Origin of the sequence: Celeribacter baekdonensis, from assembly GCF_900102315.1 — a bacterium.
Taxonomy (GTDB): domain Bacteria; phylum Pseudomonadota; class Alphaproteobacteria; order Rhodobacterales; family Rhodobacteraceae; genus Celeribacter; species Celeribacter baekdonensis.
The window spans coordinates 1-115343 of the sequence record NZ_FNBL01000010.1 but is presented as its reverse complement, the minus strand read 5'-3'; the positions used below and the strand labels follow the sequence as shown (position 1 = coordinate 115343).

At 58.4% G+C, this 115343-nt stretch carries 104 protein-coding genes and 5 pseudogenes; 54 read left to right on the top strand and 55 right to left on the bottom strand.

All coding sequences use genetic code 11. The annotated features are described in order from the left end of the window. Positions 1-6: 6 nt before the first annotated feature. Positions 7-426 (top strand): annotated as a pseudogene (locus BLT54_RS15840) (IS6 family transposase); the annotation flags it as partial. Here the strand turns inward: BLT54_RS15840 and BLT54_RS22260 are convergent. Genes BLT54_RS22260 through BLT54_RS15830 form a run of 3 tightly spaced genes read right to left on the bottom strand, consistent with a single transcriptional unit; the run spans position 363 to position 2730 of the window. Continuing rightward, entirely contained in the window at positions 363-581 is a 219-nt protein-coding gene (locus BLT54_RS22260; protein WP_143026850.1) for a hypothetical protein, read from the bottom strand. The pseudogene BLT54_RS15840 and the gene BLT54_RS22260 overlap by 64 nt on opposite strands. Then, complete coding sequence (iolG, locus tag BLT54_RS15835; protein ID WP_074646269.1) at positions 578-1591, bottom strand: inositol 2-dehydrogenase; 1014 nt, start codon at positions 1589-1591, stop codon at positions 578-580. Before iolG ends, BLT54_RS22260 begins: the two co-directional genes overlap by 4 nt. Positions 1592-1611: 20 nt before the next feature. After that, positions 1612-2730, bottom strand: a complete 1119-nt coding sequence (locus BLT54_RS15830) for a Gfo/Idh/MocA family protein (RefSeq protein WP_074646268.1) — start codon at positions 2728-2730, stop codon at positions 1612-1614. A gap of 151 nt (positions 2731-2881) precedes the next feature. Between BLT54_RS15830 and BLT54_RS15825 the strand changes: the two genes are divergently transcribed. From BLT54_RS15825 to iolB, 8 genes are all read left to right on the top strand, one after another. Beyond that, positions 2882-3718 (top strand): MurR/RpiR family transcriptional regulator, encoded by an 837-nt coding sequence (locus BLT54_RS15825; protein ID WP_074646267.1) that lies wholly within the window; start codon positions 2882-2884, stop codon positions 3716-3718. A gap of 183 nt (positions 3719-3901) precedes the next feature. After that, on the top strand, positions 3902-4828 hold the full coding sequence (locus BLT54_RS15820) for a sugar ABC transporter substrate-binding protein (RefSeq protein ID WP_074646266.1): 927 nt from the start codon (positions 3902-3904) through the stop codon (positions 4826-4828). 99 nt (positions 4829-4927) lie between these two features. Beyond that, positions 4928-6034 carry an ABC transporter permease gene (locus tag BLT54_RS15815; RefSeq protein ID WP_074646265.1) on the top strand — a complete coding sequence of 369 codons (1107 nt, stop codon included), beginning with the start codon at positions 4928-4930 and terminating at the stop codon, positions 6032-6034. A gap of 1 nt (position 6035) precedes the next feature. Next, the gene (locus BLT54_RS15810; RefSeq protein ID WP_074646264.1) at positions 6036-6857 is read left to right on the top strand and encodes an ATP-binding cassette domain-containing protein; all 822 of its coding nucleotides are present in this window, start codon (positions 6036-6038) and stop codon (positions 6855-6857) included. Next, positions 6857-8770 carry a bifunctional 5-dehydro-2-deoxygluconokinase/5-dehydro-2-deoxyphosphogluconate aldolase gene (locus BLT54_RS15805; RefSeq protein ID WP_074646263.1) on the top strand — a complete coding sequence of 638 codons (1914 nt, stop codon included), beginning with the start codon at positions 6857-6859 and terminating at the stop codon, positions 8768-8770. Before BLT54_RS15810 ends, BLT54_RS15805 begins: the two co-directional genes overlap by 1 nt. Beyond that, the gene (iolD, locus tag BLT54_RS15800) at positions 8767-10602 is read left to right on the top strand and encodes a 3D-(3,5/4)-trihydroxycyclohexane-1,2-dione acylhydrolase (decyclizing) (protein WP_074646262.1); all 1836 of its coding nucleotides are present in this window, start codon (positions 8767-8769) and stop codon (positions 10600-10602) included. The genes BLT54_RS15805 and iolD overlap by 4 nt, the downstream gene beginning before the upstream one ends. Before the next feature lie 111 nt (positions 10603-10713). After that, positions 10714-11616, top strand: coding sequence for a myo-inosose-2 dehydratase (gene iolE, locus BLT54_RS15795; RefSeq protein WP_074646261.1), 903 nt, complete (start codon positions 10714-10716; stop codon positions 11614-11616). A 28-nt stretch (positions 11617-11644) separates the two neighbouring features. Then, a complete protein-coding gene (gene iolB / locus BLT54_RS15790; RefSeq protein WP_074646260.1) occupies positions 11645-12472 on the top strand; it encodes a 5-deoxy-glucuronate isomerase in 828 nt (275 codons plus the stop codon). A 52-nt stretch (positions 12473-12524) separates the two neighbouring features. Here the strand turns inward: iolB and BLT54_RS22845 are convergent, their stop codons facing one another. Further along, complete coding sequence (locus BLT54_RS22845; RefSeq protein WP_245708024.1) at positions 12525-12782, bottom strand: helix-turn-helix domain-containing protein; 258 nt, start codon at positions 12780-12782, stop codon at positions 12525-12527. A 5-nt stretch (positions 12783-12787) separates the two neighbouring features. Between BLT54_RS22845 and BLT54_RS15780 the strand changes: the two genes are divergently transcribed. Continuing rightward, a complete protein-coding gene (locus tag BLT54_RS15780; protein WP_245708023.1) occupies positions 12788-13357 on the top strand; it encodes an IclR family transcriptional regulator in 570 nt (189 codons plus the stop codon). Between the two features lie 16 nt (positions 13358-13373). Here BLT54_RS15780 and BLT54_RS15775 read toward each other — a convergent pair whose 3' ends face one another. Beyond that, positions 13374-15746: a transketolase-like TK C-terminal-containing protein gene (locus BLT54_RS15775; RefSeq protein WP_074646258.1), complete on the bottom strand. Its 2373-nt coding sequence runs from the start codon at positions 15744-15746 to the stop codon at positions 13374-13376. Between the two features lie 132 nt (positions 15747-15878). Here BLT54_RS15775 and BLT54_RS15770 point away from each other — a divergent pair, with 132 nt between their 5' ends. Then, complete coding sequence (locus tag BLT54_RS15770) at positions 15879-16331, top strand: Lrp/AsnC family transcriptional regulator (RefSeq protein WP_083351862.1); 453 nt, start codon at positions 15879-15881, stop codon at positions 16329-16331. 25 nt (positions 16332-16356) lie between these two features. On the opposite strand, the gene BLT54_RS15765 is transcribed toward BLT54_RS15770, so the two are convergent. From BLT54_RS15765 to BLT54_RS15730, 8 genes are read right to left on the bottom strand one after another with little or no spacing between them, the layout of a single operon-like run. Next, positions 16357-16920 carry a dual specificity protein phosphatase family protein gene (locus BLT54_RS15765; protein WP_074646256.1) on the bottom strand — a complete coding sequence of 188 codons (564 nt, stop codon included), beginning with the start codon at positions 16918-16920 and terminating at the stop codon, positions 16357-16359. A 26-nt stretch (positions 16921-16946) separates the two neighbouring features. Then, the gene (locus tag BLT54_RS15760; RefSeq protein WP_218129399.1) at positions 16947-17744 is read right to left on the bottom strand and encodes an SDR family oxidoreductase; all 798 of its coding nucleotides are present in this window, start codon (positions 17742-17744) and stop codon (positions 16947-16949) included. Continuing rightward, positions 17710-18468 (bottom strand): SDR family NAD(P)-dependent oxidoreductase, encoded by a 759-nt coding sequence (locus BLT54_RS15755; RefSeq protein ID WP_074646255.1) that lies wholly within the window; start codon positions 18466-18468, stop codon positions 17710-17712. The genes BLT54_RS15760 and BLT54_RS15755 overlap by 35 nt, the downstream gene beginning before the upstream one ends. Continuing rightward, on the bottom strand, positions 18465-19406 hold the full coding sequence (locus tag BLT54_RS15750) for an ROK family protein (protein WP_074646254.1): 942 nt from the start codon (positions 19404-19406) through the stop codon (positions 18465-18467). The genes BLT54_RS15755 and BLT54_RS15750 overlap by 4 nt, the downstream gene beginning before the upstream one ends. Before the next feature lies 1 nt (position 19407). Next, positions 19408-20103: a ribulose-phosphate 3-epimerase gene (locus BLT54_RS15745; protein ID WP_074646253.1), complete on the bottom strand. Its 696-nt coding sequence runs from the start codon at positions 20101-20103 to the stop codon at positions 19408-19410. Between the two features lies 1 nt (position 20104). Next, positions 20105-20884 (bottom strand): alpha/beta fold hydrolase, encoded by a 780-nt coding sequence (locus BLT54_RS15740; RefSeq protein WP_074646252.1) that lies wholly within the window; start codon positions 20882-20884, stop codon positions 20105-20107. After that, the gene (locus tag BLT54_RS15735; protein ID WP_074646251.1) at positions 20881-21699 is read right to left on the bottom strand and encodes a sugar phosphate isomerase/epimerase family protein; all 819 of its coding nucleotides are present in this window, start codon (positions 21697-21699) and stop codon (positions 20881-20883) included. The genes BLT54_RS15740 and BLT54_RS15735 overlap by 4 nt, the downstream gene beginning before the upstream one ends. Beyond that, on the bottom strand, positions 21699-22772 hold the full coding sequence (locus tag BLT54_RS15730) for a Gfo/Idh/MocA family protein (RefSeq protein ID WP_074646250.1): 1074 nt from the start codon (positions 22770-22772) through the stop codon (positions 21699-21701). The genes BLT54_RS15735 and BLT54_RS15730 overlap by 1 nt, the downstream gene beginning before the upstream one ends. A gap of 183 nt (positions 22773-22955) precedes the next feature. Between BLT54_RS15730 and BLT54_RS15725 the strand changes: the two genes are divergently transcribed. After that, entirely contained in the window at positions 22956-24242 is a 1287-nt protein-coding gene (locus BLT54_RS15725) for an ROK family transcriptional regulator (RefSeq protein WP_074646249.1), read from the top strand. Here BLT54_RS15725 and BLT54_RS22840 read toward each other — a convergent pair. Next, positions 24152-24382, bottom strand: a complete 231-nt coding sequence (locus BLT54_RS22840) for an HAD-IA family hydrolase (protein ID WP_245708030.1) — start codon at positions 24380-24382, stop codon at positions 24152-24154. The genes BLT54_RS15725 and BLT54_RS22840 overlap by 91 nt on opposite strands. Here BLT54_RS22840 and BLT54_RS22835 point away from each other — a divergent pair. The 10 genes and pseudogenes from BLT54_RS22835 to BLT54_RS15680 form a co-directional block, all read left to right on the top strand. Continuing rightward, on the top strand, positions 24341-24484 hold the full coding sequence (locus tag BLT54_RS22835) for a hypothetical protein (RefSeq protein ID WP_245708031.1): 144 nt from the start codon (positions 24341-24343) through the stop codon (positions 24482-24484). The two genes, BLT54_RS22840 and BLT54_RS22835, sit on opposite strands and share 42 nt — an antisense overlap. Before the next feature lie 24 nt (positions 24485-24508). Further along, positions 24509-24658, top strand: coding sequence for a hypothetical protein (locus tag BLT54_RS22620; RefSeq protein WP_176832897.1), 150 nt, complete (start codon positions 24509-24511; stop codon positions 24656-24658). 347 nt (positions 24659-25005) lie between these two features. Continuing rightward, complete coding sequence (locus BLT54_RS15715) at positions 25006-25968, top strand: substrate-binding domain-containing protein (protein WP_074646247.1); 963 nt, start codon at positions 25006-25008, stop codon at positions 25966-25968. Positions 25969-26037: 69 nt separating this feature from the next. After that, the gene (locus BLT54_RS15710; protein WP_218129398.1) at positions 26038-27525 is read left to right on the top strand and encodes a sugar ABC transporter ATP-binding protein; all 1488 of its coding nucleotides are present in this window, start codon (positions 26038-26040) and stop codon (positions 27523-27525) included. 32 nt (positions 27526-27557) lie between these two features. Beyond that, on the top strand, positions 27558-28553 hold the full coding sequence (locus tag BLT54_RS15705; RefSeq protein ID WP_074646245.1) for an ABC transporter permease: 996 nt from the start codon (positions 27558-27560) through the stop codon (positions 28551-28553). Positions 28554-28557: 4 nt separating this feature from the next. Continuing rightward, positions 28558-29526: a transaldolase gene (gene tal / locus BLT54_RS15700; protein WP_074646244.1), complete on the top strand. Its 969-nt coding sequence runs from the start codon at positions 28558-28560 to the stop codon at positions 29524-29526. Then, positions 29523-30611: a DUF4432 family protein gene (locus BLT54_RS15695; RefSeq protein ID WP_074646243.1), complete on the top strand. Its 1089-nt coding sequence runs from the start codon at positions 29523-29525 to the stop codon at positions 30609-30611. The genes tal and BLT54_RS15695 overlap by 4 nt, the downstream gene beginning before the upstream one ends. After that, positions 30608-31834 carry an AGE family epimerase/isomerase gene (locus tag BLT54_RS15690; protein ID WP_074646242.1) on the top strand — a complete coding sequence of 409 codons (1227 nt, stop codon included), beginning with the start codon at positions 30608-30610 and terminating at the stop codon, positions 31832-31834. Before BLT54_RS15695 ends, BLT54_RS15690 begins: the two co-directional genes overlap by 4 nt. A gap of 9 nt (positions 31835-31843) precedes the next feature. Continuing rightward, complete coding sequence (locus BLT54_RS15685; RefSeq protein ID WP_083351857.1) at positions 31844-33310, top strand: mannitol dehydrogenase family protein; 1467 nt, start codon at positions 31844-31846, stop codon at positions 33308-33310. Between the two features lie 448 nt (positions 33311-33758). Then, a pseudogene (locus tag BLT54_RS15680) lies at positions 33759-34904 on the top strand (Ldh family oxidoreductase); the annotation flags it as partial. Positions 34905-35509: 605 nt separating this feature from the next. Here BLT54_RS15680 and BLT54_RS15675 read toward each other — a convergent pair. The 12 genes and pseudogenes from BLT54_RS15675 to BLT54_RS15620 form a co-directional block, all read right to left on the bottom strand. After that, positions 35510-35812 (bottom strand): annotated as a pseudogene (locus tag BLT54_RS15675) (integrase core domain-containing protein); the annotation flags it as partial. A 346-nt stretch (positions 35813-36158) separates the two neighbouring features. Continuing rightward, positions 36159-36530 carry a transaldolase family protein gene (locus BLT54_RS23030; RefSeq protein WP_281241899.1) on the bottom strand — a complete coding sequence of 124 codons (372 nt, stop codon included), beginning with the start codon at positions 36528-36530 and terminating at the stop codon, positions 36159-36161. A 240-nt stretch (positions 36531-36770) separates the two neighbouring features. Further along, positions 36771-38786: a transketolase gene (gene tkt / locus BLT54_RS15665; RefSeq protein ID WP_074646240.1), complete on the bottom strand. Its 2016-nt coding sequence runs from the start codon at positions 38784-38786 to the stop codon at positions 36771-36773. A gap of 94 nt (positions 38787-38880) precedes the next feature. After that, a complete protein-coding gene (gene xylB / locus BLT54_RS15660; protein ID WP_074646239.1) occupies positions 38881-40332 on the bottom strand; it encodes a xylulokinase in 1452 nt (483 codons plus the stop codon). Further along, entirely contained in the window at positions 40333-41805 is a 1473-nt protein-coding gene (locus tag BLT54_RS15655; protein WP_074646238.1) for a mannitol dehydrogenase family protein, read from the bottom strand. Further along, complete coding sequence (locus BLT54_RS15650) at positions 41802-42548, bottom strand: HAD family hydrolase (protein WP_245708021.1); 747 nt, start codon at positions 42546-42548, stop codon at positions 41802-41804. The genes BLT54_RS15655 and BLT54_RS15650 overlap by 4 nt, the downstream gene beginning before the upstream one ends. Next, a complete protein-coding gene (locus BLT54_RS15645) occupies positions 42545-43606 on the bottom strand; it encodes an ABC transporter ATP-binding protein (RefSeq protein WP_074646236.1) in 1062 nt (353 codons plus the stop codon). The genes BLT54_RS15650 and BLT54_RS15645 overlap by 4 nt, the downstream gene beginning before the upstream one ends. A gap of 11 nt (positions 43607-43617) precedes the next feature. Then, positions 43618-44670, bottom strand: coding sequence for an NAD(P)-dependent alcohol dehydrogenase (locus BLT54_RS15640; RefSeq protein WP_074646235.1), 1053 nt, complete (start codon positions 44668-44670; stop codon positions 43618-43620). Between the two features lie 3 nt (positions 44671-44673). Further along, positions 44674-44925: a DUF2160 family membrane protein gene (locus tag BLT54_RS15635; RefSeq protein WP_074646234.1), complete on the bottom strand. Its 252-nt coding sequence runs from the start codon at positions 44923-44925 to the stop codon at positions 44674-44676. A gap of 4 nt (positions 44926-44929) precedes the next feature. Further along, positions 44930-45766: a carbohydrate ABC transporter permease gene (locus tag BLT54_RS15630; protein WP_074646233.1), complete on the bottom strand. Its 837-nt coding sequence runs from the start codon at positions 45764-45766 to the stop codon at positions 44930-44932. A gap of 4 nt (positions 45767-45770) precedes the next feature. Beyond that, positions 45771-46646 (bottom strand): carbohydrate ABC transporter permease, encoded by an 876-nt coding sequence (locus BLT54_RS15625; RefSeq protein ID WP_074646232.1) that lies wholly within the window; start codon positions 46644-46646, stop codon positions 45771-45773. A gap of 130 nt (positions 46647-46776) precedes the next feature. Beyond that, positions 46777-48216 carry an ABC transporter substrate-binding protein gene (locus BLT54_RS15620; RefSeq protein ID WP_218129397.1) on the bottom strand — a complete coding sequence of 480 codons (1440 nt, stop codon included), beginning with the start codon at positions 48214-48216 and terminating at the stop codon, positions 46777-46779. A gap of 153 nt (positions 48217-48369) precedes the next feature. Here BLT54_RS15620 and BLT54_RS15615 point away from each other — a divergent pair, with 153 nt between their 5' ends. The 8 genes from BLT54_RS15615 (at position 48370) to BLT54_RS23025 (ending at position 54951) form a co-directional block, all read left to right on the top strand. After that, on the top strand, positions 48370-49410 hold the full coding sequence (locus BLT54_RS15615) for a sugar-binding transcriptional regulator (protein WP_245708020.1): 1041 nt from the start codon (positions 48370-48372) through the stop codon (positions 49408-49410). Positions 49411-49550: 140 nt separating this feature from the next. Continuing rightward, positions 49551-50531: a tagatose kinase gene (locus BLT54_RS15610; protein ID WP_074646230.1), complete on the top strand. Its 981-nt coding sequence runs from the start codon at positions 49551-49553 to the stop codon at positions 50529-50531. Next, on the top strand, positions 50528-51808 hold the full coding sequence (locus BLT54_RS15605; RefSeq protein WP_074646229.1) for a D-tagatose-bisphosphate aldolase, class II, non-catalytic subunit: 1281 nt from the start codon (positions 50528-50530) through the stop codon (positions 51806-51808). Before BLT54_RS15610 ends, BLT54_RS15605 begins: the two co-directional genes overlap by 4 nt. A gap of 3 nt (positions 51809-51811) precedes the next feature. Further along, positions 51812-52570, top strand: coding sequence for an SDR family NAD(P)-dependent oxidoreductase (locus BLT54_RS15600; RefSeq protein ID WP_074646228.1), 759 nt, complete (start codon positions 51812-51814; stop codon positions 52568-52570). A gap of 11 nt (positions 52571-52581) precedes the next feature. Further along, positions 52582-53313 carry an SDR family oxidoreductase gene (locus BLT54_RS15595; protein ID WP_074646227.1) on the top strand — a complete coding sequence of 244 codons (732 nt, stop codon included), beginning with the start codon at positions 52582-52584 and terminating at the stop codon, positions 53311-53313. A gap of 31 nt (positions 53314-53344) precedes the next feature. Beyond that, positions 53345-54073, top strand: coding sequence for an SDR family oxidoreductase (locus tag BLT54_RS15590; RefSeq protein WP_074646226.1), 729 nt, complete (start codon positions 53345-53347; stop codon positions 54071-54073). 290 nt (positions 54074-54363) lie between these two features. Continuing rightward, positions 54364-54522 (top strand): hypothetical protein, encoded by a 159-nt coding sequence (locus tag BLT54_RS22615; RefSeq protein ID WP_176832901.1) that lies wholly within the window; start codon positions 54364-54366, stop codon positions 54520-54522. Between the two features lie 303 nt (positions 54523-54825). Next, entirely contained in the window at positions 54826-54951 is a 126-nt protein-coding gene (locus tag BLT54_RS23025) for a hypothetical protein (RefSeq protein WP_281241897.1), read from the top strand. 809 nt (positions 54952-55760) lie between these two features. Here BLT54_RS23025 and BLT54_RS15585 read toward each other — a convergent pair. The 6 genes from BLT54_RS15585 to BLT54_RS15560 form a co-directional block, all read right to left on the bottom strand. Further along, positions 55761-56018 (bottom strand): SDR family NAD(P)-dependent oxidoreductase, encoded by a 258-nt coding sequence (locus BLT54_RS15585; protein ID WP_074646225.1) that lies wholly within the window; start codon positions 56016-56018, stop codon positions 55761-55763. A gap of 23 nt (positions 56019-56041) precedes the next feature. Beyond that, positions 56042-57358 carry a TRAP transporter large permease gene (locus tag BLT54_RS15580; RefSeq protein ID WP_074646224.1) on the bottom strand — a complete coding sequence of 439 codons (1317 nt, stop codon included), beginning with the start codon at positions 57356-57358 and terminating at the stop codon, positions 56042-56044. Positions 57359-57445: 87 nt separating this feature from the next. Next, complete coding sequence (locus BLT54_RS15575; protein ID WP_074646223.1) at positions 57446-57973, bottom strand: TRAP transporter small permease; 528 nt, start codon at positions 57971-57973, stop codon at positions 57446-57448. 3 nt (positions 57974-57976) lie between these two features. Beyond that, positions 57977-59062 (bottom strand): C4-dicarboxylate TRAP transporter substrate-binding protein, encoded by a 1086-nt coding sequence (locus tag BLT54_RS15570; RefSeq protein WP_074646222.1) that lies wholly within the window; start codon positions 59060-59062, stop codon positions 57977-57979. A 58-nt stretch (positions 59063-59120) separates the two neighbouring features. Continuing rightward, a complete protein-coding gene (locus tag BLT54_RS15565; RefSeq protein WP_074646221.1) occupies positions 59121-60632 on the bottom strand; it encodes a class I adenylate-forming enzyme family protein in 1512 nt (503 codons plus the stop codon). A 45-nt stretch (positions 60633-60677) separates the two neighbouring features. Further along, entirely contained in the window at positions 60678-61853 is a 1176-nt protein-coding gene (locus tag BLT54_RS15560; protein WP_074646220.1) for a thiolase domain-containing protein, read from the bottom strand. Positions 61854-61969: 116 nt separating this feature from the next. On the opposite strand from BLT54_RS15560, the gene BLT54_RS15555 reads away from it, so the two are divergent. Next, positions 61970-62536 (top strand): LuxR C-terminal-related transcriptional regulator, encoded by a 567-nt coding sequence (locus BLT54_RS15555; protein WP_074646219.1) that lies wholly within the window; start codon positions 61970-61972, stop codon positions 62534-62536. Between the two features lie 364 nt (positions 62537-62900). Here BLT54_RS15555 and rpe read toward each other — a convergent pair whose 3' ends face one another. The 8 genes from rpe to BLT54_RS15515 all read right to left on the bottom strand — a co-directional run bounded on the left by rpe (position 62901) and on the right by BLT54_RS15515 (position 71560). Beyond that, a complete protein-coding gene (gene rpe, locus BLT54_RS15550) occupies positions 62901-63584 on the bottom strand; it encodes a ribulose-phosphate 3-epimerase (protein WP_074646218.1) in 684 nt (227 codons plus the stop codon). After that, on the bottom strand, positions 63581-64306 hold the full coding sequence (gene tpiA, locus BLT54_RS15545) for a triose-phosphate isomerase (protein ID WP_074646217.1): 726 nt from the start codon (positions 64304-64306) through the stop codon (positions 63581-63583). Before tpiA ends, rpe begins: the two co-directional genes overlap by 4 nt. Positions 64307-64369: 63 nt before the next feature. After that, complete coding sequence (gene fba, locus BLT54_RS15540) at positions 64370-65419, bottom strand: class II fructose-bisphosphate aldolase (protein ID WP_074646216.1); 1050 nt, start codon at positions 65417-65419, stop codon at positions 64370-64372. Positions 65420-65430: 11 nt separating this feature from the next. After that, positions 65431-66639: a phosphoglycerate kinase gene (locus BLT54_RS15535; RefSeq protein WP_074646215.1), complete on the bottom strand. Its 1209-nt coding sequence runs from the start codon at positions 66637-66639 to the stop codon at positions 65431-65433. After that, a complete protein-coding gene (gene gap, locus BLT54_RS15530) occupies positions 66636-67640 on the bottom strand; it encodes a type I glyceraldehyde-3-phosphate dehydrogenase (protein WP_074646214.1) in 1005 nt (334 codons plus the stop codon). Before gap ends, BLT54_RS15535 begins: the two co-directional genes overlap by 4 nt. A gap of 29 nt (positions 67641-67669) precedes the next feature. Beyond that, the gene (gene tkt, locus BLT54_RS15525; protein WP_074646213.1) at positions 67670-69646 is read right to left on the bottom strand and encodes a transketolase; all 1977 of its coding nucleotides are present in this window, start codon (positions 69644-69646) and stop codon (positions 67670-67672) included. Positions 69647-69657: 11 nt separating this feature from the next. After that, positions 69658-70536 (bottom strand): phosphoribulokinase, encoded by an 879-nt coding sequence (locus BLT54_RS15520; RefSeq protein ID WP_074646212.1) that lies wholly within the window; start codon positions 70534-70536, stop codon positions 69658-69660. Between the two features lie 22 nt (positions 70537-70558). Next, entirely contained in the window at positions 70559-71560 is a 1002-nt protein-coding gene (locus tag BLT54_RS15515; protein ID WP_074646211.1) for a class 1 fructose-bisphosphatase, read from the bottom strand. 92 nt (positions 71561-71652) lie between these two features. Between BLT54_RS15515 and BLT54_RS15510 the strand changes: the two genes are divergently transcribed. Continuing rightward, positions 71653-72588, top strand: coding sequence for a LysR family transcriptional regulator (locus BLT54_RS15510; RefSeq protein WP_074646210.1), 936 nt, complete (start codon positions 71653-71655; stop codon positions 72586-72588). Here BLT54_RS15510 and BLT54_RS15505 read toward each other — a convergent pair. The 4 genes from BLT54_RS15505 to BLT54_RS15490 form a co-directional block, all read right to left on the bottom strand. Further along, positions 72578-74884, bottom strand: coding sequence for a VWA domain-containing protein (locus BLT54_RS15505; RefSeq protein WP_074646209.1), 2307 nt, complete (start codon positions 74882-74884; stop codon positions 72578-72580). The two genes, BLT54_RS15510 and BLT54_RS15505, sit on opposite strands and share 11 nt — an antisense overlap. Next, positions 74859-75662: a CbbQ/NirQ/NorQ/GpvN family protein gene (locus BLT54_RS15500; RefSeq protein ID WP_074646208.1), complete on the bottom strand. Its 804-nt coding sequence runs from the start codon at positions 75660-75662 to the stop codon at positions 74859-74861. The genes BLT54_RS15505 and BLT54_RS15500 overlap by 26 nt, the downstream gene beginning before the upstream one ends. A 65-nt stretch (positions 75663-75727) precedes the next feature. Continuing rightward, the gene (locus BLT54_RS15495; protein ID WP_074646207.1) at positions 75728-76084 is read right to left on the bottom strand and encodes a ribulose bisphosphate carboxylase small subunit; all 357 of its coding nucleotides are present in this window, start codon (positions 76082-76084) and stop codon (positions 75728-75730) included. 31 nt (positions 76085-76115) lie between these two features. Then, positions 76116-77549 carry a form I ribulose bisphosphate carboxylase large subunit gene (locus BLT54_RS15490; protein WP_074646206.1) on the bottom strand — a complete coding sequence of 478 codons (1434 nt, stop codon included), beginning with the start codon at positions 77547-77549 and terminating at the stop codon, positions 76116-76118. Positions 77550-77677: 128 nt separating this feature from the next. Between BLT54_RS15490 and BLT54_RS15485 the strand changes: the two genes are divergently transcribed. The 9 genes from BLT54_RS15485 to BLT54_RS15445 all read left to right on the top strand — a co-directional run bounded on the left by BLT54_RS15485 (position 77678) and on the right by BLT54_RS15445 (position 87020). Further along, positions 77678-78547, top strand: coding sequence for a LysR family transcriptional regulator (locus BLT54_RS15485; protein WP_083351855.1), 870 nt, complete (start codon positions 77678-77680; stop codon positions 78545-78547). A 360-nt stretch (positions 78548-78907) separates the two neighbouring features. Next, positions 78908-80200, top strand: coding sequence for an ABC transporter substrate-binding protein (locus tag BLT54_RS15480; RefSeq protein WP_074646204.1), 1293 nt, complete (start codon positions 78908-78910; stop codon positions 80198-80200). Positions 80201-80310: 110 nt separating this feature from the next. Further along, positions 80311-81198 (top strand): branched-chain amino acid ABC transporter permease, encoded by an 888-nt coding sequence (locus BLT54_RS15475; RefSeq protein ID WP_074646203.1) that lies wholly within the window; start codon positions 80311-80313, stop codon positions 81196-81198. Continuing rightward, positions 81195-82232, top strand: coding sequence for a branched-chain amino acid ABC transporter permease (locus BLT54_RS15470; protein WP_083351854.1), 1038 nt, complete (start codon positions 81195-81197; stop codon positions 82230-82232). Before BLT54_RS15475 ends, BLT54_RS15470 begins: the two co-directional genes overlap by 4 nt. After that, positions 82220-82963, top strand: coding sequence for an ABC transporter ATP-binding protein (locus tag BLT54_RS15465; protein ID WP_074646202.1), 744 nt, complete (start codon positions 82220-82222; stop codon positions 82961-82963). Before BLT54_RS15470 ends, BLT54_RS15465 begins: the two co-directional genes overlap by 13 nt. Before the next feature lie 2 nt (positions 82964-82965). Next, complete coding sequence (locus BLT54_RS15460; protein ID WP_414632321.1) at positions 82966-83667, top strand: ABC transporter ATP-binding protein; 702 nt, start codon at positions 82966-82968, stop codon at positions 83665-83667. A 36-nt stretch (positions 83668-83703) separates the two neighbouring features. Then, positions 83704-84156 (top strand): aldehyde dehydrogenase family protein, encoded by a 453-nt coding sequence (locus BLT54_RS22010; protein ID WP_083351853.1) that lies wholly within the window; start codon positions 83704-83706, stop codon positions 84154-84156. A gap of 74 nt (positions 84157-84230) precedes the next feature. Continuing rightward, positions 84231-85709 (top strand): hypothetical protein, encoded by a 1479-nt coding sequence (locus tag BLT54_RS15450; RefSeq protein WP_083351852.1) that lies wholly within the window; start codon positions 84231-84233, stop codon positions 85707-85709. Positions 85710-85877: 168 nt separating this feature from the next. Further along, positions 85878-87020 carry an FAD-dependent monooxygenase gene (locus BLT54_RS15445; RefSeq protein ID WP_074646200.1) on the top strand — a complete coding sequence of 381 codons (1143 nt, stop codon included), beginning with the start codon at positions 85878-85880 and terminating at the stop codon, positions 87018-87020. A 59-nt stretch (positions 87021-87079) separates the two neighbouring features. On the opposite strand, the gene BLT54_RS15440 is transcribed toward BLT54_RS15445, so the two are convergent. From BLT54_RS15440 to BLT54_RS15405, 8 genes are all read right to left on the bottom strand, one after another. Beyond that, positions 87080-87688, bottom strand: coding sequence for a flavin reductase family protein (locus BLT54_RS15440; RefSeq protein ID WP_074646199.1), 609 nt, complete (start codon positions 87686-87688; stop codon positions 87080-87082). Positions 87689-87884: 196 nt separating this feature from the next. Continuing rightward, the gene (locus tag BLT54_RS15435) at positions 87885-89558 is read right to left on the bottom strand and encodes a tannase/feruloyl esterase family alpha/beta hydrolase (protein WP_176832900.1); all 1674 of its coding nucleotides are present in this window, start codon (positions 89556-89558) and stop codon (positions 87885-87887) included. Between the two features lie 122 nt (positions 89559-89680). Beyond that, complete coding sequence (locus BLT54_RS15430; RefSeq protein WP_074646197.1) at positions 89681-90301, bottom strand: isochorismatase family protein; 621 nt, start codon at positions 90299-90301, stop codon at positions 89681-89683. 102 nt (positions 90302-90403) lie between these two features. Further along, positions 90404-91435, bottom strand: coding sequence for a 2,5-dihydroxypyridine 5,6-dioxygenase NicX family protein (locus tag BLT54_RS15425; RefSeq protein WP_074646196.1), 1032 nt, complete (start codon positions 91433-91435; stop codon positions 90404-90406). 38 nt (positions 91436-91473) lie between these two features. Beyond that, positions 91474-92250 (bottom strand): alpha/beta fold hydrolase, encoded by a 777-nt coding sequence (locus BLT54_RS15420; protein WP_074646195.1) that lies wholly within the window; start codon positions 92248-92250, stop codon positions 91474-91476. Positions 92251-92261: 11 nt separating this feature from the next. Further along, entirely contained in the window at positions 92262-93011 is a 750-nt protein-coding gene (locus BLT54_RS15415; protein WP_483862387.1) for a maleate cis-trans isomerase family protein, read from the bottom strand. Between the two features lie 111 nt (positions 93012-93122). Next, positions 93123-93794, bottom strand: coding sequence for a TetR/AcrR family transcriptional regulator (locus BLT54_RS15410; RefSeq protein ID WP_074646193.1), 672 nt, complete (start codon positions 93792-93794; stop codon positions 93123-93125). A 51-nt stretch (positions 93795-93845) separates the two neighbouring features. Beyond that, complete coding sequence (locus tag BLT54_RS15405; protein ID WP_074646192.1) at positions 93846-94277, bottom strand: MarR family winged helix-turn-helix transcriptional regulator; 432 nt, start codon at positions 94275-94277, stop codon at positions 93846-93848. A gap of 350 nt (positions 94278-94627) precedes the next feature. On the opposite strand from BLT54_RS15405, the gene BLT54_RS15400 reads away from it, so the two are divergent. The 3 genes and pseudogenes from BLT54_RS15400 to BLT54_RS23130 form a co-directional block, all read left to right on the top strand. Then, positions 94628-95116: a (2Fe-2S)-binding protein gene (locus tag BLT54_RS15400; protein WP_074646288.1), complete on the top strand. Its 489-nt coding sequence runs from the start codon at positions 94628-94630 to the stop codon at positions 95114-95116. After that, positions 95109-98519, top strand: coding sequence for a molybdopterin cofactor-binding domain-containing protein (locus BLT54_RS15395; protein ID WP_074646191.1), 3411 nt, complete (start codon positions 95109-95111; stop codon positions 98517-98519). The genes BLT54_RS15400 and BLT54_RS15395 overlap by 8 nt, the downstream gene beginning before the upstream one ends. Before the next feature lie 127 nt (positions 98520-98646). After that, positions 98647-98766 (top strand): annotated as a pseudogene (locus BLT54_RS23130) (sigma factor-like helix-turn-helix DNA-binding protein); the annotation flags it as partial. Positions 98767-98795: 29 nt separating this feature from the next. Here the strand turns inward: BLT54_RS23130 and BLT54_RS22825 are convergent. Beyond that, positions 98796-99106 (bottom strand): annotated as a pseudogene (locus BLT54_RS22825) (transposase); the annotation flags it as partial. A 566-nt stretch (positions 99107-99672) separates the two neighbouring features. On the opposite strand from BLT54_RS22825, the gene BLT54_RS15380 reads away from it, so the two are divergent. The 8 genes from BLT54_RS15380 (at position 99673) to BLT54_RS15345 (ending at position 109454) form a co-directional block, all read left to right on the top strand. Next, the gene (locus tag BLT54_RS15380) at positions 99673-101262 is read left to right on the top strand and encodes a hypothetical protein (protein WP_143026848.1); all 1590 of its coding nucleotides are present in this window, start codon (positions 99673-99675) and stop codon (positions 101260-101262) included. Positions 101263-101577: 315 nt separating this feature from the next. Then, complete coding sequence (locus tag BLT54_RS15375) at positions 101578-102237, top strand: BapA/Bap/LapF family prefix-like domain-containing protein (RefSeq protein ID WP_143026847.1); 660 nt, start codon at positions 101578-101580, stop codon at positions 102235-102237. Further along, entirely contained in the window at positions 102237-103520 is a 1284-nt protein-coding gene (locus BLT54_RS15370) for a TolC family protein (RefSeq protein WP_074646187.1), read from the top strand. Before BLT54_RS15375 ends, BLT54_RS15370 begins: the two co-directional genes overlap by 1 nt. Before the next feature lie 24 nt (positions 103521-103544). After that, positions 103545-105680, top strand: coding sequence for a type I secretion system permease/ATPase (locus tag BLT54_RS15365; protein ID WP_074646186.1), 2136 nt, complete (start codon positions 103545-103547; stop codon positions 105678-105680). Beyond that, positions 105677-106849 carry an HlyD family type I secretion periplasmic adaptor subunit gene (locus BLT54_RS15360; protein ID WP_074646185.1) on the top strand — a complete coding sequence of 391 codons (1173 nt, stop codon included), beginning with the start codon at positions 105677-105679 and terminating at the stop codon, positions 106847-106849. The genes BLT54_RS15365 and BLT54_RS15360 overlap by 4 nt, the downstream gene beginning before the upstream one ends. A 126-nt stretch (positions 106850-106975) precedes the next feature. Beyond that, positions 106976-108262: a BamA/TamA family outer membrane protein gene (locus BLT54_RS15355; RefSeq protein ID WP_218129394.1), complete on the top strand. Its 1287-nt coding sequence runs from the start codon at positions 106976-106978 to the stop codon at positions 108260-108262. A 331-nt stretch (positions 108263-108593) separates the two neighbouring features. After that, positions 108594-109025, top strand: a complete 432-nt coding sequence (locus BLT54_RS15350) for a hypothetical protein (protein ID WP_074646184.1) — start codon at positions 108594-108596, stop codon at positions 109023-109025. Beyond that, positions 109026-109454 carry a hypothetical protein gene (locus BLT54_RS15345; RefSeq protein WP_143026846.1) on the top strand — a complete coding sequence of 143 codons (429 nt, stop codon included), beginning with the start codon at positions 109026-109028 and terminating at the stop codon, positions 109452-109454. It begins immediately after the preceding gene. A 25-nt stretch (positions 109455-109479) separates the two neighbouring features. On the opposite strand, the gene BLT54_RS15340 is transcribed toward BLT54_RS15345, so the two are convergent. Together BLT54_RS15340 and BLT54_RS15335 are read right to left on the bottom strand one after the other, a co-directional pair. Next, on the bottom strand, positions 109480-110265 hold the full coding sequence (locus tag BLT54_RS15340; RefSeq protein WP_245708018.1) for a response regulator transcription factor: 786 nt from the start codon (positions 110263-110265) through the stop codon (positions 109480-109482). Positions 110266-110312: 47 nt separating this feature from the next. Beyond that, on the bottom strand, positions 110313-112226 hold the full coding sequence (locus tag BLT54_RS15335) for a hybrid sensor histidine kinase/response regulator (RefSeq protein WP_176832898.1): 1914 nt from the start codon (positions 112224-112226) through the stop codon (positions 110313-110315). 336 nt (positions 112227-112562) lie between these two features. Here BLT54_RS15335 and BLT54_RS23020 point away from each other — a divergent pair, with 336 nt between their 5' ends. Together BLT54_RS23020 and BLT54_RS22755 are read left to right on the top strand one after the other, a co-directional pair. Then, entirely contained in the window at positions 112563-114194 is a 1632-nt protein-coding gene (locus tag BLT54_RS23020) for a BapA prefix-like domain-containing protein (RefSeq protein WP_074646180.1), read from the top strand. A gap of 262 nt (positions 114195-114456) precedes the next feature. After that, on the top strand, positions 114457-115343 hold an 887-nt coding region (locus BLT54_RS22755), incomplete at its 3' end, for a BapA/Bap/LapF family prefix-like domain-containing protein (RefSeq protein WP_218129393.1).

Sequence of the window (115343 nt, the reverse complement as noted above, 5' to 3'; positions counted from 1 at the left end):
AACACTGTCGATAGTCGTGGCGACGTGCTCGACATACTTGTCCAATCGCGGCGCAGCAAACAGGCCGCAAGTCGATTTTTCCGCAAGCTATTCAAGGCATTTGGTGAGCCGCGGGTGATTGTCGCTGATAAACTTCGAAGTGACGGAGCCGCCCTGAAGAAGCTTGCTCCGGGAATCGAGCATTGCAGTCATAAAGGTCTCAACAATCGATCCGAAGGGTCGCACAGGCCGACCTGAAGGCGAGAAAAATGTATGGCCTGTTTCAAATCGCCTGGCCAAGCGCAACAATTTCTCTCCATTCATGATCAAGTCCAAAATATCTTCCGCCCGCGCCGCCACACCCTGTCTGCCGCTTGCTGCCGTCAATCCAGAGCCGACGCACATTGGATCCGGGACGACATCACACGTGAGCTAAAGGCTGCTTGATATCTCGTGTCCCGGCTTTCGCTGCCAAGAATGCCGATAACTTGACGATCCCCTCCGAACAGTTCCATCCCGTCGAGCCCCGCGCGCTGCATCTGCGCGGCACTCAGGGCGAGGGGTTCACCGCCGAAGATCCATCTGCAGCAGCCGATCTTCATGACGTGGCTCCGACCATCTCAGCGGTGATTGTCACAGTGCGGCCCTCGCGATGCGAGATATTGGCCGCCTCGGCGAGCGCCAGAGCGTTGACGCCATCTTGCACGGTCGCGGGCGTTGCCGTGCCGGAAGTAAGCGCGTCAAGGAAGCCCGCCCATTCCGTTTCATAGGCGCGCATGTAGCGCTCAAGGAAGAACAGCTGCGGCTTGGCCGAGCTGACGCCCGACGCGGTGGATTTGCTCAGCGTGCTCTCAAGCTGGTTCTCGACCGAGAGGAGGCCCTCAGAGCCGAGGAGTTCAAGCCGTTGATCATAGCCAAAGACCGCGCGGCGGGAGTTGCGGATCGTGGCAATACGCCCGTCTGCGTAATGCAGGATGACGACGGCGGTATCCACATCGCCCGCCGCTCCAATCGCCGGATCGACAAGACACGAGCCTGTCGCGGTGACTTTTTCGGGTAGGCCGAACAGCCAGCAGCACATATCGAAATCATGGATCATCATATCGCGGAACAGCCCGCCCGAGACCTTCACATAGCTCACAGGCGGTGGGGCCGGATCGTAGGAGGTGACGGAAAGCAACTCACCCTTGCCAATCTCGCCCGCCGCAAACGCGGCTTTGAGGGCGGCGAAATTTGGATCAAACCGGCGGTTGAAGCCCATCATCACCGGCTTGCCGCTGGCCGCGACAGAGGTGCGAACCTTGAGCGCGCGCGCCAGATCCAGATCAATCGGCTTTTCACAGAACACCGCCTTGCCCGCCGCCACGCCACGCTCGATCAGATCGGCATGGGTATTGGTGGAGGAGGCAATCAGGATCGCGTCGATGCTGCTGTCGTTGAGGATGTCCTCCGCGCTGCGCACGGCAATCCCGTGCTCGGTGGCGAGGGCTTGCGCGGCCTCTTCCATCACATCGGTGACAGCGACGAGACGGGCGCGGGGATCGGATTTGATCGAGGCGGCGTGAACTTTGCCGATCCGGCCTGCGCCGAAGAGAGCGACGTTGAGTGTCATGACGGTCCTTTCGGGAACAGTTAGAGGGTGATGCGCTGGCCGCTGCGGGCGCTGGCGTCAATTGCGTGGATGACGGCCTCGAACGGGAGGGCGTCGGTAAAGCTGGGGGCGCTTTGCGGCCCGCCCGCGATCCAGCGCAGGAAGGCGGCAACTTCGATGGTTTTGAGATCCCCAAAGCCGAGTTGATGGCCGGCAGCAGGGCAGAAATCCCCGTAGGGCGCGTGGGCGGGGCCGGTCAGGATCGTGCGGAAGCCCTGCTGCGCGACAGGCCCCTCGTTCTGGTAGATCTGCAATTCGTTGAGGCGTTCCTGCGCGAAGGTAATCATGCCTTTGGTGCCGTGAACTTCCCAATCCAGACGGTTCTTGCGCCCCCAAGCCGAGCGGGAGGTGCACAAAGTGCCTTGTGCCCCGCTGGCAAAACGCACGATGGCGGAGGCGGTGTCTTCGTTCTCCACCGCGGCGCGGGTATCGGAATTGGCCACGGGGCGGGTGGTATGGATGATCTGCGTATCCGCGATCAGGCTGTCGATTGGCCCCATCAACCCGTAGGCGAGCGAAACCAGATGGCAGCCGAGATCACCCAGCGTCCCTAGCCCCGCCTGCGTGCGGGTGGCGCGCCAGCTCCATGGCAGATCGGGATCGGCCTGATAATCCTCATCGACCCAGCCACGGAAATGCACAAGATCACCAATCGCGCCCTCCGCAATCAACCGCTGCGCATGCCGGAAGGCAGGGTTATGCGTGTAATTATAGCCGACCATGGTTTTCACGCCGTGCTTGCGCGCGGCCTCTTCCATCGCGCGCGCCTGATCCAGCGTCAGCGAGAGCGGCTTTTCGCAATGCACATGTTTGCCCGCCTCAATTGCCGCCAGCGCCATCTCATAGTGAAACGCGTTGGGGCTGGTGATCGAGACGATATCGACCTCCTCAGCGCGGACCATTGCGCGCCAATCGGTTGTGGCATGTTGAAAGCCAAACTGATCTGCCATCTTGTGCGCAAGATCGTCCGTCTGATCGCAAAGCCACATCAACCGCACCTCTGGCAGATCGCCGAAGACCGCCCGCGCCGCACGATACGCGAGCGCATGGGCCTTGCCCATGTAACCCGTTCCGATTAGGGCAAGCCCTAGAGTTTTCATGATTGCTCCTCCCCCGAGCACGGCCTAGCTTACCGTCTTGCCATTCGTCCCGAATAGATCCTGATCTCGTTTGGATTTTGAAAAAATCAGAATTTTTATTCCAATTCTCTATTCGCTATATTACTAATATCTGTCAAGGGGGAGTATACAGATGGAAAGCATATCGGACGGCCCGCAGGACCCGCCAGAGACGATCACGCAGCTTATGGCGCGGCTGGATCGGATTGGCGGCTCGCTTCCCAAGCGCTTGCGGCAGTGCGCGGAATATCTGCGCGCGAATATCAACCTGATTGCCGTCTCTACGGTGGCGGAGATTTCCGCCGCTGCGGGCGTTGCCCCTTCGGCTTTCATGCGGTTTTGTCAGGCACTTGGTTTCTCTGGCTATTCCGAGATGCAGGCGCTGTTTCGCGCGGAGTATGCGCAATCGCGTCCGGACTATCCCGAACGGCTAAGCGATCTGCGCGCACGCGGTGGGCATGGCGGCGCACGACTTCTGGCCGATTTCATTGAAGCGGGCCACAAATCCCTTATTTCTCTATCGAATAACGATGGCGTGGAGCAGTTGACAGCCGCAATTGAGCAGATCGCGCGGGCGCGCGTCGTGCATCTGGTCGGGGTGCGGCGTTCCTATCCGGTAGTGAGTTATATGGGGTATATGCTGCAAAAAATGGAGATCCCCTGCATTGTGCATACGGGCATAGCGGGCGTTGAATATACAGCCTCGATCCAATCAGGGGATGTGCTTTTTGCAGTGACTTTCGCGCCTTTCGCACAGGAAACGCGGGGCATTGCAGAGGCCGCCCATGTAAAAGGGGTGCCCGTGATTCTGCTGACAGATTCGGCGGATTGCCCCTTGGCGAAGCTCGCAGCGGCCCAGCTGATTGCACGGGAGGTGGATTCCGGTGCGTTTCGGGTGCCGATCGCCTCAATGACTTTGGCGACGACGATCGCGGTGGGCGCGGGCAGCCTGCTTGGAACGGGCGCGTGAAACTTCAAGAATAGAACGGTTGCCTTTCTCAAAAAAATGGAATATTAATTCCATTACCGAGGCGGGAGGGGGAATCATCCCGCTGAAAGGCGCTGAGCGGCTGATGCCGCGAGGTGATGCGCTCCAGCATCACGCTGGTCGTCGGGCGAAGAGGAACGCCCCAAAACGGTCTAGGGAGGAAACATGACCAAATTCGTTAAAGTGACTGCGACCGCTATGGCTCTGGCACTTGCCGCGCCAGCTTTCGCGCAAGATATCATCGTCGTGTCGCATGGGCAGGCGAATGATCCGTTCTGGTCCGTCGTGAAAAACGGCGTCGACAAGGCGGCAAAAGACTCCGGCGCAACGGTGGACTACCGTGCGCCCGAAACCTTCGACATGGTGGCGATGAGCCAGCTGATTGACGCGGCCGTGAACCAAGAGCCTGACGGCCTTGTGGTTTCGATCCCCGATGCGGATGCGCTGTCCCCGTCGATCCAGCGCGCTGTGGCCGCAGGCATTCCGGTGATCTCAATGAACTCCGGCTCTGACGTCTCCAAGTCGCTGGGTGCGCTGCTTCATGTTGGTCAGGATGAGTTCGATGCGGGTAAAGCTGCGGGCGAGAAACTGGCCTCGATGGGCGGCAAAACCGGCATCTGTGTGAATCAGGAAGTGGGCAACGTCTCGCTTGACCAGCGCTGTGCGGGCTTCTCCGAAGGGTTCGGCGGCAAGGTTGACGTGATCCCGACGCAGAATGATCCGGCTGAGGTGCAAGCGAAGGTGAAAGCCGCGCTCGAATCCAACCCTGATATCGATACAATCATGGGCCTTGGCGCATCGCTGGTTGGCGAGCCGTCAATTGCCGCCGTGGAAGCGGTTGGCCGCACGGGTGAGGTCAATGTCGCGACCTTCGATCTTTCGGCGGGCTTTCTGGAAGCTGTTGCCGATGGCCGCGCCTCTTTCGGCATCGATCAGCAGCAATTCCTGCAAGGGTATCTTCCGGTGATCTTCCTCGCGCTCAATGCGGAATATGGTTTGATCCCGGGCGGTAACGTGCCCTCCGGCCCGAACTTGATCACGCAGGAAAAAGCGGCGCAGGTGGTTGATCTCTCGGCCAAGGGTATTCGCTGATCCAAACCTGACTGACAGGTCTTGAATGCATTGAGGCCGCGGTGCGCTCCGCGTCGCGGCCTTGTTATATCCATACCTCATCCGGGAGGGAGACCGGCAATGGCCGACACAGCCCAAATCAATTCCGACGAACGGCTCAAGCGTGAGTCCTTCAGTGCCCGTTTGATGAAGCGCCCAGAGCTTGGGGCCATCGCTGGCGTTATCCTTGTCACGATTTTCTTTCTGTTCACCGCCGATAGCGCGATGTTCACCCTGTCCGGCATCATGAATTTCATGACGCCAGCCTCGCAGCTGGGTATCCTCGCGATTGGCGCGGCGCTTTTGATGATCGGTGGCGAGTTTGATCTGTCCATCGGGTCGATGGTTGCCTTTGCGGGGCTGATCTTCGGCGCTTGTGTTGTGACATTTGGCCTGCCGCTGATCATCGCAATCCCGCTCACCTTCGTTTTTGCGGCACTGGTTGGCGCGGTGAATGGCTCCATTGTGCTCAAAACCGGTCTGCCATCCTTTATCGTTACACTGGCCTTCCTCTTCGTGCTGCGCGGGATCTCTCTCGTCGGACTGAAGCTGGCCACGGGCGGCTCGACGCAGCTGCGCGGCGTGCGCGATGCGATTGAAGGGGATTTCCTGATCCCGCTGTTTTCGGGCGATGCGTTTGGCGGGCTGTTTACATGGTTGGCAAGCATTGGCGTTGTCGAGACATTCAACAATGGCGCGCCGAAAGTGCCCGGTATTCCGGTCGAGATTCTATGGTTCATCGGGCTGACGCTGGTCGCCACTTTCGTTTTGCTGCGCACGCCCTATGGCAACTGGATCTTTGCGGCGGGCGGGGATCGCAATGCGGCCTCCAATTCCGGTGTTCCGGTGCGCAAGATCAAAATCTCGCTCTTCATGTTCACCGCCTGCTGCGCGGCGCTTGTCGCCATCATCACGGTGATGGATGCGGGCTCCACCGATGCGCGGCGCGGATTCATGAAGGAATTCGAGGCGATTATCGCGGCGGTGATCGGCGGCTGTCTGCTCACGGGGGGCTACGGCTCGGCGATCGGGGCCTTCTTCGGCTCGATCATCTTCGGCATGGTGGTCATCGGATTGAGCTACACCAGCTTCGATCAGGACTGGTTTCAGGTCTTCTTGGGCGGGATGCTGCTGATCGCGGTTCTGTTCAACAATTACATCCGCAAGCGTGTGACGGGGGAGCGTTGATATGACGGACGATACCACATTCCATCACGGCTCTGCTGTGGCATCCGCCAAGCCGATTATCGAGATGAAGAATATCGAAAAGCATTTCGGCAATATTATTGCACTCGCAGGCGTCAGCTTCGATGTGCGGCCGGGCGAATGCCATTGCCTTTTGGGCGACAATGGCGCAGGCAAATCGACCTTTATCAAAACCATGTCGGGCGTGCATAAGCCCACCAAGGGCGAGATCACCATCAACGGCAAGGCGATGGATTTCTCCAGCCCGCGCGATGCGATGGAGGCGGGGATTGCCACCGTGTTCCAGGATCTCGCGATGATCCCGCTGATGAGTGTCACGCGGAACTTCTTCATGGGTCGCGAACCGACAACGGGCCGTGGGCCGTTCAAGCGGATGGACATCAAGAAGATGAACGAGATCACCGTCAACGCGATGCGCGAGATGGGGATCAATCTGCGCGGACCGGATCAGGCGGTTGGCACGCTGTCTGGCGGCGAGCGGCAGACGGTCGCGATTGCACGGGCGGTGCATTTCGGTGCGAAAGTGCTGATTTTGGACGAGCCGACATCGGCGCTCGGCGTGCGGCAAACCTCCAATGTGCTGGCGACGATTGACCGCGTGCGCAAGCAAGGCGTGGGCGTGGTGTTCATCAGCCATAACGTGCGCCATGCTTTGGCGGTGGGGGATCGGTTTACCGTTCTCAATCGCGGCCAGACTTTGGGCACGGCAGCACGCGGCGAGATCACGCCCGAACAGTTGCAAGATCTCATGGCAGGCGGGCAAGAGCTCGCCCAGCTCGAAGGGTCTCTGGGAGGGACGGTTTGATGCAAAAGACGCTGGATCTGATTACGATCGGGCGCTCCTCCGTGGATCTTTACGGCGCGCAAATCGGTGGCCGTTTGGAAGATATGGGGAGCTTCCAGAAATATATCGGTGGCTCCCCCACCAATATGGCGGCGGGCACGGCGCGCTTGGGGCTGAAATCGGCGCTGATTACCCGTGTGGGCGATGAGCATATGGGCCGTTTCATCCGCGAGCAGTTGGTGCGCGAAGGCGTGGACCCGCGCGGGATCAAAACCGATCCGGAGCGCCTGACAGCGCTGGTGCTGCTGGGGATCCGCGATCAAGAACAGTTTCCGCTGATTTTCTACCGCGAAAACTGCGCCGATATGGCGCTTTGCGAAGACGATATTGAGGAAGATTTTGTGGCGCAATCGCGCTCGGTTGTCGCCACCGGCACGCATTTGAGTCACCCGCGCACCGAAGTGGCCGTGCTCAAAACGCTGGAGCTGGCGCGCAAACACGGTGCGCGCACCGCGCTCGATATTGATTACCGCCCCAATCTCTGGGGGCTTTCCGGCCATGGCGATGGCGAGAACCGCTTTATCGCCTCCGAGGCGGTAACGGCAAAGCTGCAAGCGACGCTGCATCATTTCGATCTGATCGTGGGCACGGAGGAAGAGTTCCACATCGCGGGCGGCACCACCGATACGATCAAGGCGCTGCGCGCGGTGCGGGCCGTATCCAAGGCCACACTGGTGTGCAAACGCGGCGCGGATGGCGCGGTGGCGTTTGAGGGTGCGATCCCCGATCACCTCGAGGACGGGCTGGGGGGCGAGGGTTTCCCGATTGAGGTCTTCAATGTGCTGGGCGCGGGAGATGGCTTCATGTCGGGCCTGCTGAAAGGCTGGCTGGACGATGAGGATTGGCCGACCGCGTTGAAATATGCCAATGCCTGTGGCGCGTTCGCCGTCTCGCGCCATGGCTGCGCGCCGGCTTACCCGTCTTGGACGGAGCTGGAGTTCTTCCTCAAACGGGGCGTGAAAGAGAAGGCCCTGCGCAAGGATGCGGCTTTGGAGCAGATCCATTGGGCCACGAACCGCAGTGGCGATTGGTCAACGATGCGGGTGTTCGCCTTTGATCACCGGATGCAGTTGGAAGCGTTGGATGGCGCCACGCCTGAAAAGATCGGCGCGTTCAAGGAGCTGTGTCTGGACGCCTGCGCGCGCGTGGCCAAAGGCCGTCAGGGCTACGGGCTATTGTGCGATCACCGTTTGGGTCGCGATGCGCTTTATAAAGCGGCGGGGCAGGGGCTTTGGATCGGTCGTCCGGTGGAATGGCCCGGATCGCGGCCGCTGGAACTGGAGCCGGAACTGGGCCCCGATTTTGGAGGGCTGTCGGAATGGCCTTTGGATCACGTGGTCAAATGCCTGTGCTTCTATCACACTGATGACACGGCCGAGATGAAAGCCCAACAGGAAGCCACCGTCTTGCGGCTGTTCACGGCGGCGCGGCGCAACCGTTTGGAATTTCTCCTCGAAGTGATCCCCTCCAAAGTTGCACAGGTGAAGGATGGAACCAATGCTGCGATCATCCGGCGGTTCTATGAATTGGGCATCTATCCCGATTGGTGGAAGCTCGAGCCGATGACATCGGATGCGGCATGGCAGCTTGCCTGCGCTGCCATCAAGGAAAATGATCCCCATGTCAGGGGCATCGTCGTGCTGGGGTTGGCGGCAGAAGAGGCCGAACTTGTGGCCAGTTTCAAAGTGGCCGCGCGCTACCCGCTTGTCAAAGGGTTTGCCGTTGGCCGCACTATTTTCGCGGAGGCGGCGGCAGCCTATATGACCGGAGATATTGCTGCTGATGTGGCCATAGCACAAATGGCACAAACCTATGCGCGGCTCTGCGCCCATTGGGACGAAGCGCGCGCGATTGCACAGGAGAAAGCCGCATGAGCACGATCCGGCTGACCGCCGCACAGGCGCTGGTCAAATATATCTCGGTCCAGTTGAACGAAGACGGGGTGCCGTTCTTGGGCGGTGTTTGGGCGATCTTCGGTCATGGAAACGTGGCAGGCTTGGGTGAGGCGCTCTATGCGTCGCGCGATGCAATCCAGACCTATCGCGGCCATAACGAGCAGACGATGTGCCACGCCGCCATTGCCTATGCCAAACAGCAGGGCCGCCGCCGCGCGATGGCGGTGACCTCTTCCATCGGGCCGGGTGCGACAAATATGGTCACCGCCGCCGCCTTGGCGCATGTGAACCGCTTGCCGCTCCTGCTGCTGCCCGGTGATGTGTTTGCCAATCGCGGACCGGATCCGGTGTTGCAACAGATCGAGGATTGGACCGACGGCACGATCAGCGCCAATGATTGCTTCAAACCTGTCGTGCGGTATTTTGATAGAATCCTGCGGCCCGAACATTTGCTGACCGCCTTGCCGCGCGCTTTTGCGACGATGACAGATCCTGCCGAGTGCGGGCCGGTGTGTCTTGCCTTCTGTCAGGATGTACAGGCCGAGGCCTATGACTACCCCAAGGCCTTCTTCGCGCCGAAGATCTGGCGTCAGCGCCGGATCGGCGCGGATGCAACCGAACTTGCCGAAGTGGCGGAGCTGATCCGCGCGGCGAAAGCGCCTGTGATCATCGCGGGCGGCGGGGTGCATTTCTCGGGCGCTGCGGCGGCGTTGCAAGCCTTCGCCGAGAGGCATGGAATTCCGGTTGTCGAGAGCCAGGCGGGCAAATCCGCGCTGGCATGGGATCATCCGCTGAACTTCGGGCCGGTGGGCGTGACGGGGGCCGCAAGCGCAAATGCGATCTGCGAGACCGCCGATCTGGTGCTGGGTGTTGGCACCCGATTTCAGGATTTCACGACGGGCTCGTGGCATCTGTTCCAGAACCCTGCGCGTAAACTCGTCAGCCTTAATGTTGCCGCCTATGACGCGGTGAAACATGGTGCGACCCCTTTGCAATGCGATGCGCTGCGGGGCTTGGGCGAGCTGACGCAGGCGCTCGGGGGCTTCAAAGCGCCTGAGGCGGACTGGACGCTGCGCGGGAAATGGTTTGCCTCGGTTGATCCGCTGACTGCGGCGCCGCAGGGCAAGGACGCGAATGCTTTGCCCACCGACCAACAGGTGATCGGCGCGGTGCAACGGGCCTCTGGCAAGGATACAGTGGTGATGTCCGCGGCGGGCACCATGCCGGGCGAGTTGCACAAGCTGTGGAAAGCGCCGCGCGCGGGCGGCTACCATATGGAATACGGCTTTAGCTGCATGGGCTATGAGGTCGCAGGCGCGATGGGGATCAAGATGGCGCAGCCCGAGCGCGATGTGATCTGTATGGTCGGTGACGGCAGCTATATGATGGCCAATTCCGAGCTGGCGACGGCGGCGATGATGGGGATTTCCTTCACCATCGTCCTCACGGACAACCGGGGCTATGGCTGCATCAACCGGCTGCAAATGGGGACGGGCGGGGCGGAGTTCAACAACCTCTTGGCCCATTCGCATATGGGGGCAAATTCCAAGATTGATTTTGCAGCGCATGCGACGGCGATGGGGGCGACAAGCCTGCATGTGACAACCATCGCGGAGCTGGAAGCCGCGCTGGCCAAGGCGCCTGAGATCAACGGCCCCTATGTCGTGGTGATCGACACCGATCCCTATCCCAATACCGCAGAGGGCGGCTGGTGGTGGGATGTCGCGGTGCCGGAAGTCTCCGAGCGGGACGCGGTGCGCGAAAAGCGCGCGGCCTACGCGGCACGGTTGCGCGCCCGCGCGATGGGCTGAGGCCTTTTCCAAAAGAACGGGTTGCGGCGGTGCGAAGCATTGCCCTCCCACCCAACCCGATCCTGCCAACCAGATTTTCGCACACAGACCCTTAACACTAGGACAAAGTCCATGATCCGTTTCGGAACAAACCCCATCGCGTGGTCCAATGATGATGACCAGACCCTCGGCGCACATATCTCGCTGGAGCAATGCCTCACGGAGGCGGGCCAGATCGGCTTCGACGGCATCGAGAACGGCCATAAGATGCCATGGGATGCGCAAGAGCTGAAAGCGGTGCTCGCGCCGCACGGGCTCGCCTTCATCTCTGCTTGGTATTCGCTCAACCTGCTGGAGCGCTCTGTCGAGGAAGAGATCGCGATGATCCAACCGCATCTCGATCGGCTCAAGGCGATGGGCTGCACGGTTTGCATCGCCTGCGAGACCTCGAACGCGATCCACGGCAATGATAATGCGCCTCTGCGGGACAGCCCCGCGCTGGCCCCAGAGCAATGGGCCGCATTCGGCGCGAAGGTCGAGGCCGTCGCCGCGCATTGTGCCGCAGAGGGCTTGCCGCTGACCTATCACCATCACATGGGCACCGTCGTCGAAACCCCTGCCGAGATCGACCTGTTCATGGACGCCACCGGCCCTGAGACGCGGCTGCTGTTCGATGCGGGGCATTTCTACTTTGGCTCGAACGGGGCCGATCCTGCGCCTTACCTGCGCAAGCACATTGACCGCGTGAGCCATTTCCACGCCAAGAACATCCGCGGCGCGATGATGGCAGAGGTCCGCGCGCAGCATCTCAGCTTTTTGGAGGGTGTGCGGCGCGGCGTCTTTACTGTTCCAGGGGATACCGAGGGCGCGGTCGATTTCCGCGACTGCCTCGGGGTTCTGGCAGAGCATGGCTATGATGGCTGGATCGTGATCGAAGCCGAGCAAGATCCCGATCAGCGCAACCCGCTCACCTATCAATCGCTGGGCCTCAAAACCCTTAAAACCCTCGCGAAAGAGGTCGGCCTGATCGGTTGATCGGCAGGCTCAAGGAAGGAGAGATTTCATGTCGGATTTGCTCAGGCGCCCGAGTGGCACCGCAGGAAAGGTGCATGACATCACCGTTGCCAGTGCCAAGGGGCCGAAAAGCCCTGATTGGGGCTATGTCGGCTTTGGTCTCTACCGCCTGAAAGCGGGTGAGAACGTGGCCGAGGAAACCGGTGACCGCGAAGTGATCTTGGTGCTTGTCGAGGGCAAGGCCGAGATCGCGGGCGGCGGCAAGGATTTTGGCGAGATGGGCGAGCGGATGAGCGTGTTCGAGAAGACACCGCCACATTGCGCCTATATCCCCAATGGCTCGGATTGGTCTGCAAAAGCCACCAGCGATTGTACTCTTGCCGTCTGCACTGCGCCGGGTCATTCGGGCCATAGAGCGCGGCGCTTGGGGCCGGAGGGGATCAGCCTGACCGAGCGCGGCAAGGGGACCAACACGCGCTATATCAACAATATCGCGATGGAAGATCGGGATGTCGCCGATAGCCTTCTGGTGACGGAGGTCTTCACCCCTTCGGGCCATTGGTCCTCCTATCCGCCGCATCGGCATGATGAGGATGACTTCCCGAATATGACCTATCTCGAGGAGACCTATTATCACCGGTTGAACCCTGATCAGGGTTATGGCCACCAGCGCGTCTGGACGGAAGATGGATCGCTGGATGAAACGATGTCGGTCTCCAGCCATGATGTGACACTTGTGCCCAAGGGCCATCATCCCTGCGGCGCGCCTTACGGCTACGAGATGTATTATCTCAACGTCATGGCCGGCCCACGCCGCAACTGGCGGTTCAAGAACCATCCCGATCACGACTGGATCGCAAGGCGCGATGCACCATGAGTGGAGAGCGCCCGACACTGCCCGTTGCTGTGCATCAGGCAGTGTTTTGCTGCTATGGGCGAGCAAGGGTTCGGCGATAGGTGACAGGCGTCGTGCCTGCCCACTGCTTGAAAGCACGGTGAAAATTCGCAGTTGAGGCAAAGCCCGTATCCTGCGCAATCGCGTTGATGCTTTTGCCTGCAGCGAGATCACGGATCGCCAGATCCCGCCGCAGCCCGTCTTTGATCGTTTGAAAAGACGTGTTTTCGGTGCTCAGCCGCCGGTTTTGCCGAGCAAGACGACGCTTCGGGGCAATACAATCCAGGGCCACGCATCTTGCTTCTTTCAGCGCAGTGCTTTGGCGGTTTGGATCTGCGCCGCGTTGCTCAGCCGGTAGTTTCCGACCTCGTAGAGCGGACTGCTCTGACTGCACATCTTGGTGTCGTCGATGGCGATATGGTCGTCTACATCGACAAGTACGAAACGTTGAAAGGGGCCCGGTTGGCTTCTTCTGTCGGGCTGCGGCGGCAGGCAGTTTCCACCGCATTGGGCAAAGCCATCCTCGCGTTGTCCGCGCCCGAACGTGTCGAAGCGTTGGTTGGACAGGGACTTGTGGCGGCGACCCCCAACTCAATCACCGATCCCGTGCAATTTCGCGCGGAACTGGACCGAGTGAAACGGCAAGGCTGGGCGATCGACGATGAGGAATGCGAAATCGGAATACGCTGCGCGGCTGCTCCAGTTTTCGATCATACTGGTCATCCAGTCGCCGCTATCAGCGCCTCCTCTATTGCCAGCCGAATCGATGATGAGGGTTTGAGAAAGCTCGCCCATGAAATCCATCTGGCAGCTCAGGGCATTTCCCGCGATTTGGGCTATGCCAGCAGTGCCCGGGGCGTGGCTTGATTGCTTGGCTGCAACATCAGCTGACTGAGATGTGACACCCCGCGGTCAGAGCGCTAATAGAGTTGATCAAGGCATGCCTGTCTATCCCGAAATGACGGTAGAGGTCGTCTATATTGCCGGATTGGCCGAAGTGCTCCACGCCATGCGCGATGGTGCGATGACCTGCAACGGAGCCAAGCCAGGACAGGGTGGCGGGATGTCCGTCTATCACCGTCACCAGCGTGCAGTCACGCGGCAGAACCTCCATCAGACGCTCAACATGGCTGCGGGCATCGGTCCGCCCGCGCGCCCGAGCACGTTGCGCAGCGGTCCAGCTTGCGTTCAGCCTGTCGGCTGACGTGACCGCGAGAACGCCGATGTCACGGCGATGTTCTGCCACGGCGCCCGCGGCTGCAATCGCCTCATCAGCCACCGCGCCCTGGTAGGCGATTACGACAGAACAATTCGGCCCGGGCTTGCGCAGCCAGTACGCGCCGTCGACGGCCCCCTGCCGAAAGTCCTCGTCGACGCGGCGTCCCGGTTGTTCAAGCGGCTTCGTCGTGAGCCGCAGGTAGACCGACCCGCCGGTTTCGTCGCGCAGCCAGGTGCGTTCGTCCGGATCGCCGCCGCCGTCGCGTTGCATGTAGTCGAAGGCCCAACTCATGATCACGGCCAGTTCATCGGCAAATGCGGGCTCAAAACTGGCCAGTCCATCCTGCGCCATGCCCGTGAGCGGCGTGCCGATGGACTGGTGGGCGCCGCCCTCTGGAGCAAGGGTGACGCCGGAGGGCGTACCCACAATCATGAACCGCGCATCCTGGTAACAGGCGTAGTTCAGGGCATCCAGACCGCGATGCACGAATGGATCGTAGACCGTACCGATGGGTATCAGCCGCTTGCCAAACAGGCTGTGCGAAAGACCTGCCGCACCGAGCAGCAAGAACAGGTTCATCTCGGCAATGCCCAGTTCCAGATGCTGGCCTTCCGGGGTGAATTCCCACCGCGCGGTCGAAGGTATCCGATGCTCGATGAAAGCATCTTTCTGCACCTGCCGTGCGAACAGCTTGCGACGATTGACCCAAGGGCCAAGGCTGGTGGTACCGGTCACGTCGGGCGAAGTCGTCAGAATACGGTCTGCGAGAGGCCCCCCCGATTTGCCGATGCCATCAAGGATCTTGCCGAAGGCCATCTGGGTGGAGATTTCCCGGTCGCTGTCAACGGCTATTTCGGGCACCGGGAGCCTGTCATCAGACAACCGCCTCGGTCCTTGGGCGAAGAAGGGAACGGTCGCGAGAAAATCCCGCATTGCGGCGCGATCCGGCACCGCAGCCATCGGGTCCCACTCCTGCCCCGGCTGGATGCCCATGTGTTCCCGCCACGCGGCAAATTGTGCAGAAGTCATTAGCCCGCCGTGGTTGTCCTTGTGGCCGGCGATCGGCGTGCCCCAGCCCTTCACGGTATAGGCCAGGATGCAGGTCGGCCGGTCATGGTCGATGCCGTCGTAAACCTCAGCCATCGTGTGCACGCAGTTTCCGCCGAGGTTCTCCATTAGCGTGGCCAGTTCCGCGTCGTTGCGCTTTTCAATCAGCGCTGTCACGTCCCCCTGATCGCCCATATCGTCCATCAACCGCCTGCGCCAGACTGCGCCGCCCATATAAGTGAGCGCGGCGTATTCCTGATTGGGGCAAGCGTCTATCCAGTCGCGCAGCCGTAGCCCGCCCGGTTCCGCGAAGGCCGCCCGCTGCAAGGCGCCATGTTTGACTCGCACGACGTCCCAGCCGAAGGCATCAAATATCTTCTCGATCCGGGCGAACAGACCTTCGCGCACGATTCCGTCCAGCGACTGACGGTTATAGTCGATGATCCACCAGCAATTGCGGAGGTTGTTCTTCCATCCCTCTTGCAGGGCTTCGTAGATGTTTCCCTCGTCCAGCTCCGCGTCGCCTACCAGCGCTACCATACGTCCCAGAGGGGCAGTCTTAGCCCAGGTTCGGGCAGCAACGTAGTCCTGGACCAACGAAGCAAAGGCCGTGATCGCCACGCCAAGACCGACCGAACCCGTGGAAAAATCCACGTCGTCAGTGTCTTTTGTCCGCGAGGGATAGCTCTGAACCCCGCCGATTCCGCGAAACGCGGCCATTTGCTCCTGCGTCTGGTTGCCCATGAGGTACTGGATTGCATGATATACCGGGGCGGCGTGAGGTTTGACCGCAACGCGGTCTTGGGGGCGCAGTGTATGGAAGTAGAGCGCCGTCATGATCGAAACCATCGAAGCTGAGCTGGCTTGGTGACCCCCGGTCTTGATCCCGTCGATCTTAGGCCGAACGTGGTTCGCATGGTGGACCATCCAGTGCGACAGCCAAAGCAGCCGCTGTTCGACTATTTTGAGGTGATGTGAATCGATGGTCATCCGCTCCTCCTAGGTTTCCATAGATTACACCATTGATCGTGCGAATTGCCTGCGATATCTTCAACTTTAATCGAGGTATTCGCAGAAATCCGGCGCATAACTTGGAAATAGTGAAGGAAAACGGCGTTGGCGATCGATGAGCTAGACAGAAAGATTCTGCGCGTCCTTAGTGTGGACGCCCGAGTGTCGCACCAAGATCTGGCAGAGCGGGTGGGCTTGTCGCCCACTCCCTGTGCACGGCGTATTCGCAAACTCGAGGCGGATCAGATCATCACGGGCTACGGCGCGCGGATCGATGCTGGGAAGCTAGGCTTCGGCTTTAGTGTTTTTGTTTCCGTGAAACTGGACCAGCAGGTGGAAAATCGCCTCGTCGAGTTCGAAAAGACGATCCGGGATTGCCCCGAAATTGTGGATTGCTGGCTGATGACGGGAAGTTTCGACTATCTCATGCTCGTGCTCGTAAGTGACCTTGCCGAGTATGAACAGTTCCTGACCCGCCGGCTAACCCGGATGCCTGGCGTGGCGTCGATCGAATCGTCGGTGCCGATCCGTCGTGTAAAGGAGCAGGCCGCCCGCCTTCGGTAGGCTGATTTCGCGGCTCTTGGTGACATCATGGGACGTTTCTAACCCCGGCGCGGGTTTTGGCGGCGGCCACTTCGGCGGCGCGTCCGGACCTCGCAATGATGGCGGCGGTTTCCGGTGCAGCTTGCACCTGCCGAGTATGAAAGGCCTCGAGCGCTTCAATAAGTCGTCCGCCCCTATTCAGTCGCTGGTCAGCAAGTGTGATCAAGAGGGAACTGGGCCACGCTATCGGGCGGATTGAGAGGATTTGATCGAAGATCGCGGTCTCCGAGCGCGCAGGCTCATGCGCTGCCAGCATGATGGCAGCGGCGGCTGCCGAACGCGAGATGCCCATTGTACAGTGAACGAGCACCGTGCCACGGGGCAGGTGGCGGCGACCAAGCGCGATGATCGCGTCAACGTGTTCCATTCTTGGCAAATCGATTCCCGGCTCGAGGGCGATCCTGTCATGAAACTCTAGTTCCGAGACATCGTTCCGCCCGTTCAGTGGCAGCGGCCGAGCGGTTGCAGGATCGCGGATCGACAGCACATGAACGGGCGCGTGTACGAGGAAAGTCTCGACTTCGTCGAAGGCACAAATTTGGATGGACATCGGGGCTATGTTCTCCTTTGGGACGGTCAACTCAGGAAGTTGCCGCCGTCGACGTTCCAAGTCTGACCAACGACATAGCTCGCTCGGTCGGATATGAGGAATACGACGACTTCGGCTACTTCTTCGGGGGTAGCGAAGCGGGCAATCGGGATCATCGCGGCAACCGAGCGGGTCTTGTCCCCAAGCGATTGCCCGTCTCGCGCGGCGAAGCTTGCGTCAACTTGCGTCCACATGGGCGTATCAATGTTTCCTGGGGCCACGGCGTTGACCCGGATACCGCGGCCGATCAGGTCCAGCGCCGCCGATTGGGTAAGGCTGATCACCGAGGCCTTGGTCGCCGCGTAAAATGGCGATGCCGCCTCGCCCCGGCGTCCGGCCTGCGAGGCAAGAGTGACGATGGCGCCCGGCCTGCCGTGCCTAATCATCAGGCGCGCGGTGGCCTGAAGGGTAAAGAAGCATCCTTCGACGTTGACCGCGAAAAGCCGTGCAAAGGAAGCCCTGTCCGCTTCGAGAACGCCCCCCATCTCCCAAATTCCAGCGGACTGAACCAGCGCGTCGGGAACCAGGCCATCGGTTTCGAGGCAATCAACCAGTGACTCGATAGAAGTGGGATCGGTCACGTCCAGTTCGAGCGCCGAGGCGTGGGGCAACTCCCCTGCCACGGCCTGCGCCCCGCCAAGATCACGGTCCGCCACAATAACGAAAGCCCCGTTCAATGCCGCGCACCGGGCGATGACTGCCCCAATACCGCTAGCGCCGCCGGCAACGAGGACCCGCTTGCCCGCGAGATCACCAGACAGTGTAGCCTCCGTCGGCCAGCACAATCGATCCCGTCATCAGACTGGAGGCATCAGAGGCAAGGAATAGAACGACCGAGGCGATTTCAGACGGATTGCCAAAGCGCGCCATCGGGATATTTCCGAGCCAGATGCCGGACGTCACCTTGTCGTTTTTCAATGCAAAGGCGTTCATTGGCGTTTCAATGAAACCGGGGGCAACGGCATTGACCCGTACGCCATTCGGAGCCCATTCGGCGGCAAGCGACTTTGTCGCGTGATGAACTGCCGCTTTCGAGGCGTTGTAGTGCACGTTCTTCTGCGGCCGGACTGCAATTTCCCCTGCCATTGAGCCCATATTGACTATCGCTCCCTTGCCTCGTGACACCATTCCACGCCCGAAAGCCTGGGCACACCAGAAAACCGCGTTGAGGTTGATCGCAATGACCTGGTTCCATTCCTCTTCCGAGATGTCCTCGGCGGCAGTCTGTCGACCGATTCCAGCATTGTTCACAAGGATATCAATCGCGCCCAGCCGGTCTGCCAGGGCGTTCACCGCCTTGCAATCGGTCAGATCGACCTTTTCGAAGCTGACCGGTTGCCCGGCAAGGCGCTCCTGCGCTGCGGTTAGACTGTCCTCGGCGAAATCGACGATGACGACTTCGGCGCCAGCTTCCAAAAGCGCATCGACGCAGGCGGCTCCGATCCCGCCAGCCCCGCCCGTGACCACGGCGCGCCGTCCGTCCAGTCGAAAGTTCTGTAGATAACTCATGGGTTTCCTCCGCTTGCATTCAGGGCCAGAGCGGCAGCTCCGATCAGCCCGGCATTGTCGCCCAATAGAGCGGGCACGATAACGACATCTCTGTACGGAGGCATGGCCTCGGCGCGGTATGCGCGCAGAATTTCGTCCTCCAAGAGTTCGAAGGCATGGCTGACCCCGCCGCCCATAATGATCCGCTCTGGCCCATAAAGATGAGCCAGGCTGGCGAAGCCTTGGCCCAGCAGGCGGGCCTCTTCAGCAAGAAGCGCGAGGCAGCTCGCGTCGCCCTGCAGCGCGCCTTCGACGGCATCGCGGGCCTCGACCTCACGACCGGTAATCCGGCCCAGATGGCCGGACGTCTCGGTATTGGCCTGCACGCGGGCGCGGCGGCCAAGGGCCGTACCGGCGACGAAGGCTTCAAAACAACCGGTTCGACCACACGAGCATGTCGGACCGTTCTCTGCGATACGGAAGTGTCCGACATGCGCGCCCATACCACGACGGCCATGCACAAGCCGCCCGTCCATGACAACGCCGCCCCCCACGCCGGTCGACACGGTGACATAGACGAGGTGGCGCAGCCCGCGGCCCGCGCCATGCTGCCATTCACCTTGAGCCGCTGCGATACCATCGTTTTCGACTGCGGCAGGCAAACCGAACGTCTCTCCCAAGCGAGTACGCAAAGGAAAACCGTCCCAGCCGGGAAGCGTCGGAATATGATCGACGACGCCGGCATCAGTATCGAGAGGCCCGGGCGCCGCAAGCCCGACTGCCGCGGGTGCGATGCCGCCCGTTACCTTGTTGGCAAGATTCACGAATTGACGCATGACCGCCTCAGGTCCGCCAGCCACGTCGGTGCGAAGGGCTTCTCGGCGGACCACCGCGCCATCCTGCACCAGCGCGGCCCGGACCTGCGTCCCGCCAAGGTCGAAACCGAGTGCCGCTGGCATCTCAGCCGCCAATCTTTTGGCCGTGGACCCAGGCCATCCGCGCCGCAAGGTCTGGTGCATTGAAGGCGAGCGATCCCATGACGATGGTTTCGGCTCCGTGCGCCGCAAGACCCGGAACGGTGTGATCGCGAATGGCACCGTCTGCCGCGAGGACCACATTGCGTCCGGCGATCAACGCGCGCGCTTCGGCCAGGCGCGGTTCGGCTTCTGGGTCGAGCCCCTGGCCCTTGACCCCGATCCGCGTCCCCAGAAGCGTCAGCATCGCGATCCTGTCGAGCCATTGGGCCGCTTCGGATACGGGCGTGAACAGCTGTAGAACGATCCCGGCCTTGACTCCATGGCTCTCGATCCGCGCCAATGCGGCTTCGGGATCGCCGTTTTCGGCATGGACCGAGATAAGGTCGGCACCAGCTTCGGCAAACTGGTCGATCTGGTTGAGCAGGATATCATCTGTCGCCATCAGATGGACATGGAACGGCCTCGCAGTCCGCTTGCGGCAGGCCGCTACGAGGTCGGGGAAATAGAGCAGGGCGGGTGAGAAATGCCCATCGGCGACATCGATGTGGTAGAGGTCGACATATGGATCGACTCGGTCGATCTCGGCGCCGATATTCAGAAGATCGGCCGACCAGAGCGAGTATTCGGCCATCAGTCGATGGCGGGGCAGGGTGTCAAGCCAGTTGGCAGCGGGCGTCATGTCAGAGACCTTTCAGGAAGGCGGCCAGTGCCGCACGGAAATCGTTGCGATAGACTTCGGGGTGGTCGGCCTTGGGCGTGATTCGGGCGAGCCTCGCGCCCGGGATGGCGCGGACCAGGTCCTCTGCCAGGCCGAGAGGGTGCACGTGATCTCGCTCATGGCCAATCACCAGGACTGGCAGGTTCAGGGCCGAAAGATCGGATTCGTTGACCCCCGGTCCATCCATTGAAATCTGCCGCAGCAGCGCAGAGGTGACACGCCTCGGTTCACGGGAGAAGAATCCACGCAGCGAGGCGAGGTTGTCCGGCGCAGATGAGGCCAGCATCCGCGCCGTATTTGTTTCGTCGAACTCGCCCACCGACTCGCCGCGCGCAAGCATCTCGCCCACCTCGGCGTTGGGAGCCATATTGGCTGGCGCGGCCTCAGTTCCCCAGGCGGGGCGAGCCAGGACCAGCGCGTGCATCAGGTCGGGGCGCCTTACAGCGAGCCGGAGCGAAATCGCCGCCCCCATGGAGATGCCGCCAACGACCGGCCGGATGCCCTTTCGCAAGATCACGTTGGCAAGGTCATCGGTGAACTGTGCCAGTGACAGCCGTTCGAGCGGCCCGGCCTCGGAAAGTCCGTGGCCGCGACATTCCAGCGTCAGACGACGCACGCCATCGGGCACCACCTGTGCCGCCTGGGTGCGATCTCCGCAGAGCCCGTGCTGAAAGATCAGATCCGGCCCGTCACCGCCGATATCGAGGTTCAGTCGTACGCCATCTGCGGTGATGAAAGTCATGCCAGCCCCCGCAGGAAAGTAGCGACACCGGGGGCTTCCGCCGCCGCCAGACCATGGGTGACCAGCGGCCCGTCAAATCCCGCCGCCTTCAGACGGGAGATAAAATCGGCAAAATCTACCACACCCGTTCCAGCGGTGGCAAAACTTCCATCGGCGTGGCGATCCTTGGCGTGCGCCATTACAATGTGCCCGCCCAGCAGATCAATGGCTTTGGCGGTAATGCGACGGCGTTCCTCCGGTGCGGCGACCTCGCAGAGGTTGGCAGGGTCGAGCACGATACGGATGCGGTCGCTCTGCGCCTCCCGGATCAGGCGGTGCGCAGCCTCGGCACTGTCAATTACGTTGGCCAATTCCGGCTCGACACCCAGAAGAAGATCATGGCGTTCGGCGATGGCGATGAGCGCCTCGAACTCCGACATCATGGTGTTCCAGGAGGCGGCAGAGCGGTTTTCGGGGTGGTCCCGCCACTGGTCTTGTGCGTCGGCGCTGCCAGTGCAGAGCGTCATCAGCCGCGTGCCCATGGTGTGCGCTTGTGCTGCAATCGCCGTGAAGCTTGCCCGACCTGCAGCCCGCTTGTCGAGGTCGGGATGAATCATGTTGTAGGTTGCGGACAGAGCCGCAATGCCAACGCCGGTGTCCTGCGATGCAGACCGGACGGCCCCAGATGCAGCATCCGGTACTTCGGGGGGTAGTGATCCGATGCCGGAGCAGGCCATGTTGTATTGTACGGAGTCGTAGCCAGCGCCGCGCGCGGCCTCCAACACAGTCATCGGCGTGGCCCCGGCAAATGTCTTGGCAAAAATTCCGAGTTGCATCATAGCCCCCCTGACACATCGGCTAGCTTCACCGCCTGCCCGCTTGCCACCGATTGGGCGATTGCCACCATGCCGCGCACCGAGGCTACCCCGTCGTCAATATTCGCGCCGACCATTGGCGCGTTTTTCAGAACGACGTCCGAGAGGGCTTCGAGCTGACGTCGATAGAAATGTCCGTCCGCACCGAGAACCCGTGTCGTCGTTCCAGTTTTTTCACGGAAGACATCGACGTCTGACGATTTGAACAGCCACGGGTTGTAGGTCTTGCCGAGGATTGAACCGTGCTCGCCATAGACCTGGAAGCCCTCGTGCCAATCCATCCGCACCGAGACCGTAAGGTCGAGATGGCCGATGACGCCATTGGCAAAGGCTACATCTATGAACCAGCAATACGCGCCGTAACGATTGCGAAGACGGGCCTCGACCTCGACGATCTCGCCCGCAAAATGCCGGGCGGTATCCAACAAATGGCTGCCATGCGCGAGCATGTAGTAGCGTTCGAGGTCGGCCTTCGGATTGACTGGTGGCTTCTTGGCTTTGGCGGATTTCACCATCAGCGGCTGAACCGCATCCGTAACCGCATAGCGATGGGTGCTATCACAGTACCAGACTTTCAAAGCCAGCATTTCGCCCATTTCCTGGTCGATGAACGCTTTGGCGCTCTGGATACCCGGATCGAAGCGCTTCATGTTGCCGACCTGGAGAACCTTACCCGACGCCTCGACCTCGGACCGAAGCTCTTCCACCTCTTCGACGGAAATGCCCAAGGGCTTTTCGCAAAGGACATGCTTGCCCGCCCGCAGCGCGGAAATGGAGGCCTGAACGTGGAAGGCGTCAGTTGTGGCGATGACCACGGCATCAAGTTCAGGATCGGCCAGCATTTCCTCGTAATTGGCGAAGCTGTTCTTCGGCGCGTGGGTCGCGGCCATCCGCTCGCGCAGGTCGTCTGCCAGGTCGCATATTGCATAGAGCTCGGCGTTCTTCGCCTTGGCCGCGCTTTCGAAATGCGCTGCTTGGGCAATCGGCCCGCAGCCGAGGATGCCTATGTTCAGCTTTCTGTTGTTGGTTGTCATGTATCTGCTCTCTGTCGTCTAACGAATCGCGTTCTAAGGCAGTTTTGCACAGCGTCGCGACTGCTTCAATTATTAACTTTACTAAAGTAACAAATTAAACAGAATCATTAGAATGAGTTTCTTCCGTTGAGGAAGGAATTCGGTTAACTGTTGAGAAACCATTCTACAGACAGGGCAGGGCCTATGGCGGATCAAACTCTCGCGAAGTTCGTGAACCAACGCAGAATCCTGACGCTTTTGCGTACAAGGGGAGCGTTGTCACGGGCCGAACTCTCGCGTAGCCTCGGCCTGACGCAGGCGACTATCAGCCGCCTGACATCTCAGATGATCAAGCGGGGTCACTTGCGCGAGGTCAAGGCGGCAATGCCTGGAAAGGAACGCGAACCAGGGCGTCCTGGGATTGCCTTGGAGGTCGACCCAGTCGGAGCCTATTTTGTCGGCGTCGAAATCGGTGTGTCGACACTACGCATCGTTCTGTTGGACCTTTCCGCTAATGTCGCTGAGGCGGTAGAAACAAAGTTGGCGTCGAAGCCAACCCCACAGCTCGCCGCTGATGCGATTGCGACCACAATCAAACGCTTTGCCGAAAAGGCGTCCTACCGCGGGCGTGTCGTCGGGGTGGGGGTGACTGTGCCCGGGTTGGTTACGTCCGAGGGGTTCATCGTCAACCTTCCGATCCTCGGCTGGAAGAACACGGATTTCAGATCTTATCTGATGTCCGCGACCGACCTGCCGGTGACGATCGAGAACAACGCCAATGCAGCAGCGTTCGGTGCGGTATACACGCAACCAGGCCTGGTTGCGCCCTACACCGTATTTTTGAAGCTTGGCACCGGCTGTGGCGGGGCCGCCATTGTCAATGGCCGTCTCTTGCGCGGCGTAGATGGTACCGGGCTAGAGTTGGGTCACATTCATGTCGGCGAAATGGGCGCGGTCTGCTCCTGCGGCCAGCGTGGCTGCCTCGAAACATGGGTCAATCTGGCGGCCCTGTCGCGGGCATGGACGGGCGAGGAACCTGGCCCGGTTGATCTCAATTTGCTTCCGGATGAGGTTGCAAGCGCGTGCGATCGGGGGGATGCGCGGGCGATCGGCGCAACATCTTCGATCGCCCAGCATCTCGCGACTGGCCTTGTGTCGCTCATCAATGTCTTCAATCCAGCTCAGGTCGTCCTTGGCGGCGCAATGATCCCTGTCCTGCGCCGGGCTCTGGCGGAGGTAAAGGCATCTGTTGCCACGCGCATTATTCCCGGCACACGCATGCCTGACATTCTGATCTCGCCGCTCGGCGCTTATGAATGTGCCATCGGAGCGGCCTGCATCTCGCATCACGTTTCGTTTGATATTTCGAACGTTGAGATCGGCGGCGTTTTCGAAGAGACCTATCGTGTCAGTCCCGGCACTTCCCTGACATCCAAGGCGGACATGCCTGCCCGCGAGGCAGCCTCCAACCCTTCGTCGCTGTCCTCGTAGACGTGACAGGTCTCTGGCGCAACGCCCAACCTTTCTGAAGCGGCGAGAAACAGGTCGGGAGCGGGTTTACCACGGCAGACGGTCCCAATCGCGACCACATGATCGAAAAGCGTTCGGATACCAACTCGCTCGAGAGTCATCTCGACGATGAGCTGATCACCGCACGATGCGACGGCAAGCGGCAACCGTCCAAAATGGGTGCGCGCCACGGCGACGATTTCAAAAACCGGGCGTACGCGTGAGAGGAGGTTCGGGAAGAGCGCGACATGCATCTTTCGAACTTCGGCGACATCGCATGTCACACCTTGATCATCGAAAGCTTGACGCAGGGCCTCAAAATGGGCGTGCCGCGTGACTGCGAGCGTGCCATCGCAGTCGAAATCAGGGCTTTCGCTTTGGCGGGAGGCATCAATTGACCGCGCATGAACGGCGCGGCCTCTCTCAACGGGCGTTTCTAACTAAATGTAACGAAAGAGATTTTCGAACGTTCTAGCGTCCTCACCGCTTCCCATTGACACATTACTTTCTTAAAGGAACAAATTAAAGTTGACAAATTATAAGCGATATATTTATTAACTTTACAAAAGTAATAAATAAAGACTGCCAAACTATCTCGGCCGGGGAGGACCGCAGATGGCAAGCGCAGAAACCAAAAACTCTGGGCCATCACTCCATCCGACGCCCGAAGCAAGGTTGGAGTCGCAATTTGCGGAAAGCCACTTACCCGTGGCGCCCAAGCACTCATCACCGAGGGAGGAACCCAATGACTATCACCAAACGAAACCTGCTCAAAAGCAGCATCGCAGCCTTGGCTATGGCGGCTGCCGTTCCGGCCTATGCGCAGGACAGCCCTGTCATCGCCAGCATCGTTTTCCAGGGCGACCAGTTCATGAAATCGCTACAGCAAGGTATTAAAGAAGGCGCCGAAGCTGGTGGCGCCGAGGTGCTCGAGATCAACATCGACGGCGACCAAACCAAAGAGTCACAGGCGATCGACACGTACATTGCGCGCGGTGTCGATGCGATCGTGATTGCTCCGCTTTCGACGAGCGGATCTGCGGGGGCGGTCCAACGTGCACGCGACGCCGGAATCATGGTGATTGCGTTGAACGGCGGCTTGGACGACAAGTCGATCCCGAACGCGACATTCAGCACGCCGAACATCGATCTCGGGAAAGCCACCGGCGAAGCAGCCGCCAGCTTCATTGCCGAACGCCTCGGTGGCAAGGCGAACGTCGGCATCCTCGCCTTCGACTCGCTTCTGCCCGAACAGAGCGGCCAACGCACCGGCGGGTTCGAAGAAACTGCAGCGATCGGGAACGAATTGAACGTCGTGGCCCGACAGGACGCCTGGCTGCCGGAAAAAGCTGTCACCGTAGCAACCGACATGATGACCGCGAACCCGGAAATAAACGTGATCTACGCTGCCAACGAAGGCGGCACGATCGGCGCAATGCAGGCCGTCCGCAATGCAGGCAAGGCAGGGCAGGTTTTCGTCTTCGGTATTGACGGTTCGCCGCAGCTGGCCAAAGGCCTTCTCGCTGGCGACAACGTGCTGCAGGCCGTGACCGCGCAGTCGCCGGTCGAGATGGGCCGCATGGGAGCCGAGGCAGCCCTGAAGGTGATCGCGGGCGCCTCTGTCGAGGCAGAGACTATCGTGCCGACGCTTCCCTTGAACCGGAACGATAAGGCCGGTGTGGAAGCCTTCCTCGCTTCGCTGGAATGAGCGCGGAAAAGCGACTACTCCACCGCCCGGCGAAACCGGGCGGTGCGGACTTTGCTAGGGGAGGCAAGCGTGACTGGCATTGATTTGCATTTCGAAGGGCTGACAAAACACTATGGGCCTGTCCGCGCACTGGACAATTTCACCCACAGTTTTGCTGGCGGCCAGGTGCATGCCCTGATCGGCAAGAACGGATCCGGGAAAAGCACATTCGTGCGCATGCTCTCGGGGGCGACCGCGCCGACATCCGGCAAGATCGCTGTCGGCGCGCAAGACGTGGAATTCCGGACGCCGCAGGAGGCGATGGAGGCCGGTGTCGTCACCGTCTACCAGGAACTCAGCCTGGTCCCGGGCCTTTCCGTGGCAGAAAACATATTTCTGGGCCGGTTGCCGCGACGTGCGGGGGGCTGCCTCATCGACTGGACACTGCTGAACAGGCGCGCGGGAGAACTTCTGTCGGAAATGGGGGCGTTCGACATCGACCCCCATCAGGCCGTCGAAACGCTCTCGGTTGGAAGGCAACAGGTTGTCGAGATCGTCAAGGCGTCGAGCCTTTCGCCGAAGGTCCTTTTGCTGGACGAGCCCACGTCGGCACTCGCAGCATCCGAAGTGGAGCAACTCTTTGCGCTGATCCGCCGCCTGAAAGCTAGGGGCGTCACGATCATCTACATCTCTCACCGTCTGGCCGAACTGCCGGAAATTGCCGACACAGTGACCGCGCTCAGGGACGGTACCTTTGCCGGTTCGCTGCCCATGGAAAAGGCTGGCACCACCGAAATTCTCGACATGATGTTCGGCGACATGCCGCCGCTCGAACACGCAGTTCGCAAAGTTCACGACGAAGTCCTCCTGGAGGCTAAGGGGCTGTCGATGGCGCCATGGCTGACCGATGTAAGTTTCAAACTGAAGAAGGGGGAGGTGCTTGGAATCGCCGGCATGCTCGGGGCAGGTCGCACGGAGCTATTGCACGGCATCTTCGGAGCACGAAAGTTCGATGCGGGACAACTTGTTATGGCTGGCCAGGACATCACCGACAAATCGCTCGCTGAGCGCAAAGCGTTGGGTTTGGCCTATGCCTCCGAGGACAGGAAGCATGCCGGACTGGTGCTCGATCACTCGATACATGCCAATCTTGTGACGGCGCCTTTGCGATCCATCGCGCGCCGCGGATTGACATGGGTTGGATTAGAGCGTCCACACGTCGCGCGACAAATTGGGAATCTGCACATCAAGGTCTCGGACCCGATGCTTCCAGCCTCGTCCCTTTCGGGCGGCAATCAGCAGAAAGTCGTCGTTGGCAACTGGCTGAATACCAGTCCACGTATCTTCCTTCTGGATGAGCCCGGCCGCGGTGTCGATGTACAGGCAAAGCACCAAATTTATCAGATCATCTGGGAACAGGCGAGCCGTGGCCTGTCCTCCATCGTCGTATCGACAGAGCTTGAAGATCTGGCCGAGTGCTGCGACCGGGTAATCGTCCTGCACGACGGCTCCGTCACTGCCGAATTTGTGGGCTCCGAGATCGACGCGAAGCGCCTCTACGCCGCCACAATGGCCTAACTTCAAAGAATTATTCAGGAAAAATCGGGCACATGACCAACACTTCCACGACTTTGACATCCAGGCAGCCGCACCACTACGCAGACTTCCTACGCCGCCACTCGATGCTTTTGATTCTCATGGCCTTCTACGTGTTGGTCGCACTAACCGGTCGTGGGTTCATGACGCTCGACAACCAGCTTAACATCCTGCGCACCATCGCTGTTCCGGGAATGATTGCCTTCGGTATGACACTGCTGATCATCGTGGGCGAGATCGACCTCTCGGTCGGTTCCATGGTGGCGGTTTCTGCCTGCATCACGGCATGGATGGTGAAATTTTTGTCCAGTGGTGCCTTTGAGCCTTCGGTTATCGTAGTCGTCCTCGGCATGTGCAGCGCGATCGGATTTGCAATCGTCGTTGGGCAGTTCAATGGCATACTCAGGCACCGGATCGGCGTGCCGACGTTCATCTCGTCTCTGGCTATGATGGCCACGCTTGCCGGTGTGGCAAACCTAATCACCAACGGGGTTCCGATCGAAAGCTTCCCGTCCTGGTACTACGTCATCGGGAGTGGCAGGCTCTTTCATATACCTGTTCCGGTCTATTTGCTGGCCGCCGCCTTCGCGACAACGTTCGTCATCTCCAAGTATACCGCGCTCGGCCGTGAGATTTATGCGGTAGGTGGGAATATCGAAGCAGCCAGGTTGTCAGGGATCAATGTCTGGCGCACCAAGACAATCTGTCTGATTATTACGTCCGTGTTTGCCGCTATCGGAGGCATTGTCTACTCGTCGCTGATCAACTCCGGCAACTCGACAATCGCGCGTGGCCTCGAACTGGAAGTGATTTCGGCCTGCATCATCGGCGGCGTTAGCTTGTTCGGTGGAAAGGGGTCGATTTGGGGGACCTTCGTGGGGGTTTTGTTTCTGGGCGTCCTGTTAAATGCCATGACGCTCTGGGGGTTTAACCCATATGCTCAGCAAGTTGTGAAGGGTATGCTCATTCTCGGCGCAGTCTTCGTCAACTTCGCGATAGACCGGCGGTAAACCTATGCTCTCAACCCTCGAACACTTGCGCTCAATGTCCATCGTGGTTGCCGACACAGGCGACTTGAGGGCGGTTCAACAAGCGCGGCCGCAGGACTGCACGACTAACCCATCGATTGTGCTGAAGGCGCTCCAAAGCCCTTCCATGTTGTCGCTGGTCGATTCAGCGATTGCGCGGGCCAAAACCGACGGAACCTCGATCGAGGCAATTGCCGACGACCTAACCGTGCGAGTCGGGGCAGAGTTGGCCAGCCTCGTTCCTGGAGTTGTCTCGACGGAAGTCGATGCCCGTCTCTCCTTCGATACCCCGGCAATGGTGCGAAAGGCCAAGACACTCATTGCATGCTACGCCGCTCAAGGTGTGGCCCCGGAGCGCATCCTGATCAAACTGGCGGCAACCTGGGAAGGCATTCGCGCGGCCGCGCAACTGGAAGCCGAAGGCATTCGCTGCAATCTGACGCTGTTGTTCAGCCTTGCCCAGGCCAAGGCATGTGCCGATGCCGGGGTTTTTCTGATATCTCCCTTTGTTGGACGCATCACGGATTGGCACGCTGCCAAGGAGGGGAAGGTCTTCGCGCCCGAGGAAGACCCAGGCGTGTTGTCGGTGCGTCAGATCTACCGATATTACAAGTCACATGGCATCAATACCGTGGTCATGGGCGCATCATTCCGAAACACAGGCCAAATTAGGGCTTTGGCGGGGTGCGACCGGCTGACCATCTCTCCCGAGCTGCTTTCGGAACTGGCAGCAGATCAGTCTAGCCTGCCGCGCGTTCTTGGCCCGTGCCCGGTGGAAGCGGATGCCCCCGAACCGATCTGTGAAGCGCAGTTTCGATGGCAGATAAATGCGGATGCAATGGCTTCGGAGAAGCTAGCCGAAGGCATCCGGTCATTCGACCTTGACCACCGTAAGCTACTGGAGCTGATCGGCGAGAAGCTTTCCGGCCAAGCTCGTTCTGAAGCCCGGCCATGACCTTCACCGTTCAGCTGTCGCCATGCCAATTCCAACCGACGGAAACCGTTCTGATCGGCCATCCGAATTGGACCGTGAGCGCAGTCAAATACCTGTCCGGCATTGCAGCACTGAAAGTAACGGGAGCGCAAGTCGAAGCGATCATCCTGCCCTGGCGCGGCCAGCAAGTCTGGAGCCTCGCCTTTAACGGCGCAGCCGTTGGCATGCACGGGATGACCGAGACGCCCGCAGCAGGGCAGGGGCTTCTGGACTCCTTTGGGGCATTCTTCTTCCACTGCGGGCTTTTTGGAACGTCGGCGCCCGGGCCGGGCGACAGCCACCCGCAACACGGCGAATTGCCTGTCGGCACCATGTCTCAGGCTTGGATTGAGATTGAGGAAGCCTCCCGTTCCTTGACCGTCAAGGGCAGACGGGATTATGCCAAGGCCTTCCGCGGCAGGTATCGTGCCGAGCCTTTCGTGCGGTTCTCTCCTGACGTTGCGGAGATTGTCATCGGCATCAAGGTGCAGAACCTGGGTCGCGCGCCTCTGCCGTTCATGTATATGGGGCATCCGAACTTCCGTCCCGTTGATGGCGCAGAACTTGTCTGGTCCGGAGACTATACCGCCGAGGCACTGCGACTTTATACGCCGCCGTCCTCGGCTCTGGAAGGTTCGACGCAACACGCCCTATTGCAAGCCCTCGCTTCCGATCCAATGCGCCATTCGCGGTTCGTTCCGGGGCAGGCCATCGACCCCGAGGCGGTGTTCGAGGTCGATTATCAGGCAGACGGCGACGGCTGGGCACATACGCTGCAAATCCATCCCAACGGCACGTCGGATGCAGTTTCGCACCGGCTGAAAGACTGCCCCCGCGCCCTACGCTGGATCGCACGGCAGCCCGATCTTGACGCCGTGGCCATTGTCGAACCGGCAACCTCCTGGCTTGGAGGGTTTTCAGTCGAAAGAGCGGCGGGACGTGTGCCGGAACTGACACCCGGAAGAATCTGGCGGACCGAGATGCGCATCGGCAGGCTCAACGCTGCGGAAACCAAAACCCGGCGCGACCTGATCGACCGGATTGCAGGACGACAGGAGACAGCATGACAACCCGCTGGAGTACAAACCATATGCACCGCGACTGGCTTCGGGCCGAGGCCTACGGGCTTTGGGACTTCTTCCAGAATGGATTTATCGATCCTAAAGGTGGCTTCTTCGACCTGACGCCGGAAGGGCGCGCGCTTGATCTGGGGGGTCAGGTTCACCCTATCCACATCGCTGCCCGTGCCGTGCATTGCTTCGCAATCGGCGACTTGCTCGGCCGCCCGGGTTCGCGCGCGGTGGTGGATCACGGCATGGACATGCTCTGGTCTCAACACCGCGACGGGAAGAATGGCGGCTATTTCTGGTCGATGAAAGACGGCGCGCCTGTCGATGGGACAAAGCAAGGCTATGGCCATGCCTTTGTTCTGCTAGCGGCCTCATCAGCAAAACTCGTCGGACATCCGCTGGCCGACAGGATGTTGGCCGATGCCACCGAAATCCTCCAGACGCGCTTCTGGGAGGAAGGACCGGGTGCCATCGCTGAAGAGTTCGCTCCCGACTGGCAACCCTTTGAAGGCGGCACATATCGTGGCCAGAACTCGAACATGCACCTGACCGAAGCGCTGATGGCAGCCTATGAGGCAACTGGCGAGAGCGAATACCTCCAGAAGGCAAAACGCATCGCCGAACGGATCATCGGCCATGCTGCGCGCTCAGTCGGATGGCGTGTGGCCGAACATTTCGACCGGGTTTGGTCCATTGACCGCGGCTATTATCATCCGAACGAGATGTTCCGGCCGGCCGGCACCACGCCCGGCCACTGGCTGGAATGGGCACGACTGATCCTGCAGCTTTGGGTTCTGGACGGAAAGCGCGAAACCTGGATGGTCGAGGCCGCTAAAGGCCTGTTTCGTCAAGCCATGTTACTCGGCTGGGACGCCAAGCACGGCGGGTTCTTCTACACGCTTGACTGGCAGGACAAGCCGGACAAATGCATGAAGCTCTGGTGGCCCGCCTGCGAGGCCGTCGGCGCGGCGCATTTCCTGAACGAACTTTGTCCCGCACCAGAGTGGGAGGCAGCATATCGCCAGGTCTGGGATGTGCTTTCCTCGGCCTTTGTCGATCGAGCGAATGGGGGGTGGCGCGAAGAGCTGACCGAGGACATGAAGCCATCCTTCACCATCTTCCCAGGCAAGGGCGACATCTACCACGCCCTACAAGCTTGCCTGATCCCTCTATACCCCGCGACGGGCAGCCTGACCCGCGCCATCCAGCAAACGCCCTAAGGAGCCGCCATGATTCCGCTTTCCAACCTGACACTGCCGAACTTGCCCGAGAATGTAGCGGCACCTGGATATGATCGGACCAAACTGACCCCGGGCATAGTCCACTTCGGCGTCGGCAACTTCCACCGCACCCATCTTGCGGTCTATGTCGACCGTTGTCTGGCGCGGGGCGAAACGGACTGGGCGATCATCGGCGTCGGTCTTAAGCCTGGCGGCGAAGCCAAGGCCGAAGCTTACCGCGCACAGGATGGACTATACACGGTAACGGAATATGCGTCCGACAGCGGGGTATCGTGTCGCGTCATTGGAGCGATGACGGCCTATTTGAATGCTCCGGCCGAACCCGAAGCGGTACTGGCGGCCATCGCGGCACCCGCGACGAAGATCCTGTCCTTTACGATCACCGAGGGCGGGTACAACCTGAACGAAGAAACCGGCGAATTCGAGCTTGGTACCATCACAGATCTGAGCGGCCGCCCGCAAAGCGTCTTCCGTTTCGTCGTTGAGGGTTTGAAGCGCCGCCGCAGGGCCGGGCTTGGTGGGGTCACGCTGATGTCGTGCGACAACCTTCGCAGTAATGGGACGGTGACTCGCAAGGCTTTCCTCTCCTTCGCCGAAGCTTACGATCCCGAGACTGCCGCCTGGATGGAAGAATTCTGCCGCTTCCCGAATTCCATGGTGGATCGCATTGCCCCCAAAGTTGGTTCCGCCGAGGCCGAGCGCGCCAACGCGGCCTCGGGCTTGGCAGACAAACTCCCAGCGATTGCCGAAGATTTCATCCAATGGGTGATCGAAGATGATTTCGCTGATGGGCGACCGGCATTTGAAAAAGTCGGTGTGGAATTGCGATCCGACGTTCACGCTTTCGAGGCGATCAAGGGACGAATGCTCAACGCATCGCACATGATGATGTGTTACCCCTCTGTCCTTATGGGCCATCGTGTCGTAGACCGCGCCGTCGCCGATCCCAGGATCCGCGATTTGCTTCTCGCGTTCCTAGACAGCGTTGCAATCCCGCTGATTGCACCACCCGACGGCGTCTCGCTAAAGGCATACCGGGACATGATCTTACGGCGCTTCTCGAACCCTGCTGTGGGCGACCAGGTGCTGCGCATTTGCCATGACGGCGTTTCGAAACTGCCGATTTTTCTGTCGGCAACCACCCAAGAGACCCTTGAGAAAGGGGGCGATCCGACCATTCTCGCCTATCATCTGGCTTGTTTCCGCTCCTATTTCTTCGGCATGGATGACAAAAAGGAGATGTTTGAGGTTATCGAGCCGAAATTGACGGTTCAGGACGAAGCAGTGGTAAGAGATGGCACCCCCCTAGATTTTCTTGGCATTACGCCGTTCGCGTCTCTGACTCTACAAAAGAACGACGAATTCGTAACGGCATTCCAAAAAGCATGCCATGTCATAGAAAATCGGGGAGCTGGCAGTGCATTCGCGGAGCTGGTGGCTCCACTGGTGTACTGAGTCTGAATTGTTCTCGCAGTAATTCAGCTGATCAGATTGGCGTTTAGAGAGTGTCGCCAAGAGTATTTTCAGCTTGGCTCAAAAACAACTAAGGGTCGACTAAATTTACATAAATAAATTTTATCAGTATCAATTCGCCAACAGGGGGCACATTCTAAACTGGGTTGCGAAATTTCCCCTATCTTGCTGGAAAGCAAGGAGAATGAAGGATGGCACATACAGAGCTGAACCTGCGTGAACGGCGCAAGCTGGTCAAGTGGCTTTAAGCCAAAATGCTGATCCACGAGATTGTGCAGAGACTCGCTCTCGGCTGCGGGGATCGTCGCAGAAAGTTTGCCTTTCTCCTCGACCTTCGCGAAGACATCCAAGGATCTCTTAAATACTGCTGGAGCCCGGAGCGGATAGCAGGACAAACGTGTTTGGTGAAGGCGGTGGCAAGAGCATGACCTACCCGATGACACAGCAGGGGCGAGCCGGAGAAGCACTCGCCCTGTCGGGGATTTCATCCTTCATCGGTGCCTTCTTCGCCACCTGCGGACTCGTCCTGCTTGCTCCGCAACTCGTGAAGATCGCTCTGTTGTTCGGACCTGCGGAATATTTCGTGCTCTATGTGATGGCTTTCGCAACGCTCGGAGGCATCTCTGCTGGCAATCAGGCCAAGTCGGTCTTTGCAGCCACCATCGGCCTTGCGATTGCTATGGTCCACACACACGGCGCAAACCGGGTGGAGCCCTATGGAGATCGCATCAAAGTCGGCGGCACCAACGCCAATGCGCTGTTTACGGTTGATCGGGTTGCGCCAGCAATGGCCTTGATGGACGGCGACAACGGGCTCGGGCCTGCAGTCGGCATGCACGCGCTCAAGACAGCGATGGAAATGGCAGAAGAAACCGGCATGGCGGGAGTGTTCGTGCGCGGCTCCAACCATTTTGGTCCTATCGCGCCCTACGCTTATATTGCAGCGCAAGAGGGGTTCGCGTCGTTCATTTGCTCCAATGCGACCACAACAATTGCACCGACCGGCGGCAAGGAAGCGCGCCTTGGCAACAACCCTCTCGGATTTGGGTTTCCTACGCCAGGAGCTGACCCTGTTATCCTTGACATGGCTATGTCAGTCGCCGCGCGGGCCAAAATTCGAAACGCGGCTGCCGCGAAGGAACCGATTCCAGAAGGATGGGCAACTGACGCCGAGGGTCGCCCCACAACCGATCCAAATACGGCTCTTCAAGGTTTTTTGCTACCTATGGGAGGCTACAAGGGGTACGGCCTCTCACTCTGCGTCGATTTGCTGGCAGGAGTACTTTCAAACGCAGCCTATCTGACTCACGTTAGCAGCTGGGTCGATGCGCCCGATGCCGCTCAAAACTTGGGACATTCCTTCATCCTGATCGACACAAAAAAAATGATGCCTGCTCAGGACCTCAAGTCACGCATGACCGATTTTGAGAAGATCCTGCATGAAACGCCTGCGTCCGACCCACAGGTTCCTGTCATGCTGCCGGGTGAGCGCGAGATGAGGTACCTGAAGAACGCCATCTCAGACGGAATTTATCTTCCCGCCAGCTTGGTTGAGAAGCTCAGGCTGGCCACGTAAAAGGTCGAATAGGGTCTGGAAATGGCGAAATTCAGACTCCATTGCCTCACAGTTAATCCAGACTGGACTCCTCGCTTGTCGAGGCAGAGGCTGCTTTGCCTCGGCGTTACTTTAGAAACACTTGGCCACAGCGTCGCTTGAGCCGGGAAATACCCACTGACCTGCCCATCAGAAGCGGTCGACAAAAACTAACTCCCTGTGGACGACTGACTGGCGGTACCGGCATTGCCGGTGCCGCCCTTTTCCGAAAGAACGATTGAACGGCCCAGAATGTTTGCGAGACGGATCATCCCGTGACCTGCGTATCGGCAGGCATCCCATTCTGGCAATCTCGCGCCGCTCCAAGATGTTTTCTCCGCACCTCCGAATGTAATATATCGCGTGGTGATATTTCGCGCATCGTGTCCGTCTCACGGACATGAACTTGCGGGACCGTGTAGCACTCCTTTGTGCAAGGGCGGTCCAAGGCTCATCAGCAAAGGAGTCGGTGTCAGTATTCCGAAGGCAGAAGCGGGGTCAGCACCCGCCGCGTTTGTGCAGGATCGGAGGGTTCGGGCGAGCCATATTGAACCGCGCCGGGTTTGCCGGAGGCTGATTTCGGTTAGTTACGCGGCCATGGGTTCAGTTTCCAGAGCTGCATAGAAGTTGGCCTCAGCTTCTGCGGGCGGGATGTTTCCGATCGGCTCGAGAAGGCGACGGTTGTTGAACCAGTCGACCCATTCAAGGGTTGCGTATTCGACGGCCTCGAAGCTGCGCCAAGGACCGCGGCGGTGGATGACCTCCGCCTTGAACATGCCGTTGATCGTCTCGGCCAGGGGATTGTCATAGCTGTCGCCGACGCTTCCGACCGAGGGTTCGATTCCTGCTTCTACCAGCCGTTCGGTGTATTTGATGGACAGGTATTGGGCGGATTCAACCGGTCGTCGCCGACAGCTTGCGGGGCAGGGGCACAGACAATCCGTAGGCTTCTATCAGTGCGCCGTAGCCTGCCAGAGTGGCGGTCTACGGAGGACGACGTTCCTGAAAAATGGTCATCGGGCCCGAAAAATGTACCTGTTGGTCGGATGGCATGAAACCCGTTTCCTCGGCGTGAATTTTTGTTGGAGAGGCAGACCTCCATGAAATTTGTACCTAACACATGAAAATTGAGTTTGGACGGGTAAGTTTCGTGAAAAATGATTTTTCCAACCATGGAGCCGGTCAAATTGCGTGCAAATCAAGCATCCGCTTAAAAAATGTCAGAAAACAAGATATTTATCTGACACGTAGCTTGAGCCCGAGACGCTTGAACGGGATGCGGCCGTGCCGAAGGAATGGGAGGCCGCGCTCGATCGGCAGGAGGACTTCATTGAGGAGCGCCGGTGAGATCGTCAGGTTGTCGCACCCGGCAAGCGCCTTGATCTGATCGGTGTTTCTGAAGGACGCGCCCATCACGACGGTCGAGATACCGTTTGACTTGTAATAGTCGTAGATCGCACGTACCGAACGAACACCGGGGTCTTGTTCGGCGAGATATCCGTCATATCCCTCGGATTTCTTGTACCAGTCGGTGATCCGGCCGACGAAGAGCGAGATAAGGAAGGTGCCCGCGTCCGAACTGGCGGCAGCTTGCACCATCGAGAACAGAAGTGTCAGGTTGCAGTCTACGCTCTCGCCCTGAAGTATTTGTGTCGCACGGATGCCTTCTCAGGTCGAAGCAAGTTTGATCAGTATGCGATCTTTCCCGACGCCGCGTTTGGTTATAATCGGCTGTGATCTCACGAGCCCGTGCGACCGAGGCGGTGGTGTCGAACGAAAGCCGCGCGTCGACGGCGCCGGTGTCAGCGACGACCACGGTCATCTCTCTCAATTGATTCAAGACGCTTGTTATTGCTGTACCTCATTCTCTTTTTGTCCGCGAACGAGCTCGATTGCGCGGGTCACAATCGCCTCTTCCGATATTCCGAAATGCCCGTAGAGCTGATCGGCTGGTCCTGACGCCCCGAAACCATCCATCCCGATAACGTCCGCTTCGCTTGCAACATAGCGGGTCCAACCGAACTTTGCGGCGGCCTCAATGGCGATACGTGGCGCGCTGCCAAGGACTTCGTCTCGATAGGATTCTGATTGGGTGTCGAACAATTCCCAGCAAGGCATAGAAACCACCACAACCGACATGCCCTGTTTATCCAATCTCTCCGCGGCATTGACCGCCATCTCTACCTCGGTCCCCGTCGCAATCAATGTGAGGTCGCGTCCGGCGCCGAACCTGCGCAGGACATAGGCCCCTTTTGCGGACAAGTTCTCGTCGCCCGGTTCATCGCGCAATTGCGGCACCCCCTGTCGAGACAGGGCAAGGAGCGACGGCGATGTTCGCGAACGCAGTGCGATATCCCAACATTCAAGCGTTTCGACCGTGTCTGCCGGGCGGAAGACATTCAGACCGGGAATGGCACGCAGCGAGGCCAGATGTTCGATGGGCTGGTGGGTCGGGCCGTCCTCGCCCAAACCAATGCTGTCGTGTGTCATGACATAGATCGTTCCGACTTGCATCAGTGCAGAGAGACGAATTGCGCTGCGGGCATAGTCTGAGAACACAAGGAAGGTGCCCCCATAGGGGATAAGTCCGCCATGAACGCTCATCCCGTTCATGGCGGCCGCCATTCCGAATTCTCGAACACCGTAACCCACGTAGTTGCCGCCATGCGCGCGGGTGAACTGGTCATCAACTGCCTCGACCCTGGTGAGGTTCGACCCGGTAAGATCGGCGGAGCCGCCGATAAGTTCAGGAACGACGGGAGCCAGAGACGCCAAAGCCATTTGGCTGCCTTTCCGGGTGGCGACCTTTTTCGGTTCGGAAAAAAGTGCATCGCGAGCCGTTTTCAGAGCCGCATTATAGTCCTCGGGCAACAGGCGCTGATGGCGCCGTTCGAACTCGGCCCGCGCTGGCGCTTGGGATAGTCTCAATTCCCAGGCTTCCCTTTCGCCGCGCCCGCGAGCGCCAATCTGACGCCACTCTGAGGCCAGCGCATCGGGAATTTCGAACGGGGCTGTCGTCCAGCCGAGTGCGTCCTTTGCAGCCTGAGCTTCCGCGGCACCAAGTGGCGCGCCGTGAACGTCATGCGTACCGGCCTTGTTCGGTGCGCCAAAGCCGATCACGGTTTTCAGAGCAATAAGCGATGGTTGGGCCATATTCGCCTTCGCGGCGCTCAACGCCATATCGACTTCGTCCGGATCGTGGCCGTCACAGGATTGAACATGCCAACCACAAGCTGCGAGGCGCGCCTGAATGTCGTCGGAAAATGAAACAGAAGTTGGCCCGTCGATGGTGATCTTGTTGTCGTCATAGAGAACAATCAGCTTTCCAAGCCCAAGATGCCCGGCAAGGCTGATTGCCTCCTGGCCAATGCCTTCCTGAAGACAGCCGTCCCCAAGAAAGACGTAGGTGCGATGGTCCACCAGATCATCGCCGAATTGCGCCGCCAGTCTCCGTTCGGCCATGGCCATGCCGACCGCCATGGCCAGGCCTTGCCCCAGCGGTCCCGTTGTGGTCTCGATCCCTTTGGCGTGCCCGTATTCGGGATGTCCCGCAGTCTTGTAGCCCAACTGCCGGAAATTCCGGATCTGTTCCATCGTCATGTCTTGATACCCGGTCAGATGGAGCAAAGAATAAAGCATCATCGATGCGTGACCGTTGGACAGCACAAACCGGTCACGATCCGGCCAGTCCGGGGCTGACGCGTCGAATTTCAGATGCCTGCGGAACAGAACTGTTGCGGCATCGGCCATGCCCATGGGCGCCCCGGGATGACCGGAATTCGCGGTTTCCACTGCATCGATCGTCAATGCACGAATACAGTTGGCGAGCGCGCGGTTCAGGCTGGAGGGGTCGTTCTCGGACATGCTGTTTTCCTGACTTAATTATTGCCGTCCGGCGCTGTCGGTCAGTCCGAACAATGGTCGATTTGCTGTATTCCGGCAAACGGTCGCCGCCGACTTACTGAATGGCCTTGAGCCCCGGATAGGCCGCACGAAAACCCTTATATGCGTCTTCGAACGCGGCGCTTCTGCTCCTGTCCGGCAGGATTTCGTCGCGTATCTCAGGTGACGTGATGATGCTTTCTGGCGCCCGGCCTGAAGTCGCAATCATGCCCAATCGCGCCGCCCCAAGTGCGGCACCAAATTCACCTGAGGCCGGTAGTTGAAGCGGGATGCCAAGGACAGTGGAGATAATTCGAAGCCAATATCGTGACGCGCTTCCCCCACCGATCGCGATGAGGCTTTCCAGCTTTGCGTCCGTCGCCTTAAGCGCGTCGAAACTGTCGCGTAGCCCGAAAGCCACCCCTTCCAAGACGGCGCGGGTCAACTCCTCGCGCGTGGTGCCTGTTGAAAGCCCGGTAAAGCCGCCTCTGATCTCCGCATCGTTGTGTGGCGTTCGCTCACCTGAAAGGTACGGCAGAAACCGGCTGGGAGACGGGGGTAGGAGGGAGTCCCCAAGCACACTGGTCAATTCCGAGGGTTTTTTGCCGACTATCCGGGCCAGCCAATTGAGACTGTCGGTTGCAGACAGCATAACCCCCATCTGGTACCAACGCCCCGGCAACGCGTGACAGAAGGTGTGTACCGCAGTTTTGGGAGCTGGCCGGTAACCGTCACGGGCGGCAAGCAAAACGCCCGAAGTACCAAGCGAAACGAAACCCTGGCCTTCGTCCAATGCCCCGATGCCGCAGGCGGCGGCGGCATTGTCGCCCGCCCCTCCCGCGACCGTCACCGGTCCGGCGAGGCCCCATCTTTCGGTCAGTCCTCTCCGAAGTTCTCCGGCGGCCTCCGACCCTTCGACCAAACGCGGCATCTGATCGATGTCCATGTGGCTGGCTTCGAGCAGACGGTCTGACCAGGTTCGCCCGCCGACATCCAGCCAGGAGGTGCCTGCGCTGTCGGACATGTCCGCAACGTAGTCTCCGGTGAGGTAGTAGTTCAGATAGGCCGCTGGTAGCAGCACCTTCGCGACTTTTGAAAAAATCTCGGGTTCGTGCTTGCGGACCCATTCCAGCTTGGGTGCGGTAAAGCCGGGAAAAACGATGTTCCCCGAAAGCACGCGCACGCCCTCGCTGGCATCAAGACGTGCGGCCTCCGCATGCGAGCGGCTATCGTTCCACAGGATGCAAGGCCTCAAGACGTCGCCAGATGAATCCAGTAGTGTCGCGCCGTGCATATGTCCGGCTACGCCAATGCCACGCAGCTGTGCGAAAGCGGGATACGTGTAGCGCATCTCGTCGATTGCTGCCTCAAACGCCGCGATCCAATCGGCCGGGTCCTGCTCGGACCAGCCGGGATGTGGATGGACGGCTTCATAGTGACGCTCGGTCGCGCCGATGGGTGTTCCATCGCCGTCAACAAGCAACGCGCGCAGGCCGGAGGTTCCAAGATCAATGCCGAGAAAGGTCATTTAGGCGCCCTTCAGGTAGGTATTCAGCGTGGCTTCCATGCCGCCGCGGTACATAAGGTTCAGCCAGCGGGCAAAAGTGTCAGCAAAGCGAGGATTATCGGCGAGGTCACCGTAGAATTTCCGTTGCTCCAACCAGGCGGTTGGTGACGATTTCGCTTTCTTCGCCGCGGCGTTCAGCTCTTCCCAGAACGGGTCGTTTGACGATATCTCTGAACCATCGTCGCGGGTGCCTTCGCACATGCGAGCCCAGGCAGCTTCAACCAGCGCCAGACCGTCCAAGGAAGCGTCAGCGTCAAGCGCGTCGCGGACCGTGGGCAAGACCATGCCGGTGTGGCGCGACGAACCATCGAAAGCGATGCGGCGGATGGTATCGACGATCCTGGGATTGGAGAAACGCGTTTCGATAAGGTCCAGATAGGCTGCCGGCGTCATCCCCGGAACCGGCGTGACATGTGGTACAATCTCTTCCATTTCGACCTTTCGAAAGAAAGCCGCAACCTGCGGGTGCTGCATGGCCTGAGAGACGGTTTCGATCCCCAGAACCTCGGCCACATTGGCGATTACCTGGTGTCCAGCGTTCAGGATGCGGATCTTTTGCGATTCGTACCCATGCACGTTGTCCGAGAACTGCGCCCCCACTTGATCCAAGTCCGGCCGACCTGCACAGAAATCATCCTCGATGACCCATTGCCGGAAATTCTCATGCGTAACCGGCGCGGCATCGTCGATCCCCATCTCGCGGACCAACCCGATTTCCTTGGGCCCGGTGGCCGGAACGATGCAGTCGACCATGGCATTGGGGAAGGAGCAGTTCTGGTCAATCCAGTCTGCCAGGTCCGGGTCGCTCAATCGGGCGAGCGATACAACCGTCTGGCGCAGAATGGCACCATTGGCTTGCAGGTTGTCGCAGCTTTGAACGGTAAAGGGACCGGTCCCCTGGTCCCTGCGCAGCTTCAGCGCCGCGACGATGGCGCCGAAAGCCGTCCGCGGCGTGCCGGGGTTGGCGGCGTCGTGCTGGACGTCGTCATGAGCCGCATCGAAACCCTTTGTGACAGGATCGATATAATACCCGCCCTCGGTCACAGTGAGTGATACGATGCGGATATTGGCTTTCGCCATCTGTTCGATCAACGGGCCGTTGCCGTCCTCAATCGGAACATAGCCGATCATCGACCCCACGACCTCGGCTGAAATCCCCGATGGATCCAGTTCGATCAGCGTGGTCAGATAGTCCTGCGCCGTCAGCTTGCCGCGCATTTGGTTGTCATACGGGCGCACACCCGCTCCGATAATTGCCCAGTCCTGCGCCAGACCGCTTTGCATTAGACGGTGCAGATACCAGGATTGATGCGCCCTGTGAAAATTGCCCAAACCGATGTGGACAATTCCAGCCGTCAATTTGCTCCGGTCATAGCGGGGCCTTTTGATGCCTTTTGGCAGGGATCCAAGCGTTTCGTTCGAAAGAGCAATCATTTTGTCACATCTTCCGTGTACGATTGAATGAACCGTTCGACTGACGAGAGTTCTTCAAAGACCTCGATTGCACCTGCCTCGCGAAGCACAGCAGAATGCTGATCCCGTTTGCCGTCAAGATGTTTCCCGCCGACAAAGCCGATAGCCGGAATACCGGCGGCATTCGCCCCACGAATGCCATGCGGGGAATCCTCTAGGACCAGACAATCGGCGGCATTCCGACCAAGCCTGTCTAGCGCCAACAAGAACAGGTCCGGAGCGGGTTTTCCGTTTGCGACCTCTTCCGCGCTGCATGCCGTGTCCGCGAACCAGTGATCAAGCCCTGCCAATTCAAGCGTTGTCCGCATGCGCCGTAGCGACCCGCCAGTCGCGATCGCCATGGTAGTACCTTGCTTTTGGAGGCCGGACAGCAGCGTGTCGGCACCGGGGATTTTGAACAATTTGCTTTCGTATGAAGCAAGCAATCTGTTCTCAACCTGTTGGGCGAAACCCTCGGGAACGGGGCCGCCAAGCCGCTTGGCAACATAGTCTACGATGACAGGCATCGCGACCCCGAGGAACCGGTCGCCGATCTCACGTGCGCGCGCGTCTCGAACTCCAAGCGCTCGCATTTCGATGGCGATTGCCTCGAGTGACAAGGGTTCGCTGTCAACGAGGCAACCATCGAGGTCGAATATGACGGCCCGTTTTCTTTGCATTTTGCGTTCCTTCTTCCATGGGTGTTCCGGACGAAGGATATTCAAATGCGTTGCTCGGTTTTCCGGTCGAAAAGATGCACGTCATCTGGGTTGATGATGAAATCCAATTTCGATCCAGGGCGCGCGCTGATGCGATCCTTGACCAGGGCGTCGATCAGGTCCTTGCCGGACTTCGCGAAAATCTGGGTCTCCGACCCGGTCGGTTCGACCACGACCACGTCCATCGGCATGCCGCCCTCGCCAATCTGGATGTGCTCGGGGCGGATGCCATAGGTGACCTCCTGCCCATCCTGCGCGGTTGTCTCCGGCAGCGGAAGCGTGAGCCCACTGTCGGACAGGAAAACCCGGCGCCCGCCCTCGGACGCGATCTTGCCTTGCACGAAGTTCATCGACGGTGAGCCGATGAAGCTCGCGACAAAGGTGTTGTCAGGAGTGTCGTAAAGGTCCAGCGGCGAGCCGATCTGTTCCACACGTCCATCGCGCATGACAACGATTTTGTCGGCCATGGTCATGGCTTCGATCTGGTCGTGGGTCACATAGACGATGGTGGTGCCTAGGCGCTGATGCAGTTCCTTGATTTCAACGCGCATGGTGACACGCAGCTTTGCATCAAGGTTGGACAGCGGTTCGTCGAACAGGAAGACTTGCGGATCCCGCACAATGGCACGGCCCATGGCGACGCGCTGGCGTTGGCCCCCCGAAAGTTCCTTGGGATAGCGCTTGAGATACTTCGTCAGGTCCAGGATATCGGCCGCCTTGGTGACCTTTTCATCAATCTCGGACGCCGATCGCTTCGCCATCTTCAACGGGAAACCGATATTGTCGTAGACCGTCTTGTGCGGATAGAGCGCATAGCTCTGGAACACCATCGCGATGTCCCGCTCCTTGGGCGGAATGTTGTTCACCACGCGTTCGCCGATCGAGATCGTGCCGTCGCTGATCTCTTCCAGGCCCGCAAGCATTCTGAGAAGCGTAGATTTGCCGCAGCCCGAAGGACCGACCAGCACGACGAATTCGCCGTCCTCAATGTCGACGCTGACGCCATGCATGACCTGCACGTTGCCGTAGCGCTTGATGACGTCTTTTATAGTTACGGTGGCCATGTCGCGGTCCCCTATTGCGGAAGTACGATTTGCATCTTCACGTCCGCCGGAGGGGCGGAGGCGGCGATCTCGAACGCTTTTACGCTGTCCGAAAATTCGAATGTTCTGGTGATGAGCGGCTTTACGTCGATAGCGCCCGAGCTGAGCATGCCGACGCAGCGCGGAAAGACGTGGGCGTAGCGGAAAATGTTCTCGACCCGCGCCTCGCGCACCATGGCCGCGCCCGCATCGTACTGGATCGGATCGGGCTGGCCGCCGATCATCACGACACAGCCACCAGGACAGAGCGGTTCGAACACGGTCTTGGCCGCATGCGGTGATCCGGTGGCCTCAAAGACAAGGTCCACACCCCATCCGTCCGTGTCGCGTTTGACGACATCGACAATATTCTCGGACGTGACGTTCACAGGCACAATGGCCGGGCTTAGCGCCCCTGCAATCTCAAGCTTCTTCTCGGCAAGGTCGGTCACATAGACCCGCGCACAGCCCGCGGCCAAGGCCGAAAGTGCAGTGACCAGGCCGATGGGGCCCGCCCCCATGACAATCGCGTTGTCGCCGGGCTTTACCCGCGCCTTGGTGACCGCATGGACACCGACGGCCAAAGGCTCGACCATCGCAGCTTCGGCGAAGCTGACATTGTCGGGGAGCTTGAACGTGAACGCTTCGGGATGCACGCAGGTTGGGCGCAGGATGCCGTGCACGGGCGGCGTCGCCCAGAAACGCACCGCCGGGTCGATGTTGTACATGCCCAGTTGCGTGGCCCGGCTGTTGGGATCGGGAATGCCTGGCTCCATGCAGACTCTATCGCCCGTCTTCAGCGATTGCACCTCGGCACCGACCTCGATCACAATGCCAGAGGCCTCGTGTCCCAGGATCATCGGTTCGTTCACGACAAACGGCCCGATACGACCGTGCGTGTAGTAGTGGACGTCCGATCCGCAAATGCCGACGGTGTGCAGCTTGATACGGACGTCGCGCGGACCTAGCGTTTCTTCGACCCGGTCGATGGCAGGGAAGTCCCGCAGGTTGATTTCTTCTTTCTTTTCAAGAACTAGAGATTTCATGTCTCAGCCTTTTCTGATGATGATAAATGCCACCACCAGGGCGATAGCGTTGGCGATCCAGATGGAAAGCCCGGCAGGTTCGAGAAAGCGGAACCAGAACAACGACAGCGCGATCCATATCACGACAGAAATGAAAAGCCGGTCGAACCAGTTCGTCTCGATTGGTAAGAAGCCTACTTTCCTCTCGGGAGTTGTCGGCGTGCGTTCCTCTTCGTGATGCGCCGTTGCAAGCGGAGCGTGGTGCTGGTCACTCATGTATTTATCCTTTCACCGCGCCAAAGGTCAGACCCGCGACGATGTGCTTTTGCACAAGGCCGAACACGATCAGAGCCGGGATCAGCGTGAAGACCGAGATTGTCGCCATGATGCCCCATTCGGTGCCGGTCGACGTCACGTATTCAGAGAGACCCGTGGTCAGGGTGCGCGCATTGAAGTTGGTCAGGGTCGCGGCCAGAAGGTACTCGTTCCAGGCAAAGACCCAAGTCAGGATCAAGGTCACGGCAAGGCCGGGACGGCAGAGCGGAAAGACGACCTCGGTGATGACCTTCCACGCGCTGGCACCGTCGACATAGGCCGCCTCATCCAGCTCTTTCGGTATGCCGTCCACGGTCGGTCGGAGCGTCCAGATCGCGAAGGGCAGGTTGAATGTGCAATAGACCAAGATCATGCCGATCCGTGTGTCCAGAAGATTCCAGTCGCCGACCGCATAGACTTGTGTCATCAGCAGAAAGAGCGGCAGCAGAAACACGGCCGGTGGCGCCATGCGGTTGGTGATGGTCCAGAAGAAGATTGACTCCTTGCCGCTCATGTTGAACCGCGACAGGGCGTAGCAGGCGAAGAACCCGAGCACCGTGCACAGCACCGCATTTCCGGTCGAGATGATGACCGAGTTCAGCATGTAGCTGCGCAACAGGCGGTCGCCCCAGACCTTGGCGTAGTTGCCCCAGAATGGATCCGACAGGATCAGCTCCGGCGTTGAGAAAAGTTGAACCGCAGGCTTCACCGAAATGACGAACAGCCAGTAGATCGGGAACAGGGTCAGCAAGCTGATGAGGCTCCAGAAAACAATTCCTATGATTGGGCTTCGCTTTTTCATGGCTTCAGTCCTTCTTGCTGCGGGGCGCAAGCATGGTCACGTAGAGCAACCAGCAAACGACGATGGTGAGATAGAGAACGATGACGGAAATGGTCGATCCGTATCCGTAGTTTGTTTTGGGAAACACCTCCTTGAAGATGTGCACACCTACGAACCGGGTCGCGGAGCCAGGTCCGCCTCCTGTGAGCATCCAGACCTCGTCAACCGTTCTCAAGGCGTCCATGAGACGGATGAAGACGGTCGCAACGACAGCGGGTGCAATCATCGGCAGCGTGATGTGCCAGAAGATCTGGCGCTTGTTCGCGCCGTCGATCTGCGCCTGTTCGAACGGGTCGGGCGGCAGCGAAACCAGCGCCGCAATCAACGTCAAGGTCACCAGCGGCGTCCAGTGCCAGATATCCATGATGACGACGGTTGCGAATGCGGCCGGGGCGGATGTCCCGATGTTCATGGTGATCCCGAACCATTCGTCCAGGAATTTCGGGATGATCCCGATGGAGGGCGTCGTCATCAGTTTCCAGACAGAGCCGACAATGATCGGCGCCATGATCAGTGGAAGCGTATGAATCGTGCGAAAGATCGCCTTGCCGGGGAAATCGCGCATGAACGCCTGTGCCAGGACATAGCCAAGGATCAGTTCGGACAGAACGGCGAAGAAGACGAACATCACCGTGACACCAATCGAGTTCAGGAAGGCCGGGTCGAAGACGATCTGACGAAAGTTGTCCGCGCCGTTGAACACCATCTCGGGATTGACTGCGAACGGGTTCCATTGATGGAAGGACACGTAGACGACGTAGATGAAAGGCAGGACGCCGAAGAAGAAAAGGATAACCAGTGTCGGTGCCAGAAGGATCCAGCCAAGTCTTTTGGATTGCATGACGCACCTCTGCTGTTGTCGATGCCCGACTATGACACCGACCAAGTCTTGAAGGAGTATTTCTTGCTTTCGACGTGGGTCGCCACCTGAAAGCGGCGGCGACCCTGTCGGCAACCTGTAGGAGGTCAGGTTATTTGCGGTAGCCCAGTTCGGTCAAAGTGGATTCCGCTGTGGCGGCCATCTGGTCCAGACCTTCCTGAACACCAAGGTCTCCGGTCAGGATCTGGTAAAAGATCGGCGCGGTCGCTTCGCGGACCTGAGCGTGGAACGGATAGGCCGGCGCACCTGCGAACAGGTAGCCCCTGTCCTTGATCAGGTCGTAGTAGCCGCTCAGCTTCTCGTTCATCTCCTGCACCTTCGGATCGTCGTAGGTCGCAGTGTTGGTCACACGCGGGGCGGCAACCGCCCAGTCGGGCTGAACTTCGTTCTGGCCGATGTACTGAAGGAACAGCGCGGTGGCTTCCTTGTTCTTAGACGAATGCGGCATGCCAAAGGCGCCGCCGTCGTAGTAGCCGATGTAGCCCGTGCCACCTTCGACTTCTTCCATAACACCGTCCTTCAGCGGTGGCAGGGCAACACCGACCTTGCCAACGACCAGCGACTTGCTCTCATCTGCAGCGATCCAGCCAGCGTTTTCACCGTATACAAGACCCTGCGCGGCACGGCCGGCCCCAAAGGTGGTTCCCACTTCGGTCCAGGTCGACGCGGGGCTTTCCGGCGGAGCGATGTCACGCATGGACAGCCACCATGTCATCGCCTCGACGGCTTCCGGCCCGTTCATTTCGCCGCCGTTTGCAACCGAAGCGCCATAGTTGTTGTCCGCGTCGATGCCCCAGTTGTAAACGCCGAAGGTCGGTGCGACCGACTCGAAGTATTCGTACCAGGACGCCACGTGTCCGGTGTGGGCCTGCGCAGTGGTGCCCCACAGATCCAGGTCATTTTCTTCGCCGTACGCGGTAAAGAACTGCGCGACTTCGGCATATTCCGCATGGGTTTTCGCCGGAACGAGGTCACGGCCGGTCTTTTCCTTGAACTCGGCCTGAATTTCCGGGTCGTTGAAGAGGTCGGTACGGTAGAGATAGACCTTCAGGAAGGCTTCCATCGGCACGCCGTAGAGGTGGCCGGCATCGTCCTTGAAGTAATCGGCGAAGGTGGTGAAGTTGCTCTCGTCGTAGGTAGCCGCCTTCAAATCCGGGTTGTCGGCTAGGAACTGTGTCAGATCGGTCAGGAAGTTGCGGGACAGATACGAATAGATGATGTCCTGTTCGATATAGGCCATGTCGTAGATGCCGGTGCTGGCTTCCATGTCCTTGATCGCCTTGTCGAACATCTGATCCCAAGACGTGGTTTCGACATCGACCCGAATACCAGTCAGGGCTTCGAATTCCGGCGCGAGGACTTCGCGGATGTACAGCGACGGTGGCGACGATTCCGTCACGCCACGGATGGTGACGCCCTGATACGGCTCGGCGGCCGCTTTCCACCAGGCCTCGTCGATTTCGGCATAGGCTGACGTCGCAGCGACGGTAAGTGCAAGCGCGGATGCGCCCATTTTGAATGCAAATTTCACGGCTTTCCTCCCATTTTTGACAGAGCGCAGCGCAAGCTATCGAACGTACCTTGCGAATCAACTCGCGCCATCTCCCAACTCCACAATGCAATTGCATCGTCTCACATGCAAGTGTAAATTTTCATCTGCATGTATTGCCAAACATATGTATATGTGACAACCTTCTTGCAGTGCTGTCGGGAGCGACGCCTGCATGTCTGGGAGGATTTCAACTTGGGACGCGAACCAATTGAGGACAGCGACGCCTTCGTGACCGAGGTGTGCTGGCACTACTATGTGAACGAAATGACCCAAGCCGATGTTGCTCGTCACATGGGTGTCACAAGGCTTCGTGTGAACCAGGCGATCCAAAGGGCGAAATCGTTGGGATTTGTAAAAATTCAGATCGAGTCGCCGTTCCTGCCGCGTGTCGAATTGCAGGAGAACCTGAAAGAGGCGCTAGGCCTTCAGCGCGTGGTCGTGGGGCCAGCAAACGAGGCGAATTACGACTACCACAAGTCGGTCGGGGCGGCGCTCGCGGCCCTGCTTGCTGAGCGTCTGACGGTCGGCGGCTGGACCTCGCTTGGTGTGTCCTGGGGTTTGACGCTTGACGCCGCGATTCGAAAGCTCACACGTCAGTCGCATCCAGATCTGGAGGTTGTGTCAATTCTCGGTGGTACGGCCAAAGGGTCCACACTGAACTCGTTTGGAATCGCGTCCGGTTTTGCCAATGTGCTCGGCGCGAGCTTCTCGGTCCTGACTGCTCCGATCTACCTATCCGAGGGTATCGACCGCGAACTCTTTCTCTCACAATACGCTTTGAAAGAGCACTTCGAAAAATTCAAATCCCTCGATGCAGTCCTCCTGACCTGTTCAAACGTTTCAGAAAAATCGTTCTTGGTTGAACATGGGCTCCCGCACGAACTTACACCAGAGGCGTTGATCGAGGCAGGCGCCATCGGCGATGTGCTTGGTCAATTCCTGGATCGGGATGGCGGTTCTGTGTCCGAGGCGGTGGACAACCGAACCGTCGGAATGCCGCTTGATCAGGTGTTGTCTGTCCCGGAAAAAATCATGGCGGCCGCTGGTCCGCACAAGGTCGAGATAATCAAAGCGGCCTGCAAACGCGGCCTCGTCGATACGCTGGTCACGGATGACGTGACCGCACGACTTTTGCTTGAGGACAACTCCGTCCAGAGCAGCGCTGCAGAATAAGCGGAGAAGCACGGCATGCAAAGGTTGGGAATTCAGTCGTTTGTCTGGACCAGAGGTCAAGCCCCAGCGGTGCTTGAATTTGTTCTCAAGAAATCATCCGAGGCAGAGCGTCGCCGCACCACCAATGCGAGGGTGTCGCAATGACGTTGGCCCCAGACAGCCTTGGCCCAACGGTTTGTATCGGCGAAATACTTGCCGAAATCGTCGCCACAACCGTTGGGGCGGGCTTTTCCGAACCGCTGTCGCTGATCGGGCCCTATCCCAGTGGCGCGCCCGCGATCTTCATCGACCAGTGCGGGCGTTTTGGCGGATCGGCTGCAATGATCGGGGCGGTTGGCGATGATGATTTTGGTCGCATGAATATCGGCCGGTTGCGGCGGGATGGCGTCGATGTTTCCGGGATCGGCGTTGATCCGGAGCTGCCCACCGGGACAGCGTTCGTTCGGTACCGCCCCGACGGAGACCGGGATTTCGTGTTCAATATGTGGACGTCTGCCGCCGGAAGGCTGGTGTGGACCGACGCGATGGACGCCATCGTATCGCGTGCCGGGCACTTGCATGTCATGGGAACCCTGTTGGGAAACTCAACCGTCTGGCCGATGATCGAGCGAGCGGCAGAAATCATATCTCGGCGTGGCGGAAGCATCTCGCTCGATCCCAACATGCGCAAGGAATTGCAGGCCGACACCGAAACCGGCGCACGCGTAGCCGCGATGGTGGCCATGTCCGATCTGCTGCTGCCGTCCGGCGATGAGCTGTTTGTCGCCGCCGGCCTGTCTCCGGATGTGGGCGAAGAAGTTGCGCTAAAGCACCTGTTTGGCACAGGCGTCTCGGAGATCGCGATCAAACGCGGCGGAGATGGATCGAGCTGTCATGAAGCCGACGGTACCCTCACGCGCGTTCCTGCTTTCATCGTTGAAGAAATAGACCCAACCGGCGCCGGCGATTGCTTCGGCGGCGCCTATGTTGCAGCACGCCGACTGGGCATGAGCGCCCAACAATCCCTGACCTATGCCAATGCCGCCGGTGCCCGCAACGTGATGTTTCGTGGCCCGATGGAAGGCGCGGGAACGAGGGCGGAACTGGACACATTCATTCAGCAGATGGAACGCGCAAAATGACCGCGATTAAATTGACCGACCTTGCGCGGCTACATCGTTCAGGACAAGCGCGGGGGATCACGTCTGTCTGCTCCGCCCACCCTATTGTGTTGCGCGCTGCGCTTCGTCACGGGCGTGAGCATAACAGCACCGTCCTTATCGAAGCGACCTGCAATCAAGTTAACCATAACGGCGGCTACACGGGCATGACCCCCGCCGATTTCGCCGATCTGGTCTTTGACCTTGCCCGTGAAGAAGGTTGCCCACGTGATTTGATCTTGCTGGGCGGCGATCACCTGGGACCCAATCCTTGGCGGCACCTGCCCGCGGACGAAGCGATGGAGCAAGCCTGCGAAATGATGGAGGCCTATGTCAGTGCCGGATTTCGCAAACTGCACCTTGATGCCTCCATGGGATGTGCAAACGAACCGGGGGCACTGGATGACGAAACAACAGCGCGGCGTGCCGCAAGCCTTGCGAAACGCGCCGAAGAGACGGCCGCGAAATCCGACCTGCCGCTGCCGCTTTACATCATCGGAACCGAGGTTCCTCCGCCCGGCGGCGCAGATCATGCGCTGGACGAGATCACGCCGACAGCGCATGACGCCGCCCGCGCGACGATCGCGGTCCACCACAAAATTTTCACGGAACACGGTCTTTCGGAAATGCTGGGCCGCGTCATCGGGCTGGTTGTCCAGCCCGGTGTCGAATTTGGAAACCACAACGTCATTCCCTATGACACTGCAAAGGCGCGTGACTTGATCCGAGTTCTGGAACCGCATGAAGGTCTCGTATTCGAGGCCCATAGCACGGATTACCAAGGCACCGGCCCTTTATCGGAATTGGTCAGAGACGGGTTTTCGATCCTCAAGGTCGGGCCGGAGTTGACCTTTGTTCTTCGCGAGGCGCTCTACGCGTTGGACCTCATTGCCAGCGACATGCTGCCCGACTACGGCGACCGACCTCTGTACCACGCGATGGAAGAGTTGATGCAGGCCAAACCGGAGAATTGGGCCCGCCACTATCATGGCACGGACACGGAATTACGCGTCATGCGCCATTACTCCCTTTCGGATCGCATTAGATACTACTGGACTGAGCAGAAGGCGCGGGCCGCTGTTGCGGATCTTCTGGCCGCACTTCGTGATCAAACAGTACCGCTGCCCCTGATGTGGCAACATCTGCCACGCGCGGCTGAAGCTGCTGGACGACCGCTCGACCCCGAAGCCCTCCTGATCAGGCGCGTCAGTGATACCCTATCAGAATATCATGCTGCCTGCGCTCTCGAAGAGGCCTGAACAATGTCGCTTTCGCAGTTTCGCCTCGATGGAAAGGTTGCCCTGATCACCGGTGGAAACCGAGGCATCGGGCTTGCCACCGCGCAACTCTTCGCCGAAGCAGGTGCGCGGTGCATGTTGACGGCGCGTTCCGAAACGGACGATTCCCGTGCCCTGACTGAAACGGGCGAACACGCTTTTCACGCCGCCGACATAACCGACCCCGCCGCTCCTGACGAATTGGTCGAGGCAACCCTCAAGCGCTTCGGCCGGTTTGATATTCTGGTCAACAATGCCGGCGTGGCTGATGGCGGCGATTTTCACGATTTCGATGACGCTCGGCTGGCCCGGATCATGGATACGAACCTGATCGCGCCGTTCCGGGTCGCCCGGTCCGCCGTGCGTCCAATGCTGGCGCAGTCGTCCGGCGCCATCGTCAATATCGGCTCGATCTCGGGCTATGTCGCGAACAAGCCGCAACTTCAGGTGGCCTACAATTCTTCTAAGGCCGCGATTCATCAGATGACATCTGTCATGGCCTTTGAATACGCCGCCCGCGGCATCCGGGTTAATGCCCTGGCACCGGGATACATCCGCACCCGCATGGCAATCGACGGGATGGAAGATCCGGATATGAGCAAGGTTTGGGCGGACAACACGCCAATGGGTCGTTTTGGAACCCCGGAAGAGATGGCCAATTGTGTGCTGTTTCTCGCCTCGGATGCCGCCTCCTTCGTCACAGGGGCCACTCTGGTCGCCGATGGCGGATACATCACACATTAAGGAACACACCAATGAGCACCCAATTCGAAGGAAAAACTGTCATCGTCACAGGTGCCGGAAAAGGCATCGGTCGGGCCTGCGCTGTGGAAATGGCCAAGCGTGGCGCATCCGTCATCGCCATGGCCAGAACCAAGTCTGACCTGGACAGTCTGAGCAGCGAAACCGGCTGCCGTTCGATCATCGTCGACCTTATGGACAATGCGGCAGCGCGCGGTGCCATGAAAGAGGCCGGAACCTGCGATTTCCTCATCAATTGCGCGGGGACAAATGTCCTGGAAACCGTACTCGAAATGACGGACGAGGGCTATGAGGCCGTGATGGGCATCAACCTGCGCGCGGCGCTCATCTGTGCCCAGGAATTCGCGCGTGCGCGCGTGGCGGCCGGGGGTGGCGGGTCGATCCTCAACGTCACGTCCATCGCGGGGCATCGCGGTTTCAATGAACACATGTGTTATGCCGCCTCAAAGGCCGGTCTTGAAGGGGCGACCCGCGTCATGGCCAAGGAGCTTGGTGCCCATGGTATCCGCGTCAACGCGGTTGCCCCGACAGTGACGATGACAGAGCTCGCCGCCGCCGCGTGGTCCGATCCTTCAAAGAAAGACCCGATGATGGGCCGCCACCCGATTGGCCGCTTTGCCGAGGTCGAGGACGTGGCCAAATCCATCGTCATGCTTCTTTCTAACGACGCGCCAATGGTGACCGGTGCCGTTCTCCCAATTGATGGCGGTTTTCTTGCCGTCTGAATGTCTCAACCTAAAACAAAAGGAGGCCGAGATGGCCGAATCTCTCAACGGAAAAATCGCAGCCGTCACTGGGGCTGCTTCTGGTATCGGCCTTGCTGCCACCGAAGCACTGCTGGCCGAAGGTGCAACAGTCGTCATGGTTGACCGGGATGAAAATGCCCTCAATGCCTGCGTCGAGCGGCTCGGCGACAAGGCGATTGCTCAAGTCACAAACCTGCTCGATGCCGAGAGCTGCAAGGCAATGATCCCGTCGATTCTCCAAAAGGTGGATCACATCGATATCCTGTACTGCAACGCCGGCACCTATATCGGCGGCGATCTGGACGAGACCAACCCCGACACCATCGACCGCATGTTGAACCTCAACGTCAATGCCGTGATGAAGAACGTCCATGCGATCATCCCGCACATGAAAGACCGTGGCGTAGGCGACATCTGGGTCACCTGTTCAGTCGCCGGCCACTCCGCCATTCCGTGGGAACCGGTGTACTCCGGGTCCAAGTGGGCGATCACCTGTTTCGTCCAGACCATGCGCCGCCAGCTCCGCGAACACGGCATCCGCGTGGGCCAGGTCTCTCCCGGCCCCGTTGTTTCCGCGCTGCTGGCCGATTGGCCGGCCGACAGGCTGCAAAAAGCGAAGGACAGCGGTTCGATCATCGAGCCCACCGAGGTAGCGGACGCGCTAATTTTTGCGCTGACGCGCGGTCGCAACGTGACAATCCGGGATATGATCGTGCTACCCACGGCATTCGATATCTGAGGCCATGAAGGCGTTCGCCGATAAGTTGTATTAGTCACCGGTGCCGCAGGCGGCATCGGTGCGGCCATACGTTTTTCGCTGGGTTGGCCGCTGATGCCAAGCGCGAAAAAACTAAGGTCAGCAATCCAGTTTGTGCCCAATATCACACGTAAAAAGCCAGATTGGCTTCAATGTTATCACCCAGACCCGCCCAAGCGGGTCTCGCGCTGTCAGGGTGCTGTTAATTTCTGGACTGTGCCTTTCATTCCCGGACGGTTGGTTTTGTGGATAAGTCAGATAGGCAGCGGCGCTTGGCGAAGGAAACAGAGAATCCAGAAGATCGTGAACTCGCAATCGAGAGGGCCAGCATTTTGCGTCCGATTCTAGAGTTGGATCGAGTTGGCAACGATGTGGGTCCGCTGTTGTTGGCTGCGGCGGAAGAGATGGGTGTTTTCCGCAGTTCTGTTTGAGAGTTTTATCGACGGTTGAAGCAAAGCGACGGGCGGTCGTGCGCATTGCTGCCGAAGCGTGGGTCACGGTGTTTGGGCCGAGAAGTTGAAGCCATCATTGAGCGCGTTTTGCGTCGACACTCCTTGGTGCCTGAGCCTCCTAGCTTCCTCCGGATTGTGGGAGAGATACAGACCGAGTGCGGCGCCCGGGGTTTCGTCGCCCAACCCGCCGTACGATCAAAGCGCGCCTTGACGCCATGGACCAGCGCGAGGTGTTGCGAAGGCGGCCAGGCAAGTATGTGAGGCAAGGGCAGGGGGGTGGATGTGGAACGCCCGTTGGAGGTTGTTCAGATTGATCATACCTTGGCGGACATCATTCTCGTTGATCAGGTTGAGCGTAAACCACTGGCGCGACCATGGGTGACACTTGCAATCGACGTCGCCAACTAGGCAGGACCGGGATCAACCTGTTTTCTATCGGCTATTGGAGCGATGCCTTCGCGCCGATGATCGGTCGCGGGGCAGGGCCCTTGCAATCGACGCCATCGAAACCGGCGAAGAGCGGATCACGGATGATGCGATTCAATCCTGGCAACCGATCTGGGCCAAACATAGCTGGACCGTTCGGAGCCAGCCGCAACCGGCGTTTCAGTGAACCGCAAACCTCTGCCGAGGTGCCTGCCACCGTTTCAGGATGAACTTCTGTCGAGCTGGATCGGGCCAACTATTGTTCTTTACCCAAGCTTTGTAGATATCTGGGGCTTGATCAAGAACGTCCACCGGAAACGCCAGCAGATCTGGCTGGCGTGGACACTGACAGGTTCTGTGCAACGTACGTCTGCCACCCGAGAAGCTCGCCAGAATGTTGCTCAAGCGACGCGCTGAGTTTCCTTTTGAGTGTGTTTCTTGGTCGGATTTTCAGCACTGTCGGGCATGCCTTCATAAGGTGCCCGGGATATCATTGCGCCATTGGCGCTTCGCGTGGTCATTGCACTGCGACGTCTGCTGGTCCGAGCTATTGCCATTGCGCGGTGATCCAGAGGCACCGGGCAAATTCCCATGCGGCTGCGCCGACGCGCTAGGGAAGGGGCGAGGCGTCTAGTGTACGCCTGTCGGCGAGGGAACATTCATTCCGGCCGACAGAAACCTGTGGATATCCAGTAATTAAGGGCACAAAACTCGTCCAATTTCCTGCCAATACATTAGCGTCCAAGAATTAAGGGCACAGTAACATCTGATGAAGCGGGCTGATCTTACAGCTACGGATGCCCGGCATGGGCATCGGCACACGAAATTGCTACGGGCAGCATCGCTGCGTCTGAGACATCAAGAGCAATCGCCACCGCGTCGCCGCCTTTGGCCCGAATATCTTGTGCAACCGCTTCCGCGATATCGAGGCGAAGATCGCTTACGGCCACCCGCGCCCCGTTTGCGGCCAGTCGCATCGCGCTCGCGCGACCGATCCCAGATCCGCCACCGGTGAGGAACGCCGTGCCATAGTCTTTGCGGTGTGTCATATGCGTCTGCTGTGTCATCCCTCTCACGGGGCCATCATCGTATCGGGCAGCCATGTCACGATTTGTGGGAATGCGAAAAGCACCACCACGGTGACCATTTCGATGGCCACAAACCAAAGCGCCCCCCGGAACACGTCCGGCAAGGGGGTGTCGCGATCAATCCCCGCAATCACGAAACAATTGAGACCCACGGGAGGCGTGATCAGTCCGATCTCACACATTTTCACGCAGAGAATGCCGAACCAGATCGGATCAAATCCAAGGCCTGAGACGGTCGGAAAGACGATGGGGAGCGTGATCACCATCATCGAGAATGCGTCCAAAAACATCCCAAGCGGAATGTAGAGCAACAGCAGAACAGCCACGATAACATGGGGCGGAACGCCGCTTTGCGTGATTGCACCGGCAATCATTTGCGGCACCTGAACGAGGGTGAGAAAATAGCTGAAGATGCCCGCGCCGATCATGGTGAAAAGGATCATCACAGTGGTTGTGGCCGTTGAACGGAAACTTTCAGATAGATTCCGTCCGAGGTTCCCGCGCGCGGATTTTGCAAAAAGCAGCATCACAAATGCCGCGAGGGCCCCGATCGCACCGGCCTCCGTGGGCGTGACCAGCCCAAGGTAAATCCCCCCGAGAACAATCGTGAAAAGCACTAAAACCTGCCAGGCCTGTGTCGTGGTTGATATCCGGTCGCCCCATGTTGCCCGTGGTGCGCGGGTGGACTGGTCCTGAACCCGGTGGCCGATCAAAGCCACGCCAAGCATAAAGGCAATCGTTGTGATGATGCCGGGCACAAAACCCGCAATCAACATCTTGCCGGCAGAGACTTCGGTCAGGGCGGCATAGAAAATCAACAGGACGGAAGGGGGGATCAGCACCCCCAAAACGCCGCCCGCCGCAACGGCCCCTGCCGCGAGACGGCGATCATAACCCTTTGCCTTCATTTCAGGGATGGCCACCGCGCCCACTGTCGCCGCAGTGGCAACCGAGGAGCCAGAAGTGGCCGCAAATCCAGCCGAGGTCAAAATGCTTGCCATGGCAAGACCACCGGGCAAATGGCCGACCCATTTATTGGCCACATGGAACAGCCGTTTCCCGACCTGTGCGTGATGCGCAAACGCCCCCATCAGGATAAACAGCGGGATCACGGTGAGCGCGTAATTGGCGGTATGGGCGAACGAAAAGGATTTCAATCTGGCCAGCAAAAAGGCCAGATTTTCAACCATGATGATGCCGAAAGCCCCGGACAGTGCCAGTGCGGCAAAGACCGGTGTGCCAAGCGCCATGAGCAGAAAGATCAATCCGACGGCGAGTGCGGTGATGAGTGTCACATCCATTATCTATGTCCTGTTGTTGTGGCGCGCGCAGCCGTCGCGAAAGCAACGGCACCAACGCCGAGCGAGGCAGGCGAACCTCGCCGTAAATCAGTGTATGTCGGAGTGAGCGCGCTCCAGCGTCGGCAAGGCCACTTGTTTCAACGCGATGCGCAGAGCATGGACTGCGGCTTGGAGCGCGGCGAACCATAGCCCCGCAGCGACCGCGATTTTGGCCCACCAGATCGGTACTTGGAAATAGCCCCAGCGGAATTCGCGGATCGAAAACGAATAGATCGCTTCCCGAGTTGCGGGCCATGCCAGCATGGCAAACGTAAGCCCGGCAAACAGCCACGCCAAAGATGTGCAGCCGCGAGACCACGGTCTGGGCAACGCGTCGGTCATCATCGTGACACGGATATGTCCGTCATCAAGCAACGTCGCGCCAAGCCCCATGAAGACCACCATCACCATCGACATTTCCGTCATTTCGAAAAGCCCCGGCACCGCACGTCCAAAGAGGGCGCGGGCCACCACATCCAATGTGATGGCCACCATCATGAAGGCAAGAAAGCTCAATGCCACCCATGATGTGATCCGGGTAATCCCGTCGAGCAGGCGGTTCAAACGCGCCAGCATCGCTTACAGGCCTGCCGCGATTTCGACCGGGCGCTTCATTGTGCCCGTCCCTGCGTGGCGTGCGATGGCGTCTTCCACGACTTTCTGCATTGCGTCCCCGTCAATGCCGTTCGGCTTGGCGACTGTCTCAACCCATTTGTTGACCTGAGCGGGTTGAACCGTGGCTTTGGCCTTGGCCTTTTCCGCGTCGGACAGAGAGGACAGGGTCACGCCTTCTGAGATCGCCTTTTGCACGTACTCGGCCAACACCTTGTTGTAGATTTCGGCAAATTTCCCGGCGTAAAGCTCATTGGCGAGATCGGTACACACCTGTTGATGCGCGGCAGGCAGGCCTTCCCAAACGCGGCGGTTCATCACTGTCACCGCAGGGGCATGAGGACCATCGCCGATGTCATGGAAATTCGGTGCAATCTCGTGCAGCTTATAGGCCACGGCGGTGACAAAATCGAACCCGTAGACCCCATCGAGCACACCGCGTTCAAGCGCTTGATACACTTCGCCCGCCGCCATTGGCACGGCGATGCCACCAAAGCCTTCGATCACATCCGTGGCCACACCATAGGCGCGGATTTTCTTGCCTTTGAGATCGGCAAGCGAGGTGATCGGCTCACGCATGATGAGGGGGGCGTAGTTCCAGTTGGTCCAGTACAGCACCTTAGAGCGATGCCGGTCTTCCCATTCCTGACGCAGTGGCGCGAAGTTTTCGTAGACATCGCGGCACACCAATTGCAGTTCGTCGGCGCGCTCCATACGGAAATACCACTCAAGCCCACGTGTGACTGGAAGTTCGGCCTGATAATAGCCCGGAGCAATCAGAGTTGCCTCGCTCGTCCCATCACGCACAGCGCCAAGATGTTCACCCACTTTGTTGAGGCTCCCAGCCCAGTAGTATTTCATACTGATGTCACCGTTTGTGCGCTTTTCCAGTTCTTCAAAGAACCAGCGATCAACCCAAGACGGTCCGGCGGTTTCACTCACGTAGCTGTCGAATTTCAGCGAAGTTGCAGCCTGCGCAAAACCAGGCAGGTTCGAGAACATCCCAGCTCCCGCCAGAGCGCCTGTGGTTTTCAAAAAGTCACGTCTTTTCATTGTATTGTCTCCTCCAATGTTCCCGAGCTCCTCCTGCCCGGTTGTCTTGTTTTCCGGTTCAAACCGGCGCAGCCTCAGATGCAGCTTGGGTTCTAAGGTCCGTTTTCAAAACTTTCCCATAGCTGTTCTTGGGTAGATCCTTGACGAATTCGTAGCGTTTTGGGCGTTTGAACGCCGCGATATGTTGGCGGCACCAACGGTCGAGTTCCGGCACGCTGGCGCTTTGCCCGTGTTCGAACACGACATAGGCGAGCACCTGTTCGCCCCAGTCCGGTTCGGGCACTCCGATCACGGCAACCTCGAAAACGGCCGGATGGCACAACAGCGCTTCTTCGACCTCACGGGGGTAAATATTTGTCCCCCCGGAGATGATCACATCCTTCGAGCGGTCGGTGAGATAGAGAAACCCGTCCTCGTCCAGATGCCCGAGGTCGCCGGTATGAAGCCACCCGCCATTTAGGGCCTGTTCACTGGCTTGCGCGTTTTTCCAATAGCCCTGCATGACAGTTGGCCCCTGAACGCAAATTTCTCCCGTCACTCCCGGTGGCACAACAGAGCCATCGGGGCCAAGCACCGCGAGCGTGACAGCACCTTGCGCAATGCCGACAGAGGCACGGCGGGCTTGCCAGCGCGGGTTCGACTGATCCGCGACCAAATCCCGACCAAGGACGGAAATTGTCATCGGCGTTTCGCCCTGACCGTAAATCTGGACAAAACGGGGACCATAACAGGTGAGGGCTTCATTGATATCATTCGCATACATCGGCCCGCCTCCGTAAATGATCGTGCGAATGCCCTCGCCGGTATATCCCAGCGCTTTTGAGGCGGCGATCAGCCGTTTCACCATGGTGGGAGCCGCAAAGAAAACGAGATTTCCCCGTGTCTTGGCAAGGCCGATGATCTCTTCGCTGTCAAACCCGTGCGACGCGGGAATGAGATGGGCACCCCCGGCACGGATTTGCGCGAACATATAAAGGCCCGCCCCATGCGACATCGGTGCAGCATAGAGCATGTGATCATTGGGGTGCGCGGCATCGACGTCCAAGGCGTAACAGAGCGTCATCTGACGCACGTTCCCATGGCTCAGCATCACCCCTTTGGGGGTTCCTGTCGTGCCCGACGTGTAGAACAGCCACGCGAGATCCTGATCTTCTACCTGCGCAGGGGCCGCGACCTTTTCATCTTGTGTGACGGGCATACAGAGCGCTGCTTCGTGAATGTCGGCCTGTTCTGCAAACAACGCCCCGCTTTGCGTGAACACCAGTGCGGCTTCTGAATCTCGAATGATCCATTCGGCTTCGCGTGGGTGAAGTTTGCAATTGATCGGCACAACCACGGCACCAAGCCACCAACAGGCATGAAGCACTTCAATATATTCGGGTGCGTTCTTGGCAAAAACCGCCACCCTATCCCCCGCCTGAACACCATGTTCAGTTCGCAGCCACGCGGCGCGGTTACAGGTCGTCTGCAAGAGGTCAGCATAGGTCTGGCGCAACACGTCGCCCTCATACAGGGCAGGGCGGTTTGGCCAAGACAAGGCCGTTTGATACAGCCAATTCGCGATATTCATCGTCTTTTCAGTCCTTGGATCATCTGGGTCAGGGGGTCATCTGATTTAGGCGCGGTCGGCCTTTAAAATCGTCGCATAATTGGCGACAGCCGCCCCGCCCATGTTGAAGGCAAGCCCCCATTGCGCACCTTCGCGCTGGATGCTCCCCGCGCGTCCGGTCAGTTGCCGAAACCCCAGCGCATGCATGGAAACGCCTGTGGCCCCGACCGGATGGCCTTTGGCCTTGAGGCCGCCCGACAGGTTCACCGGCGTGCGACCGTCCGCATAGACTGTCCCCTCACTCAAAGCACGGACGCCCTGCCCCTTGGGAGCAAGCCCCATTGCCTCATAGATCAGCAATTCGGCAGGTGTGAAGCAATCATGGACCTCGGCGAAATCGAGATCGGAAACGGTGATGCCCGCCGTCTTATAGGCCATTTGAATGGCGCGTTCGGGGCCCTCGAAGGCTACAAAATCACGACGGTTCATCGGTAGGAAATCGGACACATGTTCGGCAGCGGCCACCAAAACCCGTGCCGTCGCATCGCTCGCATGTGCCGCGCCTGCGCTCAACACAATGGCTGCTGCGCCATCCGTGACCAACGAACAATCACTCAATCGAAGCGGGGGCGCGATCAACGGGTTTCTCTCGCTCACCTCACGGCAGAATTCATAGGGCAGCGCCTTATGCATATGTGCCAAAGGGTTTTTCATCGCGTTTTCATGGTTCTTGGCGGCGATGCGTGCAAATGTGTCCATGGGATCACCGTAACGCTCGGCATACTGCTCCGCCGCGACGGCAAAGACTTGGGGAAAGCTCAATGCCGCTTCAGCCGCATCATTTTGATACCCAGCCCCCGCCAATGCGGTGGTGACATCGGGTGTCGAGCGATGGGTCATCTTTTCGGCACCAACAACCAAGACGTTGCGGGCGCGTCCTGCCCGAATGGCGTTCAACCCGGCATGGATCGCCGCTGCACCAGACGCACAGGCATTTTCACACCGCGTTGCGGGTTTGAACCGCAAATCAGGGTGGGCCTGCAAAATGAGGGAGGAGGCAAAACCATCCGGCACAAGCCCGGAATTGAAATGCCCCAGAAACACAGCATCAATGTCCGCGGGAGGAATCTGGGCTTCCTCGATCGCCTCGCGGGCGGTGTCGACGATCAAATCCTCAAGGCTTTGCTCCAAACGGCCAAAACGCGTGTGACCGGAACCGGTGATAAAGATGTCTGTGGTCATGAAATATCCTCCTGCCATAAGGGTCATGCAAAAAACACATGGCAGCAATTCGTAGAATTACGTATAAATCTACGTATGAACTACGTAGATGCACGTGCAGCGAAAGGGGCGGTTAGATGAATTACGATCAAATTTCCGAGGCAGATCTCGATTTAACCGGGTTCATGGATGCCCCGATTGGCCTCATGGTTCTTTCAAATCGTGTGATTCAACGCGCCAATACGGAGATGGAGCGTATCTTTGGCTGGACCCGTGACGAGCTTGAGGGGCAGTCCATCCGCATCCTCTACCCGTCGAGTGTGGATTACGAAAAGACAGGCGCACGGTGGCAGAGGTGGCTTAAGGGCCGACCGCGCTATGCCGATGAACGGTTCATGCAATGTCGCAGCGGCGAAATCATCTGGACCCGCGCTGCGGCGCGCACCCTGACGCCGACCGATCCCTTTCGGTTCATGGTCTGGACCTTTGAACATCTGGAAAATAGCCCCACAACATCGGCGACACTGACCCCGCGCGAACGTGAAGTCGCGCGGTATATTGTGAATGGCTACACCAGCAAAGAGACAGGGCAGGCCATGGGCATTTCGCCGCGCACAGTTGAGGTCCATCGCAGTTCTGTCATGAAAAAACTCGGTGTACAGAATGCAGCCGAACTTGTCGCAAAGATGATTGTGCAGAGCTAAACGGCCCGGAACGATCGGCGGCCAAGAGGCTTAAGGCAAAACCTTGAGTTGGACCACCAAGGCCTCTCCCTACGACCATGCCGCAATCGCGTCATGATGAAAGCTAGTGGTTCCGTACACAATGGACAGGGTTTCTGAACCGTCTCGCGGTCCATCCAGCGAGCGGTCAATCTAGAACGGTGACAGCTTCGATTTCAACCTGAGCGCCCCCGGGCAAGGCTTTGGGTGCTGTCGCAAATTTTCCGCATGGTTGAGTGTAGGCTTGCGCTGGACATAGTTATGCTGCGAGGAGGCAAACTACCGGAACGCGGTGAGGCCATTGTTGTCGAATTGGCCCTTGCGGATCATATGCGCGGTCTCGATCCTAGATCGCCTCCACCGCATCGCGGATCGCGCGCATGTTTTTGCCATAGACTCCAGGCTGGGAAACAGACCCGCCCCGGAACACGGCCGACCCGGCGACCAGCACATCGGCCCCCGCCTGCGCCATTCCTGGTGCGGTCGTCGGGTCCATCCCGCCGTCGATCTCGATATGGATTTCACGGTCGCCGATCATCTTGCGCAGGTGTCGCACCTTGTCGGTCATGTCGATGTATTTCTGGCCACCGAAACCGGGGTTCACCGTCATGACACAGATCAGGTCTGTCAGGTCCAGCAGATGCGCCACCGCCTCGGCTGGCGTGCCGGGGTTGAGTGCCACACCCGCTTTCATGCCCGCGCCGCGGATCGCCTGAAGCGTGCGGTGGATGTGGGGGCCCGCCTCGACATGGGCGGTCAGGACATCGGCTCCGGCATCCGCATAGGCGTCGATGTAAGGGTCGACCGGCGCAATCATCAAGTGGACGTCCATGACGGTTTTCACATGTGGGCGGAATGCCTTTACCGCCATCGGGCCGAACGTCAGATTGGGCACGAAATGCCCGTCCATGACATCGACATGAACCCAATCGGCGCCCTCGGCCTCGATGGCCCGGATTTCCGCCCCGAAATTCGCGAAATCGGCGGACAGGATGGATGGTGCGATCTTGATGGATCGGTGGACTGTCATGACGTGGCCTCCAGGGCTTTGATAATGGGAACGAATTTTTCCGCTGTCAGGGATGCACCACCGACTAGACCGCCATCGACATCCGCAAGGGCGAAAATCCCGGCAGCGTTGGAGGCGTTCACCGACCCGCCATAGAGGATCGAAAGCGAAGGATCGGGCAATCTGGAGCGGATGAAGGCGTGGGTCTGTGCAATCTCGCCGATGCCGGGGGTCCGCCCTGTGCCGATCGCCCAGACGGGTTCGTAGGCAATGATCGTGTTGTCTGCATTGGCACCTTCGGGTAGCGACCCCGCGATCTGGTCGGCCAGCACGTCACGCGTCTGGCCCGTATGGTATTGGGTTTCGGTCTCTCCGATGCAGAGGATGGCGGTCAACCCGGCGTTCCATGCGGCTCCGCTTTTCGCGGCCACGATTTCATTGGTTTCACCGTGATCGGCGTGCCGTTCGCAATGGCCGACGATCACCATGCTTGCACCGGCGTCGGCCAGCATCCCGGCTGAGATGTCGCCGGTATGCGCCCCCGATTCCGACGCGTGACAGTCTTGTCCGCCAAGCGGCATGGTCACGCGGCCCCGCGCGACATGAAGAAGGGTTGCGGGCAAGCACAGACCCGTGCCGCAGGTGGCCTGCGCCGCCGCTGCGGCAATCTGGTCGACATCTGAGAGATTGGCCGTCAGGCCATTCATCTTCCAGTTGCCAATTGCGGAGCGACGTCGGGTCATTTGCATTCTCCGGTCAGGGAATCTGGGCCGGCGCAGACGCGCCGACCTATCGTTGATCTGGAATCAGAGGCTGCCATCGGCGTAGCGACGCGCCATATCGTCCATCGGGATGACCTTGATACTGGCGGCATTGCCCGCCGTGCCAAAGCGTTCAAACCGGTCGCGGCAGAGCTTTTCCATTTCCGCCATCGCGGGGATCGTGAATTTGCGCGGGTCGAACTCGGTCGGCTTGTCCTTCGCGACCTTGCGGAACTGGCCGGTGAGTGCCATGCGGATGTCGGTGTCAATGTTGACCTTGCGCACACCCGACTTGATGCCGCGCTCGATTTCTTCGACCGGCACGCCATAGGTCTGGGGCATCTCGCCGCCGCTTTCGTTGATCAGGTCTTGCAGGTATTGCGGGACCGAGCTTGATCCATGCATGACCAGATGCACGTCGGGGATCTTGGCGTGGATGTCCTCGATCCGCTGGATCGCCAGCGTCTCGCCGGTCGGCTTGGAACTGAATTTGTAAGCGCCGTGGCTGGTGCCGCAGGCAATGGCCAGCGCGTCCACTTTGGTCAGCTTGACAAAATCGAGCGATTCATCCGGGTCCGTGAGCAATTGCTCCTTGCTCAGCTTGCCTTCCGCGCCGGAACCATCTTCCTGTGCCGCTTCGCCGGTTTCCAGGCTACCCAGAACACCCAGTTCGCCTTCGACCGAAGCTCCGATCCAATGCGCCATCCGGGCCACGCGTTCGGTGATGGCAACGTTGTAATCCCAGTCAGCGGGGGTCTTCATGTCTTCCATGAGTGAGCCATCCATCATCACCGAGGTGAACCCGTGGCGGATTGCGGACAGGCAGGTCGCTTCGTTGTTGCCGTGATCCTGGTGCATGCAGATCGGAATATCGGGATACATTTCGGACAATGCCTGGATCATGTGGCGCAGCATGATATCGCCCGCATAGGACCGCGCGCCGCGGCTGGCCTGCATGATGACAGGCGCATCGCAGGCGGCGGCGGCCTTCATGATCGCCAGACCCTGTTCCATGTTGTTGATGTTGAAGGCGGGAACGCCGTAGCCCTTTTCAGCGGCGTGATCGAGCAGTTGACGAAGTGTAATCAAAGCCATTTTGAATCCTTTCAGGCCGCTTTCGCGGCGTCTTGCAATGCGGCGATACCGGGCAGCGTCTTGCCCTCCAGCCATTCCAGGAAAGCGCCTCCGGCAGAGGAGACATAGGTGAAGTCATCGGCGACCCCGGCCACGTTCAGAGCCGCGACAGTATCGCCACCCCCCGCAACCGAGACGGCCAGACCTTGACGGGTCAGATCGGCGGCGGATTGGGCCAAACGCATGGTGGACTGATCGAAGGGCTGGATTTCAAAGGCACCCAAAGGGCCGTTCCACAGGATCGTCCTGCACTCCGCCAGGATCGACTGAAACCGTGTCAGTGCCCTTGGTCCGGCGTCCAGGATCATCGCATCGGCCGGGCAGGCATCATTTCGCACAATATCGTGCCTGGCATGCGCGGCAAAATCTTTGGCCGCGACGACATCCTCGGGCAAGTGCAGGGCGCAGTTTGCTCTTTGCGCCAAGCTCTGAATCTCTCGCACGGTGTCGATCTGGTCGGCCTCGTGCAGCGATTTGCCCATCGGGGCGCCGTTCGCGAACAGAAAGGTATTCGCCATGCCGCCGCCGATGATGACGTGATCGACCTTTGCGACAAGGTTCTTGAGAACCGCGATCTTGGTCGAAACCTTTGCACCCCCCACGAGGGCGACAGACGGCCGCTCGGGGTCTTCCAGCGCGGCGCCCAGCATGGAGAGCTCTTCCATCAGCAAAGGCCCAGCGTAAGACGGCATGAGCCGAGCAATCGCCTCGGTCGAGGCATGGGCGCGATGCGCACAGGAGAAGGCATCGTTGACATAGAATTCGCCCAGTTCGGCCAGAGCCGCTGCAAAGCCAGGATCGTTCGTGGTTTCGCCGGGGTTGTAGCGCAAGTTCTCGCACAACAGCACCTCACCGTTCGCCAACGCGTCGGCGCGGACCTTGGCCGCGTTCGTGGCGCATGTGTCGGAGAATTTCACCGGGACGCCCAAAGCATCCGATAAGGCCGGGCGCAATGTGTTTACGGAAAAGGCCGGGTCGAGGACATTTGGCGTGGGCCGACCGAAATGGGTGATGATGACCAGCCGCGCGCCACGCTCCAGAAGAGGTTTCATCCCGCCTGCAAAGCGTGTGATCCGGGTTGCGTCGGTCACTTTGCCGGCCTCGACAGGCACATTGAGATCGGCGCGCACGACAAGTGTCTTGCCGCAAACCTCCACATCCATGATTGAAGGTATCGTCATCCGATGAGCGCCCCCATCGCCACCGCCGTATCGGACATTCGGTTGGAGAACCCCCATTCGTTGTCGTACCAGGACAGGATGCGGACCATGCGACCGTCCATCACCTTGGTCTGGTCCATGTGAAAGACCGACGAATGGGGGTCGTGATTGAAATCGGCGGACACGTTGGGATGGTCGGTAAAACCCAGCACGCCCTTCATTGGACCATTGGCAGCGGCGCGGATGGTGGCGTTGACCTCTTCGACCGTGGTATCACGAGCGGCTTCGAAGACCAGATCGACGACCGAGACGTTTGGCGTCGGGACGCGGATCGCCACGCCATCCAGCTTGCCCGCCAGTTCCGGCAGCACAAGCCCCACCGCCTTGGCCGCCCCGGTCGAGGTCGGGATCATCGACAGTGCCGCGGCGCGGGCGCGGTAGAGATCGCCACGCATGTAATCCAGCGTCGGCTGGTCGCCGGTATAGCTGTGGATCGTGGTCATGAAACCCTTGGAGATCCCGATGGCGTCATTCAGGGCTTTGGCGACCGGCGACAGGCAGTTGGTGGTGCAGGATGCGTTGGAAACAACGGTGTCAGCCGCCGTCAGCGTTTTGTGATTGACCCCGTAGACGATGGTCTTGTCGGCACCGGACGCAGGGGCCGACACCAGCACGCGTTTGGATCCGTTTTCAAGATGCAAGACAGCTTTGTCGCGGTCGGTGAAAAGGCCGGTGCATTCCATCGCGATGTCGACGTCACCCCAAGGCAGGTCTTTCGGATCGCGGATCGACGTGACCTTGATCCGGCCACGGCCCACGTCGATCCAGTCCTCGCCCGTCGTGACCTCTCCGGGGAAACGCCCGTGCACGCTGTCGAACCGCAATAGGTGGGCGTTCGTCTCTACCGGACCAAGGTCATTGATGGCGACAACTTCGATATCGGTGCGACCGGATTCAACGATCGCGCGAAGCACATTCCGTCCGATACGGCCAAAGCCGTTGATGGCAACTTTCACTGTCATGACTGTCTCTCTTTCTTGGTTTTCTAGGGTCAGAGGCGCGCCTTGGCGGCATCGACAACCGCTCCGGCGGTGATGCCGAAATGCTTATAGAGGGCCTCTGCCGGGGCTGAGGCACCAAAGCCTGTCATGCCGACAAAGCCGTCCTCGGCGCGCAATACGGCATCCCAGCTCATGCGGATGGCGGCCTCGATACCGACGCGCGGGACATTGCCCAGCACTTCGGCGCGATAGGCGTCGGGTTGCTGGCCGAACAGTTCGAAGGACGGGGCCGACACCACGGCAGCCTTGATGCCACCCTCAGCCAGGGCGTCGGCGGCATTCATTGCGATTTCCACCTCGGACCCGGTCGCGATCAACGTCACGTCACGCCCGCCATGCGGTTCGCGCAAGACATAAGCGCCTCTGGCCAACAGGTTCTCGCGCAGCGCGGTTTTGCGCATCGCGGGCAGGCCCTGCCGTGACAATGCCATCAGAACCGGTGTCTTTGTCGACGCCATCGCGACTTCCCAGGCTTCCGCCGTTTCCATCGCATCGCAGGGGCGAAGAACCGTCAGGTTAGGAATGGCGCGCAGGCTGGCCAGCGTCTCGACAGGCTGGTGGGTTGGGCCGTCTTCGCCAAGTCCGATGCTGTCATGGGTCATGACAAAAGTTGTGGGTACGCCCATCAAGGCGGCCAGCCGGATCGCCGGGCGGGCGTAATCGGCAAACACAAGGAAGGTTCCGCCATAGGGCTTGAACAGCCCCGAAAGGGACAGGCCATTCATCGCGGCCGACATGCCGAATTCGCGGATGCCGTAGTTGATGTAACGGCCGGTGAAATCTCTCGCGTTGACCGCTGTCATATCCTTGGTCTGGGTCAGGTTCGACCCTGTCAGATCCGCCGAGCCGCCGATGGTAAAAGGCAGGGCGGCGTTGACGACCTCAAGCGCCATCTGGCTTGCCTTGCGGGTGGCGACTTTGGGCAGGTCCTGCGCCAGTTTGGCCTTGTAATCCATCATTGCCTTGGTGAGAGGGCCGATGTCGGCATCGAGATGTAGCTGCAATGCGTCATGGTCCGGCGACGCCGCAAACGATGCTTCCCATGTCTTGCGTGCTTCGGCGCCGCGGGCCGCGATCTTGTGCCACGCGGAATACACATCGGCGGGAATGTCAAAGGCCGGATGATCCCAAGCCAACTCCCTGCGCGCGGCGGCGATCTCGTCGTTGCCCAGCGGCGCGCCATGCACGTCGTGACCGCCCTGCTTGTTCGGGGCCCCGAATCCGATGACTGTCCGGCAGGCAATCATTGATGGACGCGGGTCTTTGCGCGCATCTCCAATGGCCTTTGCGATACTGTCCGGGTCATGGCCGTCAACCGACAGGACATGCCAGCCGGCGGCGGCAAAGCGTGCTTGTTGATCGGTCGAGGTCGACAGACTGGTGTCCCCGTCGATGGTGATCTTGTTGTCGTCCCAAAGGACGATCAGATGCCCCAATTTCAGATGCCCGGCCAAGTCGATGGCTTCGTGGCTTACGCCTTCCATCAGACAGCCATCACCAGCAATGACATAAGTGTAGTGGTCGATCAGATCGCCAAAGCGCGCGTGGCCCAGCCGTTCCGCAAGCGCCATGCCCACTGAAGTGGCCAGACCCTGGCCAAGGGGGCCGGTCGTCACTTCGATCCCTTTGGCATGGCCGTACTCCGGATGCCCCGCCGTGCGGTATCCCAACTGACGGAAGTTGCGGATCTGATCCATGTCCATGTCGTCATAGCCCAGCAGATGGTTGACGGCATAAAGCAACATCGACCCGTGCCCGGCAGACAATACGAACCGGTCGCGATTGGCCCAATCCGGTGCAGCCGGGTCGAGGGTCATGAACCGGTTGAACAGAACGGCGGCGACATCCGCCATTCCCATCGGCATGCCGGGGTGGCCGGAGTTGGCGGCCTGTACCGCATCCATGGCCAGTGCGCGGATGGCGTTGGCCATCCGGCGTTCATCAACGGTCTTGGTATAAGCATTCATGGTGTTCTTCCTTAGCGGCGCTGTTTGCGTGCAGTGGTGACCAGACGCTCGATCAGCGGCGTCAGGATAAGCTGCATCGCCAGATCGAGTTTGTTCCCCGGAACCACGATGGAATTGGCCCGGCTCATCCACGAGCCGTTGATCATTGAGGTCAAATAGGGAAAATCGATGCCGCGCGGGTTCCGGAAGCGGATCACGATCAGGCTTTCGTCCGGCGTGGGAATCCAGCGCGCAATGAACGGGTTGGAGGTATCGACCATCGGGACACGTTGGAAATTGACATCCGTTTCGGTGAATTGCGGGCAGATGCAGTGCACATAGGCGTGCATCCGGCGCAGGATGGTGTCGGTCACGGCCTCGGTGGAATAGCCACGCGATTCGCGGTCTCGGTGTATCTTTTGAATCCATTCGAGATTGATCACGGGCACCACGCCGATCTTGAGGTCGGCCAGAGCGGCAAGATTGACCTCGTCATTGACGACCGAACCGTGCAGACCTTCGTAGAACAACAGGTCAGACTCATCGGGAAACGGTGCCCATGCGGTGAATTCACCCGGCGGCACACCGGTTTTCTCGGCCTCTTCGGCATCATGAACATAGGTCCGCGTGCGGCCCTTGCCCGTCTTGCCATACTCGCGAAACACCCTTTCCAGCTCACCAAGTTCGTTCGCAACATAGGAAAAATGTGAAAAGGTCTCGTCGCCTTCGGCCTTGCGCCGCTCCAGCTCAGCGCGCATATCGGCGCGATTATAGCGGTGAAACGCATCGCCTTCGATGGACACGGCTGAGATTTTCTCACGGCGAAAGATTTGATCGAATGTTTTCTTCACAGTCGACGTGCCAGCCCCGGAAGAACCGGTCACACTGATGATGGGGTACTTGCTGCTCATGATGACTCCTGAGAATTGACTGTCAGACGCGGAAAAGGCCGCGTTTTCCGAAGAGTGCGGAGGTCTCTTCATGAGGAAGGTCGTGGTAGGTTGCGACGCGTGTAACCTTGTTCTTCGAACCGAAGACAAAGGGGGTCCGAGCATGCAAAGCGTTCGGAACGCGGTCGAGAATGGCTTCTTGACCATCGGTTGCGCTGCCGCCTGCCTGTTCGATGAGGAAAGCGATGGGGGCGCATTCATAGACATAGCGAAGGCGTCCATGCTCGTATCCGGGGCGCGAATCGCCGGGATACAGGAAGATCCCGCCACGGGTGAGAATGCGATGTGTTTCCGCCACAAGCGAGGCGATCCACCGCATGTTAAAGTCGATCCTCGTCGGCCCTTCGGACCCCGCAACGCGGTCATCTACATAGGCGCGGATCGGAACATCCCAGTGGCGATAGTTCGATGAGTTGATGGCATATTCGACCGAGTTCGGGGGGATGGATGCGATCACGCCCAAGGACACGAAACGCCCGGTTTGCGGATCGAGGACGAACTTCAAAACCCCGTCGCCGACCGTCAGCAACAGCGCGCATTGCGGTCCGAATATTGCATAGCCAGAGGCCAGCAGGTCCCGTCCGGGGCGCAGAAATGACGCTTTCGGGTCGTCCATGGCAGGGAAGATGCCAAAGATCGTGCCGATGGAAACATTCGTGTCGATGTTGGAAGACCCGTCCAGCGGGTCGATCGCCAAAGCAAAGGCACCCCCTTCGTTCAGGGTAACGACGCTGTCCTGTTCTTCCGAGGCATAGTGTCGAACCTGACTGTTCGCCAATGCACTCATGAAAGCTTCGTCGGCAATGACGTCCAGAGCTTTTTGCGCATCGCCATCGGTGTTCATGCCGGCGGCGCCGCCAAGATTCTCATCAATTCCGCCGCGCGCGATACGATGCGACAAGGCCACGAACACCGAAGCCAAGCGATCCAGTAGGTCGCAAAGTTTGGGGTCGAGCCCGTCTGGCAACTGATTCAGCGTTTCCATTTTGGTATTCCTCCCAGAATGGAAATAACTTGCATGACTTCGAATTTTTATGGAATTTAAGAAATAGTAATCTGGATTAGGAAAAATCGAAGATGCGCACCGACGCCATGACGTTAAAGCAATTGCGGTCGTTGATATCTGTCGCGCGCACCGGTTCACTGACACAAACCGCACGATTCCTGAATCAGACACCTCCCACAATTCACAGTCAGATCAAGAACTTGGAGGTTGCCGCCGGTCAGGAGCTGGTGAGCCGGGCCACCGATGGAAGCGGGTTTTACCTGACTCGGGCCGGAGAGGCCCTACTGATTGCGGCGCACCGGATAGAGGCGAATTTGTCGCATGCTGAGCGGCAGTTGCAGGCTCTGTCCCAAGGCATGGCCGGGAATGTTGTCCTCGGAACGGTGTCCACTGCCAAATATTTTGCGCCCCGTCTGGTGCGGCTGCTTCAAGATGCCGTCCCTGATATTGATGTCGAACTGAGAGTCGCCAATCGCAGCGAAGTTATCGCCGCCATCGAAAGAGGCGAATACGATCTGGCGATCATGGGCCGTCCGCCGCGCAGCGCCATGAGCCGGGCGGTCCCATTGGGACCGCATCCGCACGGTATTGTCCTGCCTCCCGATCACCCATTGGCTGAGCAGGACGGCTTTGATCCCAACACCTTGCTGGCCGAGACCTTTCTAAGCCGCGAAGACGGCTCGGGCACACGCATCCTGATGGAACGGTTCATTGATCGGCTGGCAGAAAGTCACAGGCCAAAACGCGTGGTCATGTCGTCGAATGAAACGATCAAACAGGCCGTGATTGCCGGTTTGGGCGTCGGATTTCTGTCGCTGCACACGATCCATGACGAGCTTGCCCAAGGGCGACTGAAGCTGTTGCGCGGACAGGGCCTGCCGGTCATGCGTCACTGGTATCTGATGTACGGCAACGAGGAGGGCAGCGAACCCTCCAAGGCTGCGCGGCGCTGTGCAAAGGAGATTGAATCCCTGAACGGAACCTTCCTGCCTCAGATCAGCGCGTGAGTGCCGCGTAAAGCTGGGGCAGTCGTTCTGGCAGTCGCTCCACCCTCTCCAGGATCATGGCACTGTTCGGGCCAAATATGCGACGGACATAGGTATCGGCGCCGGGATCAAGCGTCAGGCAAAACGGTGTGACGCCGACGTGCTGCGCCTCTTCCACCGCACGGCGGGTGTCAGCACGCAGATATTGTGGATCGCGCACGTCGATGTCGGAGGGGGCCCCGTCGGTCAGCACCAGCATCAGCTTGCGGGTCGCTTTCACGTTCCGCATTTGCGCGGTCGCATGGCGGATCGCGGTGCCCATCCGTGTCGAGAGCCGACCCTCGGCCCCCATCAGGCGCGCCGTTGCCATTGCGTCCCACGGCTGATCGAAATCCTTGAAGCGTTCATAGTAGACCTGCGCGCGCCCGTCCGAGCAAAAGCCGTGAATGGCGAAGGCGTCGCCAACCCGGCTGATCGCCTCGGACAGTAGAACACAGGCCGATTTCGTCAGATCCATGACGGTGCTTTCGTCATCCACCGGATCATTGGTGGATTCCGAGAGGTCCAGCAACACCATAACCGCCGTATCGCGGGTCTTGCGCACCTGCCGCATCATCACGCGCGGGTCCGGCTGGCGTCCCATGCGAATATCAATGGCGGCGGCAATGGCGGCGGCGATGTCGATTTCGTCGCCATCCTCCAGCTTGCGGATACGTTGCACACCCTGTGGGCGCATGGCGTCCAAACGGTGCTTGAGCCGCTGCATCACGGGCCGGTGTTTGTTCAGGACAGCCGCCGCCTCGGCAGGATCACCCAGTTTGGGACGGCGTTCCAGTACCGTCGCCCAAGCGGGGCGCAACATCTGGATGGTGTGGTCAAACTCGTCATAAAGGACAGGGGGCGCGACGGGTGCCTTGCCCTCTTTCTCGTTGACGCTCTGGCCATCGTCGTCGAACAATTCCGCCGATTGCACCCAGATTTCCTGCGCGTCCTCGCCGGCGGTTTCGACCTCGACTTCGTTGACCATCTCGCTCACCGAGACATATTTGCGCAGCTGTGGCGGCGGTATGTAGCCCGTGTCAAATTCCAGCTCCTCGAACGCCCATAGCAACCGGTTGTCACAGCGATAGGGGCAGGACGGGTGATCCGCATAGGCCGAATAGGGGGTCGAACGCAGACGATCGGCAAGCTGTAGCCCCAAATCGCGGGCGGCGTCGATATCTGTCAGGTCGAGCGCCACGAACGCATTTTGAACCCACGCTGCCCGTTCGCTTTCGGCGGGGGCCTCAGTCAAAAGCAACGCGCGCGCAATGCGGTCGAATTCACCCGCGATACCAGTGCCGGTCTCGGTGTGGAACCGCGCCCACAGATCCCGCAGCCGGGGCAGACGCGCGATGGCCAGGGCCTCGGCGCGGGCGTCCTCGATCAATCCGATGCAGGTGGATTGCAGCGCGTTCAATCCTTCGCCCTGTATCGGTTTGCGCAGACAGGCCAGATGAGCCGCCAAATGCGCGGACTGTGCGCGGAACAGGTCCAGTGCCGGTTGGCCGTGCCAGTCATCCAGCGCGTCCGGCAGGTGCAGGCTGAAGCTTTCGTAATAGGGCCGCAGTCCGGTACGATCCTCGAAATCGCCTGCGGTGGGCGTGATCATGAAATCCCGGCCCCAAAGCGCACGCAGATACATCATGAGCCGCCGCTGCACGTCGACCAGAAGAGTGCCCTTGCGTTCGCGCTGGATGACGGCGCGCGTTTCCTCGCTGTCCAGCGAGAAGTAGCGCAGCAGTTCCTTATAGTCGGTGCGGTGGGCATCCACGCCCCAATCCGCCCAACGACGCAGCCCGCCCAGAGTGAGCACTTCGAGAAGCTCCGTCAGGTGATCCAACATGGGCCGGACAGCGCGCGGAGCGCGTGCCAAGAGATGTTCGATAAAGCGCAGGTATTGCAGGAACAACGTCGCATCGCCAAGGCGGCGGGCGGCAACGGGTGCGGTGTCGAGCAGTCGGGCAATGACGGTGCCCGAAGTGCGCGAGGCAAAGCCGAGGATCAGCGGCAGCAGTTCGGTCAGAACATCCTCGCCAAGATCATGCGCGAGGGCCGGAGCCGCCGCGATCCAGGCAAGGACCGGATCGTCCCCGCGGCCCAATCGTGCCAGTGCCGCCACGCCGCGCAGCCATGTCTCAAATGCTTTCGGCGACAGTTTGCGTCGCGCATCGGGCAGGGCGGCGAACAGTGCTTTTTTGACCGGCGCGGGAAGGCTGTCCCCGAGATCCGCATGACCTTCGGGGAGGGTTTCAGAACCAGGTTGAGACGGCAGCATCAAGTGCATCCCGCATGTCAGGGTCATCGGTGATCGAATGGACCAGCGCCATGGAACAGGCCGCCTTGGGTGCGATTCCACCTTTGATGAGGCGGCCCGCGTGGATCAGCATCCGGGTCGACACCCCTTCGTCCAGACCGTGCCCTTTGAGGTTGCGCGACCTTGCGCCGATCTCGACCAGCTTTTGTGCTGTGTCAGCGTCTACTCCGGCTTCATGCGCCACGATTTCGGCCTCGACGTCCGGTCCGGGCCAGGTGAAATCCATTGCGCCGAAGCGTTGCTTGGTGGATTGTTTGAGGTCCTTCATCAGCGACTGATAGCCGGGATTGTAGCTGATCACGATCAGGAAATCGTCGTGTGCCTTCAACAATTCACCCTTCTTTTCCAAAGGCAGAACCCGGCGGTCGTCCGTGAGTGGATGTATAGCAACCGTCGTGTCCTGCCGCGCCTCAACCACCTCATCCAGATAGCAGATCGCGCCATGACGGGCGGCAAAGGTCAGCGGCCCGTCCTGCCAGCGCGTGCCATTGGCATCCAGAAGATAGCGCCCGATCAGGTCCGAGGCGGTCATATCTTCGTTGCAAGCCACGGTGACCAAGGGGCGGCCCAGTTTCCAGGCCATGTATTCGACAAACCGGGTTTTGCCGCAGCCTGTCGGGCCCTTCAGCATCACCGGGATGCGGGCGTCCCAAGCCGCCGTGAACAGGGTGATCTCGTCCCCCGTCTCACGCCAGTAAGGCGCTTCGCTCACGCGAAAGTCTTCAAGTACGTCTTTCATGGCTGACTCCTCGCGACACGTCGACTGTTGTGCCCGGCCCGCATGATCGCGGGCCGGGCCTTGTTTCAAACCATTTTGCCGCGGTGAACGACCATGTTCGCGCCCTGGCTTTGGGTGAAATTGTCATAGCCCAAAAGGCGGACATGGTGTTTGGGATTGGCGGTGTGGCATTCTTCGATCTCGGCAAGGATTGCGTCGACATCGGTTTCACCAAACATCGGCAGCTTCCACATGTACCAGTAGTAGTCCATGGCGTTTTCCGGTTCGGTGTGTTCGATCGCCGGGTTCCAGCCGTTATCGACGATCCATTGGACCTGTGCCCGGATCTGGTCCTTGGTCATTTCCGGCAGGTAGGAAAATGTCTCCATCTTGCGGCTTGCAGGATCGGAAAGACGCGACGGGTAGTCTTGAATGGTGCTCATTGTCTTGGTCCTTTTCTCTGGGTTCGAGTGATCAGCGGTGCTGAACGTCAAGTTTGTCGACGGTATCGAACTCGAACTTGATCTCTTTCCAGGTCTCCATCGCGGCTTTCAGCTCGGGTGAATGTTTGGCGGCTGCGGTCAGGATTTCCTTGCCTTCCTTCTCAAGCTCACGGCCTTCGTTGCGGGCCTGAACACAGGCCTCAAGCGCCACGCGGTTGGCGGCCGCACCGGCGGCGTTGCCCCAAGGGTGGCCCAGCGTGCCGCCGCCGAACTGTAGAACCGAGTCGTTGCCAAAGATCGAAACCAGCGCCGGCATATGCCAGACGTGGATGCCACCCGACGCCACGGGGAAGACCCCGGGCATGGCCCCCCAGTCCTGATCGAAAAACACGCCCATAGAGCGGTCTTCCGGGATGAATTTGTCGCGCATCAGGTTGATCCAGCCCAGGGTTGCGTTGCGGTCGCCTTCCAGCTTGCCCACAACGGTGCCCGAATGCAGGTGATCGCCACCCAGCAGGCGCAGAAGCTTGGCCAGCACACGGAAGTTGATGCCGTGGTTCGGGTTGCGATCCATCACGGCGTGCATGGCGCGGTGGACGTGCAACAACATGCCATTGTCACGGCACCATTTCGAGAGCGAGTTGTGCGCTGCCCAGCCCATGGTCAGGTAATCCGACATGATGATCGGAGAGCCAAGCTCCTTGGCAAACTCGGCGCGCTTGAACATCTCTTCCACCGTGCCGGAGGTGACGTTCAGATAGTGCCCCTTGCGCTCACCGGTCTCGGCCTGGGCCTTTTCAATCGCTTCCTGACAGAACAGGAAGCGGTCACGCCAGCGCATGAACGGCTGTGAGTTGACGTTTTCGTCGTCCTTGGAGAAATCCAGACCACCGCGCAGCACTTCATAGACCGCGCGGCCGTAGTTCTTGGCCGACAGGCCCAGCTTTGGTTTGATGGTGCAGCCCAGCAGCGGACGGCCATATTTGTCCATCTTGTCACGCTCGACCTGAATGCCATGCGGCGGGCCGAAACAGGTTTTCACGAACCAGATCGGGAAACGCACGTCTTCGAGCCGCAAGCTGCGCACGGCCTTGAAGCCAAAGACGTTGCCAACGATCGATGTGAAGACGTTGACGACCGAACCTTCCTCGAACAGGTCGGCGGGATAGGCAATGAAAGCATAGAACGCGTCATCCTGTCCCGGCACGTCCTCGATGCGGTAGGCGCGCCCCTTGTAGTGGTCGAGGTCGGTCAAGAGGTCGGTCCAGACGGTCGTCCATGTTCCCGTCGAGCTTTCGGCGGCGACGGCGGCCGCGGCTTCTTCGCGCGGGACGCCGTCTTGCGGGATGACTTTGAAGACAGCAAGGATATCGGTTTCCTTGACCGAATATTCCGGTTCCCAGTACGTGGACCTGTAGTCCTTCACCCCGGCGTCATATTTTTTCTTGGTTGCTTGCATGTTCATGTCTTTTGATCTCTTCCCGATGGCTATTGCTTTGAGGAAGGGAACCACATCCTATGAATATAAAAAAATGAATTGTTTTTATCCTCAGAATAAGCAATCGTCTATTCATGAGATACTCGCTTAGACAAATGCAGATTTTTCGGGAGGTTGCGGCGCATCTGTCTTATACGCGCGCCGCTGAAGCCCTCAACCTGACCCAGCCCGCAACATTCGCGCAGGTCCGCCAGCTTGAAGACCATCTTGGCCAGAAACTTATCGACCGTCTGGGGAAGTCTCTGTCACTCACTCAAGCCGGTGAGATCGTCCTCAAATCCGCGCAGCGTTTGATCGAGGAAACCGAGAATCTGGACATGGCTTTGGCCGAGTTGCAGGGCTTGGCCAAAGGGCGGCTGCGCCTTGCCGTCGTGTCGACCGCCAAATACGATATTCCTGCCCATATCGGTGCCTATAACACCGAGTTTCCCGGAATAGAGATCGCCTTGACTGTCGGAAATCGGGAGGAACTGCTGTCCCGTTTCGCAAGTAACGCCGACGATCTCTATATTCTGGGCACTCCGCCACAAGACATGGACGCGGTGGTTGAGCGGTACTCCGAAAACCCCCTGGTCGTGATCGCGCCACCGGATCATCCTCTGGCGGCGCGATCAGAGCTGACAATGCGCGATCTGGCCAACTACCCGTTTTTGATGCGCGAAAGTGGTTCGGGTACGCGGCTTGCGGCCGAGCGGAGCTTTGAGGCTGCGGGTGCCGCGCCAAATGTTCGCATGGAACTCGGGGCGAATGAATCGGTCAAACAAGGTGTCATTGCGGGTCTGGGCCTCGCGGTCCTCAGCCGTGGGACTGTAGCATTGGAGCTTCGGCACGGCTACTTGGTGGAGCTGGCCGTGGAACCCTTCCCGATCATACGCCATTGGCACGTGGTCTGGCGGAAGGAAAAAAAGCTCTCTTTGGCGGCGGAGGCCTTTGTCGAGAGGCTGTTTGCACGCGGTGCCGCGTGATCCCTGTCACATAGGCCGTAGGATACGGTCATATTTTTACGGCAATATCTTCCATGGACATTTTATGCCGGCTTCGGCCCGCGGCAGCCCAGGCTCCCTCAAGGTTGGGGATCAGGGTTGGCGATCTGTTATCGCGTTCGGTGAATGCTAAGTCCGGTTTAAATTGTTTGGTTGCTTGGGTGAATAGTAGCCACATGTGAGGCATTTTCGCCCAATTATTAGTCGACTGAATAATTTATTTACAAGCAACCGTAATTTTTACTTGTCTGAATCAGTTTGCTTAGAGATCGTTGTTATACGAACAAAAACACAGCCAGTCTCAATTGGCCAAGTGATGTACATATCCAACAGGAGCGCACTATGAAGAAGGACATCGTTTCCCAATCTTCCCTATCCCGCCGTTCGCTGCTGCGCGGTGCTGCCGGGGCTGGGCTATTGCTGTCAGCGCCCGGCCTCATCGGTCGCGCGCATGCACAGTCCGGCGACGCTATTCGCCTCGGAGCCCCGTTCCACCGCACCGGCATCGGTGCCTCTTATGGGCGCTGGTATGAACGCACAGCAAACGCCGCCCTTCAATTGATCAACGAACAGGGTGGCATCAACGGTATGCCGGTCGAAATGATCGTTGAGGATGATGGCACCGACCCGAAACGTGGCGTGGAGGTGATGGAGAAATTCGCGACCGAACACAAAGTCGACGCTGTTTTCGGTCACCTCTATTCCCACGTCGTCGCCGCCACAGCGCCGCGCGCGGGCGAATTGAAAATGCCGTATTTCCTCTGCTCTGAGGCGCACACTCTCGCGTCCGGCGCGTTCAGCCGCTATTGTTTTCAACCCTCGATTACCGATGTGAAAAGCCAAGTCGTCTCGATGGCGCCGTGGATTTCCAACAATCTGGGCAAGAAAATCACCCTGATCTACCCGGATTTCAACTTTGGCTATGATCACCGCGACAACATGACTGCCGCGATTGAAGCGCAGGGTGGCGAAGTTGTGGCATCGATCGCGATTCCGCCGACCGAGACCTCCTTTACCCGCTACATGCCGAAAATTCCGTTTAACACCGAAGCGATCTATCACGTGATGGTGGGCCCGGCTGTTCTGACCTTTGTGAAAGAACTGGGCGAGCATCTTGGTAAAAACCGCCCGGAAATCTTCGGCTTTATCGACAGTCTCGAAGGTGTGGATATGAATATTCCACAGCTTGAGTACCTCGAAGGCACCTACTTCTGGGAAGCCATGCCGCGCTATGCACAGGCAAATCAAACCGAGTTTGACAAGTTCTTCCGTGAAAAAGTTGGCGTGGATTCCAATGGTGCCTCGCTTGACGATCCGAAAGACATCGCGACCTACGCGCATATGTTCTCCGTCTGGGAGACCTTGTTTGCGATGAAGGCGGCGATGGAAAAGGCCGACTACAAAGGCCCGGATCAAAAGATCGACTTCTTGGAGGCGATGGAATCCATCACCGGCTTCGAAGAATCGAACGAGTTCCCGCAGGGTGACAAGCTGTTCAACGGCAAAACGCACCAGTCCTTCGGGCATCAGAACATCTCCAAAGTCACGGATGGCAAACTCGACGTGGTGTATCGCACCACGATCGAAGAAACGCTCTACCCGGACGAGACCGACTACACGCAGATGTCATTCTGATCTCATCTCTCTGCGAAGGCTGATTCATGACGGCCTTCGCCCCTTAAACTTCAAAAAAATCGGACGGGTTTGCTTTCATCGGCAGGAACGAACCGATTGGAGTACGCACAATGGACATCGCTCCATATCTCTTGCTCGCCACATTGGAAGGGCTGGTTCAGGCTTCCGTTTTGATGCTGACGGCGCTTGGTCTTTCGCTGGTGTTTGGCGTGATGCGCGTTGTGAACGTCGCGCACGGCGAATTCTTCATGGTCGGTGCGCTGATCGCCTGGGCCTGTGGGGTCTATATCCCGGGCCCGCCTGCCGTTGGCTTTGTCATCGGCTTGGTGGTCGCGCCGCTGTTCGTTGGGGGGCTTGCCTGGTTTGCCGACTGGGCCGTTCTCAAACGTATCAATTACAACCCCGAGGGCACCATCGTCTCGACGATCGGGATGCTCTATATCATCCAACAATTCGCGCTTTTGACCTTTGGTCCCGATGCGCGCGCCGTCGATGCGCCGTTCTACTACACGATCCGCACGCCTTGGTTTGGGTATTCGAGTTACAAGCTCTTTATCATTGTGATCGCCTTGGCGCTTGTCGCCGGTCTGTGGTTCATGCTGCGCCGCTCCAAAGTCGGTTTGCTGATGCGGGCCACCCAGTTTGACAAAGAAACTGCACAGAATTTTGGCATTCCCGTGGACAAGGTCTACTCCGCTGTCTTCGCCATTGGTGCCATGCTGGCCGCCATCGGGGGGGTGCTCGTGGTTCCGAACCAACAGGCGCATTACCTGATGGGCACCGATCCGCTGCTTCTGTCTTTTGTGGTCGTCATCGTCGGTGGTCTGGGCTCGATTCCGGGCACCATTGCCGCCGCCGTTCTCATCGGCCTCTCCGATGGTTTGCTCTCTGTGTTCTTCTCGCCAACACTGGCCAAAATCGTATCGACACTGCTCGTTGCCATCGTTCTGGTGTTCAAACCGCAGGGCCTGTTCTCCGGAAAAGGAGCGCGCGCATGAGCCTGCACTCCACAGAAATTTCCTCTGTCAAGGCCGCGAAAGCGGCTGAGGCGGAGAAAGGGAAGGATCGCTTCATGATCATCCACAATGGCAGGTTATTTGCCCTGTCTCTCGCCACACTGTCCGTGCTCTTTGTGTTGCAATTTGCCTTGAGTGACTATCTGGTTCTCGCTTTGACCCGTATTTTGATCATGTCGATCTTCGCCATGGGTTATAATATGTTGATGGGCTACACGGGTCTCCTGAGCCTCGGACATGCGATGTTCTTTGGCTTTGGGCTCTATGCGGCCGGGTTGTCGAGCTACTATTTCGGCACATCCCTACCCGTGTCCTTTGTCATCGCGATTGCCACCTCTTTGGTGTTCTCCTTCATCATCGGGCTTTTGGCGCTGCGCACCGAGGGCGTGTCCTTTATGATCGTCACCTTGATGTTCGCCCAGGCGGCCTATTTGGCGACGCTCTATTTCTCGAAAATCACTGGCGGCGATCAGGGCCTGACCCTGCCGACCGACGCGCGTTCCTTCTCCTTGCTCGGGGCCAATTTTGACATGACCTCGGATGTGGTGCGTTTCAATCTGGCGTTCGGTATCTTTGCCGTAGTGCTGATTTTCTTTTTCTTCGTCACCCAAGGCCCACTTGGCCGCCTGTTCACTGCCGTGCGCGAAAACGAACCGCGCACCCAGATGTTGGGCTTTGACACCTACCGCGTGCGCCTTGCGGCCTTCACCCTGTCGGGCACCGTTTGTGGCCTTGCTGGCGCACTCTACGCCCTGATGTTTGGCTATATTGGCTCGGCCTTTGCGGGGTTTCACTACTCGATCGAGGCGCTTTTGTTCACCCTCGTCGGTGGTCCCGGCACGCTTTTGGGTCCGCTTTTGGGCACCGGCATCATGACCATGCTCATCGACCGTCTGAGCGGCATCACCACCGCCTATCTGATCATCATCGGGATCATCCTCATCGTTGTGAACATGTGGTTCCCCAAAGGCATTCTTGGCACCATTCGTGAAAGGTGGGTCCCATGGCTGAAGTAACTCTTCTTGAAACGCGAGGTCTTGCGCGCCATTTCGACGGGCTCAAAGCGGTGGATGGGGTGGATTTCACCCTCAACGTCGGAGAAATCCGCGCCATCATCGGGCCGAACGGGGCGGGCAAATCCACTTTCGTGAGCCTGCTCTCCGGGCGCATCCCCCCCTCTGCAGGTCAGGTGTTCTTTGACGGCAAAGATGTCACCAATCTTCCGGCGTTCAAACGCGTGCGCCTCGGCATCGCCTATACGTTTCAGATCACCAACATCTACCCCAGTCTGACCGTGTTGGAAAACATCGAAATCGCGGTTCAAAACCGGCTTAAACCGTCGCTGTTTGGTGGTGCGAGCGAAGCGCAAATTCAGTCCGAGGCGGCCCTCGCCGCACAGGCTGTCGGGCTTGGCGACCGGATCGGGGACACGGCGGGCAACCTCGCCTATGGTCACCAGCGTCTGCTGGAAGTGGCGATGGGGCTTGGTCTTGAACCGAAGTTATTGATCCTCGATGAACCCACACAGGGCCTCTCGGATGCCGAAATCAAGAACTTTATCGAGGTGGTGAAACGGGTCAACGAAGCCGCCACCGTGTTGATTATCGAACACAATATGGACGTGGTTTTGGCGTTGGCCGACCGAATTACCGTGCTCGAACGCGGTCGTCTTTTGGCCGAAGGCACGCCGGATGAAATCGTCGAAAACGTCGCCGTGCAGGCCGCCTATTTGGGAGAACCGGCATGAGTATGATGTCTGTTAAAGGCTTTGACGCCTTCTATGGTCGCAGTCAGGCGCTGCGCAATTTTTCGATTGAGTTGAAAAGTGGCGAGGTGCTTTGCCTTTTGGGGCGCAATGGCGCGGGCAAAACCACAGCGCTGAAAACCATCATGGGCACGGTGCGCCCGGCGGCGGGTACGCTGATGCTCGACGGCAAGGATTTGACCGGCGTGCCAGCCAAGGACATTCCCCGCGCGGGCATCGGCTATGTGCCGCAGGGACGGCGGTTGTTCACCGAGTTGACGGTTTGGGAAAACCTCGAAATCGGTCTGTGGACCCGCAACACCGACGTCAGCGCGCTCGATCATGCGTTGGAACTTTTCCCGGTGCTCAAAGAGCGGATGACTCAGCGCTCCGGCACTTTGTCGGGCGGCGAACAGACCATGTTGGCCATGGCGCGCGCCATGTGCATCAATCCCTCGGTGATCATGCTTGATGAGCCGACCGAAGGCCTGATGCCCTCTGCCATTGCCGGGATCCGCGATGCGGTGATCAGGCTGCGTGACGAAGGTGTCGCCGTGCTTTTGGTAGAACAGCGTGTCGACGCCGTTCTTTCCATCGCCAATCGCGTCGCCTTTATGGACCATGGCGAAATCAAAGCCGAATTCGATATCGAAGAGGTGCGCGCCAACCCGGAGCTTCTCCACCACTATGTGGGGGTCGGTCGCTAGGCCGTCCTCCCTCCGTCCTCCAAACGGGAGCAAAATATGAACCAGTTTAGCCCTGCCGACCTGTCCCCGGATCGCGAACTTATGTCGGAACCGATCCGCTCTACATATGACTTTATCGTCTTTGGCGGCGGCACCGCCGGCAGCGTGGTCGCGCGTCGTCTGGCCGAGATCCAAGCGTCTCGGTCTTGTTGCTTGAAGCGGGCGGTTCTGGCCTGTCAGGCCTTTGACGACGCCTCCCTCGATAAGGTTGCTGCCAAAGCCCACGACACCGATTTCGGTCTCGCGGCCTCGATCTGGACCCGTGACATTTCCACCGCGCATAAGCTGGCGAAAAAGGTCAAAGCGGGCTCCGTTTGGATCAACCAACACAACTTTTACGATCCGGCCTTGCCGTTCGGCGATTACAAACAATCCGGTTGGGGACGTGAGCAAGGCTCTGAAGCCATCCGCACGTTCACCGAAGTGAAAGCCGTCTGCGCCGCGCTTTAAGCCGGCCTAAGGTCAGGGCGTTAGATTCCCCTCGGATCGCTCTGGCTTTCCTTTGTTTCAATAGGATGAGAGCCATGACCCTTTTGCACCTTCGTGGGTCACAGAACACAGCCCCCGTGTCGTTTGACCGCTGGTTTTTACGCGCCATGACCCGCGCCATAACCGCCGTCTTGACCGCGTTTCTCTGCGCCATGCCTGTCGTGGCCATGCCTGTCGCCGCCATGGCCCATGAGGCGGCGGGTGGGTTCATCCTGTTGATGCCAACGGAGATTTATATCTTCGGCGCGGGTCTTGCGGTTTTGGCCAGTTTCCTGATCCTCGCAATCGTCCCCGCCGCCCGGTTTCATCGCCTGTTTGCCTTAGAGGGCCGCGCGATCTCAACCGCTCCACGCCGCATCCCGACTGCGCCGCTGTCGCTCCTATCGCTCGGCTTTACCCTGTTTTTGCTCTATGCCGCACTGGCGGGATCGGATGATCCGCTGACCAATCCGATCACCCTCGGGGTGTGGACCTTGGGATGGATCGTCCTGTCTGTGGCGACGGTCGTGTTTGGCACTCTTTGGCCTTGGCTCAATCCATGGACCGGCCTGTTGCAGGTTTTGGGGCTTGGCAAACGGCCCATTTTGACCCTGCCCAAACAAATCGGATTTGGCGTCGCCCTGGTGCAGATGTTCTATCTGGTTTGGATTGATCTGATCTCGCTTTATGCCACCGATCCAGAGGCCTTGTTCGTGCATGTGTTGTGGTTTTTGGTGCTCAATGGCTTTGGCATGATCCTGTTTGGCACAGCGGAATGGACACGGCGCGCGGAGCCTTTGCATGTGCTTTTTGCCCTGCTCGCGATCCTCTCGCCCTTCTGCACTCAAGGCGGTAAGTTGCGTTTGGTGTTCCCAGGTGCGCGCGTGTTGCGTGACGCACCGCTCTCATTGAGTGCCAGCGCCTTTGTCATTTTTATGCTGGCCTCCGGCACGTTCGATGGGGTGTCATCCACGTTTAAATGGTTGCAGCTTTTGGGCGTGAACCCGCTTGATTTTCATGGCCGCTCTAGCGTGATGTGGCCCAACTCTTTGGGACTGGTCGGGGCCTTTGTCTTGGTCGCTTTGGTGTTTTGCAGTGCGATTTGGCTGGGCGGTTGCATAGCCCAAAGCACCGTGTCCTTTGCCGAGCTCGCCGGGCGCTGTGTCTATACATTGGTGCCGATCTATGTGGCCTATATGCTGTCGCATTTTGCCACCCGCCTGATCATGGATGCGCAATATCTGTGGATTGTGCTCTCTGATCCTTTGCACAAGGGCTGGGATATTTTCGGCACCGCCCACGGCCATCCGAGCCAATCCATGTTCAACACCGAATCGGGTATTCATCTGATCTGGGCGTTTCAGACCGGGGTGATCACGCTTGGTCATATCGTCGCCGTGTTCATGGCTCATGCCGTCGCCTTGGACACTCATCGCCGCCCGCGCGATGCGGTTTTGGGCCAGGTGCCGTTGGCGCTTTTGATGGTCGGATATACTTCGCTCGGGCTGTGGCTGCTTGCCGCGCCGCGTCTGTGAGGGGGGGGAGAAGTCATGCTCTGTCTTCCGCCGGAGGATTTTTGGGGTTTCTCGCGCAAGCCTGTGAAATTTCTGCATTTCGCGTTTGAAAATGCTTTCGTGATCCGCTTTTATTTGTTAGCATACTAACAAATAATACCATCCACAAATCGCACAAGGATTCCAAAAATGGATGAGATCGAACATATCGACATTGCCGTCATCGGTGCAGGTCTTGGGGGCGCCGCTGCCGCTGCACTTTTGTTGAACGCAGGCTTTTCTGTGCATACGTTTGAACAGGCCCCCGAGTTCAGCCGTCTGGGCGCGGGTATTCATGTTGGCCCGAACGTGATGAAGATTTTCCGCGAAATCGGCCTTGAACAGCGCCTGTCTGAGATCGGATCGCATCCGGATTTCTGGTTCTCGCGTGATGGCAACACCGGCGAATACCTGTCCAAAATCCCGCTCGGCGAGTATGGCCGCAAAGAATACGGCGCCTCCTATATCACCATCCACCGAGGTGATTTGCACGCCGAACAGATCAACATTCTGCCCAAGGATAAAATCCATTTTGACCACCGTCTGACCGGGATCGAAGAGCGTGACACGGATGTGCTTTTGACCTTTGCCAATGGCAACCGGATCGCCGCCAAAATCGTTGTTGGCGCAGATGGCATCAATTCGATGATCCGCGAGACGCTTTTGGGCGTTGAAAAACCGCGCTATTCCGGTTGGATCGGCCACCGCGCGCTGGTCAATATGGACAAGCTGAAATCGACCGGGATCGACTTTGAGCCCTGTGTGAAATGGTGGTGGGAAGCCTCGCGCCACATCATGGCCTATGCTACCAAGGGCGATGGGTCCGAATATTATTATGTCACCGGCGTGCCTGCCGACACATGGGATCACGACACCAGTTTTGTTGACAGTTCGCGCGCAGAGATGGAAGCGATCTTTGGCGGCTCGCATCCGATGGTGCAGGCGCTGATCGACGCGACGGAAGAGGTCACCAAATGGCCGTTCTGGAACCGAGATCCGATGAATCTTTGGAGCCAGGGCCGTCTTGTGATGTTGGGCGATGCCTGCCACCCGATGCGCCCGCATATGGCGCAAGGGGCCTGTATGGCCATCGAAGATGCCGCCGTTTTGACCCGGGCTTTGTCGATCACGGGGCTGACAGATTACACCAGCGCGTTTAAAACCTACGAGAGCACGCGCATCGAACGCGCCACCAAAGTGCAAAGGATCTCCAACGCCAACACATGGCTGAAACAGCCCGAAGACCCGGCCTGGGTCTATGGCTATGATCCGATGACGGCGGAACTGAGCTGACATAAGCGGCCCCGGAAACGGGGCTGCTTTTATGTGGGCCAGTGAGTTAAGTCAGAGGATTAAAGCTTAGGCCGCCGCATTTGAAACACCGTTTCAATCGCGGCGAAATCCTGATAGCCAAGCCTGCTCAGAGGGGCGTAGGACAAGACGTCAAAGCGGCCGTCTTTGGTCAGGCAATCGTCGCGCAAATGGATGGCCTCGACCCGCGCGAGGATCATCAGATTTCCCTCACCCTCAAGATCAATCGCCCGTGTCAGGCGGCACTCCATTGACGCAGGGGCGTGGGCGAGCCTTGGGCAATCTATGGTCTCACATTCCGCCATCGGCAATCCCAGCGCCTCAAATTCGCTTTGATCCGCCGCATAGGGCGCGGAGGAGGCATTCAACGCGTCGCGGTCCGCAAGCCCGGCAATGTTGATGCAAAATACGCCCGTTTCCAGAATATGACTGTAGCTGTCCTTGCCCTTGTCCCGATCCGGCTTGCCGCCAATGGATGAGACAATCACCTGCGGCGGCGTATAGGCCACGGCGTTGAAAAACGAATAGGGTGCAAGGTTGGTTGCGCCCGTGCTGCCGCGTGTGGATATCCATGCAATCGGGCGGGGGGACACAATGGCAGAAAACGGATCACGCGGCAGACCGGAGCCATCTCTTGTCAGGTAGAACATTACTTTACTCCTGTGTCGAAGATATTCAGGGAATTATCCCGTGCTCGGCACCTATGCGATAGGGGCGAAACTGCACAGCCTAGTCGGCTCAGGCCCCTGCGCGTTCGGTCGGTGGAGCGGCGGGAGCAACTCCGGTCAGGGGCTTTGGTCGAGCAGAGCCCGACCAAAGTCTTTTCAGGGTATAAAGTTGTATCGCTTACTGGGTCGGTTCCCCGGCGGACAGCAGGCCCGCTGAGATACCGACGCTTCCCAAAATCACCTTGGCCGGCGCACTGGGGCAGCTCCAATTTGAGGCGTCGTTCACATCGCCTTCGCCCGAATAATGCGCCTGTGCCGGATAGGGACACAGGGGCATCGAGCGGGTGACATCCCCGGCCTCAGTCAGCTTTTCAGCGGCGATGGTTGCAGGGGCCACGTCGTTTTCCACCCAGTTCTCAAGGGCTGCCAGCGTGTTGAAGCTGTCGGGGCCCGTCCCGCCGGAACAGTGACCCATTTCCGGCACCATAAAGAGGCGCGCGCTTTGCGAGAGTGCGTCATAGCCGCCTTTGCGGCGGGCAAGATCATCCACGAACCGAACGGTGCGGAACGGGCTGAGCGCATGATCGCCCCAACCGTGGTAGAGGATCATCTTTTTGCCCTGATCGAAAAAGGCTTCTGTCTCATCAAGGCCGGAACCGTTGCCATCCTGTGTCATCTTGATGAAATATGCGAGGGCATCGGACGGGATGGTGCCGTCGGCATCAATGCCAAAATCGCGCACATTGTAATCGGGGTCCTGCATCACAAGATACTGGATGATGTGGTCGGAAAACGCCCATTCGATCGGCGCAGGCGGGTTGCCGTCATTGCCCCAAGGCTCCGCCGCCGTGATGTCGTCAGCCGCAACACTTCCGCCTTGGAACAGGCTGAAGCCGCCGTCAAAGAGGACCGGGGCATAGCCGGGATAGACCAGACGGCCATCGTCGGTATGAAGCGCTGTGAAATAAGCGCGAAGTGCTGCGGCCTGCGGTTTCGTCAGACAATTGTCACTGTCCGCGCCATCGCAAATCAGGCTTTCCGGCGCAAAGGAACACGCCGCCGGATTTTGGATCATACCGTCTGTCACCCCGTCGACCGCATCACATGATGCCATGACTGCGTTCTGGATTGCGGGCAGTGTGTTGGGGAGGATCTGGGCATCGTCGGTGAGAAGCTGATTGATCTGGAAATGCTGGATTTTCAGCATGGATGAGATATCCATGAAAGCCGCGCCAGAGATGACCCCATCGAAGTCGTCGGGATACCGGGAGGCGGCAACTTGTGCCATACGACCACCTGTCGAGCATCCGCTCAAATAGGAATAGCCGGGGCTCTCGCCATAAACCGCTTGGGCAAAAGCTTTGGCCGTGTTGGTCACAACATGTGAGGCACGGTAGTAGTAATCGGCGATGGCAGGCGCATTCGGACTGCCGTCTTCGGTCAGGGCAAAGCTTGCGTCAAGACCGCTTTCGACAGTATGGCCAAGATCGGTCATGGCGGTGACATAGCCAGAGTCATTGGCGTAGGCCACATCAACCGTGTTGGCCGAAGCTTTGACAGTGCCCGCGAGGCCGCCGTTGCCCAGCATCAAAAATCGGTTATTCCATTTTTGCGGCAGGCGAATCTGAAATTTTGCAAGCCCTTCGCCGATGTCATTGCCTCTGGTAACGACCGTACCGTCAACCAGACAGGCAGGGGTTCCCGAGGCTGTCGCAGTTGCCTCGGTGACCGTCACCCCGTCAATATCGTAGGATTGTAGGGCTGATACCGAACATTCAAAGGCAAATGCGCCTGTTGCTGCGCATAACTGCGCCGTTATGAGTCCTGTGATAAGGACACCTTTAGTGTGCATGTTTTTCATCTCCATGTTGGGAAGGGAGCGCGCAAGATGGCGCGGTATGGCCCGTTTCGGGTCCGATTGGGGCCACCCTTCTTGTGGGATGTGCCCGGTCTTCAGGCTGGCTGAGAGACGATTTATAAGTGGTTCAGCCAAGTTAGAATGTCGGCCGTGTCGGTGACATCGGCGTATTTCTGATCCATGTCGTAGAGGTTGGCCTCATGCGGTGCCTTGGCGCGATCCGCGCAGCAATCGTGCGGCACGAGCACATTATAGCCCGCCTGCACCGCATCGACGACAGTCGCGCGCACACAACCTGATGTGGTCGCTCCAGTCACCACAACCGTGTCCACACCCGCGCCGGTCAACAGCGCATTCAGCGTTGAGCCGAAAAACGATGAGGCGCCTTTCTTGGTGACAATCGCATCCTCGGGCTGAATGCCTGTGGCGGCGTCGATTTCCACCAACCGTGTGCCTTCGATCAGTGCGCGCATGCCAGTGGCCTTTTTCAACCATGGGAGCTTGTCCAACTCGCCGGGGTGATAGGCGATGGTGGTGAAAATCACCGGATATCCCTTGGTGCGCGCCAGATCGCAAATCTCTTTGGTCTTGGCCATCTGGGCGGTGGCATCCGAGGCCGTCGGGTATTGCACATCCGTGAACCCGTAGGAGAAATCCACCACGATGATGCCTGGGCGTATCCCGCGCGGAACCGACGCGCCAAAGCCTGCGGCCTTATAGGTGTCTTGCTGCGACATGGACGTCAGTCCTTTGTGTGAAAGGGTGTTGTGAGGTTCGGGCGGTCTCTGGAAGGGGGGGAACCGAGGCCGCCCTGGGGAGTGCGAGAGGCAGAAAACCCCTCAGTTGCGCTCCATCTGAATCTCTTTGACCACGATGTCGCCGTCGATCACGACCGGTTCGTCATCCAAGAACAAAGAGCAATTGCGCATCGGGATGTCGAGATGACAGGCGGTGTCATTCGGCCCGCCCAGCTCGTTGTTTGGACCCGTCGAGAACATCACGTTGCCGTAGAAACTGCGCGGTTCCATACCCATACCGCCCGGGAAAGCCCCCGGCACCATGTTGTGCCATTTGGCGTTGGGGTTCATGCCCCAGCCGACATGGCTCATGCCAAGCCCACGTTTGTCGCCAAAGGCATCCATGTAGGATTTGACCAATTCGGCATCCAAGCCGCCACGCATATCCGTGATCCAGCCCTTTTTGATCGTGTAGGTGATCGGCGAGCTGACATACATATTCTGCGGCAAAAGCACGTCACCTGGGGCCACGACGATCGTCCCGTCTACCCCGTCATCATCGCCGCCAGTGAACACAAAACCCGATGGCCAGTGATCCCAACGCCCCGGTTCATCGGTGCAGGCGTATTCGGTGACCGCCGGGTAGGTGTTGAGTTTGTAGGTCACATCGGTGCCATGCCGTGATGTGATGCGCATGACCTTGGCCTTCGAGAGCATCTCTCCGGCGATGGTCACTTTCTCTTTGATTTCCTGCGTCGGCAACATCCGCGCCAAAAGTTCGGGTGGCTCGACTGCGGTCAAAATCCGGGTGCCAGCCGCCTGAATCGCGAATTGTTCCGGCGAGAACAACAAAAAGATACAGTCGATCAACATATCGCAATTTTTGAGCGCTTCGACTGCATCGGGCAGGGCGGCCAGCCCGGTTTGACCCACGGCCCATTCCCCGATGATCGGTGGTGCGGGCAGGCGCATGTGATACATGCTCGCGCCAAGCATCCGCCCGGCGGCCATAAACGCATCGGCATAATCAAGCCGCTCATTGCCTTGGGTCAGTACGATGAGGCGCTCATCGCTTTGCACGCCCGACATCTTGAGCTGATGCAGGCAGATTTCTGTGAAACTGGCGTGATCCATATCTGTCGTCCCTGTCCTGTCTGTTTATGTGATCGGCCTCAGGCCGTGAAATCCATGGTGGCGGCAAGGAAGCCTTCAAGGTTGTCCCAAGGGATCATGTGTCCCGCGCCCTCGACCCTGCGCACCTCCATCGACGGCAGGAGCGCTTTGAGTTCCGCCTCATCCTCGTCTTGGATGACCGGCGCATTGCCCGCGATCACAAGCCGGGTGGGGATTGTGAGTTTCGGCACATCGGCGTGAATGTCGTCGGTATGAAACCCGTCATAGGCGGTGCGGATCGCGCCCCAATGACAGGTGTGCAGCCATTCGGCCCGCAGCGCGAGTTGGTCGTCGCTCCATGTCGGGCAATAGGCGCGCATGTCCTCTTTGGTGCACCCCTTCACTGCCATTTTGATCGAATTGCCATACCAGGCCCAAGGCGAAGGGTAGGCGCGGCGGTTTGGGCCGGACACGGGCGGATCCAGAAGGATCGCACCTTTGAACGCATCGGTGACGGTGGCCGCCGCACGGATCGCGGTGCGCGCGCCCATCGAATGGCCCATGACGATGGGTTGATCCAAGATCTCGGCCAGGGCCAACGCATCCGCCGCCATGGCGTCGAGCGTATAATCCAGATCGCCGGTCTCACTGAGACCTCGCCCGCGCACATCAAGAACATGGACATCAAACGCCGCCGCGAGGCGTTCGGCCACAAACCCCCATGTCAGCGCCGGAGAGGTGATCCCCGGGATGAGCAAAAGCGTCGGACCCGAGCCCTCATAGCGGACCAAATGATGACGAATGCCATTGGCGTGAACGTTATATCCGTATCCCATCTCAACTCTCCTCAATACGCGCCGGACAAAAGCGTCCCGCCACCCGGCACACGCGTGTCGAGGTTCAACTCTTTGAGCATTTGCCATGTCGTGGCGATGGCGGCAGTCAAAACCGGTTTGCCGGTGATCGCCTCGGCCATGGAAACGGCCGGCAGTGACGGCATTTGTACGCAAGCCGACAGCACCACGGCGTCCACATCGTCGGTTTTCAACCGCTTGACGATCTCCGGCAGGTTCATCGGATCATGCGCCGCAACAGCCAAATTGTCCTGGATTTCAAGCGCGATGTAATCGCTGACCTCGATGCCTTCGTTGCGGATATACTCCACCACCATTTCGGTCAGCGGCAACATGTAGGGCGCGACAAGGGCAATGCGTTTTGCGCCGAGCGCCCGGATGCCTTCGATCAGCGCCCCTGCCGAGGTCACGACCGGGGCGGGGGCGTCATTGTCGGCGGCAAGCTGTGCCAGACGCGGGCCTGACACGCAGTGGTAGCCTTTGCCCATGGACATGATCGCCACGAGACAGGCGTAGCCCATCACGTCGACCTTGGCATCGGACAGTTCAAGTGCGCAGCGGTCGCTGTCCGCGTCCATTTTCGCGAGTTCTTCCTTGGTCACATGCTTCATGCGCATCCTTGAAGAGTGAAAGGTGAACCGCTCCGGCGCAATGGCTTCGCGGGCTTTCAACAGGGCTGGAATTTCCGTTTCCATGGTGACGTTTGAACTGGGTACGATTTGCCCGATACGAAAGCTTTTCAATTGCGTGTCTCCGCTGTGATGTTAGGAGCACGTTAAATTAATCATATGTATAATAACAAGTCTAAATATTGAGCAGAAATAGGACTTATTCTGCTGTGGGTTAGCTTTGGATCAGGGGGCCGCGCGCATGCCTGCGGACAGGAATGTCACCAGTTGGTGCAGCATGTCTTCTTTTCCGAATCCATTCAGATGCCCGTCAGTCAGGTCGTCCAAACGCCCCAAATCATTAAGCATGAAGAGATAGGTGCCGACCAAAAAGGCCATGCGAGTCGAAATCAAATCGCGCGGAATCTGTGGCAATGCATCGCACAATGCGCTGATGTAGCGTTTAACGGAGGCGTCGTAGACCTCTCGGCGCAGACGCAGGGCATGTTCTTCGGGCTCGGCGTGGAGTCGTGCTTGCAACGCGACGAAAGCCGCGCCGTTGGGGCCGGAATATTTCATATCCCACTGAGGCTTAAGGTAGGCCAAGAGAATATCTTCGACCTCGGGATGTGGCGTTTTTTCCAAAAGCCGGTCGAGATTGACATGGCGATGCCCGGCCAAAAACCCGCCACGCCGCAGGAAACAGGCGTCAAACAGATCCGCTTTCGACCCAAAGTAATAGCGCGTCAAAGCTTGGTTCACATTGGCGCGCCCGGCGATGTCGCGCAGGCTTGCGCCCTCAAATCCAAATTCCGCAAAGGCCAGTTCCGCCTGATCGAGAATCACATCACGCAAATCTTCGCTTTTGGACGGGCGACCGGGTTTGCGGCTCTGAGAGAGTTTGGAGGCCGTTGCCATACTGTAAACCTTTAACGCGTTTGGGTCGGTAAAAATTATCTAACTGTATAGTCAGGTGAGCTTTTTGAGCAGGGCGACAAATTGTTTTGCTTCATGCGGGGTCAGCGGCGCAAGCGTGTCTTCGGAAATCTGTCGCACCCGTGGCAGCGTATCTTCAATCAGAGCACGCCCCTTTTGCGTTGTGGACAACATATAGCGCCGCTTGTCTGTCGGGTCTTTTTCCATCTGGATCAAACCGCGGCTGATCAGGCGCGACACCACGCCTTTGGTGGTGGCGGCATCCATGCCAACAAGGCGTCCAAGGGCATTTTGCGACATCGGCCCGGCCTCTTTGCGCAGGCGAAACAGGGTTGAAAACTGCACCGAAGTCAGGCCGTCGACGATATGTTCGGCGAAAATACTCAAGTGGCGTTGGTTGGCAAGCCGGAGCAAATAGCCGACTTGCTCTTCAAGCACATAATGCTGTTCCTGGCTTTCAGTCATCGGTCTGAAGAATCCTTCGACGTTTTTAAAAGCTCCGCGGGGGTGCTGTGGGGTTAATGTGTAAAATCACGCAGGACGCGCAAGCACAAGCCTGTGGACGTTTTTCATTTGGTCCAAGTATTCCACGCATTAGGAAAAGAAACCTAGCAATTCGTATGAGGCGGTGTGGATGGCTTTGACGGCTGCCCGTCTATTGATCAAAAGTTGATTAAAATTAAGGCATATTTATTAAATTATAATATTCACCCGAATAATTTGTAATTAACGTTTGCATGCATACGAATATCTTGCTCACACTGGGCCACATAATTGCGCAAAGTCGCAAACTCATGGCCAAACATGGGGCAAAAATGAAACGCACGCTTACCATAACTCTGAACGGGGCCGAGGTCACCGCAGAGGTGCCTGAGCACGCACTCCTCTTGGATGTGCTGCGAGAGACCTTTGGTGTGAATGGCCCGAAATACGGCTGTGGCAAGGCCCAATGTGGTGCTTGTACCGTTCTTGTGGATGGCGTCCCGGCGCGCGCCTGTGTGTTGATGGCCAGCCGGGTTTCGGGTGCAAGGGTCACGACACTCGAAGGTCTGGTTGATCCCGAAACCGGCGCGCTCTCGCCGGTGCAACAGGGCTTTTTGGACTGTGAGGGTGCGCAATGTGGCTATTGTCTCAATGGCATGGTGATGACTGCGACCGCGCTGCTGAAGCGTAGGCCCGATCCCAATACCGAAGATATTGTTCAAGCTTTGCGTCATAACCTGTGCCGTTGCGGCACACATAAAGAGATCATCGCCTCCGTCAAACGCGCCGCAGAATTGATGCGAAAGCGTGCCAATGCCTGACGTCGTCTCATCCGCATTGGCCGTGGTGATCGAAGGCCCAAACGGACCACAAACCTATATTTCCCTCGACGCAAAGGGCAGGGCAACCGGATTTAACGGCCATGTGGATTTGGGCACGGGTATCACCACGGCGCTGGCCCAGATTGTCGCGGAGGAATTGGACCTGCCGCTGTCCAACGTCGAGATCGTCCTCGGCGACACGGCGCGCACCCCGGACCAAGGTCCGACGATTGCCTCTGAGACCATTCAAGTCGCCGCGATCCCGTTGCGCAAAGCGGCCGCTCAGGCGCGCAATTGGTTGGCGGATCGTGGTGCGCGGGCGTTGAATGCGCCTTTGGGGCAGGTCGCGCTTAAAAACGGTGTGGTCCATTGGAAGGACACACAGCGCAGCTACGCCGACCTGCTGTTGGACCAAAAAGTGACGCTGATCTATGATCCCGACACGCCCACGAAAGACCCCAAAGACTATACCATCGTTGGAACAAAGACCCCGCGCCGTGATCTTGAGGACAAGCTGCGCGGCGCGCATCTTTATATCCACGATCTGCACGTCGAGGGCATGGTGCATGGTCATGTCCTGCGCCCACCCTATGCCGGGCGTGACAGCGGGGATTTTGTCGGCAGGAGCCTGATTGGCTATGATGAGCGCGCGGTGCAGGACATGCCGGGCTTTATTGCCGTGGTGCGCGAGGCTGATTTCCTCGGTGTCGTGGCCGAAACCGCTGCCCAGGCTCAAGCGATTGCTGAAGCCCTGCCGACACGTTGGCGGATGCCGCCCAACCTGCCCGATATGTCAAAGCTTGCCGACACCATCCGCCACCAACCGGCCACGCCGCGGGTGCTGGATGTGACCGGTGATTTTGACACCGCTCTGGTGCAGGCGGATCATGTGAAATCCCGCAGCTATGTTTGGCCCTATCATGAACATGGCTCCATCGGCCCGTCCTGTTCCATTGCCGACTGGAACGGTGCACAGCCGATCATCTGGTCCGGCACCCAAAACCCGCATGTGCTGCGCGGCGATCTGGCCGAGCTTGTCGGGCTGAACGCTGAGGCGGTTGAGATCCGGCGCTATCAGGCGGCGGGCTGTTATGGTCGGAACTGTGCCGATGATGTGGGCGCGGATGCGCTTTTGCTGTCCCGTGCGGTGGGCAGGCCTGTGCGGGTGCAACTGACCCGGGCGCAGGAGCATCTTTGGGAACCCAAAGGGGCGGCTCAGGTGATGGATGTGCAAGGCGGGCTGAAAAAAGCGCGCCTTGATGCCTATGCGATTGACACATGGTATCCATCGAATCGGGCACCGAACCTTGGGTTGTTGCTGACCGGGCGGGTTGATCCCGCGCCGCGTCCCGCCGATATGGGCGACCGCACCATCGTGCCGCCCTATGACATTGCCAACAAGCGGATCACCGTTCACGACATGGCGCCAATTGTGCGCGCCTCTTGGATGCGTGGCGTCTCGGCTTTGCCCAACACCTTTGCCCATGAAAGTTTTATGGATGAAATGGCGTTTGAGGCGGGCGAAGACCCGGTTGCTTTCCGGCTTAAGCATCTCAAAGACCCGCGGGCAATGGATTTGGTGCGCCGGACCGCTGAGGCCGCGGGCTATGTCCCGCATAACGGTCCGCGTTTGCGGCGCGAAGGGCGGATGGCCTATGGTCAGGGTTTTGCCTACGCCACTTATGTGCATGGGCCTTTCCCCGGCACAGCCGCTGCCGCTGCCGCTTGGGTGGTGGATGTTGCGGTCGATCTTGAGACCGGAGAGACCACCCTGTCGCGGGTGTTTGTCGGCCAGGATCAGGGCTTGGTGATCAACCCGGACGGTGTGCGTCAGCAAATCCATGGCAATGTCATCCAGACCGCCAGCCGGGTGATGGCCGAAGAGATCACCTTTGACGAGATCGCGCCCACGGCACAAAGCTGGGCCGCCTATCCGATCCAAACTTTCCCCGCCGTGCCCGACATCAAGACGATGCTGATCGAGCGCCCCGATGAGCCGCCTTTGGGTGTGGGCGAAAGTGCCGCGGTGCCGTCTGCTGCGGCCATTGCCAATGCGATTTTCGACGCCACGGGCGTGCGGATGCGCGAAGTGCCGTTTACGCCCGAAAAGCTGCGCCGGGATTTGGCGGTTCAGGCCGGGGGGCGCGTTATGCTGCCAGCTGCCCAAACCCACCCCGCCAGAAAAAGCCGCAAAATCGGGGCTTTGGTGGCGGCCCTTGGTGGTGTGTTGACGTTGGGTGCGGTTTCAGTGCCGCTGCATCGCAGCATTCCACCGACAACGCCGCCCACGCCTGCCACCTTCTCTGTCGAGACCCTCGCGCGGGGCAAAGAGGTCTTTGCTCTGGGCGATTGTGCCGTCTGTCACACCGCCGAGGGCGGGGTGAAAAACGCGGGCGGCAGAGCGGTCCCAACCCCCTTTGGCACGGTCTACACCACGAACCTGACGCCCGATCCCGAAACGGGGCTTGGCAGATGGTCGTTTGAGGCCTTTGAGCGCGCCATGCGCCACGGCATCAGCCGCGAGGGTCACACTCTCTACCCGGCCTTCCCCTATACCTCTTTCGCCAAAATCGACGGCGCGGACATGTACGCGCTTTATGCCTATCTGCAAACGCTGCCCGCCGTCTCCGCGCCGACGCCAAAGGCCCAAATGATTGCGCCCGCCAATCTGCGTAACGGGGTTGCGGCGTGGAATTGGCTCTATCACGATGCCACGCCCTTTGCGCCCAATCCGGCCCAATCTGAGGTCTGGAATCGTGGCAAATATCTCGTTGAGGCGGCGGGTCATTGTTCCGGCTGCCACGCGCCGCGCAATGGGGCAGGGGCGGAAATGCCCAATATGACCGGCGCTGTGGTCGAGGGGTGGTATGCACCGCCGCTTGAAGGATTGGCCAGCGTACAGATGAATTGGGACGAGGCAAGCCTCTTTGCCTATCTGCGCAAAGGCCACGCGCCGAATGCCAGCGCCTCTGGCCCAATGGCCGAGGTGATCGAAAGCCTGCAAGAAGTGCCCGATCCCGACATCCGTGCGATGTCGGTCTATTTGGCTTCGCTGATGGCTCCCGCAACAGAGTCGCTGCCGGAAACGCGCGCCCTGCCGCGTGAGGCCGATCTGCCGCCAAGCCGCGCCAGCCGCCTGTTTGAAAGCGCTTGCGCTTCCTGTCACGATCCGGTGTTTGCCGACAGCCTCACCGTGGCGCGGATACCCCTGACACGGGCACCGGCTTTGCGCGCGCCGACATCCGAGGCGTTGATGAGCGTCCTCAACGAGGGTCTGCGTGCCCCCGAAGGTCTTGATCTGCGCGATATGCCGTCTTTTCGCGGTGAGTTTTCTGACGCCGATCTGACCGAGTTGACGCAGTACCTACGCGCCCGGTTCGCGCCCGATTTGCCCGCCTGGTAATGCCCGCCTGGTAATGAATGAGACATGAGCCGAAGACTTAAGACCGGGAGCTTTTGTTCACCGCAAGCGCCCAATTTCGCATTCTAGTTTCGCATTATAGGAAGCCCCTGTCGGTGTCTGTGGGGCGATTGAAACTCTGCCGCTGGCGCAGCGATCTGTTCTTATCTTGCGCGGACAGCAGGAGCTGGACGCCGTGGAAGTCTGTCAGATCCTCGGCATCAGCGAGGGAAACATGAGGGTACTCTTGCGCCGCGCCCGGCTTCCTGATCGATACATCCAATCGACGCACATCCTGGTGACAACCGTGCACAAACGGCCAGGCTTCAGAGCTTTCGCCGAATGACGTCCCGCAACATCTCACGGTTTAAGACAGATCCACTACGGTCTTCTTCAGTCGGGGGTTCTCATCTTCGGGTGCCTTCAGCCGGTGCATTTCGTCAGGCGCAAGCCCCTATGCTTCTTCTTCCAATTGTGAAGTAGATTGTCTAGCTGATTCCGGCCTTGCGGCTGATCTCAGCGACTAGCGTTCCTTGCCCGCTCTGCTTCAGAATGAACGCCGTCTGCGCCTCCGCTCCTACCCCAGTCAGGGATTTAGCAGAAAACTCCAGCTTCAAACGATCCGGTTTTTCAGAGGTAGCAAAAATTTTGTGCCAAAATCCCAGCATGTGGTGCTTTACGAGGGCAAGTGTTGCTTTGGTATTGGCAAATCATGCAGGCGTTTGGGACTTTGAGACATGAAGTGATTAAAATGAAAAACGTTCCTTTCCATCCGGGCTATTTGATCTATGTCATTTTCAACCCAATATGGGGCGCTAACATTATACGTTGGGGGGTGCTGGCCCGCTAATATATGATGAAGCTTGAAAAAGTTACCGTTATACTGTCGCCAGTATATGATATATATACTAAATATTGTCTATTAGGTGTCTTAAGGGTATGAATAGGTAAATCGGACTAATCATGAGGCGAATCTGCGTAGATTTGGATGCGACAGAATTGCTTTTATGAGCAGAAGTAGATATCGTAGCCGCGCGGTGGGTGGATTTTTTGCTAGTATTCGCGCTGAAGAGTTTTGTTGAATTGGAGTGCGGCGAACGTGTCGGCGAAAAAAAGTCAAAATGAAACGGTAGAACGTCAGGAATTGGCAAATGTATTGCCTCTTTCCTCCCATATGGCTGAACCGGATCGCCTAAGCTCCAAATCTGGCCTGAGTGGCGTTGCCGCCAGTGCGATTGGTATGGGGTTGGCGATGCAAAGCGGTGTTGCCAACAGCCTGTGGGCTTCTTCCACGGAAGATGTGGATGTCGAACCGACCGACGATGATTTTGACCCGTCGCAAGCGCCCGTGACACATGATGATGTGAACGGGGTGGATGTGACTGCGGAGAATGTAGCCGCAGAGGCGCCTGTTGCCCTCACAGTGGACGAGGCGGCTGAAAGCGTGGGTGTGGAGCCAGAGTTTTCGCCTTCTGCTGCTGTGGCGGCATCGGGTCGAACAGCAGGCATCGCAAATGCGGGTGCCGCTGCGGAGGCGATGACCGAAATGTTGTCTCAGGACGACGTCGAGGGAGACGGTACGCGTCTTGCGGATGAAGAGGGTCCCTCTCAAACCATTGATTTTATTGGGTCTGACACAGAAGGTTTGGTCGGGTCTGTCCTTGATCCCGTGCTGGGGGAGGATGGCCTTGTCGACGACCTCCTTGATGCTCTGCTTGGTGAAGGTGGGTTGCTGGACGGGCTTCTTGGGGATGAGGGGCTGCTGGACGATTTGCTCGACGGGTTGATCGGTGAAGGCGGCATCCTGGACTTGGAGGTTCTTGAAGGGCTTCTGGGCGAAGATGGTCTTTTGGATGGTGTGGTCGAAATCATTCTGGGCGAAGACGGCCTTTTGTCCGATTTGATTGGTGAGGATGGGCTTTTAGGAGACCTCCTTGATCCGCTGCTCGGGGATGGCGGTCTTTTGGATGGTGTGCTGGACCCAATCCTTGGAACAGGTGTGGTTGACGACCTGATCGGTGAAGATGGCATTGTGTCTGGCGTTGTGGATGACCTGCTTGGCGACGGCGGTCTGGTCGATGAAATCGTCGGTGACATCCCTGTGGTCGGAGATCTTGTCGGGTCTGATGGCATCCTGGGGGATGTGTTGGGGAGTGATGGTCTTCTTGGTGGGCTACTCGGTCTTGGCAGCACGAACGCCGAGACTCTGGACGAGGCCTCCACAGTGCCTGATGAAGGATATATCGAGTCTCTGATGGATGTCGAGGCTCCCTTGGGTGAGGCGTCAGATACGGTGTCAGAGCTTATTGAAGGTCTGTCGTCTGGGACTGTCGATGACTTAATGTCGAATCTGCTCGGCGATACCGATGTGTTGGGTTTCGATGTTGCACAGGGCGATGTCGGAGGCTTCGATGATTTGTTTGCGGGCCTCGCGAGCGAAGATAGCCTGACGGGTTCTTTTGTGGAGCAGGGCTTGCTTGGTGCCGTGGCATCGGGCGTTGCGAATGACGATGTTGACTCCCTTTTGAGCGAAATTCTTGGCCCCCCCAGCAGTGATATTCTGGCTGGCGGTGACGCATTTGACGTTTTGCTTGAGGGCGCAGGTCAGGATTCGTTGGGTGATTTTTCCGATATTGGTGGGATTCTTGGCGATTCGGATGGCATTATTGCGGGCATCGCGGACATTGTTCAGTCTGATACCTCTCTGCTTGATGGGCTTTCCTTTGATCAAGATGATCAGGTTTAAGTGTGATCTAGTCACATAATTACATCCTTTGCCTTGATATTCATTTTGAATAAATGAATATTCTGCCATATGCCTTTTATTGGGCGATTTCTTTCATGTAGTCCTTATGGGTAACTGTTGGCGGTTGCCTTAATCAAAAGGACATGGTGAGATCATTATGATGGAGTTTGATAGGGGGGATGGGGTGCCTGAAGTTCTTTTTGTAAGCAGATGGCTCCTTAAGATATTTGAAATGATTGATGTGATCCTATGGCCATGCTTTTACGGTATGAGGTTTGGGCATGTTTTTTCCACTCACAACTTGAGTTCACAAAAATGACCGTATCTGTCCTCTTTCAGGCCAGCGATGGCAGAGTTGCCCCAACGACGGCGTCGCGCCTTGCGTTGACGGCACCGGGTCGTTTGACGTTGATGCAAGATCAGGCGGAGATCGCAGGATTTGAAAAACTCGGAGCGGATTTGCATGTGACATTGACCGATGGCTCCGAGATCCTGGTCGAAAATTTCTTTGTGATCGGCCCAGCCGGCGCGTACAGCCTGTTTGCCGATGAAACGGGTGTTCCGGTTGTGACGGGCCTGATGGTGCCTGAAGCCGACATGGCATTTGATGACCCGGCTGTTGACGTGGCACATAACACTCAGGCGGTCGACGCAGGCGTGGGTGGTGCGGAGCTTTCCCATGAGGGTGGCGATGCGATTGATCCCTTTGTCATCACGGGCTACGGCATCGGGGCCGCAGGCTTGCTTTTTGCCATGACCCAAGAGGATGAGACCCCTCATGAGGAGGGCGTCGATCTGGCAGCACCTGATCAAGCTGACATACAGGATTTCACGGCGGAGGTGGATGAAAATAAAGGTATTTTTTCGACATCATTGGAAGATGCCACAGCGGATACCACAGCGCTCTCCTTCGATATGATCATGCCAGAGGGGCAAGGTTTACTTGCTGGTCTGGATGTTGGGGAGTTGCTGTAATGCCAGTCCACATCAGGAAAATCGGCGCATTTTTCGAACGCTCTCTGAAAGCGGTGCTATGGCTTTCACCGCTTATTTTTGCCCTGTCGACACCCGCACATGCACAAATGTCGCTTCAGGAAGCCGTCCTGATCGCCACGGCAAGTGATCCAAGTGTCGAAGCGCTGCGCCAGAAAGTAGCGGCCAAAAATGTCGATATTCAAGCCGCCAGAGATGCCTATTTCCCCTCGATCAGCCTGTCAGGAGACAGCAGCACGACGGACAGTGACGGGCCCGGTGTCACGTTGAGCGTGACGCAAGTCCTGTTTGATTGGGGTCGGACGCGAAACCAGATTGCCGAGGCATCCCAAGTTCGGGTGCAAGCCGTTTCGGATTTGAAGATGGCGGTCGAAGACCTCACGTTTGAGATTGCGGGCTTCTTCCTTGATGTTGAGGTGATGGATCGCAAAATTTCTTATACAAAAGAGTACATGACGTTTGCGCGTCGTCTGGCCGGTCAAACGCAGGATCGAGCGGCGGCAGGGGTGAGCGACAACAGTGAAGTGGCGCGGGCGCGGTTGGAAATTTCGCGTGCGGATGAGCAGATGTCCCAGCTGATGGCAAACCGTCAGATTGCCATGGCGCAGCTTGAGTTTTTGATTGGTCAAAAGGTGGATGCGGTCCAACTTCCGCCGTCTCTTCTGTTTTCGGACCATTATGGCTCACGAGATAAGATCAACGCAGCGATCCGGATTGCGCCCGGTTACATCGCGGCACGCGCTGCCGTTGCCGAAGCCGAAGCTGGGGTGCAGGTCGCGAAGGCGCAACGTTTCCCAACGATCAACCTTCAGGCACAGGGTCGCATGGACCTCAACGGAGGCGATACACAGACGGCAGTTGGGATATCTGCCGGCGTGGATCTGAATTCGCGAGGGTTCGGTCAACGCAAAATACAATCTGCGCAGTTGGCCGTAGAGGGTGCAAAAGCCTCGCTTCAAGGGCAAGAGCGGCAGCTCATGAACATCGCAAGCAGCGCGCTTGAACGTCTAAGTCTGTTGCGTCGCAGTGAACAATCCAGAGAGGTTCAGCTTGTCGAAGCAGGAAAGGTTTTGCAGACTTATGAGAAGCAATTCGTTGCTGGTCAGCGGGAAATTCTCGACCTTCTGACCACCGGGAGAGACCTCTACGACGCACAGATTGATAAGATCGACACTTACGATGAGCGTAAACGCACTGAATATGAAGCGGCCAAAGATCTTGGTGTCTTGGGCACCATGCTTTTGGCTGGGTCGACGGTGCAATGATGCGAGATGGAAAGAGGTACTGAAATGAAAGATACCGTGTCTCACGATCCTCTTGTTCTCGGACTTTTGGAACTGTGCCGTTTGCAAGGCGTTTCGACCTCTGTCACGCAGTTGACCACGGGGTTGCCGCGCGATGTTGGCGCGCTGTTGACGCCAGATCTGGCGCCACTTGCCCTGCGGCGTGCCAATATGAGTTGCCGGATTAGCCGTGAGCCGCTGCGCGCTTTGCCGGATCACAGCTTTCCGGTGCTGCTCTTTTTGAAAGATGGCCGCACCCTCATTCTCGAAACTCTGACGGAGCAGCGGGCAACAGTCGTTCTGCCTGAATCGGGAGGCGGAAAAGCGATTTGGACCTTTGAGGAACTCGATCGTTTGCATGACGGAAAGGTCCTCATCTCCAAGCCGATCGACATCGTTTCGGACCGACTCGACGGGAAGAAGGCCGGGCGCGAGCATTGGTTGCTTGGCCCGCTTTGGGAAAACTGGTGGATCTATCGCGATGTGATGATCGCCTCCTTTGCGGCCAATATTCTCGCGGTCGCCACGGCGCTTTTTTCGATGCAGGTCTATGACCGCGTTGTCCCAAACAATGCGTTCGATACGCTTTGGATTCTGTCGAGTGGCGTCGGTATCGCGATTGTGCTCGAACTGGTGCTGCGTTTGATGCGCTCGTCTCTTGTTGATGTGTCCGGTCGAGATCTTGATCTGCGATTGTCGGCCCAGCTTTTTGACAAAGTTGCCAACATGCGGTTGGCCAACCAACCTGCGTCGACGGGGGTTTTTGCCAATCAGGTCAGAGATTTTGCCGTGGTGCGGGAGTTTTTCACCTCAAGTACGGTCACGGCCATTTGCGACCTCCCTTTCGTGCTCATCTTCCTTGGCGTGATCTGGTTTATCGGCGGTAACGTTGCGTGGGTTGTGCTCGCCGGTGTCGTTTTAAGCGTGGTGCCCGGACTGCTGATGCAGAAGAAGCTTGCGCGGGCTTCAAGGGAAAACACGCGTGAAGCGGCGGCACTGAACGGTCTCCTTTTGGAGACCATTTCCAATCTTGAAACCGTTAAGGCCTGTCGTGCCGAAGGGCGGTTGCAACGTGCGCATGCACAATTGACCGCTGCTATGGCTACGACGGCCATCAAAACGCGGAATTTGACGACATTGATGAGCCAACTCGTCAGCTCTGTGCAAAGGCTTGCCTATGCGGGCGTTGTCATTGCCGGTGTTTATCTGATCAGTGCCGGGGAGTTGACGGTCGGGAGCCTGATTGCCTGTACGCTTTTGTCCACACGCGCGATGTCGCCGATGGGGCAGGTGGCTGGACTTTTGGCCAAGTGGCAGCATGTCCGCGCGGCGATGGAAGGTCTGAACGAAATCATGAAGCTTTCGGTTGAACGCCCTTCGGATCGTCACTTTGTGCGTGCCGCTGAAATGGCTGGGGACTACCATCTGCAAGATGTGGTGTTTCGCCATGACCCGCTGGCCCCTCCCGTTCTTGCGATCCCTGACTTGAAAATCGCTCAAGGTGAGCGGATTTCGCTGCTTGGCGGGAATGGTGCGGGGAAATCGACGATGTTGCGGCTTTTGGCCGGATTGACCGATCCGCAAGCGGGCAGTGTTCTGCTTGATAATCTTGCTCTCAGCCAAATTGATCCAATTGATCGGCGCCGACAAATTGGATATCTGCCCCAAAGCGTGGCACTGTTTCAGGGAACGCTGCGGGAAAACCTGCTTTTGGACCATGGGCTTCATACGGATGATGAATTGCTTCAGGCGCTCGACGCGGTCGGACTTGGGAAATTTGTCCGCCAGCACGTCAAAGGTCTCGACCTTCGGATTCAAAGCAATGCAAACGTATCCGGTGGGCAACGCCAGTCTATTGGCTTGGCGCGTGTCCTGTTGCAAGATCCGAAAGTGGTCCTTCTCGATGAACCGACCTCTGCCTTCGATCATGTGACCGAAGCAAAGGTCATCGCGCATTTGAAACTATGGCTCCAAGGGCGCACAACGATTATTTCGACGCATAAGCGCGAATTGCTTGGGCTGACAGAGCGCGCGATTGTCCTGAATGACGGGCGGGTTGCCCGCGATGGGGATTTGCTTCAAATCTTGAATTCCGCGCGGGCGAACTCGGTTCAGCAAAAACCTGTTCAGGCCGTAAAATGACGAGCGCGGATTTGGTCACCACAAGCCATATCGACGGGAGCTATCGTCGTCAGACTCTGAAACGGTCGCGTTTGGTCATTCAAACCGTTGTTTTGTCCCTCTTTATCGCTATCGGTTGGGCGGCCATTGCGCAGATCAACGAAATCACGCGTGGTGACGGGCGGGTCGTGCCGTTGCGCCGTTTGCAATCCATTCAAAGTCTGGAAGGCGGGATTCTTGCGGAACTGCATGTGAGTGAAGGCGATATTGTTCTGGAAGGTCAATTGATTGCGCGTTTGGACCCAACACGGTCAGAGACAGCATTTAATGCAACGCAAGCGGAGATCACGGCGCTTAAGGCGGAAACCATGCGGTTGGAAGCCGAGGTGATGGAGCAACCGCATCTTGAATTCGGGCCGACGCCAAACGAGGCGGAGGCCGGAGAATTGCGCTTGTTTAAGGCGCGGCGCACCAAGTTGGAGGCCTCTTTGATGTCTTTAGAAGAGGAGCGGAGCACCATAGAACGCCAGATTGAAATCACAAGCCCTTTGGCCGCAGGGGGTGCTGTGAGCCAGATTGATCTGTTGCAATTGCGCCAACAAAAAGCGGAGCTGGACGGTAAGATCAATGAGGTTCGAAATGTTTATGTGCAGGACGCTTACAAAGACCTGGCCGCGCGACGGGCGAAGCTGACGACTCTCCAACAGGAATTGATCCAGAAACAAGACGAGTTCCAACGGACGGAAATCCGCTCTCCTGTGGCTGGCCGGGTCAACAATATCAAAATCACCACGCTTGGCGGGGTTGTTCAGCCGGGCGAACCGATTATGGAAATCACTCCGACGGACGATCAACTTTTGATTGAGACAAAGGTGAAACCGCAAGATGTTGCTTTTGTTGCGCCGGGGATGCCAGCAAGTGTGAAAATCACAGCATATGATTTCGCCACTTACGGGGACTTGCGGGGCACTGTGACCCAGATTTCTGAGGATACGGTCGAAGAGGACACGGCGCAGGGTCCGCAGGATTTTTACCGGGTTATGATCCGCACGGATGTCAGCTATCTTGAGCGTTTTGACGAGCAGTTTGCCATTCGTCCGGGGATGGTGGCGCAGGTCGACATCGAAAGCGGAAAGCGTTCCGTTTTGAGTTACCTGACACGGCCCCTGATGCGCGCGAGGCTGCGCTAGGTTGGCAAGGATGTGGGGGCATCCTTAAAGACCATACTCAACGCAAAAATAACCGAGATTTGGAAGAGAAAGACGACCATGCTGCCGCAGTATTTTTGGAGTGTCACCCGATGTACGGGGGCTTTTATGCGTCGGTGTATCATGCCGTGCGCAGGTCTTTTACTGATTTCAGGGGCGGCGGCGCAAACCGTTCAAACCTTTGAGACGGTCGAGGTTCAAGGCGCGGAATTTATTCCAGAACACGACATTCAAATGACATGCGGCGCGGTAGAAGGCGTCCCTTATCTCACGATTGAATTGCGCGCGATTGAGGATTGCCTCATGTCGACGGGTGTGTTCGAAACTGTGAAACTTATCCCCAATGGGGAGACGCTGGTGATCGCAGTGAAAGAGTTGAACACGCGGCCGGGCCGTGTCGAAGCTTCCCTGTCCTATGCGTCTCAGGATGGGTTGATCGGCGGATTGTTCTTTGAACGCTATAATCTTTTGCCGGACACATATGGGTCGATCAGGTTGGAATATAACCCAGAAGTGAAGCGCGGGGGTGGCCGCTTGTATCGGACCAATGTCCTCGGGAGTGACTTTGATCTGGGGGTGAAGCTGGGCTGGGAAGAGTTGTCTTTTGATGACAGCTCTTATTCCAAAGAGACGAAGCAGATTGAAACCTATCTTGCATGGATGCCGAGTCAAAAAACCCAATTGGAAATGGGCGTTGGCTACCGGGATTACCGTCTTTTCGATGTGGACGATGGCGCGAGCGCTCTGTTGGTTGCCGAACAAACTCCGGGCATTTCGGCGCCCTTTTTACGTTTTGCTCTGAACCATAGCTCCCTGTCGGAGGGGGAAAACGGTTGGGGCACGTGGGAATACAGCGTTGGGGTAGATCAATATTTTTGGAACCTTGGCACCGATGATAGCCTGTCAGATTTCCGGTTTGAAAGCCGCTCGTATGTGCCGCTTGGTCAGAAGTGGCGGATGCTTGTCTCTTTGGATGCCGGGCGGGTGTCCAGTCTTGATGGAAAGAACGCCACGCGTGTCATTGACCGCTTTGCTCCGGGGGCGGGCAGTTTTCGCGGATTTGCGCCACGTGGGGTTGGGCCGCATGACAATGGCGACGCGCTTGGTGGAAACACGTTTGCCGTTTCTTCGATCGAAATACAGGGCAATTTCGAGGACGTTGTGAATGCGCCATTGGTTGGCGGAGTTTTCTTGGACACCGGTGCGTCCTGGGCGTTGGATGACACCCTTGGTGGTGTGATTGATGATGGGTTTCACCGGCGCAGTTCGGTCGGTCTTTCGCTTGCATTTGAAGTGGGTCGCGCACCGGTCTCGCTCTTTGTGGCGAAGCCCATCGACAAGCAAGACGGTGACAAAGAACAGGTGTTTGGTCTCCGTCTCAGCACCGCGTTTTGAGGCACGCTTTGTTTGTCGAAACTCAGCGCTGCATGAGAACACAGTGAAAGTTTCTGCAGGCCGAGATGCCAGCATTGGAAACCCCATCTCCTCTGCGCGCTGAATTTGCAACATGGCAGTACGAATATAATGAGCTGAGGCGCCTCAGGGCAGGTGCCTCTGTTGCTCATGGTGCCATGACTGAAAACTCACGTCTCTGCCGGGCTCAGTCTCAGGGTATATAAAGTATTATCCTTATTGCCATTATTGAAATCTTTAGTATTGCTTTGTTGATATTTTCCATCCTAAGGTATGTATGTCGGCATTGCTTTTGCTGTGACCTGACGCAGACATGGAACGTCTCGTGTTTGCCAACAATGTATATCTTTCAGCCGCCGCATATGCCGGTGGTGAAAACAGGGAGCGCGATGAGATGGCAGGGATGAGCATTCTTAACGGTTCTTATGGCCATCCCTATAAGCCCCTGGTGAACCCTAAACGTGTCAGCCTCGAGACCAGACTCTTCCAACGTCTGGATGATGAAATGGCACAGGCTGACAGAACCTACTCAGAGGTTATTGACCTTTTACGTGTGAACCGTCGCGTCTTTGAACCCGCGTTCCTGCCCCGCAAGATGATGTGTGAGGCGACCGACGCACCACGCCACCATATGATATTCGACGTTCTGTTCGGATTGCGGGCCCATCTTGGCGCGATCCGCAGTGTCGTGATGCCAATTCGGTTGCTCCAAATGTCCGGGCGAAACGGAAAAGGGGTGATTTAAATGCTGCAACAGAGTTTTGAAACATCACGCGCCGTTGCTGTTCCTCACACTGTAGGGCCTGAGAGGCTGAGCGTACTTGCGTTGTTAGACTGGGATCATCTGCCTCACGAATTCTGCCAGCCGGATCAAAAATTTCGCGTGTCGCTTTTGGCGGGTCAGGACTGTGATCGTGCGCTTGAGATTCTGGTTCGACTCAACAAGGCACCGGATATTCTCATCATTGATGAGGATTTTTTTGGATCCCCAGAAGCTGCGGCGGACGCCTGTGCCCAGATTCGCCGCTTTCAACCCGATATTCATATCATCGCGATTGAAAGTGAAATGTGGGAAGGCGAATCTGTCTTGGCGTCTTTTGGGCTATGCCAAGACATTTTGCCCGCTAAATGTGGTCAGCGGGCAATTCTGGGCAAGCTTGAGACGTTGAACTGAGAGGTCTTTCGTGGGGCTTTATCGCTTACATGATATTCATGTCGCGGGCGACGATCACAGCCTGTGTCCGGTTGTTGGCGCCCAGTTTCGTGCAGATTGATTTGACATGCATTTTAACTGTGGCCTCGGCGAGAGAGAGACCTTCGGCAATCTCGCGGTTTGGCAGACCTTCAGCCAGGAGTGAAAGCACTTCCATTTCCCGACCGGAGAGAGGCGATTTGGTGGTGTCGCGTGCCTTTAGTCTTTGGTGATCAATCAGTTCAACAGGGATATACCGACCGCCTGCCGCCATAAAGCGGATTTCATTGGCGAGATCTTTCAGGGATGCGGTCTTGAGGATCACACCTGCACTGCCATTTTCCAAAATTTCCGAAATGACCTGTGCACTCGGGGCGCTGGTCAACAGAGCGGCGGGCCGACCACCATTGTTTTCAAGGACTTTACTAAGGCCCGAGACACCGTCCATTCCGGGCATGTTCAAGTCAACGAGAACCAGATCAAAGGGGCCTTCCTTCTCCATGATCGAAAGTGCCACGTTAAGATCAGGCGCAGTTGTGACATCAAATTCCGGCAGATTTGACAGAAAATGTTCAAACATTTCGAGGACCATCGCATGATCGTCCGCGATCAAAACGCGAATTGCCGTAGCTTTGGACGACTCTGTGGATTGAGCTGCCATCGCGCGCTTCTCCCTTCTTGTTGCTTTCACCGGATTTGGTGCTTGCTGTGTTCCCCGTGACGTGAGGGCAATTAGCGTAACATGCACAAAAAACAAGTAAATTACATTTAAAATACTATATTGAATCTCCACTGAACTGCAAGTTTAGAAGAGACCGCACGCTTAACGGGCGCAGAGGGTCAGTTTAAGGCGTCGATGGCATCCTTTGTTCGAGTGAGGGCCACTTTGAGGCGCTCCTCACAGGGGGAAAGGGGCGCGCCGTCATCAAATGCGCGTTCCATGGCGCGCAGGCAAGATTCCAACTCTCCTAGACCCGTGAGGCTGCAAGCCCCTGTTGCGGCATGAAGCATCCGACCGGTGTCGGGGCCAACGCCATCCTGTTGCAGGTTTGAGAGGACGCTGACCGCCTCACTGTGGGCGCGCTGCATAAAGGAGATCGCCCCAGCCCGCCCCAGTTGCGAAAGCAGATCATCGACGATGCGGGCCTTAAGAGGGCCGTCTGTCGTTTGGGACGCGTCTTGTGGTGCGGGTGCTGTTTGGTGTGGGGCATCGTTATCTGATCGCGCGGACAGAATGCGCAGGAGCGCGTTGCGCAATTCCGCCGGTTGGATTGGCTTTTCAAGAACCTGGACAATGCCCACTTTGGAACATGCCTTCAGTATCGAATCAGCAACATGTGCGGTCAGCGCAACGATGGGGCCGTTCCAATGGGTTTGGCCCTGTTGTCGGACGCGCTGCGCAAATTCGATACCCGACATATACGGGAGGGTCATGTCGGTCAGGATCAGATCCAGGGTGTGAGCGATTTCTGGCCGCTCCAGAAGGGAGAGCGCTTCAACTCCGTTGCCGGTTGCCCAAACTTGCGCGCCTGCACTTTCAAGTATGTGGCGAATCCAATCGCGACTTGAGGGGCTGTCTTCGACAAGGATCACAGAGATGCCCGTAAGCGGCGCGTCAGATAGATCCTGCAATGTTGCGGCTGTCTGCATCCGATCTGGTTGCTCGCTTTTTTGCAGTGTCACAGTCGCGCGCATTGTCGTGCCGATCACAGGCCGGTGCTCGGTGTCTTGCCTCGAGCCCGCTTCGGCATATCTGTCAGCGACGTCAATTTTACCCCCGAGTTGGCGCAAAGCATGTGCCAAAACATTCATTCCCGCTGAAGGGCGCGTGTTCGCAGTGGTCGATGTTGTGGCCGGTTGGCGGGCCTCCGTTTGACCGAGTGCCTCGAACAGGCGCGCCTTTTGTTCTGGGGGGAGGCCGCCGCCCAGATCCGAAACTGTGAGTGTGATCATGAGGCGATCAATCTCGTCGGTTGGGCTGGGAAGCGGCTGGCAGGACAGGCCGATTTCAACCGCGCCTCCGCCATATTTCACTGAATTATCAATCATATTCTGGAAAAGGGCGCGGACAAAACGCACTGGACCATGCACCCATATGTCATCATGCGGGTCAAGCCACAGCTTGAGGTCAACACTTTGTTTGCGCGCAATCGGGGCGATCATCGTAAGCAGAGTGCGCAGCTCTTCGGTGATGTTGAACGTTTCGTCCGGTTGAAGGCCGGTGACACTTTGTTCGCCGCGAATGACGCCTAAAATATTGCTGATGTGATCCAGTGCCAGTTCGGCCGAGTTATGAAGCTCTTGGCGGGCCACAGCTTTATCCGCTGCCGTCTTGTGGGCATTCTCATTGAGCACGTTATCGGCGGTTGCGAGCAGGGACTGGATCGGCGTGCGCAGGTCATGTGCCACTCTCATGAGCGTGGCAGCCCGCGCACGATTGCGCAGCCAAGTCGCTTCGTGGTCGTTTTCGGACAGGCGTAAAAGATAGCCTTCTCCAACGCAAAGCGACACGTGCACGACCTCCCCCTCCAATTCTGCAGAGCCCAAAGACAGAGAGGCTGCGGTGCTGCCCGCCCGTTGAGCTTGGACACAGAGGGCAGGCCAGTCTAGCGCATCATGAATCCCCGGTTGATCGAGGTGCAGCCGCTGTGCAGCCGTATTGGCCAAGAGAATCTTGCCACTTTCACTGGCCAAGACGGAGGGTCGACGATCTGTCGCAATCAGCCGGGCGATGGTGTGGATGATGGTACGCATTGCCGTGCCTGCAGTCTCTGAAGATGTGGACGCAGCCTTAGAAGGCGATTCAGACGTCTCTTTCATTTCGGGGCCGCCTTATGCTTGTGTTGAGGCATCGCAATGGGTCGTTTGCATCTTGTTGAGATAATTTGCCGACAATTTCAGCGTGTTTAAAGCAGATTCCGCAGAAATTGGGGTGTTTGTGCAGGTTTGACGCCGTTAACTATCCCAAAGGATATTGATGAACCAAAGTATTGATTTTGATACATACGTTTGATAATCAAAAGGCAGGGGTGAGCCCCTTGTTTTTATTCGTGGCCGCCTGGGTGCTGCGTCATAGAGGGATTTATAACAATGGCGATGAGTGGACTGGTTGCGGGTGATGTTGTGGATGTTCAAATCAATGTGAACAGGGAGAGCATTAGCCGCTATGTGAAATCTAACTCTGATCTGGTTGTTGAACTGGTCAACGGCGATAGCATCCGTGTGAGCAATTTTTACACCGCAGCAGGGAATGGTGACGTGCACCGCCTTATTTTGGCGGATGGGACGTTCAGTGGTGTTGAGGGCGTTCTTGGGGAAGAAGTCGCGGCCGCGGGACTCGGCAGTGCTTTTACGCTTGATGAGATTGGTGCCGGCCTTGCAGCTCTTGCGGGTCTCGGAGCGGCGGCGCTTTCTGATGAGTCCGGGTCTGACGAGACCCCTGAACCTGAGCCTGAGCCGACCCCCGAGCCGGAACCTGAGCCAGAGCCGACACCGGAGCCTGCCGCCGAAAGCGGTGTGTTGGATTCCATTCTTGCCGATGATGGTCTGCTTGGCACTTTGACGGGCAACCAAGGCGGCCTTGGGGCTGTCACCGGATCGGATGGGGTGCTTGGAACTTTGGTGGGCAACGAAGGTTTGCTCGGCGCGGTCACCGGAGAGGATGGCCTTGTTGGCTCGCTCCTCGGCGCTGGCCTCATCGGCGATGAGGCTGGGTCCGGTGATCCGCTGAACAGCATCACCGAAGGCCTTTTGGGTGAAAACTCTCTCGTTGGCGGATTGCTTGGCAGCACGGGGTTGACGGATGGGCTTCTCGGGTCCGATGGGATTGTTGGCGGTCTTTTGGCCGAAGATGGCCTCGTTGGCGGCTTGTTGACCGAAGACGGCCTTGTGGGCGGACTTTTGGCGGAAGATGGCCTTATGGGTGGCCTCCTCGGTGGGGACAGTCTTGTTGGCGGCCTGCTTGGTGAAAATGGCCTTGTCGGCGGTCTGATCGGTGAGGACGGTTTGGTTGGCGGCCTCCTTGGTGATGACGGCCTCGTTGGTGGACTTGTCGGTGGCGATGACGGCCTGCTGGGTGGTCTATTGGGTGGCGAGGGCGGCCTGCTTGACGGTGTGCTCGGTGGTGATCTGCTGGGTGGCCTGACCGATGGCCTGTTAGGTGGCGAGGACGGTCTTCTCGATGGCGTGCTTGGCGGTGACCTACTCGGCGGCCTGACCGATGGCCTGCTGGGTGGCGAGGGCGGTCTGCTTGACGGTGTGCTCGGTGGTGACCTGCTCGGTGGTCTGACTGATGGTCTGCTGGGCGGCGAAGGTGGTCTTCTCGATGGCGTGCTTGGCGGCGATCTTTTGGGCGGTTTGACGGGTGGTCTGACGGGCACCGATGGCCTGCTCGATCCGGTTGTGTCGGATGGTGGCCTGCTGGGCGATCTGACCGGGAACAGCGGTCTTTTGGGCGATGTGACGGGCAATGATGGCGTCTTGGGTGAGGTCATTGGCGATGCCGGTCTGGTGTCGGATCTGACGGGTCTGGCCTTGGTCACGGATGGCACCGCGGATGCGTCCGGCGGCCTTTTGGGCGGCTTGACGGACGGGTTGTTGGGTGGCGAAGGCGGTCTGCTCGATGGCGTGCTTGGCGGCGATCTTCTGGGTGGCCTGACCGATGGTCTGTTGGACGGCGGGCTTCTTGATGGCCTGCTGGGCGGCGAAGACGCTCTCATCTGATCGCAAGCAGACTGGAAATTTGACAGCGCCCTGCCAATCGGTGGGGCGTTTTTGATTCGATAAGGCGTACGTCTCTTTGCGTAAATTCGGCGTGCCTCCTGCCCTCGACGGTTAATGCAAATTACGGCTGTTCTTTTTGCAGAGGCGTATTGACATCAATCCTAATGAATATAAACATACATACTTAAGTCTTTCGAATATCTGATACCAATACTTTCAGGTATGATTCCGATGGGTGAAAAATGGGAACAGGAGTGGAACCATGGCTAACAAAACAATCTTAGTCTCCGCCACGGAGACGCGCGTCAACTTGGGTATCGATCAAACGGGCTTGGAAACATACAGCCGGTCTGGAGACAATCTGATCATCGATCTGGGCAACGGCGATACGATCACCGTCCAGCGCTATTATGTGCCTGCGGCAGACGGGTCGTTGCACAGTATTGTTTACAGCAACGACATGATCGTTGATGGCGATCCTGCAGCGGCTGGCCTGGGCATGGGCTTTTCTGAGGAAGGAATCGCAGCCGCCGTTTTAGGTGGGATCGGCCTTGCGGCTTTGGCAGCAGGCGGTGGTGATGACGCTGATGCTGACGCGGATGCTGACGCGGATGCAGACGCAGATGCCGATGCTGACGCCGACGCGGATGCTGACGCCGATGCAGATGCTGATGCGGACGCCGACGCAGATGCTGACGCCGACGCAGATGCTGACGCCGACGCGGATGCCGACGCGGATGCCGATGCCGATGCTGACGCTGATGCTGACGCCGATGCCGATGCCGACGCGGATGCGGATGCCGATGCCGACGCGGATGCGGATGCGGATGCCGACGCCGACGCAGATCAAGGGCTCCTTGACCCTCTCATCGGAACGGGCGGGTTGCTCGGCGGTTTGACTGGCGATGGCGGTTTGCTTGGGGATGTGACCGGGTCCGGCGGTCTTTTGGGCGGTCTTGCCGGCGACGGCGGGCCTCTGGGCGATCTGGGATCGGCTTTGACGGGTCAGCCCTTGCTCGGGGATGGTGTTCAGGACGGCGGCGAGACGGGTCTTTTGGATGGTCTGGTTTCAGACGGCGGTTTGCTTGGGGACATCACCGGCAACGGCGGCCTTTTGGGCGATGTGACCGGGTCTGACGGTCTCCTCGG

Bases quoted from the DNA above. Each gene is read 5' to 3' on its own strand.
- BLT54_RS22260 (WP_143026850.1), bottom strand. From the start codon at position 581: ATGAAGATCGGCTGCTGCAGATGGATCTTCGGCGGTGAACCCCTCGCC.
- iolG (WP_074646269.1), bottom strand. From the start codon at position 1,591: ATGACACTCAACGTCGCTCTCTTCGGCGCAGGCCGGATCGGCAAAGTT.
- BLT54_RS15830 (WP_074646268.1), bottom strand. From the start codon at position 2,730: ATGAAAACTCTAGGGCTTGCCCTAATCGGAACGGGTTACATGGGCAAG.
- BLT54_RS15825 (WP_074646267.1), top strand. From the start codon at position 2,882: ATGGAAAGCATATCGGACGGCCCGCAGGACCCGCCAGAGACGATCACG.
- BLT54_RS15820 (WP_074646266.1), top strand. From the start codon at position 3,902: ATGACCAAATTCGTTAAAGTGACTGCGACCGCTATGGCTCTGGCACTT.
- BLT54_RS15815 (WP_074646265.1), top strand. From the start codon at position 4,928: ATGGCCGACACAGCCCAAATCAATTCCGACGAACGGCTCAAGCGTGAG.
- BLT54_RS15810 (WP_074646264.1), top strand. From the start codon at position 6,036: ATGACGGACGATACCACATTCCATCACGGCTCTGCTGTGGCATCCGCC.
- BLT54_RS15805 (WP_074646263.1), top strand. From the start codon at position 6,857: ATGCAAAAGACGCTGGATCTGATTACGATCGGGCGCTCCTCCGTGGAT.
- iolD (WP_074646262.1), top strand. From the start codon at position 8,767: ATGAGCACGATCCGGCTGACCGCCGCACAGGCGCTGGTCAAATATATC.
- iolE (WP_074646261.1), top strand. From the start codon at position 10,714: ATGATCCGTTTCGGAACAAACCCCATCGCGTGGTCCAATGATGATGAC.
- iolB (WP_074646260.1), top strand. From the start codon at position 11,645: ATGTCGGATTTGCTCAGGCGCCCGAGTGGCACCGCAGGAAAGGTGCAT.
- BLT54_RS15775 (WP_074646258.1), bottom strand. From the start codon at position 15,746: ATGACCATCGATTCACATCACCTCAAAATAGTCGAACAGCGGCTGCTT.
- BLT54_RS15765 (WP_074646256.1), bottom strand. From the start codon at position 16,920: ATGTCCATCCAAATTTGTGCCTTCGACGAAGTCGAGACTTTCCTCGTA.
- BLT54_RS15755 (WP_074646255.1), bottom strand. From the start codon at position 18,468: ATGAGTTATCTACAGAACTTTCGACTGGACGGACGGCGCGCCGTGGTC.
- BLT54_RS15750 (WP_074646254.1), bottom strand. From the start codon at position 19,406: ATGCCAGCGGCACTCGGTTTCGACCTTGGCGGGACGCAGGTCCGGGCC.
- BLT54_RS15745 (WP_074646253.1), bottom strand. From the start codon at position 20,103: ATGACGCCCGCTGCCAACTGGCTTGACACCCTGCCCCGCCATCGACTG.
- BLT54_RS15740 (WP_074646252.1), bottom strand. From the start codon at position 20,884: ATGACTTTCATCACCGCAGATGGCGTACGACTGAACCTCGATATCGGC.
- BLT54_RS15735 (WP_074646251.1), bottom strand. From the start codon at position 21,699: ATGCAACTCGGAATTTTTGCCAAGACATTTGCCGGGGCCACGCCGATG.
- BLT54_RS15730 (WP_074646250.1), bottom strand. From the start codon at position 22,772: ATGACAACCAACAACAGAAAGCTGAACATAGGCATCCTCGGCTGCGGG.
- BLT54_RS15725 (WP_074646249.1), top strand. From the start codon at position 22,956: ATGGCGGATCAAACTCTCGCGAAGTTCGTGAACCAACGCAGAATCCTG.
- BLT54_RS22835 (WP_245708031.1), top strand. From the start codon at position 24,341: ATGATCGAAAAGCGTTCGGATACCAACTCGCTCGAGAGTCATCTCGAC.
- BLT54_RS22840 (WP_245708030.1), bottom strand. From the start codon at position 24,382: ATGACTCTCGAGCGAGTTGGTATCCGAACGCTTTTCGATCATGTGGTC.
- BLT54_RS22620 (WP_176832897.1), top strand. From the start codon at position 24,509: ATGCATCTTTCGAACTTCGGCGACATCGCATGTCACACCTTGATCATC.
- BLT54_RS15715 (WP_074646247.1), top strand. From the start codon at position 25,006: ATGACTATCACCAAACGAAACCTGCTCAAAAGCAGCATCGCAGCCTTG.
- BLT54_RS15705 (WP_074646245.1), top strand. From the start codon at position 27,558: ATGACCAACACTTCCACGACTTTGACATCCAGGCAGCCGCACCACTAC.
- tal (WP_074646244.1), top strand. From the start codon at position 28,558: ATGCTCTCAACCCTCGAACACTTGCGCTCAATGTCCATCGTGGTTGCC.
- BLT54_RS15695 (WP_074646243.1), top strand. From the start codon at position 29,523: ATGACCTTCACCGTTCAGCTGTCGCCATGCCAATTCCAACCGACGGAA.
- BLT54_RS15690 (WP_074646242.1), top strand. From the start codon at position 30,608: ATGACAACCCGCTGGAGTACAAACCATATGCACCGCGACTGGCTTCGG.
- BLT54_RS15685 (WP_083351857.1), top strand. From the start codon at position 31,844: ATGATTCCGCTTTCCAACCTGACACTGCCGAACTTGCCCGAGAATGTA.
- tkt (WP_074646240.1), bottom strand. From the start codon at position 38,786: ATGTCCGAGAACGACCCCTCCAGCCTGAACCGCGCGCTCGCCAACTGT.
- xylB (WP_074646239.1), bottom strand. From the start codon at position 40,332: ATGACCTTTCTCGGCATTGATCTTGGAACCTCCGGCCTGCGCGCGTTG.
- BLT54_RS15655 (WP_074646238.1), bottom strand. From the start codon at position 41,805: ATGATTGCTCTTTCGAACGAAACGCTTGGATCCCTGCCAAAAGGCATC.
- BLT54_RS15645 (WP_074646236.1), bottom strand. From the start codon at position 43,606: ATGGCCACCGTAACTATAAAAGACGTCATCAAGCGCTACGGCAACGTG.
- BLT54_RS15640 (WP_074646235.1), bottom strand. From the start codon at position 44,670: ATGAAATCTCTAGTTCTTGAAAAGAAAGAAGAAATCAACCTGCGGGAC.
- BLT54_RS15635 (WP_074646234.1), bottom strand. From the start codon at position 44,925: ATGAGTGACCAGCACCACGCTCCGCTTGCAACGGCGCATCACGAAGAG.
- BLT54_RS15630 (WP_074646233.1), bottom strand. From the start codon at position 45,766: ATGAAAAAGCGAAGCCCAATCATAGGAATTGTTTTCTGGAGCCTCATC.
- BLT54_RS15625 (WP_074646232.1), bottom strand. From the start codon at position 46,646: ATGCAATCCAAAAGACTTGGCTGGATCCTTCTGGCACCGACACTGGTT.
- BLT54_RS15610 (WP_074646230.1), top strand. From the start codon at position 49,551: ATGACGTTGGCCCCAGACAGCCTTGGCCCAACGGTTTGTATCGGCGAA.
- BLT54_RS15605 (WP_074646229.1), top strand. From the start codon at position 50,528: ATGACCGCGATTAAATTGACCGACCTTGCGCGGCTACATCGTTCAGGA.
- BLT54_RS15600 (WP_074646228.1), top strand. From the start codon at position 51,812: ATGTCGCTTTCGCAGTTTCGCCTCGATGGAAAGGTTGCCCTGATCACC.
- BLT54_RS15595 (WP_074646227.1), top strand. From the start codon at position 52,582: ATGAGCACCCAATTCGAAGGAAAAACTGTCATCGTCACAGGTGCCGGA.
- BLT54_RS15590 (WP_074646226.1), top strand. From the start codon at position 53,345: ATGGCCGAATCTCTCAACGGAAAAATCGCAGCCGTCACTGGGGCTGCT.
- BLT54_RS15585 (WP_074646225.1), bottom strand. From the start codon at position 56,018: ATGACACACCGCAAAGACTATGGCACGGCGTTCCTCACCGGTGGCGGA.
- BLT54_RS15580 (WP_074646224.1), bottom strand. From the start codon at position 57,358: ATGGATGTGACACTCATCACCGCACTCGCCGTCGGATTGATCTTTCTG.
- BLT54_RS15575 (WP_074646223.1), bottom strand. From the start codon at position 57,973: ATGCTGGCGCGTTTGAACCGCCTGCTCGACGGGATTACCCGGATCACA.
- BLT54_RS15570 (WP_074646222.1), bottom strand. From the start codon at position 59,062: ATGAAAAGACGTGACTTTTTGAAAACCACAGGCGCTCTGGCGGGAGCT.
- BLT54_RS15565 (WP_074646221.1), bottom strand. From the start codon at position 60,632: ATGAATATCGCGAATTGGCTGTATCAAACGGCCTTGTCTTGGCCAAAC.
- BLT54_RS15560 (WP_074646220.1), bottom strand. From the start codon at position 61,853: ATGACCACAGACATCTTTATCACCGGTTCCGGTCACACGCGTTTTGGC.
- BLT54_RS15555 (WP_074646219.1), top strand. From the start codon at position 61,970: ATGAATTACGATCAAATTTCCGAGGCAGATCTCGATTTAACCGGGTTC.
- rpe (WP_074646218.1), bottom strand. From the start codon at position 63,584: ATGACAGTCCACCGATCCATCAAGATCGCACCATCCATCCTGTCCGCC.
- tpiA (WP_074646217.1), bottom strand. From the start codon at position 64,306: ATGACCCGACGTCGCTCCGCAATTGGCAACTGGAAGATGAATGGCCTG.
- fba (WP_074646216.1), bottom strand. From the start codon at position 65,419: ATGGCTTTGATTACACTTCGTCAACTGCTCGATCACGCCGCTGAAAAG.
- BLT54_RS15535 (WP_074646215.1), bottom strand. From the start codon at position 66,639: ATGACGATACCTTCAATCATGGATGTGGAGGTTTGCGGCAAGACACTT.
- gap (WP_074646214.1), bottom strand. From the start codon at position 67,640: ATGACAGTGAAAGTTGCCATCAACGGCTTTGGCCGTATCGGACGGAAT.
- tkt (WP_074646213.1), bottom strand. From the start codon at position 69,646: ATGAATGCTTATACCAAGACCGTTGATGAACGCCGGATGGCCAACGCC.
- BLT54_RS15520 (WP_074646212.1), bottom strand. From the start codon at position 70,536: ATGAGCAGCAAGTACCCCATCATCAGTGTGACCGGTTCTTCCGGGGCT.
- BLT54_RS15515 (WP_074646211.1), bottom strand. From the start codon at position 71,560: ATGGAAACGCTGAATCAGTTGCCAGACGGGCTCGACCCCAAACTTTGC.
- BLT54_RS15510 (WP_074646210.1), top strand. From the start codon at position 71,653: ATGCGCACCGACGCCATGACGTTAAAGCAATTGCGGTCGTTGATATCT.
- BLT54_RS15505 (WP_074646209.1), bottom strand. From the start codon at position 74,884: ATGCTGCCGTCTCAACCTGGTTCTGAAACCCTCCCCGAAGGTCATGCG.
- BLT54_RS15500 (WP_074646208.1), bottom strand. From the start codon at position 75,662: ATGAAAGACGTACTTGAAGACTTTCGCGTGAGCGAAGCGCCTTACTGG.
- BLT54_RS15495 (WP_074646207.1), bottom strand. From the start codon at position 76,084: ATGAGCACCATTCAAGACTACCCGTCGCGTCTTTCCGATCCTGCAAGC.
- BLT54_RS15490 (WP_074646206.1), bottom strand. From the start codon at position 77,549: ATGAACATGCAAGCAACCAAGAAAAAATATGACGCCGGGGTGAAGGAC.
- BLT54_RS15485 (WP_083351855.1), top strand. From the start codon at position 77,678: ATGCAGATTTTTCGGGAGGTTGCGGCGCATCTGTCTTATACGCGCGCC.
- BLT54_RS15480 (WP_074646204.1), top strand. From the start codon at position 78,908: ATGAAGAAGGACATCGTTTCCCAATCTTCCCTATCCCGCCGTTCGCTG.
- BLT54_RS15475 (WP_074646203.1), top strand. From the start codon at position 80,311: ATGGACATCGCTCCATATCTCTTGCTCGCCACATTGGAAGGGCTGGTT.
- BLT54_RS15470 (WP_083351854.1), top strand. From the start codon at position 81,195: ATGAGCCTGCACTCCACAGAAATTTCCTCTGTCAAGGCCGCGAAAGCG.
- BLT54_RS15465 (WP_074646202.1), top strand. From the start codon at position 82,220: ATGGCTGAAGTAACTCTTCTTGAAACGCGAGGTCTTGCGCGCCATTTC.
- BLT54_RS15460 (WP_414632321.1), top strand. From the start codon at position 82,966: ATGATGTCTGTTAAAGGCTTTGACGCCTTCTATGGTCGCAGTCAGGCG.
- BLT54_RS22010 (WP_083351853.1), top strand. From the start codon at position 83,704: ATGAACCAGTTTAGCCCTGCCGACCTGTCCCCGGATCGCGAACTTATG.
- BLT54_RS15450 (WP_083351852.1), top strand. From the start codon at position 84,231: ATGACCCTTTTGCACCTTCGTGGGTCACAGAACACAGCCCCCGTGTCG.
- BLT54_RS15445 (WP_074646200.1), top strand. From the start codon at position 85,878: ATGGATGAGATCGAACATATCGACATTGCCGTCATCGGTGCAGGTCTT.
- BLT54_RS15440 (WP_074646199.1), bottom strand. From the start codon at position 87,688: ATGTTCTACCTGACAAGAGATGGCTCCGGTCTGCCGCGTGATCCGTTT.
- BLT54_RS15435 (WP_176832900.1), bottom strand. From the start codon at position 89,558: ATGCACACTAAAGGTGTCCTTATCACAGGACTCATAACGGCGCAGTTA.
- BLT54_RS15430 (WP_074646197.1), bottom strand. From the start codon at position 90,301: ATGTCGCAGCAAGACACCTATAAGGCCGCAGGCTTTGGCGCGTCGGTT.
- BLT54_RS15425 (WP_074646196.1), bottom strand. From the start codon at position 91,435: ATGGATCACGCCAGTTTCACAGAAATCTGCCTGCATCAGCTCAAGATG.
- BLT54_RS15420 (WP_074646195.1), bottom strand. From the start codon at position 92,250: ATGGGATACGGATATAACGTTCACGCCAATGGCATTCGTCATCATTTG.
- BLT54_RS15410 (WP_074646193.1), bottom strand. From the start codon at position 93,794: ATGGCAACGGCCTCCAAACTCTCTCAGAGCCGCAAACCCGGTCGCCCG.
- BLT54_RS15405 (WP_074646192.1), bottom strand. From the start codon at position 94,277: ATGACTGAAAGCCAGGAACAGCATTATGTGCTTGAAGAGCAAGTCGGC.
- BLT54_RS15400 (WP_074646288.1), top strand. From the start codon at position 94,628: ATGAAACGCACGCTTACCATAACTCTGAACGGGGCCGAGGTCACCGCA.
- BLT54_RS15395 (WP_074646191.1), top strand. From the start codon at position 95,109: ATGCCTGACGTCGTCTCATCCGCATTGGCCGTGGTGATCGAAGGCCCA.
- BLT54_RS15375 (WP_143026847.1), top strand. From the start codon at position 101,578: ATGACCGTATCTGTCCTCTTTCAGGCCAGCGATGGCAGAGTTGCCCCA.
- BLT54_RS15370 (WP_074646187.1), top strand. From the start codon at position 102,237: ATGCCAGTCCACATCAGGAAAATCGGCGCATTTTTCGAACGCTCTCTG.
- BLT54_RS15365 (WP_074646186.1), top strand. From the start codon at position 103,545: ATGAAAGATACCGTGTCTCACGATCCTCTTGTTCTCGGACTTTTGGAA.
- BLT54_RS15360 (WP_074646185.1), top strand. From the start codon at position 105,677: ATGACGAGCGCGGATTTGGTCACCACAAGCCATATCGACGGGAGCTAT.
- BLT54_RS15355 (WP_218129394.1), top strand. From the start codon at position 106,976: ATGCGTCGGTGTATCATGCCGTGCGCAGGTCTTTTACTGATTTCAGGG.
- BLT54_RS15350 (WP_074646184.1), top strand. From the start codon at position 108,594: ATGGAACGTCTCGTGTTTGCCAACAATGTATATCTTTCAGCCGCCGCA.
- BLT54_RS15345 (WP_143026846.1), top strand. From the start codon at position 109,026: ATGCTGCAACAGAGTTTTGAAACATCACGCGCCGTTGCTGTTCCTCAC.
- BLT54_RS15335 (WP_176832898.1), bottom strand. From the start codon at position 112,226: ATGCGTACCATCATCCACACCATCGCCCGGCTGATTGCGACAGATCGT.
- BLT54_RS23020 (WP_074646180.1), top strand. From the start codon at position 112,563: ATGGCGATGAGTGGACTGGTTGCGGGTGATGTTGTGGATGTTCAAATC.